Raw genomic sequence first — 113,364 nt, 5'->3', positions numbered from 1 at the left:
GGCGGGCCCAGCCGCTGCCAGAGCAGGAGTGCGATCACGCAGGCCAGCACCAGCGCGGGCAGCGCGTTGCGGCGCAGACGCTCGCGCAGGCGGCGTGGAGGCGCGGGCGCGGGGGACACGGCGACGGTCGGCAGGGTCCGGTGGGTGCGGTGCGCCAGTGCCGCCGTCACTCCCGGGCCGAAGCGCAGCACCGTGCCCTCGACACGGTCCGGCTGGGTGAGCGCGGGCTCCGGGAGAGTGGCCGACGACTCCGGGAGGACGGCCGTCGACTCAGGGAGAGTTGCCGTCGACTCCGGGGAAGCGGCCGTCGGTATCGCCACCGTGGCGGTGTGGTCCGGCTCCGGGCGCTGGAACCAGTGGCTGGACAGCACCGTGGCGCTGTAGTCGTCGGCGTCGGTGTCCACGTGGGCCGGGTCGGGGCCCGGAGCGCGGTCGTGAGGTGTCGTCATCGGAGCTCACACTGCCTGGTCAGAAGCTGCTGCGAGGCGCCCCCGTCGGCGGAGGCCGGGGTCGTCACCGCGCCCACCGCCCAGTAGCAGCCGCCGTTCTGGAAGGTGTGGTCGACGCTCAGCGTGTACTGGGTGGCACCGCTGCGCTGGTACGTCTGAGCGGAGCCGTCCGGTGTGCCCGTCCCGCCCGCGGCGCTGCTCGTGTACCAGGTCACCGTGATGGAGACCGGACCGGGTCCGTCCGTGGTGACGCCGATCGTCGCCGACGCGGTGTACGGGCCCGTCTGCTGGAACGCCGACACCGAGACGTCCTTCACGGCGGGTGCGGGAGTGGTGCTCGGTGTGGGGGAGCCGGTCGTGGGCGTTGCGGGCGGGGATGTGCTGCCGGACGGTGGCGCGGCGGACGCGGAGGCCGACGTGTCCGGTGCCGATTCCGAGGGCGTCGCCGTGCCGCTGGGAGGCGTGGTGGCCTCCGTCGCCGAGGGGGACATGCTGGTGGATCCCGACGGCGTCGGCGAGGAGGTTCCGGGGGCCGAGGTGTGCGGTCCCGCCCCCGTCGGCCCGTCGGGACCGGTGCTCGTCGTCGCCACGGCCCCGGCCGCCTGCCCCGCCGCCGCGCCCGGCGGCAACTGGGCGCCGTAGGCCAGCAGCAGGCCCACGACCACCGCCGCCGCGGACAGCAGCAGCCCCGCCCGGCCGGGCAGCCACGGGCGGAGCCTGCCGAGTCCCGGAGGTGACGGCTGCGCCAGGACCGTGCGGGCGGTGTCCGTGGTGGTGCGGGCACTCGCGCGGGACGACGGCAGCAGCAGGAGCAGCAGCGCCACCAGCGCGGCGAGCCGGCTCCGGCCCCGTTCCTCCCAGCCGGGCCCGTACGCGGCACCGGCAACCGCCTCCAACTCGGCGACGAACAGCTCGGCGTGGCCGGGCCGCCTCGCCGGGTCCTTGGCCAGGCCGCGCAGCACCAGGTCCCGTACCGGTTCGGGCACCTCCCCGACCGGCACGGGCGCGTCCACGTGCCGCAGCGCCAGCTCGGCGAGATTGTCGCCCGCGTACGGCTTGTGGCCCGTCAGACACTCGAAGAACGTCGCCGTCGCCGCGTACACATCGGCGGCCGGTGAGGCGGGCGCCCCGGTCCACTGCTCCGGCGCCATGTACGACGGCGTGCCCGCGATGCCGGCCTGGGCACCGCTGTCCGCCGCGATGCCGAAGTCGACCAGCTTCGACGAACCGTCCGGCACCACCAGGACGTTCTCCGGCTTGTAGTCCCGGTGCACCACACCGAGACGGTGAGCGTCCGCCAGGCCGAGCAGCGACCCCTTGAGGACCACCAGCGCGGCCTCCGGCTCCAGCGGACCCTCCCCGGTCAGCAGGGTGCGCAGCGAGACGCCGTCCACCAGCTCCATCACGATGGCGGCGCCGTCCGGAGACTCGACGTACTCGTACAACCCGGTGACGTACGGGCTCTCCAGCCCGCCCAGCAGCCGCGCCTCGGCCCGGAAACCGGCCACGAAGCCCGGCCGGGTGAGCAGCGCCTCGCTGAGGTACTTCACGGCCACCGGCACACCGGTGTCCTCGTGCACGGCCAGTACGACCCGCCCGCTCGCCCCCGACCCGAGCTCGAACGACTCGGTGTATCCGGGCACCGCCCATGCGTTCATTCCGCCCCCCGGTTCCGTCCCCCGACTCCGCCGTGCCACCGGATCCCCCCTCCTGCCTGGGCGCCCGGCCACGTGTCGGGAGACATTTTTTCGGCCACAGCGGTTGCGGCGCGACATGACGGGCGTCACGACTCCGTCACAGCACACGGCCGGCCACCGGCTGTTCCCGCCCTGCCGGTGGCCGCCCGCCCACGGCCCCGCCACCGCGCATACCGCTTGCCTACGGCGATGTACCGATTCATCGCATTACGGCACCGGTCGACCTGAGGCGGAGGACCACCGGGCACGGCCGCCGACCGGTCGCGGACACCGGAGCCGGACGCCGTACGCCGGAAGACCGACACCGGACGTGGACTCGCGCGTCAACCTTTCGGCCGTGAACGGACCGAGCTTCACGTCCCCGACCGTCGCCGCCGTACGCCACAGGGCGCGCACCGCCTCCTCCACCGGGGACACCACCTGACGTACCGCCGCGCAGCCGAGCCCCGACCCGCCCTCCCGCAGACGTAAGGCGGCTTCCGGATACCCGCCCGGACCGCGCCGCTCTACGCTGCCCGTACGGCGTCGACAAGGGGAGGGATGACCGGTGAAGGCGGTTGTCCAGGACCGGTACGGCTCACCGGACGTGCTGCGCGTCGCGGACGTCGCAGCACCTGAACCGGCCGACGGCGAGGTGCTGGTGCGGGTGCGCGCCGCCTCACTGAACGCCTACGACTGGCATCTGATGCGCGGCGACCCCTATCTCGCCCGGCTGTCCCTTGGCCTGCGCGCACCCCGCGCGAGGATCCGCGGCCGTGACCTCGCGGGCGTGGTCGAGGCGGTCGGCGGCGGCGTGACGGACTTCCGGCCCGGTGACGAGGTGTTCGGCGAGGCCGACGGCGCCTTCGCGGAGTATGTGTGCGCACCGGCCGACGCGGTGGAGCACCGGCCTCGCGAGCTGACCTTCGAACAGGCGGCCACCCTGCCGCTCGCCGGGAACACCGCCCTGCGCGCCCTGCGCGATGCCGGGCAACTGCGCGCCGGGCAGCACGTCCTGGTCAACGGCGCCTCGGGTGGCGTCGGCGGCTTCGCCGTACAGATCGCCAAGGCGCTCGGCGCCGAGGTGACCGGTGTGTGCAGCACCCGCAACGCCGACATGGTCCGCTCGCTCGGCGCCGACCACGTCGTCGACTACACCCGGGACGACTTCACCCGTGGCGGACAGCGCTACGACGTCGTCCTCGACCTGGCCGCCAACCACGGCATCACGGCACTGCGCCGCGCGGTCGCACCGGGCGGCACACTGGTCCTCGCGGGCGGCGGTACCCCCGGCCATTTCCTCGGCGCGATCGGACTCGTGCTCAGGGGCGCCCTGCTCGCCCCCTTCGTACGCCAGCGGCTGCGTCCGCTCGCGGGTCCTGCGGCGAATCGGAAGGTCCTGGGGGATCTGCGGGAACTCGCCGATTCGGGGCGGCTGGCGCCGGTGGTCGACGACACCTATCCGCTCGCGGAGGCGGTCGAGGCCGTCCGGCACCTGGAGGAGCGGCACGCCCGGGGAAAGATCGTCGTCATGATGTGACGCGGCCCGGAGCACCCCCCGAGCCCTTCCATCACGGGCGCTCAGTGCTGCTGCGTGCCGGGAGGAAGCGCGGAGTAGGGCAGGACGGCCGGAGCGGCGGACTGGGGAGCGGGCGGTACGGGCGGCGCGGCGGGATGCCGCCCGGCCGACCCGGTGTCGAAGGAGCCCGCAGGGCCCTCGATCCGTATCACCGCTTCGAGGTCACGCCGGATGCTGGCTGCCGCGTCGCGGACACGTGCGGGCACATCGCCGCGCTCGGCGATGAGTCGGTGATAGATGGGGGCGTCCTGGAACACGGGCACTGTACTCCGGTCGGTGACTGGTAATCGCTTGCAACGGCTGCCGAGTGTAAGCCCACGCGGCCGCACCGTCACCGCGGGGCCCGTTCACCGAGATGCCTTGCGCAAGAAGCATCGAAACATTCGACGCCAATCCTGTCAATTTGTGATCTTGTGTGCGGTGAACGCGATCAAATTCTGTCTTGATTTGATCGTAGTGGGTGCTGAGCTGCACGAATGGACTTCTTGATGTGATCCTTAAGGCTTCGAATGTTTCGAAGCTCATACCGAAAGTGTTGACAGCCCGGAACCCTGGTCCAACACTGCCCGTCCGGGATCACACCGCTCAAGGAGGAGGCACGATCATGAACGCGCCCGTTCCAACCCAGAGCCGCGGACGCGGCCGCTCGATCGCACGGACCGTCAGAACCTTCTGCGCCTTCGCGCTCGCCGCGTTCCTCGCGCTGACCCTGCCGGGCACCGCCGGCGCCGACACGGTGATCACCACCAGCCAGACCGGCACCAACAACGGCTACTACTACTCGTTCTGGACCGACGGAGGCGGATCCGTCTCCATGAACCTCGGCTCCGGCGGCAATTACAGCACCTCCTGGACCAACAGCGGCAACTTCGTCGGAGGCAAGGGCTGGAGCACCGGAGGCCGCAAGGCCGTCACCTACTCGGGCAGCTTCAACCCGTCCGGCAACGCCTACCTCGCCCTCTACGGCTGGTCCACCAACCCGCTGGTCGAGTACTACATCGTCGACAACTGGGGCACCTACCGGCCCACGGGAACGTTCAAGGGCACCGTCACCAGTGACGGCGGCACCTACGACATCTACGAGACCACCCGCTACAACGCCCCCTCCATCGAGGGCACCCGCACCTTCAACCAGTACTGGAGCGTACGGCAGTCCAAGCGCACCGGCGGCACCATCACCACCGGCAACCACTTCGACGCCTGGGCCCGCTACGGCATGAACCTCGGCACCTTCAATTACATGATCATGGCCACCGAGGGCTACCAGAGCAGCGGCAGCTCCACGATCACGGTCGGCGACTCCGGCTCCGGCGGTGGCGGCGGCACGGGCGGCGGCGGCTGTACGGCGACGTTGTCGGCGGGGCAGCAGTGGAGTGACCGGTACAACCTGAACGTGGCGGTGAGCGGGTCGAGTTCGTGGACGGTGACGATGAATGTGCCGTCGCCTGAGCAGGTGCTCGCGACCTGGAACGTCGACGCCACGTATCCCGGTGCCCAGACGCTGGTGGCGAAACCGAACGGCAGCGGCAACAACTGGGGTGTGACCATCCAGACCAACGGCACCTGGACCTGGCCCACGGTCTCCTGCAGCACCGGCTGAGCCGACGAGTCACCCCGCCCCGCCCGACACCAGCGAGACCTCAGCGAGGAGACCCCATGCGCACCAGACCGCTCCCGTCGTTACGCACCCTGACCAGAGCACTGACGGTCGCCGCACTGGCCGTCGCGAGCACCGTCAGCCTCACCGCGGGCGCCGCCCCGGCCGACGCCGCCGCCTCCGCCACCTGCTCCGGATACGTCGGCCTCACCTTCGACGACGGACCCTCCAACGACCACACCCCGGCTCTGCTGAACGCGCTCAAGCAGAACGGACTGCGCGCCACGATGTTCAACGAGGGCCAGTACGCGGCCTCGTACCCGGCCCAGGTGCAGGCCGAGATCAACGCCGGCATGTGGGTCGGCAACCACAGCTACACCCACCCCCATCTGATCCAGCAGAGCCAGTCCCAGATCGACTCGGAGCTGTCCCGCACCCAGCAGGCCGTCGCGAGCGCGGGCGGCGGCACACCCAAGCTGTTCCGTCCGCCCTACGGCGAGACCAACGCGACGCTCAAGGGGGTCGAGGCCAAGTACGGCTTGACCGAGATCATCTGGGATGTCGACTCCCAGGACTGGAACGGCGCGAGCACCGACGCGATCGTCCAGGCCGTGTCCCGGCTCACCAGCGGCCAGATCATCCTCATGCACGAGTGGCCCGCCAACACCCTGGCCGCGATCCCGCGCATCGCCCAGACCCTGGCGAGCCGCGGACTGTGCGCCGGGACGATCTCCCCGCAGACCGGCCGGGCCGTCGCACCCGACGGCGGCGGTACGGGCGGTGGTGGTGGCAGTTGTACGGCGACGTTGTCGGCGGGGCAGCAGTGGAGTGACCGGTACAACCTGAACGTGGCGGTGAGCGGGGCGAGTCCGTGGACGGTGACGATGAATGTGCCGTCGCCGGAGAAGGTGATCGCGACCTGGAACGTCAACGCCACGTATACCGGTGCCCAGACGCTGGTGGCGAAGCCGAACGGCAGCGGCAACAACTGGGGTGTGACCATCCAGACCAACGGCACCTGGACCTGGCCCACGGTCTCCTGCAGCACCGGCTGACCGGTGCTTCTCCCTGTCCGCCCGGCGCGGCGACCCCAGGCCGCCGCGCCCTTCCGGCGGGTTCTCAGCGGGTGCCGCCGCCCCGGGCGGTCACCAGGCGCCGCCCGACACCGACCGCCCTGGCCGCCACGCCCCTGGCCGTGGTGGCGGTGACCACGGGGTGCCGGTTGAGGGCCGCCTGCCCCCTCCTGTTCGGGAAGCGCGAGCGGACCGGGTGCCGCTGCCGTACACCGGCACCTCGTCGCGCGCCGCGCCGAGCAGCCGCACCTGCGGCAGACCGAGCAGCCGCGCCTTGGCGTCCCACAGGGCGATGTCCACGGCGGAGATCGCCTGCGCCGCGATCCCGGGCAGCCCGGCGTTGCGCACCGCCCGCTGCATCGCCTCGTTGGCGCGCGGCACGTCGAGAGCGGAGAGGCCGGTGACGACCTCGGCGAGGAGACCGTCGACGACCGGGACGGCCGCCGCCGGGGCATAGGTCCAGCCGAGGCCGGTGACCTCGCCGCAGCGGACAGTGACCGGGACGACCGTGGTGCTGTCCCAGGCGAGCGTGCCGTCCGCCTCGGGAGCGTCGGTGGGCACCGTGTAGACGGCGCTGTCCACCCGCTCCACGGCCGGTATGTCGCTCACTTCCGTTCCTCGCCGTGCCGGCCGTGCGGCAGGAACTCCTGCACCTTGGCCTTGAAGCCCTGCCGGACCATCGCGGCGCGGTCGCTGTCGCCCTTGAGGACGGCGGTGGCGGCGGCCTCGATCTGGTCGAGGGTGGCGTGCGGCGGGATGGGCGGCACCGCCGGGTCGGTCACGAAGTCCAGCACGCATGGTCGGTCGGCCGCCAGCGCGGTCTCCCAGGCGCCGCTCACCTCGTCGGGCTTCTCGACGCGCATGCCGGTCAGTCCCAGGGAATGGGCGAAGTCGGCGTAGGCGACATCGGGGACGGACTGCGACGGCAGGAACTGCGGCGCCCCCTCCATGGCCCGCATCTCCCACGTCACCTGGTTCAGGTCCCGGTTGTTGAACACGCCGACGATCAGCCGCGGATCCTCCCACTCGTGCCAGTACTTGGCGACCGTGATCAGCTCGGCCATGCCGTTCATCTGCATCGCCCCGTCGCCCACCAGCGCGAGTGCCGGGCGGTCGCCGTGGGCGAACTTGGCGCCGATGGCGTACGGCACACCGGGCCCCATCGTGGCCAGCGTGCCCGACAGTGAACCCCGCATCCCGCCACGCAGCTTCAGATGCCGGGCGTACCAATTCGCGGCGGAACCCGAGTCCGAGCTGACGATTGCGTGCTCGGGGAGCACACCGCTGAGCGCGTGGACGACGTACTCCGGGTTGACCGGGTCGGCCGCCACACCGGCGCGCCGCTCCATGACCTCCCACCAGCGGGCGACATCGTCCTCGATCTTCTTGCGCCACGCCGGGTCTTCCATCTGCTCCAGCAGCGGCAGCAGCCGGCGCAGTGTCCGGGCGGCGTCGCCGACGAGGTTGACCTCGAACGGGAAGCGCATGCCGACCATGTGCGGGTCGATGTCGATCTGCACGCCCCGCGCCTTGCCGAAGTCCGGCAGGAACTGTGTATAGGGGAACGACGACCCGACGACGAGCAGCGTGTCGCAGTCGCGCATCATCTCGTACGACGGCCGGGTGCCCAGCAGCCCTATGGCGCCGGTGACATGGGGCAGGTCGTCGTCGAGGACGTCCTTGCCGAGCAACGCCTTCGCCACACCCGCACCGAGCCGGTCGGCGACCGCGAGCACCTCGGGCCGGGCCCCGCGCGCCCCCTGTCCGACCAGAATGGCCGTCTTACCGCCGGAGTTGAGGACATCGGCAGCCCGCTGGAGCTCCTCGTCGTCCGGTACCGGTGTGTAGTGCGGCATACCGAGGCTGGAGGGGACCATCTTGAAGGCGTGCCCGGGTGCGGAGTAGTCGAGCTCCTGGACGTCCGCCGGGACAATCACGGCGGTCGGCGAGCGGCGTGCCATGGCGGTGCGCAGGGCCCGGTCCAGCACGTTGGGCAGTTGTTCGGGGACGGTCACCATCTCGCAGTAGTCCGAGGCGACGTCCTTGTAGAGGCTGATCAGATCGACCTCCTGCTGGTACGAGCCGCCCATGGCACTGCGGTCGGTCTGGCCGACGATCGCGACCACGGGCACATGGTCGAGCTTCGCGTCGTACAGGCCGTTGAGGAGATGGATGGCGCCGGGCCCGGACGTGGCGGCGCAGACACCCACCCGCCCGGAGAACTTGGCGTACCCGACGGCCTCGAAGGCGGACATCTCCTCGTGGCGGGACTGGATGAAACGGGGCCGGTCGTCCGCACGGCCCCAGGCGGCGAGCAGGCCGTTGATGCCGTCGCCGGGGTAGGCGAAGACATGCTCCACGCCCCAGTGACGCAGCCGCTGGAGAATGTGGTCGGAGACCTTGGTCGACATGGGTTCGGATCCTTTCGGTGGAACACGCGGATCGCGTGGAGAGCGCGGAGAACGAGTACTTGGTTCAGTCGATCACCACGGCCGCGTTGGTGGCTTGCCCGGCGAGGCTCGTCCCGCCGCCGCGCGACAGCACGGGCGCGTCGAAGCGGGCGCAGACCTCCACCGCCCGGGCCCCGGCCTCCACGCTGCGCGGCACCACGACCCCGAGCGGCACCTGCCGGTAGTTGGAACCGTCGGTGGAGTAGGCACCCCGGCTCCCGGCATCGAACCGCACCTCGGCGTCGACCTCGGCACGCAGCGCGGCCACCACGCCGCCGAGGGTCTTCCCGTCGTCGGATGGGTTCATGATCGCCCTCCGGGCTGGTGAGGCTGTCCGTCCGGTACGGAACGCCGGGTAACCGCAAATCCGACTTCCTTCCCCAGGAGGATCCGGGCGCCCATGTTCCGCGCCATCATCTCCAGCGCGGCCTCCCCCAGCCGGGGATGGAGGGAGGCGACCGCGTCCTTCGGAACCGTGACCTCCAGATGGCGGATGTGCGCGTCCAGGGCTGAGTACAGGACGCACTGCTCGGTGACCTGGCCGCTGAGCACCACGTCCGTGACATGTAGCTGCCACAGCAGATACGACATGGGCGTCTCGAAGAAGACGGAATGGCGGGCTTTCATCACGAACATGGACTCGTCGTCGGGCCGGACCGGCTCCACCAGATCGGCGTGCGGGCCGGACAGTGCCGTGTCCACGAGTTCTCCGTGGTGGGAGCGCCAGAGCCCGAAGTTGTCGTTCGCGTAGACGACCGGCACGCCCGCCGCACGGGCCCGGCCGATCAGTTCTGCGAGGACGGGCACGATCCGCGCCGCCGCGGGCACCAACAGCTCGGCGTCCTCGTGCTCGTACGTGTTGATCATGTCGATGACCACGAGGGCGCGCCCGCCCGTCTCTCCGGAGCTGCCGTACATCGCTGCGACCGCTTTCCCGCCTGGTCAGCCGCTCAGCCGCGGCAGGACCTTGGCGCGGTAGAAGTCGAAGAAGCCCTGCTGGTCCTGGCCGATCTGGTTGACGTAGACCGTGTCGAAGCCCGCGTCGACGAACGAGGTCAGCGCTTTCAGATGCGTGTCCGGATCGCCGCCGCACGGCACGGAGGCCGCCACCTGCTCCTCGGTGACCAGCTGGGACGCCTGCTCGAAGTGGCGCGGTGTGGGCAGCACCTGGGGCAGTTCGCCGGGCAGTTGCTCGTTGGCCCACAGACCGTGCGCGGTGCGCGCCGCCTCCTGCCGGTCGGCGCCCCAGCACACCTTGAACCCGCCGTACACCGGCTTGCCTCCGCCACCACCGCGCCGGAAGCGCTCGACGAGATCGCTGTCGGGCATCATCGTGATCAGCCCGTCGCCGATGCGCGCGGCGGTCTCGGCGGCGTTCGGCCCGAACGCCGACACATCGATGGGCACCGGCTCGTCGGGCACGGTGTAAAGCCTGGCGTTCTCCACCGTGTAGTGCCGGCCCCGGTGGCTGATCTGCTCGCCGCTCAGCAGTCGGCGGATGATCTGAAGGGCCTCCTCCAGCATCTCCAGACGCACCGAGGTCTCGGGCCACACGGTGCCCAGGATGTGCTCGTTGAGCGCCTCACCGGTCCCCACCCCCAGCCGGAACCGCCCGCCGAGCTGCACCGCGCTGGTGGCGGCGGCCTGGGTGATCACCGCTGGATGCGTACGCACCAGCGGACAGGTCACCGCTGTCTCCACGGGCAGCGACACCGCCTGCGACAGCGCGCCGATCACATTCCACACGAACGGGCTCTGCCCCTGGCGGTCGTTCCAGGGGTGGTAGTGGTCCGAGATCCACAAAGCCTCGAACCCGGCCTGCTCGGCCATACGGGCCTGCTCGACGAGCTGTGCCGGGCTGTGCTCCTCGCTGGAGAGGAAGTATCCGAAGCCGGTCATCATGCCTCCCTGACGCGTGGCCGTGCCGGGAACGCGCCCCGGGTACCCGTCCGGTGCGCGGTGGAACCCGGTTCTGCGGCAGGGACCGCGGTCATTCCCGGGGGAGAAGGGGTCCCAGCGGTCCGAGGTCGAGGTTGAGGTCCTCCGGGCGCAGGCCGTAGCGTTCGCGCAATTCGGCCATGCGGTCCTCCAGCAGCATCAGGGTGAGCCCGATGCGCTCCTCCTGCTCCTCGCTCAGGTCGCCCTGGTCGAAGCGGCGCACCGCCTGGCGTTCCATGAGCTGGCGCAGCAGTTCGACCACGGTGAGGACCAGTTTGACCAGGTCGTGCTCCACGGTGTCGGGCGTCAGATCTCGCCTGTCGGGTCGGGCGGTCACAGCGGATCCCTCCAGAGCGAGGGCACTTGCGCGTTCACGGAACTGATGAGGGCGTCCAGGTCGATACGGACGAGGTCGACGTCCGCGATGCACAGGACGATGTTGCCCTTGATGACCACCCCTCCGGCCAGCAGCCGGTCGAGCAGGTCCACCAGAGCGATCTCACGCTGCTCCAGGACGGTCATCGCCGCTTCTCCGCTTCTTCTGTCTCATCCGTCTCGTCCATCGACTCCAGGAAGGAGTAGGCCGCCCAGGGGCCGGTGAGCTGGACGTGTGTGCCCGGTTCCCGGTGCTTCGCGTCTTCCACGATCTCCACGAACTCCTCCGACCGGGTGCGCGGCAGGAGATAGGCGGCGTTGAGCACGTTCGTACCGGCGGCACCGGACAGGGGGGTGCGCTGCGGCGGGTGGAGCCGGGCCGCCTCCGCATGCGTGGAGAGGTCGGTGTGCAGCCGTACGGCGAACCGCTCGGCACGCCGCCAGGCGTCCTCACGCGCGCCGATCTTCCGGTGCCGCTGCCGCAGGTAGTCGCGGCCGGAAGCCGGTGGCGCGGGTGCCAGGTCGCCGTCCCCGCTGGAGTCCGCTTCGTCGGCACCGGGATCGGCGTAGACTTTCACGCCCCATTCGACCCGGTCCCGCAGCCGCTCCAGAGCACGCCGGAAAACGTCCTCACGCTCCTCCATCATCATCCGGACGCCGCTGTCGTCGCGGAACACGGTGGCCAGGCGCATCGGCAGCGGGGTGGTGACGACGGTGAGCGCGTCGACGACCTGCTGGTGGGCGCGGGCGGTCGCGGCGAGCCAGTCGAGGTCCTCCAGGTGGGTCCGGAGCGGTTCCTCGGCGAAGTCGCGTTCCGGTACGTGACTGACGACGGCGGTCAGGCCGTGGTGGGCGAGCAGCCGCGGCGGATCGCCCGCGACCCCCGGCAGATCGGCCTGAAGCGGCGCGTCGGGCGGCCGGCACACGGCGTAGACATAACGCAGTCCGGTCATCACGGTTCCTCCCGGACCGTTCTCGGGCACGGCCGCCCGGCTCCAACTCCTCCAAGCGGGCCAGTCGCTCGCGCAACTCGGCGTTCTCATGCGTGAGTTCGTCACGACGGGCCCGGGAGGAGAGGGCGGGGTCGTCCTCCCACCAGTCGATGCCCATCTCCTTGGCCTTGTCGACGGAGGCGATGACGAGGCGGAGCTTGATGGTGAGCAGTTCGATGTCGAGCAGGTTGATCCGTATGTCGCCCGCGATGACGACGCCCTTGTCGAGGACGCGTTCCAGGACATCGGCGAGGTTCGTACCGCCGTCACGGCTGTACGGCTCCGGCAGCCGGCTCGGCATACTCATCGCCGGCTCCCGGCCCGGACGTCCTCGTCTTCGTCCTCTTCCTCCTCCTCGTATTCGTCCTGGTCCTCGTTCTCGTCCTCGTAGCCCTCTTCGTCGTCGTAGGTGTCCTCGGGCTCCTCTTCGTCGTAGTCGTCCTCGTCCTCACGCTTCTTCCCGCCCCCGGCCCGGTCCTCCTCCGGCTCGGCTTCCTCCTCGTCCTCGTCGCGGGGGGCTTCCTCCTTGTCCTCGCGGTCCTCCTCCGCAATCGCGTCCTCGTGCGAGCGGACGACCTCGCCGTCGCGGATCTCGCCGCGCCAGCTGTCCTCCGCCTCCGCCTTGAGAGTGATGAAACGGACGAAGTTCTTGAGATCGAGACGGGCCCGGCGGCCCTGGGCGCGCCAGATGTTGCCGGTCTTCTCGAAGAAGCCCGAGGGGTAGTACTCGATGACCAGCACGACACGGGTGAGGCTGTCCGCGAGGCGGTGGAAGGAGACGACGCCCTTTGTGGTGCCCTTGGCGCCCTCCGAGGTCCAGGCGATCCGGTCGTCCGGCACCTGCTCGGTGGTCTGGGCCTTCCAGCTGCGGTTGGACCAGAAGACCTTCAGCTGCCAGTCCGAGTGGACGTCGTCCGAGCGGCTCGCACTCTTGACTCCCTTGGCGAAGGTGCTGAAGTCCTGGTACTGCGTCCACTGGTCGTACGCGGTGCGCAGCGGCACGCCGACGTCGACCTGTTCGATGATCACGGTGGGCTTCTTGCCCGCGCCGCGCTTGCGCCTGCCCTTGCCGCCCCCGAGGTTCTTGAGCGCGCCCATCACATTGTCCTTCGCCCGGGACGCGCCGAGCTCCAGTGCGGACCGCACCGGCCCCTTGCCCTGGGCGATCTTGCGGCCGCCGTCCAGTGCGAGCTGGGCTAGGCCGGGGCTGTTGCCCTCGGCGATGTCGTTGAGCCTGCCGGTGGCCTCGCCGAGCTTGTGGCCGACGCCGATCAGGAGCCGTTCGGCCTGGGCGGCGAGATACTGCTGCACCTCTTCCTTCAGCCGGTCGCCGGCCTCGCTGTGGACCGCTTCGGCGAGCGGGCCCGCGCCGTCTGCCGCTCGTCCGGCTGCTCCGGAGAGCGCGGAGGCCGCGGAGTCGCGTGTCTGTGTCATCGTTCGTCGCCTCCCTGCCGTCCCCCTTCACGCACGGCACGCCTGGCCCCGCCGGCCGTCTTCCGGGCTGTCGCCTTCTTCGCCGCAGGCGCCTTGCCGGCGGTCTTCGTCGCCGGCACGTTCCCCGGCGCCCTTCTGCGCGGCGGCCGCCCGTCCTCGTCGGCCTGGCCGCTGTCCTCGTCGCGGCGGGACCTGCGGCGGCCATGGGACTGTTCCCCCTTCTCGCGCCCCGTGTCCTCCTCCTCGCGCCTGGTGTCCTCCTCACCGGAAGGTTCCTCGTGTTCCTCGTGTTCCTCGTGCTGCTCGTCCGTCACGCCACCGGCGCCGGGCACAGTGCCGGAGAGCTGGTCGCGCACGCCGGCCGTACGGTCGTGCAGTCGGTCGGCGAGCACCGATATCTGCCGTTCGACCAGTGCGCCGGAGGCGGCCTTGCCCACTCCGCGCAGGTCCTCCCGCAGTTCGTCGCCGATCTCCTTGAACTGCGGGTTGTCCTTCAGCTGTCGGTTGAGCAGTTCCCCGACGGCACCGGGGGACAGGTGCAGCCGCTTGCCGGCCACCAGGCTGCCGGCCGCGAGCGCCATTTTCAGCTTCCTCGTCCGCCCGAGGAGGTATCCGGCCCCGATCGCGAGGCCGATGGCTGTCCGGTTCATCATGTCGTCCCGTCGTTCGTAGCCGCGTTCCTGTGCCTCGCGGCCTCAAGTCGGTCGAGGAGGTCGTCCTCCAGCCGGTCGAACTCCTCCTCGGAGATCTCACCGGCCGCCAGTTGCTGTTCCAGACGGGCCAGTTCGGCCTGGATCGCGGTGGGGTCGTAATAGATCCGCTCGGCCTCCCGCACCACCTGCTGGATGGCCCATCCGCTGCCGCGCACGGGGGCGAACGGCAGCAGGAGGATTTCGGAGATCAGTCCCATGGTGTCGCCCCTACTCCCCGGCCCGGTCGGCCGGTTCGGCCGGGCCCGGCTCCACGAAGCTGTACGGCGGCAGCGGGCCGTTCACCCGCACGTCGAGATGCGGGTGCTGCTCGCGCAGTTCGTCCACCGCAGCCAGGAATCCCGCGGCCGAGTTCTGGTCGACCAGGACGGAGATGTTGGCCAGCCACCCGGTGGACTCGGGGCCGGCCGCGCTGGCCGTGACCAGGGGCTCCAGCGCCTCACGAACCTCCCCGGCGTCCTCGGCCTCCTTTGCCTTGACCGCGTCCGCGACCAGCTCGCCGAGCCGCAGGCGCTGCTCGTAACTACCGCCGCCCGCCCGTTGCTGAGCCTCGGCGAGTGCCCGCAGGTCCGGTCTCTCGGAAAGCACCTGCTGGAGCACCGCTTCTTCGGCATGAGCCGCCTTGACGTTGTACTCGATCTTGCCGTCGAGTGCGGCGAGGCGTTCGCTGTAGTGGTCGGCGCGCTCCGCCAGCACGTCCCTCACCGACATCTCGTCCGGGGCGACGCTGCCGAACCGCATGGGCAGCACACAGCCGCCGGCACCGGTCTCGGAGAGCACATGCTGGTGGGCGAGCAGTTCCCTGCGCTTGGGCCGCAGATCCTCGGGCGCGTCGCTGACCAGTGCGGCCAGTCCGCCCTCGATGAGGACATGCACCGGCCGGGGCGGGTCGCCGATGCCGGCCAGGCCCTCGGGGAGGGCGGGGTGCGACCGGGCAGTGATGCCGTACACGTAGGTGTTCACTTCTCCTCCCTGTCCTCCCGCTCCTTACGGCGCGAGGACGTGGCCCTGCGCGCCCGGGGCTCCGGCTCCCGCTCGCGGTCCTGCGAGGTTCCCTCGTCCTTGCCCTGTCTGAAGGCGTCGGTGAACGACTCGACCGCGCCGGTCAGCGCGCCCTTGGACTTGCCGCGCGCGCCGGACTCGGTGATGTCGCCGACCATGTCGGGCAGCCCGGGGCTCTTGTGCGGTCCCGCCTCGAGATCGAGCCGGTTGCACGCCTCGGCGAAGCGCATATAGGTGTCGACGCTGGCCACGACGACCCGTATGTCGATCTTGAGAATCTCGATACCGACCAGTGAGACCCTGATGAACGCGTCGATGACGAGCCCTCGGTCGAGGACGAGTTCGAGCACGTCGTAGAGGCTGCCGCTGCCTCCACCACCGGCCTGCTGTGCTGGGACAACGGTCATGACTGCGCCTCCTTGCTCGGGAACGGCAGCGGACTGCCGGGTTCGGTGTGCGGTGATTGTCAGAGGCTGTGCCGGTCGGTGTCGGCCCGCCCGCGCTCGTAACGGCGGACGCGCTTGTAACCGGTGAGACGGCCCCGGGAATCGAGGTCGATCCGGTAGCTCGCCATCAGGCTCATCGTGTCGGGAACCTTGGCGAGTTCGAGGACCTCGATCTCCAGGGACCAGCCGTCCTCCGACGGCTCGAAGGACGAGACGGCCTCGGCCGCCAGGCCGGTGAGCTCTGCGAACTGGTCGCGCGCCCGGCGCAGCGCCTGCGCCGGATCGGGCGGCTGCTCGTGATCCGTCATGGCAGCGACCTCACTCGACCGGGTATGGCGTCGTGCGGGTCCTGAGGACCTTCGGCCCGACGGTCGCCACGGGGTCCGGGTGACCGTGAAGCCGTTGCCCAAACCATCGCGGGGCGTCAGCTGTGCGAAGTCGGCACCGGGGCATGGGGTCGCGGGGCAGCAGCCGTCGGCGGAGCGGTTCTCCCGGTTGGAGGGTCGCATTCCGCAATGGTCGGAGGGTATGCATCGGCTGATGATCCTTTCCGGTTCTGCCGGGCCGTGGTGTCCGGTCCGGCCACCCCGTCAGTGCGGGTAACCATTCGAATACGGTGGAAACCATGACAATCGGTAAGAGGAATCCGTGTTGTGCGTCAAGGCACACCGCGCTCTGGTCCGGACATGACGAATCGTCGTCGCGATGGCGGGGCGGCGGTGAGTGTGGCGCGCCGAAAGTACGGGGGCCTGGGGGGCCTGCCATGTGTGCGCGGTCCAGGACGGGAAACCCGACCGGGCAAGCCGGGGCGGCAGCGTTCCCGCGGGGGTCGGTCCGGCTCAGGCCCCCCTGGTTCGGCACCGTGCCGGGGGAGCCGCCGGAGTGGTGTCAGTCCGGACGACCCCTCTCGCACACCCGGCGGGCGACCTCGCGTAGCTTGACGTTGTGCTCCTGGGAGTAGCGGCGCAAGACGTCGAACGCCTGCTCCTCGGTGATGCGATGGTTGCCCATGAGAATGCCCATGGCCTCGCCGATCACATGACGGGTGGCGACGGCCTGCTCCATCTGGGCATGGGTGCGGGCGCTGGCGAGGGCCACCGCGGCGTGCGAGGCCAGCAGCCAGCCGGCCGTCTCGCTCGCCCGGGTGAAGGCGCCGGGCCGACGTGAGTAGAGGTTCAGGGCGCCGAGATCCTCCTCCTCGGTGAACAGCAGGAATCCCATCATGCTGCCCAGGCCCAGTCGGCGTGCCTCGGGCACATAGCGGGGCCAGCGCGGCTCGTCCACGGTGAAATCCGGGATCCGGAAGACGCGCTCCCCCTGGGAACTGTGGGCGGCGTCATAGCACGGGCCCTCGCCGAGACGGACCTGGAGCCGGTCGGAGTCGACGACGAGCGCCTCGGTGGGCGCGAGGGTCTGCACCCGGCCGCCGCGCAGGATGAGGATGCCTGACGCGTCGCATCCCTCGACTACTTCGGTAGCCGTACGGGTGATCCGTTCCAGCGTGGCGTCCACGGAGTCCTGGGCCAGCAGGTCCCGTGCCATTGTCGCCATCCGTTCGGCGAACCCGCGCCAGTCCATCCCGTTCTCCCGCCCCGCTCGCCGGAGGACCGGAGAAGCCATTGAGGACCGAAGAAGCTACGGCGAAGCCGGTCCGGGCTCGGAAGTCCGGACTCTCGGGCATCGAGGACTCGGCGAAGCGCTGGTGACGATGTACGGCCGTCACCAGTGTGTCACGGAGACAGCGGGACCCGCCGGGGCGGCGCACAGCGCGACGCCGCCCAGGAATCCGTACTCACGCACTCCCAGGGTGCGATACGTGACCGGATGCAGTGCCGGACGGCGGGGTCACCAGCCGCGGCCGCCCGGCCTGCCCGTCGCCGCCGTGCCCCGTGAAGAGGCGGTGGCCCCGTTCGGTGCCGCCCGGCCGTCGCCGTCCCCCTGACGCAGGCGTACCTCGACCCCGCCGTCGACGACCCGGGTGTCGAACGCGGGCTGGGGCGCGGTGGCGGGGCCGTGCACGTTCCAGCCGTCGGAGAGCCGGAACATACTGCCGTGCCAGGGGCACTGCACACAGCCGTCGGCGACGGTCCCCTCGGACAGCGGCCCCGCCAGATGGCTGCATCGCTCGGCCAGGGCGTAGATCGCCCCGTCGCTCTCCCGCACCACCACGAGCGGCACGTCGTCCACAGTGCGCCGCACGGGCTCACCGGCCGGGAAACCGTCCAGGGGGCCGATCCGGTGCCAGCCCTGTGTGACGACGTGCGGGACCTCCTCGGCATGGTTGGCCCCGGACGCCTGCCGGTAGGCCAGATGCCCGCCCAGCACGCCGCCGGCGCCGACCGCGGCCAGCCCGAGGAAGCCGTACGTACGGCCCTTGCCATGGCGTCCCCGGAGACGGTTGACGAGCGAGGCCGTGTAGAGGCCGACCGCGGTGATGTTGGCCGTGGCGTGCACGATCCCTACGCGCTGCTGCTGCCGGTGCAACTCGGCCCAGTCGACGGCGCCCGCCAGCGCCGCGGGGAGGGCCGTCGTGAGGCCGACGCCCACGAGGAGGCCCGCCTCCCGGGGGCGGCCCCGTATGTCGAGGACCGCGGCGGACAGCCAGCTGCCGATCGGCAGCTGGACCATCGGGGGATGGAGCGGGTGCCCCAGCCAGGTGCCGTGCAACGCGTCCCGGCCGCGCCCCAGCGGCAGGGCCCGCACTCCGTTGCCCAGCAGATCGATGAGCCGGTCGGCCCGCTGCTGCCGCTCCAGGCGGTCCACCAGCCTCAGGGCCCGGCTCTGCCGCATCCGGCGGCCATGTTGTGTAGTACCCATGAGCTGCGGGTCCCCGCCAGAGAGGACGGCAAACGGGACCGGCGCAAGGTGTCATGTCTCAGCGGTGGCCGGGAGACCCGGCGGGACCGGTGCCGGAGGTGCCCTCCGGCACCCACCCGCCGTGCGGGACCCGTGCGCCCGGGCCGGGTGCGTCCGGCCGGCGGTGCCCGGAGTGTTCGCCGCGGGTCTCGGCGACCACCAGCCGCGTACAGGCCCGCAGTCCCTCCTCCTCGGCCGTACGGCGCATACGGTGGGCGGCCGTGCCCTCCGCGAGGGTCTTCGCGGCCAGGTCCCGGACGGTCTGCCAGTCTCCCGCGGCCCTCAGCTCCGGGCGCACCCGCGTCAGCAGGCTTCGCACGACGCGAGCGGCCGGCGCCTCGTGACGGGTCTCCGGTTCGACCAGGCTGCCTTCGAGACCGGACCGGGCCGCGCGCCAGGCCGCGGCGCGCAGCCATTCGTGCCTGCCGTCGCAGTCGGGAGCCCCCGGCTTCTCCAGCCGGTGCCGGGCGTCGGTCACCAGGGCGCGGAAGAGCCCGGCGATCAGGACCACGGTCTCGGCGCGTGGACAGGAGTCGCAGATCCGCAGTTCGAGCGTCTTCTGGTGCGAGGACGGCCGGATGTCGTAGTAGATCATCCCCGGGTCGCTGATGACCCCGGAGGCGATGAGGTCGCGCACGGCGGCGTCGTAGGCGGCGGCGTCGGCGAAACACCCGGCCGGTCCCGCGGTCGGCCAGCGCTGCCACACCATGGTCCGCCAGCTCGCGTAGCCGGTGTCGTCACCCAGCCAGAAGGGGGAACTCGCGGACAGGGCGAGCAGCACGTGCAGCCACGGCGACACCTCGCACATGATCCGAACGGCCAGGTCGCGGTCGGGGACGTCCACGTGGACGTGTGTCCCGCAGATGAGCTGCTCGTCGGCGAGCTTCCGGTACTCGTGCGCCATACGGCGGTAGCGGTGCCCCCCGGTGCGGCGGGCCACCGCCGTGGACCCCAGCGGCACCGTCCCCGCGGCAGCGACGGCCAGCCCGTGGACGGCGGCAGCCGCGTCCAGCTGCCGCCTGCTGTCGGTGATGTCGCCGTACAGACCGTCCAGACAGCCGTGCACGCCGCTGTTCGTCTCCACGATCGTCTGCTGGAGCTCGGTGGTGAAGGAAGCTTCGTGCAGCCCCTGGAGCACGGTGTCGGCGCGGGGCACCAGCAGGCCGCTCTCCTCCTCGACGACGTGGAACTCCTCTTCCACTCCGATACGCACGGTCACGGCCCCTCCCGGCGACGACGGGCGGACGATTCGCCTGACAAGCGCACTCCTGAGGTCCGGGTACCCGCGGAACGGACGACGCACGCAGCGGATCCGGGGCGCCGCCGTCAGCCGATCGGGTGTCCCGCCCCCGGCGCACGAGTGTTTCGCGCGGGCCCGGTACGCGCCGCCCGTGACCCCGGGCAACGGATGCCGGGAGCGTATCGGTCCGATGCCCCAGGGAGGCCTGCCGTGAACCGTGTGCCGTACGAGGAAGCCGCCCGCGGTGCCGGGGAGCCGGCGTGACGGCGCCCCGCGAGCCGTCCCGCGAGCCGTCCCGCGGAACGAGGGGAGAGCGGTTGGCGGACGCCGTCGACGCACGGCTGCCGCTGAACGACGGGGCCGGTGTGCTGATGCGCAAGGCCTTCCCCGACCACTGGTCGTTCCTGCTCGGCGAGATCGCCCTCTACAGCCTGGTCGTCCTGCTGCTGACAGGCGTCTGGCTGACGTTCTTCTTCAAGCCCGACATGCGGGAGGTCGTCTACGCCGGGCCCTATGTGCCGCTGCGCGGGGTGCTGGTGTCGGACGCGTTCGACTCCACGCTGCACATCAGCTTCGATGTGCGCGGCGGGCTGCTGATGCGGCAGATCCACCACTGGGCCGCGCTGGTCTTCGTCAGCGCGATCGGAGTGCATCTGCTGCGGGTCTTCTTCACCGGCGCCTTCCGCAGGCCGCGCGAGGTGAACTGGGTCATCGGCGTCACCCTCTTCGTGCTCGCCCTAGTCGAGGGCTTCGCGGGCTACTCGCTCCCCGACGATCTGCTCTCCGGCACCGGGCTGCGCATCGCGCAGGGCGTCATGCTCTCCATCCCGGTGGTGGGGACGTACCTCGCGCTGTTCGCCTTCGGCTCCGAGTTCCCCGGCCACGACATCGTGCCCCGCCTGTACAGCCTGCACATCCTGCTGATCCCGGCCGCGCTGATCGCCCTGCTCACCGTCCATCTGATCCTGGTGTTCTACCTCAAGCACACCCAGTGGCGCGGACCGGGCCGCACCAACGCCAACGCCGTCGGGAAACCCTTGTACCCGCAGTTCACCGCGCAGTCCCTGGGGCTCTTCTTCACCGTGTTCGGGGTGACCGCCGTCCTCGGGGGCGTCGCGCAGATCAATCCCGTATGGGTGTACGGCCCCTACCGGCCCGACCAGGCGTCCACCGGGTCCCAGCCGGACTGGTACGTCGGCTTCCTGGAGGGCTCCCTGCGGCTGATGCCGCCCTGGGAGACGAATATCGCGGGCCACACCATCATGTGGAACGTGCTGCTGCCCGCCGTCGTCCTGCCCGGCCTCCTGTTCACCCTCCTGTACGCCTACCCCTTCGTCGAGCAGCGGCTGACGGGGGAGTGGCGGCAGGAACAGCATCTGTGCAACCGGCCCCGCGAACGGCCCGTGCGCACCGGCCTGGGCGTCGCGGGCATCACCTTCTACGCCGTGCTGCTGCTGGCGGGCGGCAACGACGTGATCGCGGCCACCTTCCGTATCTCGCTGAACACGCTGACCTGGGTTCTGCGGATCTCCCTGGTCGCGGCACCGGCCGTCGCCTTCCTGCTGACCCGTGCCCTGTGCCGCGCCCTGCTGGCCGCGGAACGCGAGCGGCTGGAGGAGGGCGACGAGACCGGCGAGGTACGGCAGACCCTGGCCGGAGGCTACGAGAGCGGCCACCGCCCGGTCACCGCGTTCCGGCCGGGTGCCCCGCGCCGCCCGATCAGCCCGCCTGATCGGCCCCCCGGCTCGCGTACTGCAGGGAAAGCCCCAGAACACCCCGGGCCAGCACGACGAGACCGATGAGGAACAGCCACAGCCCGAACACCACGCCGGTCGCCGCGACGGCGAAACCGAACGCCGTGACGACGGGCCAGGGGCTGTCCGCGGGGAAGAACTCCAGCGGCCCGGCGGCGTCGGCCACCTCAGCGTCGGCACGGTCCTGCGGGCGCCGCCCGCGGCGGACGTACTGGACCGCGCAGAAGAACGACACCAGCGCGGCCATGCCGAACGCCACGAGGAGCGCCGTCGTGCCGGTCGGGTCGTGCGACCACAGTCCGTAGAGCAGGGCTGCCCCGCCGAAGAAGAGCGCCACGCCCCCGAACAGCATCGCCTCGGCCTTCATCGCAGTCCCTCCTCGACCGCCTGCCGTACGACGTCCGGATGGTGCAGATCGAACGCCGGGGACTCCGACCGCACCCGCGGCAGCGCCACGAAGTTGTGCCGGGGCGGCGGGCAGGAGGTGGCCCACTCCAGGCCTCGCCCGTAGCCCCATGGATCGTCGACCTCGACGAGCCGCCCCGAGCGGGCCGTGCGCCACACGTTGTAGAGGAACGGCAGCGTCGAGACACCGAGCACCAACGCACCGATCGACGACAGGGTGTTGAGCAGGGTGAAGCCGTCCTCGGGCAGATAGTTCGCGTACCGCCGGGGCATCCCCGCCTCGCCCAGCCAGTGCTGCACGAAGAACGTCAGCTGGAAGCCCGGGAACAGCAGCCAGAACTGCACCTTGCCCAGCCGCTCGTCGAGCATCTTCCCGGTGAACTTGGGCCACCAGAAGTAGAACCCGGCGAACATCGCGAAGACCACGGTGCCGAACAGCACATAGTGCAGATGGGCCACGATGAAGTACGAGTCGGTGAGATGGAAGTCGAGCGGCGGCGACGCGATGAGCACCCCGCTCAGCCCGCCGAGCAGGAACGACACCAGGAAACCGACCGACCACAGCATGGGCGTCTCGAAGGACAGCGAACCCCGGTACATCGTCCCGATCCACGCGAAGAACTTGATCCCCGTCGGTACCGCGATCAGGAACGACATCACGGAGAAGAACGGCAGCAGCACCGCGCCCGTCGCAAACATGTGATGCGCCCACACCACCGCTGACAGCATGGTGATCCCGATGGTCGCCCCGATCATCGGCAGATACCCGAAGAGCGGCTTGCGCGAGAACACCGGGATGATCTCGGAAACGATGCCGAAGAACGGCAGCGCCACGATGTAGACCTCGGGATGCCCGAAGAACCAGAAAAGATGCTGCCACAGCAGGGCTCCGCCGTTCGCGGCGTCGAAGATGTGCGCACCGAACTTCCGGTCCGCCTCCAGCGCCAGCAGCGCGGCTGCCAGCACCGGGAACGCCGGGAGTACCAGGATCGATGTGAACAGCACGTTCCAGGTGAAGATCGGCATCCTGAACATCGTCATACCCGGTGCGCGCAGGCACATGATCGTGGCGATGAAGTTGACGGCGCTCAGCGTCGTCGACACACCGGTCACCACCAGCCCCATCGCCCACAGATCTCCCCCGGCGCCGGGGGAGAAGTACGCGCTGTTCAGCGGGGCGTAGGCGAACCATCCGAACGCGGCGGCGCCGCCCGGCACCAGGAACCCCGAGACGACCATCAGACCGCCGAACAGATACATCCAGTACGACAGCGCGTTCAGCCGCGGGAACGCCATATCGGGCGCGCCGATCTGAAGCGGCATCACGGCATTCGCGAACCCGGCGAACATCGGGGTCGCGAACAGCAGCATCATGATCGTGCCGTGCACGGTGAAGAGCTGATTGTAGGTCTGCTCGCTCATGAACTGGAGCCCGGGCCGGGCCAGCTCGGCACGCATCCCGAGGGCGAGCAGACCGCCGACGAGGAAGAAGGAGAACGAGGTCACCATGTACAGCCGACCGATCACCTTGTGGTCGGTGGTCGACATCCACCCCAGCAGCGTGCGCGCGGACGGGAACGGCGCGACGGGAGGTCTGCGCCCTTCGCCGAGGCGTTGCGGCACTTCCGTCATGGTCCTCCTCAGTCCTGCCGGACACGGAAAGCGCCACACGCGTACCCCATGCGCCGACCCCGGAGACCGGCGACTCCGGCGACCGAACGACGCCCACCCGGGTGGCGGAAAGCGGCATTTCACTACACATCGGTCTGCAGGGTGACGACGCTACCGCCGCCCGCACCGAATCCCGCGCCCGCCACGCCTCACTCCGGGCCCGGCCCGGTCGTGCGGCGAGCCGGAGATCGTCGCCGTAGGGGGACGGTCCGCAGGGCGTACGGGATGCCCGGCGCCGAAGTCGATGCCGGTGCGGGTGTCGGTTCGCGCAAGGCCGTCAGTCCGCCGCCGAGACAAGGCCGCGTGGTTCGGGCAGCGGCGGGGGACGGAACCAAGTGCCGTCCGGGGAGTGGGCGGTGGTATGCCAGTAGGTCCACGCCGTGCCGGTCACGGTGCAGCCGATCTCCGTCGGCGCCCCGTCGATCTCGCTTATGACGTGGTGCGTGCCTTCCTCGTTCCTGGTGCCGCACGGGTACCCGTCGGCAGCGGACGTAACGCCGGCCGCACGCACCACCCCGGTCACTCGGGCGGGGCCGCAGGCAGCGCGGTGAGCAGATCGGCCGGGTCGTCGAAGACGGCGTCGGCACCGGCCGCCTCCAGAGCCCGTTGCGGTACTCCCCCGCACAACACCGCCAGGCACCGCACCCCGGCCCGGCTGCCCGCCTCCATGTCCCACACCGTGTCGCCGATGAACACCGCGCGCTCGGCATGCGCCCCGGCCAGTTCCAGGGCCCGCTCGACAGGCTCCGGGGAGGGCTTGCCCGCATCGACGTCGTCCGCACTGGCCGCCGCTGTGACAGCGTCGTCCGCGTCGATCGCCCGCCGCAACGCGGCCAGTTCCTCACCGCCTGCCGAGGTGGCCAGGACGACCGTCCAGCCGTCGGCGGCCAGCCGCCGCAGCAGACGGGCCGCGCCCGGCAGCGCGGCCAGCCGCTCGAAGTACTGGGCGTACAGCGCCTTGTGGGCCGCACCGAGATCCTCCACCTCCGCCGGTGGGGTCGCCTCGCCCAGCAGCCGGGTCACCAGGTCGCCGGAGGCAAGGCCGACCGCCCGGTGGATCGCGTGCGTGGGTACCAGGTGGCCGGCCTGCCGCAGCGCCTCCCACCAGGTCACCACATGCAGATGATTGGTGTCGACGAGGGTTCCGTCCACGTCGAACACGGCGGCCCGGCCACCTGGACCGTCCGGCACGGCGAAGGGATCCGCGGCGGGTGCCGGAGCGTTCGCGGTTCGGGTCATCACGTCTCCCGGGTGTCCATTTGCGGGTCAGCAGGGTGCGCGGTCGCACCGCCACGAGTGACACGCCGCAGGGCGAGGCGTTCCCCCCGACGACAGCGCGACGCCGTCGGGGTGATGCCCGTCTCCTCCGTCCGTGTGACGGCACCTGGCGGTCCGGCGCTTCGCACGTGGGCCGACGCCCGTCAGGCGTGCTTGCCACGCCCGGTGAGCGCGTCGCGCACGCGGTCTATCAGACCGACGCCAGGGGCGAGCAGCTTGTCGGCCGGTGGCTCGTCCGGTGCCGAGGGGTGCGGCCGGGTCGGCGCCGTCTTCTTGGCCCTGCGCACCTTGTCCCCGAGCTCGTCCAGGGCCTCGGCGGGGCAGCTGGCGCGCAGCTTCGGGAAGAGGTTCTGCTCCTCGTCGGCGAGGTGCATACGGATCCCGCTCATCAGCGTGTCCATCAGCCGGTCGAAGTCGGGGTCGTCCGCCTGGCACTTCTCCAGGTCCTTCATGAGTTGCTCGGCCCTGGCGTGGTCGTCGATCTCCTTGTCGGCAATCGCGTCGCCGCCGACCACGTGCTCGCGCACGGCCGGGTAGAGATACGACTCCTCCGCCACCGAGTGCCGTACCAGCTCGATGGTGGCCTGGTCGGCGTACAGCTTGCGGTTCTTGTCACCGGGCGGCAGCCCCTCGATCTTGCCGAAGAGCTCCTCGACCTCGCGGTGGTCGGTGACCAGTTCGTCGATCACGTTTCCGCCGTGTCCCATGTCCTTCACCTCCGGTGTCGCAAGCGGTCCGGTCGGATCCGCCCCGCCCGAGTGCCCGGTCGCGTCGGACTCACACGCCCTGGAGTACCGGGGTGCATCTCGGGGCGATCGGGGTGTCTGTCCTTCCTCAGGCCGGGTACCCGGTGTGCCGCACACCGTGCCGCGGGCCCCTGGCCCGGCGCGACCGACCGTCGCAGACGAGGAGGAACCGATGAGTACGGTCAAGGAGACGGTGGACGTCGACGTTCCCGTCCGCTCCGCATACAACCAGTGGACCCAGTTCGAGGAGTTCCCCCTCTTCATGGAGGGCGTCGAGGAGGTGACGCAGCTCGACGACCGGCACAACCACTGGACCATGAAGATCGGCGGTGTACGCCGGGAGTTCGACACCGAGATCGTCGACCAGCTGCCCGACGACCGGATCACCTGGCGCTCGACAGGCGGGGACACCAAGCAGCGCGGATCCGTCCGCTTCCAGCCCTTGGACGAGGCGCGGACCCGTGTGGAACTCACCATGGAGGTCGAGCCCACCGGCATGGCCGAGAAGGGCGCAGACATGCTCGGCATGATCGACCGCACGGTCAGGGGCGATCTGCACCGCTTCAAGGACTACATCGAGCACCGCGGCAGCGAGACCGGTGCATGGCGCGGCCGGGTCCGGCCGAGCGACCCCGGTTCGGGTTACTGATCCAGCCGCCCGGCGCCGACCGGCCGCGGGTCCCGAACCCGCCCCACGGCCCGCCCGAATGTCCCCCGACGCGCGTTTCGTTCGGAGCGCGCGCGGGGACCCGGTCCCGCACGTTCCCGGACCCGCCGCCGCTTCGGCCCCACGTGCGGTCGCGGACGGCACCGGGTCCCGCGTCGTCATCTGTGAAGGAGAGTTGCCGCCATGCCGGCTGGATCGAATGCCAAACGTGAGCGTCAGTACGAGCACATCAAGGAGAGCGCCGAGGACCGCGGCGAGTCGGCCGAGCGGGCCAAGGAGATCGCCGCGCGCACGGTCAACAAGGAGCGGGCGAGGTCCGGCGAGTCGAAGTCCGCAAGCAGGACGTCGACGCAGGACCCGAAGTCGGCGTACGAGCGGGGCGGGCAACGTTCGCACAGCGGCGCCCAAGGCCCCACCAAGGACCAGTTGTACGAGGAAGCCAAGAAGCGCAATATCCACGGCCGCTCCTCGATGACGAAGTCCGAGCTGGAGGACGCACTCGGCCGCTGACCTCCGCCCGGGAACGACTGGGTCCCGTCTGCCGGGAGGCTGACGGGGCCCGGCCGTATCTCCTGGCCGCTTCCATCCGGCCTCAGCCCTCGGCCACGACCCGGACCGTGGACAGCCGCTTGTCTGCTGCGTCGGGCAGATTCATGTCGGCCGGCTGTCCGTGTCGCCGAGACGGGCCGGGCCAAGGAGGGCCATCGAAGGGACATGAATCTGCGGACCTGCGTTTTGCCGCCGTCGTGGACGAGAATGTCCCGTCCGCCGTGCGGACCGGTTCTGAGGGAGACATTGTCAGGAGTGAGAATGAGCGGCCCGCGAGCTCACAGACGTCCGGGACTCGCGCCGCTCCGGCGCCTGCGCCGGTTCCCGGCGGCGGTGATCGTGACGACAGCCGTGGTCAGATGCCGCTGCACCGGGTCGGGCAACGGCGTTCCGTCGATCGCGCCGACCACGTTCGTGGCCAGCCGGTGCAGCTTGGTGTTGGTGTTCTGGGAGGCCATGACCAGGACGTCCCACGCCTCGTCGGTGCTCAGCCTGAACGACGCCATGAGGATGCCGCGGGCCAGGTCGATCTCCGGACGGGTCTGCATGGCCCGGCGGAGCTGGACCAGCTCGGCCCGCAGACCGGATCCGTCCTCCGTCGGCTCGGAAACCGGCTCCGGCTCGGCCGATGGTCCGGACGTCCCGGCGGGCGTGAACAGGGCTTGCGTGTCGGTGAGGGCCATCAGCCGCTCCGCCGCGGTGCCGGCGCTGATCACGGTGAGCGTCTTGCCCGCGGCGAGCGCCTGGCGGCGCATCGTCAGCAGCACATTGAGCGCGGAACAGTCCCAGCAGTCGAGGGCGCCGAGGTCGAGATCCACCGCTCCGGCGGACCCGGCGAGGGCGGTGCGGAGGGTTCGCTCGAGCATGTCGCAGTCGTCGAGGCAGAGTTCCCCGCGTACAGCGACGAGGACACGGTCTCCGTCGGAGCGTGCCGTGACCGAGGGCGGGGCAACCGCTCCGGCGCGGAAGGCGCCGTCCCCGTCGATCGACCGAGACCTCTCGGTGTGCCTGGGCATAACTGCCTCTCGATGGGTACTCGCATAAACCGTGTTTCCACCGTCACGCCGAATCGAGTATGACGTCAAGCTTTACATGAATTTATTTTCATTCTTCTGAAGCCGTGAATGTCCGATCGTACGATTTCGCTCATGGTCGGAGTGGATGGAGTGCCCACATCGCACATCGGATGGACGTTCCTCACGAGCCACGCTCGTGTGCTGGCCGCCATCGCTGACAACCGCAACGCCCGGATCCGCGACATCGCGGCGCGCTGCCGGCTCACCGAACGCGCCGTGCAGAAGATCATCTCGGATCTGGAGCAGGACGGCTATCTGTCCCACACCCGCCACGGCCGCACCAACATCTACCGCATCGAGCCGGGCAAGATCCTCCGTCATCCCGCCGAGGCCGGTCTGACGGTGGCGTCCCTGCTGTCGATACTGCTGAGGGACGAGGTCGAACGCCAGGGCCCGGTGCGGCTCGAACATGGTCGCTCCGAGGGCTGAGCCGCCCGACGGCCCCCGTTTCTCCCTCCGCTCCCGGAGCACCCGTACGGCCCGTCGCGTGATCGCGGGACCGGTGTGAGGAGGTGGGGCCCGTCGGCGTGGCCCACGGCTTCGCCGGACTGGTAGGCCACAGTATGAGCGCAACCGTCTCGGGCAAAGCCACGCCTGCACCCCACTGGGCGCCGCCCGGAGTCCACGGCACCGGCGGCGGGCCTCGCCGCCCTCGCGGTGACCCGCCCCGCGCTGGGCGATCGCCCCGGACCGGACCCGGCCCCTGCGACGGCTCCACTCCGGGCACATCGGTGACTATGTGGCGTGGCTGCTGCTCGGGGCGACGGTGCTGGGGGCGCTGGCCGTGCCGGCGGTGGTGGGCGGCTGATCCACCTGCTCTAGGCGCATCGTCCTGTGTCGGTCACGGTACGACGGCGGTCTCCACCAGCAGCCGGGCGGAGGCGGCGATCGACTCGGCGTCGAGCCCGGCGGCGTGCAGCTGCTCCTGTGGCGACGCCGAGCCCGGCATGGTCCGCACGGCCAGCCGCACCAGGCGGGGTACGGGCCTGCCGTCGGAGAACGCGTCGAGGACGGCGTCGCCGAGGCCGCCCTGCGGACGGTGGTCCTCGACGGTCATCAGACAGCCGGTCTCCTCGGCGGCCCGGCGCAGCACGGTCCGGTCGACGGGCTTGACCGAGTACAGGTCGACGACCCGGACGGCGATGCCCTCACCGGCCAGCGCGTCGGCCGCCCGCAGCGCCTCGTGCACGGTGACACCGGCCGCCACGATCGTCAGCCGGTCGTGGTCGGAGGAACGCAGCACCTTGCTGCCGCCGACCGGGAACTCCTCGTCGGGGCCGTAGACGACCGGCGTGGCGCCGCGCGAGGTGCGCAGATAGCGGATGCCGTCGAGCCCGGCCATATCGGCGACCAGCCGGGCGGTCTGATGGGCGTCGCACGGGTAGAGCACGGTCGAGCCGTGCAGGGCACGGAACATCGCCAGGTCCTCCAGGCCCATCTGCGAGGGCCCGTCCTGCCCGATCGCGACCCCGGCGTGCGAGCCGACCAGATTGATCCCGGCCCCGCTGATCGAGGCCATCCGCACAAAATCGTGGGCGCGGGTCAGGAACGCGGCGAACGTCGCGGCGTACGGCACCCAGCCGCGTGCCGCGAACCCCACCGCACCGGCCACGAGCTGCTGCTCGGCGATGTAGCACTCGAAGTACCGGTCGGGGTGCTCCTTGGCGAACAGCTCCGCGCGGGTGGAGTCGCCGACCTCGCCGTCGAGCACGACGACATCGCGGCGCGCACTGCCGAGCGCGGTGAGGGCCTTGCCGAAGGCGTCGCGGGTCGGCACCTCCTCGCCGAGTTCCCACCGGGGCAGATCGAGCCGTCCGGTCGGCCCGTCACCGACCACAGGGGCGGCGGGCGGTGTCCGCACGGCGACGCGCAGGTCCCGTACGCCTCCCAGCTCCTCGATCGCCTCCCCGGGCTCGGGCAGCGGCTTGCCGTGCAGCCCTTCGCGGTCCTGTACGGCCGCCACGCCCTTGCCCTTGAACGTGCGGGCGAGGACGGCGACGGGCTGCCCCTTGGTGGACTCCGCCTCGCCGTAGGCGCGGTCCACGGCGTCCACGTCGTGGCCGTCGACCTCCACGGTGTGCCAGCCGAATGCCTGGAAGCGGCGGGCGTAGGCGTCGAGATCATGGCCGTGCCGGGTGGGTCCGCGCTGGCCGAGCCGGTTGACGTCGACGATCGCGACGAGGTTGTCCAGATGCTCGTACCCGGCGTGCTCGGCGGCCTCCCACACGGAGCCCTCGGCCAGTTCGCTGTCCCCGCACAGTACCCACACGCGGTACCGGGCGTGCTCCAGCCGCTTGCCGGCGAGCGCGATCCCGACACCGACCGGCAGCCCCTGCCCGAGCGATCCGGTGGCGGTCTCGACCCATGGAAGCCGGCGTGGCGTGGGATGCCCCTCCAGCCGGCTGCCCGCCTTGCGGAAGGTGAGCAGTTCGGCGTCGTCGATCGCGCCCGCCGCCTTGTACGCGGAGTAGAGGAGCGGCGAGGCGTGCCCCTTGGAGAGCACGAACCGGTCATTGCCCGGGTGCTCCGGGTGACCGAAGTCGTAGCGCAGATGGCGGGCCAGCAGTACCGCCATCAGATCCGCGGCGGACATCGAGGACGTCGGATGCCCGGATCCCGCTGCGGCCGAGGCGCGCACACTGTCCACCCGCAACTGCTGTCCGAGTTCGATGAGTTCGGCGGTGTCCATGGGGCTGGTGATCTCCTTAGCGTCGTTGGCCGGGGGCTCCTCGACCGAGGTCGTCGGACCAGCCGTGAGCTTCCGCCGGACACGCGCAGCGGGAGACCCCGGGTGCTACCGCGTCCCCCGACCCGGGACCGCCAAACCCGCGCGTCCGGACACACCACACGATCCCCCGAACCGTGCGGCCCCGCCTGTTCTGGGGTTTCTGTCAGCGGCCGTTCTACGCGGCGGAGTCGGCGGAGTGGAAGTAGTGGCCCTTGTCGAGGTCCTCGACGAGGCCGGGGTGGGTGGGGTGCCAGCCGAGCAGCTCGCGGGTCGCGTGGCTGGAGGCCGGGGAGTCGAGGGCGACCATGGGGGCCAGCCAGCCGAAGTGCCCGCCCGCTGCGTCGGGGGCCACGGAGGCCACGGGGATGCCAAGCCGGCGCCCGATGACCTCGGCGACGTCACGGAGCGCGACGCCCTCCTCGGCGACGCCGTGCAGCACCGAACCGGCCGGGGCCTTCTCGACCGCCAGGCAGAACAGATGCGCCGCGTCGAGCCGGTGGACGGCGGGCCAGCGGACGGCGCCGTCACCGACGTACCCGGACACCCCCTTCGCGCGGGCGACGGCGACCAGCGACGCCATGAAGCCGTTGTCCCCCTCGCCGTGGCACGTCGGGGACAGCCGCACCACCGCCGAGCGCACACCCCGCGAGGCGAGGGCCAGCACCGCCTGGGAGGTGGCCATGCGGTGCGACATCGGCGAACCGTCGCTTCCGGGCGTGTCCTGCTCGGTCGCGACGCGGCCGGGCGCGAGGCCGAACACACCGGAGGCGAGAACGAACGGGCGGTCGCTGCCGGCGAGCGCGTCGCCGAACGTGTCCACGGCGCGCCGGTCGGCCTCGGCCGCGCCCTGGAAGTCGCCGGAGAAGGCGATGTCGTGCTTGAAGGCGAGATGGATCACCCCGTCCGACGCTGCGGCGGTGCTCCCCAGCACATCGAGGTCGTCGAGCGTGCCGCGGACCACGTCCGCCCCGGCCGCGGTCAGCGCGGCGGCGGAGGCGTCGGAACGGGCCAGCCCCACGACCTGGTGACCCGAGCCGATCAGCTCGGGGACTACGGCGGAGCCGATCCAGCCGGACGCACCTGTCACAAAGAAACGCATGGGAGAACCCCAGACTGTTGATGTCAGTTGCTGTCATCGACCGTACACCTGATGTCAGGCACTGTCATCACGTAGGATGCGCGCATGGGCAGATGGCAGCCGGACGCGCGCGGGCGCCTGGCGAAGGCAGCGCTGGAGCTCTACAGCGAGCGCGGTTATGAGCAGACGACGGTCGCGGAGATCGCAGAGCGGGCGGGACTCACCGAGCGGACCTACTTCCGTCACTACGCCGACAAGCGCGAGGTGCTGTTCGCCGGTTCGGGACCGCTCCAGGAGCTGTACGTCGACGCCGTTGCCGGGGCCCCCGAGTCCGCGGCGCCGGTCGACGCGGTGGCGGCAGGGCTGGAGGCGGCCTGCGAGATGTTCGCCGGCGGCCGTGACCGCGCCCGGCAGCGCCAGGCCGTCGTCAGCGCGAACCGGGAGCTCCAGGAGCGTGAGCTGATCAAGCTCGCGTCGATGGCCGCCGGGCTGGCCGAGGCGTTGCGCGGCCGCGGTGTCCCGGAGCCGGCCGCGAGTCTGACGGCCGAGATGGGCATCGCCGTCTTCAAGGTCGGCTTCGAACTCTGGATAGCACCGTCCGAGGAACGCGAGATGCCGCAGATCATGCGGGAGACGCTGGAGGAGTTCACGGCTGTGGCGTCGAGCGCCCGGGGCTGAGCGCCTGAGCGCTCCGCGGGAAGTGCCGCGATGTGCCGTTTGTCGTCCGCGGCGCCATCGTGGCTGGTCGCTTCCCCAAGCTCTCGACTTCGTTCGAGCAGGGAGGTACCCCCATCGCGGCGGAGCCGCATGACGGGACAGCCCCGCGCCCGTTCAGGACGTTGCCGAACCGCAGCGGACTTCGCCCGGGCTGCTCAGCGGCGGGAACAGGAACTCTGGGGCTGACGACCGTGGCGGATGTCTCCGTGCCCTCCGGCCGGGCTGAGGCGTCGCCGCCGAGCGCCCGGGCCGAGCGGTCGGCGATCGCGGCGGTCTCCTCCCGGCTGCCGCAGGTCAGTCGGCGGCCGGTGCCGGAGCGCAGTCCGTGTAGGTGGCGGACTCGCGGGCGGCGCGGTCGGCGTCGCGGTCGCGGATGGCGGTGACCAGGCGGGCGTGGTCCTGGAACTGCTCGGGGCGCAGCGCCTCGCCGAAGTGGTCCAGCAGCGAGATCCGGATCACCTCGCCGAGATCCGCGTGCAGTTCGGCCAGCACCGTGTTGTGTGAGGCGGCGACAACAGCCAGGTGGAAGGCCGCGTCCGCGTTCACGAACCCGACCGTGTCCCGTTCCGACCAGGCCTTGTCCCGCTGGGCCAGCAGGGCGTCCAGCCGCTCCAGGTCCTCCGGGGTGCGGCGTACGGCGGCCAGCCGGGCCGCGCGCATCTCCAGGGCGCCGCGCACCTCGGTGACGTCGCCGGTCTCGGCCCGCTCGAAACGGGTCCGCATCATCCCGGCCAGCTCGCTGGTCGCCCGGACGTAGGACCCCGAACCGTGCCGGATGTCCAACAGACCCGTGTGGGCCAGGGCGCGGACGGCCTCCCGCACCGTGTTGCGCGCCACCCCGAGCTGCTCGACCAGCTCCGTCTCGGTGGGGATACGGGAACCCACCGGCCAGGTCCCGGAGGTGATCTGCCGCCGCAGACGGGCGATCACCTGGTCGGACAGTGCTTCACGACGAACGGGCTCCATGCTCATCCTCTCACCCTATGTCGAGGTGGTCCCATGACATCGTATCCGCGGGCAGCAAAGTCATCCTATAACTGGATGTCCTATCGCTGGACAAAAAGTCATGGGATGAGTCTATGATAGGTCCATGCTGAAGGATGAGCTCGAGAGCCCCGCCTCCCGCCCCGGCCGGTCGACTGCCCATCGGGCCGCGTCTGTCCGGACGGCGACCCCCGTCCGGACGGCGACCCCGGGTCCGAACAAGCAGGTACGCAGGCTGGCGGTGGTGGCGCTGGTCGTCGCGGCCCTGAATCTGCGCCCCGGCGTCACCAGCCTCGGCCCCGTCCTCGAAGAGGTCCGCCACAGCCTCGCCATGAGCGGCACCGTCGCCGGACTGCTCACCGCCATCCCCGCGGTGTGCTTCGCCCTCGTCGGCTCCGCCGCTCCCGCCCTCGCCCGGCGCTACGGCGCGAGCGGTGCCATCGCGGCCGGAGCCGGGCTGGTCACGATCGGTCTCGCCGCCCGCCCGTTCGCCGGCAGTGCCGCCCTGTTCGTCGCCCTGACCGCCCTGTCGCTCGCCGGTATCGCCATCTCGAACGTGCTCCTCCCGGCCGTCGTCAAGCACCGCTTCCCCGACCGGGTGGGCGCGATGACGGGCCTGTACTCCATGGCGCTGAACGCCGGCGCCTCCACCGCCGCCGCCGTCACCGTCCCCCTGACCGAGGCCTTCGGAGGCGACTGGCGCTGGGGCCTGGGGGTCTGGGCCCTCCTCGCTGCGACGGCCGTGGCACCCTGGGTCGCCCTGGCCCGCCGGAAGGAACCGGAGGCGCAGGCCGCGGCCCCGCGGGCGGACCGGGCCGGTGACGAACCGCAGGCCCCCGCCCGCCGGATCTCCCGCGACCCCACCGCCTGGGCGCTCACCGCCTACTTCGGCCTCCAGGCGAGCTCCGCCTACGTCATCATCGGCTGGCTGCCGCAGATGTTCCGCGACGCCGGGCTGTCCGCCGAGAGCGCCGGGCTGCTGTTCTCCGGCACCTCGCTGCTCGGCGTACCGCTGTCCTTCGCGCTGTCCGCGGCGGCCGGACGGCTGCGCAGCCAGAGCGGGATCGCCGTCACCATCGGACTGTGCGGCCTCGCCGGGTTCGCGGGGCTGTGGGCCTTCCCCGGCAGCGCGCCCTGGCTGTGGGCGATCCTTCTCGGCATCGCCAACTGCTCGTTCCCGCTGGCCCTGACGATGATCAGCATGCGCGGGCGGGACAGCGCCACCGTCGTCCGCCTCTCCGGGTTCGTGCAGAGCGTCGGCTATCTGATCTCGATCCCGGGCCCGCTCGTCGTCGGCGCGCTCTACGGCCACACCGGCGGCTGGCGTGCGCCCCTGGCGTTCGTCCTGGTGATGACCCTCGTCCAGATCACGGCCGGACTGCTCGCGGGCCGCGACCGCCAGATCGGCTGAGCGGCGCCCCGCCGGTGCCGCGACGGCGCGCGAAGTGCAACACGACGGCGGCGGAGGGCGCCGGTGGACCTTGTCGGCCCACCGGCGCCCTCCGCCGTCGTACAGCGGAAAGGACTCAGGCCTGCGCCATGCCCAGGTCATGGCGCCAGGTGACCTGAAGGGCCAGCACCATGAGGTGCGCGCGGTTGCTGACGCCCGCCTTCCCCCGGATCCTGCGCAGATAGGTGTCCACCGTGTGCGGACTCAGATTCATGCGCCGTGCGATGGAGGTGTACGTGTGCCCCTCGGCGAGATGCCCGAGAACCTCGAGTTCACGGTCGCTGAGGAGGTGCAGGACGTCGGTGGCGAAGGGGCTCACGATATGCCTTTCGTGGGGGCGGGGCCGGGCGGCCGGACCCTCGGGACAGCCCGTCGGTCAGGGCCGCTGCCCGCGCTTCAGCGGGCCACAGGGGGGACTGCCGGTGACACGGACTACGGTCTTCCGGTGGACTGGGGAGACGGCACACAGGGGGCGGGACGAGTGGTGACCGCCTGCCGGTCCGGGGGCGAAGCACCGAGCGGCATCAGGCCGGCCGGCGGTCGCGCCGCCCCCGCCGGTTCGCTCCGGGGTGCCGCGCGCCCGGCAGGCCGTGCCGCGTTCGGACCGGCCTCAGCTGCCCGCGCAGCCCCATCCGCTGTCCTCGCCCTCCGCGACCGTGCAGGTGAACACGGACTGCCGGGCCGGTCCGGACGGCCGTGCGGACCCGGACCGGGCCGCTCCCCTGAACGCGACGCGGACGGTGTGCTCGACGGTGGACCCTGCGGCGGCACGGAAGGACTTCATGAAGAGCACTCCTGGTTCTGATTCCTAGAGCGGAACCGTTGTTCCGATGTGTTCCGACTGGTTCGGTCTCCGGTGCTTCAAGACTCCCGTGCCGGTGCTTGTCATGGCCAGCTACCAGGGGGCTCACCAAGCTGCCCCGCAGCAAGACGAACAGGGGACGTAATGTTCATATCGGAACATAGTCAGGCAATTGACCCGCCTGTACGGCCCAGTGACAAGGAAGTCACCCTGTACGGATGGGTGGCGGTGAACGGAAGGATGGATCCCGACGACGCGGCCCGGGACCTCGGCCTCGGCCGCGAGGACGTGGCCGCCGCCGTCGCCAATCTGACCGAACTCGGCCTGCTCAAGCCCGACGCGTCGGACCCCGGGCGATTACGCCCGGTCGACCCGGACCTCGTGGCCGCCGTGGTGACCACCGGCATGGAGGCCGGGATCCGTACCCAGCAGGCCGAACTCCACCGCATCCGCGACCGGTTCGCCGATCTGCGCGGCCACTACCTGGACAGCCTCAGCCGGGTCTCCGTCGACCTGGAGGTGATCTCCGGGGTCGACGAGGTGCGCGTCGCCCTCAACCGGGCGGCGCTGGAGTGCACGGAGGAGATGCTCGCCAGCCAGCCCGGCGGCAGCCGGATGCCTGAGGTCCTGCGCGAGGCCCTGGCCCGCGACACCGCGATGCTCTCGCGAGGGGTGCGTATCCGCACCCTCTACCACCACACGGCACGCTTCAACGGCCCCAGCCAGGCCTACGTCGCCACGGTGTCCGCCCTCGGCGCCGAGTACCGTACCGCCCACGAACTCTTCGGCCGGCTGATCGTCTTCGACCGCAAGGAGGCCTTCGTCCCCGAACGCGGCGGTACCTGGGGCGCGGTGGTGATCCGGGAACCCTCGGTCGTGCATTATCTGTGCGAGGTGTTCGAACAGGCGTGGACGCAGGCCGCCCCGTTCTCCGACGCCGCGGCCGACGGCCTGGAACTCGTCGCCAAGGACCTGCACCGGACCATCCTGCGGCTGCTGGCCGCCGGGCTGAAGGACGAGGCCATCGCCCGCCGTATCGGCATGTCCCTGCGCACCGCACGCAAGCACATCGCCGACATCATGGAGACCCTCGGTGCCGAGAGCCGCTTCCAGGCCGGAGCGCTCGCCGCGCGGCAGGGACTCCTCGACTCGGCGCCCTAAGGGCCTGTCGTCAAATTCCCGCCTGCCCGGCGACGCCTGGCACGCACTCCCCAAGCTCTGCGAGCAGGGGGTGCCCCCGGCGGCGTTGCCGAATCGCCCACGTGGCTCTGCCACGAGGGCGCTCCGGCGCCTTGCGATCGCACGCTCCCCCGAGCTCTCGGCTTCGCTCGAGCAGGGGGACCCCCGTGACGCCGCCGGGCCCGCCCTTCGGGCGGACGACGGGAATTTGACGACAGGCCCTATGACGTGCGGCGGCGGGCCGTCGTCGGGGACGGTGTCCGTCCCGTGCCGTGGACCGGGTCCGGAGCCCGGGCGCCGGTCCGGTACCGGGAACACGTGACTCCCGCAACCCGCCCCTTGTACGGGAGAGTTCCCGCACACCGAGGGCGCGAGGGCGGGAGCTGGACGTGGACCACCGATCGGCGACGACTGAGGAGGGAACGGGGCTCGGCCGCTTCGCGAGGGACCTGGCGGTGTGTCTCGCCGTCCACCGCGACAAGGGCCCCGCCGTGGTGTGGCCGGAGGGTGCCGACGCGGTGCTGCCCCGGCTGCTCGGAGTACCGCGCCACCGGCGGCCCGGCGTACCGCGCCACGGGCTGCCCGCGGACCCCGTCCCGGCCAGCCGGGCCGCAGGGACGGCTGCACTGGCTTCCCGGCTGGGGCGCCTGCTGGGCTGCCGGGTGGACGGCTCGTATCTGGACCTGCCTGCCGGTGCACGGCACTTCGGCGACTCCACGGGCGGCGACCTGGTGTACCTGCCGGTGCGCGGCGGCTGCCGCGCCCGGCTCGAACCGGCGTCGCCGGGCCCCTCCAGCGCTCTGCTCGAACGGCCCCTGGAGCTACGGCTGCTGGCGGGCGAGGCGCTCTATGTCCCGCGGGGACTCGGCTGTGTGCTGCACGAGGTGCGTGCCCCGTCCAGGCTGCTCGTCCTCGCACTGCGTCCGTGGGCCTGGTGATGCGGCGCCGGCCGGGTCGCCGCCTGGAGCGGGTCAGTTCACTTCGACGTGCTGGTGGATGTCGCCGACCTTGAAGCCGAACAGCCCGCTGCACACGAGGAGGCAGAACCCGCCGCCGCTGGGCGGTGGGGGAGTCACCGCCGAGACCACGACGTCCGTCGTGTTGCTCGACCCCGAGCAGTTGTCGTTCCCGTTGTACGCGGCCGTGATCGTGTGCGTGCCGGTGGTGCTGAAGGTGGTGGTGTACTGCGCCTGTCCGCCGGCGCTGACGGGGACGGTGGCCAGCGTGTCGGCACCGTCCCAGAAGGTCATGCCGAGCCCTGGGCTGGGGTCGCCGGGGCAGCTCACCGTCGCGTTCAGGGTCACGCTCTGGCCCACGGTGGCCGCCGGAGGCGATGCGGTGACCGTCGTGGTCGAGGAGTCGGCCGCCGCGGCCGGAGAAGCGAGGCCCACCACGGCGGCCAGGGCCAGAACGGTGCCGGTCGGCCAGATCCTTCGGTTGTGTCTGCGTCCCACGAAGTCGGCTCCTTGATCGATCGGGGCGAACTTTGCCCATATTTATACCGGATCGTCACTTTACGCTGCAATCCTGGTCATTCCGCGGAGGCGTGGGTCCGGTGAACCCGCATGGGCCATCCGCAGGCGCATGCATGATCCGCATGGCAGCCCTCTAGATGGCCGGAGGCGCGACACGTGTGTAGGTGAGGGAGTTGCTGGTGCCGCCGATCGTGGTCACGGTGACCGAGACGGGGCCGGACGTTCCCGCCGGGGCGATCGCGGCGACCGTGGTGTTGGACAGCACGGTGAACGATGCGGGCGTGGCGCCGAAGCGGACGGCCGTGGTGGAGGCCAGTCCGGTGCCGGTGAGGGTGAGGGAGGCCCCGCCGGTGGTGGGTCCCTGGCTGGGGACGAGGGAGCTGAGGACCGGTGCTGCCACATAGGTGTAGACGGCGGAGTTGCTGACACCGCCCGGCCCGGTGACGGTCACCGGGACCGCGCCCGTTCCGGCGGGGGCGACGGCGGTGATCTGGGTGGGGGAGTTGACGGTGTATCCGGTGGCGGCGGTACTGCCGAAGGTGACCGCCGTGGCCCCGGTGAAGTCCGCCCCGGTGAGGACGACGGATGTGCCGCCGGTGGACGGTCCCTGGGTCGGCGAGACGGAGCTGACGGTCGGCGCGTTGACGTAGAAGAAGTAGATCGGGCCGGTGGTACCGCCGGGGGTGGTGACCGTGACCTGGACGGCGCCGAGTCCGCCGGGGGTGACGGCGGTGATCTGGGTGGCGGAGTTGACGGTGTACGCGGTGGCTGGAGTGCCGCCGAACATGACCGCCGTGGCCGCGGTGAGACTGGTCCCGGCGAGGACGACGGACGTGCCGCCCGCGGACGGTCCCTGGTTCGGTGTGACGCTGGTCAGGGTGGGCTGGGGGAGATAGGTGTACGAGACCGAATTGCTGGTCCCGGACGGATTCTTGACAGTCACCGCGACTGTGCCGCTGCCGGAGGGGGCCACCGCGGTGATCTTCGTCGAGGAGTCGACCGAGTAGCTGAGGGCCGCTTTGGTGCCGAACATGACGGCGGTGATGCCGACGAAGTCGCTGCCGTTGAGGACGACGTTGTTGCTGCCCGCCGCAGGGCCCGAACCGGGCACGACCGAGGTGAGGGTGGGAACGGCGGTGACGACGGTGGGATGCGGTGCGGCTTCGGGCCTGGGGGCGCTGTCTTTCACGGTGTCTCCGTAGCGTCTGCGGCGGGCGAGGGCCCCGGCCCGGGCAGTGAGGGTGCCCGGGCCGGGGCGCGGAGGCGGGCGGACCCGGGCGGGCCGTCACGTCCGCTGGTGACGCACGGCCCGCCGGAGGGTCCGGCCGCTGAGGGGAGATCAGATGCCGGGACCGGCGGTGTAGGTGAACCCGCCCGTGACGGTGACGCTGCCCGCGCCGTTCGTCAGAACCACGTCGACGGCGCCCGCGGTACCGGGAGGCGTGACGGCCGACACCGAGGTCGCGGAGAGCACGGTGAACGGTGCCGGGTTGCCGTCGAAGGTGACCTGGCTGGTGGTGGTCAGGTTGGTGCCGGTCAGAGTCACCTGGGTGCCGCCGGAGGTCGATCCCGACGCCGGGTCGACCGTCGTCACCGTCGGGGCGGCGATGTACGTGTACGACAGCCCGTTGTTGGTGCCGCCGGCCGTGGTGACCGTGACGCCGACCGATCCCGCCGTGCCCGCCGGTACGGTGGCCGTGATCTGGCCGTCGGACACGATGGTCGGCGTCGCGGAGTTGGCGCCGAAGGCGACGCTGGTGGCACTGGCGAGCCCGGTGCCGGTGATGGTGACGGTCCCGCCGCCCGCGGTCGACCCGAAGGTCGGGCTGAGGGTCTGCTTGAACGGCGCCCCGACGTAGTAGAACGCGAGCGGGTTGCTCGTCCCGCCCGGCGTGGTCACGGTGACGTCGACCGCACCGCTGCCGGCGGGGGAGGTCACGGTGACCGAGGTGGCGGTGTTGGCGGTGATGGTGGCCAAGTGTGTGCCGAAGTGCACGGCGGTGGCGCCCGAGAGGTTGGTGCCGGTGATCGTGACGGTGGTGCCGCCGCCGCTGGATCCTTGGCTAGGGCTGATAGGCATGAATTCTCCTCCTTGCCCGGAATGCGGTACATTGCCGAGCAGTGATGGGGCATTCGGTCCGCTTGCGTCCCGGATGAGGGTGAGCGAGCCCCGTGTCCACTGGCCAAGTGGCGACTCGGCGGCCTCGCGCCGGTGCCCGGCCGACGGTCTGCAGCCGTCGGTGCGGGGCGCGGGGCCGGTCGGGAATCACAGCCTCCCAGGAGTGAATTGCTGCCTGAGGAAGGCTTGCTCATATCGTTCGCGGACTCGGTTGCCGGTGATTCGGTCACCAGCATCAAGCCCAGCGGAGTGACACGCCGACAAGGCATTCGGCGGGTAATTCAGTCGTTCAGGGGAGCGCCACGGCGTGCGGAACGGTGCGCTTCGGCAGCGTATTGACGACGAGCTGTTCATATGCCAATTGGTTGTGCCGTGGTGAGTTGCCGGCCGCGGGCGTGTCCCGCGACGGCGGCCGGCCGCCGCTCGCCGAGGACGGCTCTGTCACGTGATTCCGGGACCTTGAAGGCGTGACCGGCCGTCCGTGACCGGTGCCGCGTGACCGCCCCGTCGTGACCGGAGATCGGTGACTTGGTGTCCGGCGCGGATTGACGGAGGATTTCATCAGCGTCACCGCCGCCCCTTTCGGCAGGCCGACGCTGCCGCAGGGTGTGACACATTCCCGGATCCGCGGGACGTCCACCTGCTCTAAACGGCGTGCGCCCTCTTTCGAGGACGCCGTTCTCCTGTGCTGCCGGAAAAGAGAGGTCCATGAAAGCGCACGGAAATCCCTCTGCCCGAAACGGTGACAGCTGCCTGACCGGTCTGCTCGCCGTGCAGGCGGCCGCCACCCCGCACCGTACCGCCGTGGTACACGACGAGCAGAGCCTGACGTTCAGTCAACTTCTTGCCCAGAGCCAGAGATTGGCGACCCACTTACGTGACATCGGTGTCACCCGGGACAGCCGCGTCGGCGTGTTCATGGAACCCTCGCTGGAACTGATGACGAACATCTGGGGCATCCTCTGGGCCGGAGGATCGTATGTCCCGCTCTCCCCGGAATACCCCGAGGAGCGGATCGCGTACATGATGGCTGACGCCGGAGTGGAGGTCGTCCTCACCCAGGAGTCCCTGCGTTCCCGGCTCCGGGAGCTGTCACCGGCCGGAATCCAGGCCGTCACCATCGACGACGTTCTCAAGACGACGGAGAATTCCGCCGCTTCCGCCGATGCAGGGCCCCTGCCCGAGGCACCGGATTCCGCCGGATCGCCCCGCCCCGAGGATCTGGCGTACGTCATCTACACCTCCGGCAGCACCGGAAAGCCCAAGGGCGTGATGATCGAGCACCGCAGCATCGTGAGCCAGTTACGGTGGCTGGCCCGGGAGTGCGGGATCGACGCCGGGAGGACGATCCTCCAGAAGACGCCCATGAGTTTCGACGCCGCGCAGTGGGAGATCCTCGCGCCCGCCTGCGGCAGCACCGTGGTGATGGGCGCGCCCGGCATCTACCGTGACCCCGAGGCCCTCGTCGCCACGATCCAGCGGCACGGCGTCACCACCCTCCAGTGCGTCCCCACCCTGCTCCAGGCGCTCCTCGACACGGAGACCCTCGGCGAATGCGGCACGCTGCGGCAGATGTTCAGCGGTGGTGAGGCCCTCTCCCGCAGCCTCGCCCAGCAGTGCCTCGACACCCTGCCGGACTGCTCGCTGGTGAACCTCTACGGCCCCACCGAGTGCACCATCAACGCCTCCTCCTACGTCGTCGACCGCGCGGCCGTCCTGGACGGGCCCCGGATCATGCCGATCGGCACACCCGTCGACGACACCGCCTTCCACGTCCTGGACTCGGCCGGCCGCGAGGCCGCCGTCGGCGAGGTCGGCGAGCTGCACATCGGCGGCATCCAGGTGGCCCGCGGCTACCTCGGCCGCCCCGACCTGACCGCCGAGAAGTTCGTGACGGACCCCTTCTCCGCCGCCCCCGGCGCCCGGCTGTACCGCACCGGCGACCTCGCCCACCGCAACCCCGACGGCACCGTGCAGTTCGTCGGACGGGCCGACAACCAGGTCAAACTGCGCGGCTACCGCGTCGAGCTGGACGAGATCCGCCAGACGATCGAGACGCACGACTGGGTCCGCGGCGCGGCCGTCCTGCTCAGGGACGACGAGACCACCGGCTTCCAGAACCTGGTCGCCTTCGTCGAGCTGAACCCCAAGGAAGCCGCCCTGATGGACCAGGGCAACCACGGCGCCCACCACCGGTCCAAGCGCAGCAGGCTCCAGGTCAGGGCCCAGCTGTCGCACCCGGGCTGCCGCGACGAAGCCGACCTGGCCCGGCGCCCGGTCACCGCCCTGCCCGGAGCCGAGGCGACTCCCGAGCAGCGGGCCCGCGCCTTCGCCCGCAAGACGTACCGCTTCTACGAGGGCGGCCGGGTGAGCAGGCAGGACATCCTGCGGCTGCTGGCCCCGCGCCCCCGCCCGGACACCGCCCCGCGCACCCCCGCCGACCTGAGCCCGGACGAACTCGGCGCGATCCTGCGCGACTTCGGACCGCACCTCAGCGACCAGCGGCTGCTGGCCAAGTACGCCTACGCCTCACCCGGCTCCCTCTACGCCACCCAGCTCTACCTCGAACTCGACGGTGTGGCCGGTATCGCCCCGGGCCTGTACTACTACCACCCGCTGCACCACCACCTGGTGCTGATCGACCCGCCCGCACGGCGGACCGGCGGCCCCCGGGCGCGTATCCACTTCGTCGGCAAGCACGGCGCGATCGAGCCGGTCTACCGCAACAACATCCGCGAGGTCCTGGAGATCGAGGCCGGGCACATGGCCGGCCTGTTCGACGAGATCCTCCCGCGCTACGGCCTCGGTATCGCCGCCGCCGCGTACCGGCCCGCGGTCCTCGACCGCCTCGACGTCGCCGCGGAGGACCACTACCTGGGCTCCTTCGACCTCGTCCCGCACGACACGCACCGCCCCGAGGACGACTACGACATCTACGTCCAGGCCCACGGCGCCCGCGTCGAAGGCCTCGACGCCGGACAGTACCGCTACGCCGACGGCGCCCTGACCCGGATCTCCGACGACGTGATCCTCAAGAAGCACGTCATCGCCATCAACCAGCGGGTCTACGAGAAGGCCAGCCTCGGCATCGGCCTGGTCGCCACCGGAGACCACCCCTGGCGGCACTACCTCGACCTGGGCCGGGGGCTCCAGCGCCTACAGATGAACGACCTGAACCTCGGCTTCATGTCGTCCGGCTACAGCTCCAAGTCGGGCAACGACCTGCCCGCCGCCAAGCGGCTGGACCGGATCCTCACCGGCAGCGGGCGGCCCACCGGACCCTCGTACTTCTTCATCGGCGGACGGGTCAGCGACGCCCAGCTGCGGGGGGAGGACATGAAGGAGGACGTGGTCCATATGCAGGGCCCGGCCGAGCTGATCAAGGAGGACCTGGCCGGGCTCCTGCCCCGCTACATGGTGCCCAACCGGATCGTCGTCCTGGACCGGCTGCCGCTGACCGCCAACGGGAAGATCGACGGCAAGGCCCTGGAGAGCTCGCAGCAGGCCGAACTCACTCTGGCGGCACGGATGTTCGTCGCACCCCGCACCCGCACCGAGCGGCGTGTCCGCGACATCTGGCAGACCGTCCTCAAGCAGGATCAGATCTCCGTCACGGACGACTTCTTCGAGCGCGGCGGCAACTCCCTGCTCGCCGTGGCCCTCGTCAACCGGATGAACAGGGCATTCGACCGGACGATGCCGCTCCAGGTGCTGTTCGACGCCCCCAGCGCCGAGGCGCTCGCCGCCCGGCTCGACGCCGAGTCGTCCGAGCCCCTCACCCGGCTCGTCCCGCTCCAGCCCCAGGGCACCGGCACCCCGGTCCTGTGCTGGCCCGGCCTCGGCGGCTACCCCATGAATCTGCGCCCGCTGGCCACCGCGCTCGGCAGGGACCGGCCCGTGCACGGCATCCAGGCCCACGGCATCAACCCCGGCGAGGAGCCCTACGGCACCGTCCGCGAGATGGCCGCCGCCGATGTCGAGGCCATCCGCGCCGTCCGGCCCGAAGGACCGTACATCCTGTGCGGGTACTCCTTCGGCGCCCGCGTCGCCTTCGAGGCGGCACGGCAACTGGAGCTGGCCGGGCACGAGGTGGAGCACCTCTTCCTCGTCGCCCCGGGCATGCCCAGGCTGCGCGAGGAGGACACCGCGGGCTCCACCGGGCGGGCCGACTTCACCGACCGCGCCTTCCTCGCCCTGCTGCACTCCGTGTTCGCCGGCACCCTCGGCGGGCCCCAACTCGACGACTGCCTGCGCACCGTCACCGACGAGGACACCTTCACGGACTTCGTCACCACCCGCGTCCCCGGCCTCGGCGCCGACCTGGTCCGCTCCGTCACCCGCATCGTCAAGCGGACGTACTCCTCGACGTACGAGTTCCCCGAACTGGCCGGAGAACGGCTGAACGCCCCCGTCACCCTCGTCAAGGCCGACGACGACAACTACTCCTTCGTCGAGCACCGCAGCGGCTGGTCCGCCCGTCCGCCGGTCGTCCACCGGCTGCCGGCCGGCCACTACGAGCTGCTGCGCGAGCCGCATGTCACCGGACTCGCCGCCCTGATCGACGACCGGCTCAGCACCACTGTCCCCGCCCCGCACACGGACCAGGCCGCCCTGCCCTGCGTCGTCTCCCAGGAGGTCGGAGTGCCCCACGTCAACATCAAGCACTTCCCTGTCGCCATCACCCCCGCGCAGGAGGAGGAACTGCTCGCCGCCGTCACCGAGGCGGTCCGCAACGCCTTCGGCTGCAAGGAGGACGTCGTCTCCATCGCCATCGAACCGGTCGAGCAGGACGCCTGGCACGAGCGGGTCTACGAGCCCGAGATCGTCCGCCGCCAGGACCTGCTCCGCAAGACGCCCAACTACTGAGCCGCGCACCCCGGTTCCCGGAAGGACCCAGCCCCTCATGACCACGCACAACCGCAGTTCCGTCCCCCTGGTGCTCACCGACGAGGTGGCCGCCGCACTCGCCGACGGCGACCCCGTGGTGGCCCTGGAGTCCAACGTCATCACCCACGGACTCGCCTACCCCGACAACGCCGCCACCGCCCGCAAGGTCGAGCAGGCCGTACGGGCCGGCGGCGCGGTGCCCGCCACCATCGGTGTCGACGGCGGACGGATCCTGGTCGGGATGACCGACACGGACATCGAGCGGTTCGCCTCGACCCCGGGCATCCCCAAGGTCAGCAGCCGCGACCTGCCGGTCGTCCTCGCCACCGGCGGCACGGGCGCCACCACCGTCGCCTCCTCGCTGGTGGCCGCCGAACTCGCCGGCATCACCTTCTTCTCCTCCGCCGGCATCGGCGGCGTCCACCGCGGTGCCGAGACCACCATGGACATCTCCTCGGACCTCGTCCAGTTCACCCGCTCCAAGACGGCCGTGGTCTGCGCGGGCGCCAAGAAGATCCTCGACCTCGGCCTCACCCTGGAATTCCTGGAGACCCACTGCGTCCCGGTCATCTCCTACGGCTCCGACGACTTCCCCGCCTTCTACTGCCGCTCCAGCGGACTGCGCGCCCCGCACCGCCTGGACGACGAGACCCGTATCGCGCGCGCCGTCGACGCCCACTGGGCCCTCGGCAACCCCGGCAGCGTCCTCGTCACCACCCCCACCCGCCCCGAGGACGCCATCGACGGCGACGACATCGAGGCCGCTATAGCCGAGGCGCTGCGCGGCGCCGAGGCGGACGGGGTGCGCGGCGCCGCCGTGACCAAGTACGTGATGCGGGCCGTGGACCGCGCCACCGAGGGCCGCTCCGCCACCGCCAACATGGCCGTCCTGGTCAACACCGCCGAGACGGGCGGCCGGCTCGCCGCCGCCCACGCCCGACTGCGACGCGAGGAGAACTCATGAACACCGCCGCGACGACGAAGCGAGCAGAGATAGCCATGACCCTCGTGGCCGTGTTCGACCTGGACGGAACGCTCGTGGACACCCCGCGCGCGATCGTCGAGACCTTCACCGCGGCCTTCGAGGCGCTCGGCGAGAGCCCCCGCCCCGAGGACGAGGTACGGGCCACCATCGGTCTGCCGCTGGAACAGGCGTTCGCCAAGCTGCTCGGGGTGCCGCAGGACGACCCCCGGGTCGGAGAGGGCGTGACGCGCTACCAGGAGGCGTTCCGCACCGTCGTCCTGCCCCGCGCCCGCTCCCTGGTCTTCCCCGGCGTCGTCGAGGGCCTGGCCGACCTCCAGGACCACGGCCTGCAACTCGCCGTGGCCACCAGCAAGTTCCACTCCAGTGCCGACGCCCTGCTCACCGCGGCCGGGCTGCGCGACCGCTTCGACGTGCTGATCGGCGCCGACGACGTCACCCACCCCAAACCGCACCCCGAGCCGGGCCTGACCGTCCTCGACCTGCTGGGTGCTCTTCCCGGGCAGGCCGTGATGGTGGGCGACACCACCCACGACCTGAAGATGGCACACGCGGCAGGCATCCGCTCGGTCGCGGTCACCTACGGGGTGCACGGGCGCAGCGAACTCGACGCGGCCCGGCCCTCGTTCACCGCCGACACCTTCACCGAGGCGGTGGACTACATCACCGGTGTGCTGCCGGGCGACGGCGTGGTCGACACCCTCCTCGACGACCGGACCCACCACATCGAGTTCAACGGCCACCTCACCAACCATGTGAAGCACGCCGTCGTAGCCCTCGCCGGGCTCGGCATGACGCCCGAGCGCATCAAGGCCTACCACGACAGCTACATCGCGATGACGCCGTACGGCTGCGCCGTCGAACCCGCGAGGCCCCCGCAGCGGACCCTCGACGACGACACATGGCTCGACCTCCTCGGCCGGCGCGAGGACTGGGCGGCGTACTGCGCGTTCTTCGAGCGGCGCGAGCAGGAACTCGGGATGCCCGAAGTGCTGCGCCGCTATGTCCCGGCGCTGCTGCCCGGCTGGGCCGGGGCGCTCCAGCACGCCGCCATCCACCTGGGCTGGGCCCTGGACGCGGGCAACCGCCGGATGGCCGTCGAGGGCCTTGCCTACCTCGCCTACGCCTACGTCGACTGCCACCCCGAGCGGGGCGCCGCTCAGGACGAGCACACCGAGGAACAGCCGCTGGACTCACTGCTGCGCATCGCCGCCCACTGGGACGCGCACCAGCCTCAGCTCGGCTCGTGGGTGGAGGCGCAGGTCGGCGACACCTCCGCCGCCTCGGCCGGTGTCCACCCGGAACTGCTCAGGTCCGGCCTCCAGTCCCGGATCGCCCGGATGCTCGCCACCGGCCACCCGCTGATGTACGACCTCCCCGGCTGGACCGACGCCGAGGACCCGGCGGACGCCTGGGGCCGGCTCGCCTATGTGGTCACCCTTCTCTACCTGGCCGAACCGGGCGACTTCCTCCTGCTGCACCTCGTCACCGCCCTGCACGCGATGCGGACCCTCTCCGACGCCCTGCCCGCAGAGCAGCGCCCCGCGGTGGTGCGGGCCTACTGGACCGGCATCCTCGGCGTGCTCTTCTCCCGCGCCCACTTCGCGACCCCCGCCAAGCTCAAGGCCCTCGACGCCCTCTTCACCACGGCCACGGACGACCCGTCCGACCCGCACTGGCAGCGCGAGTGGGACTGGCACATCGCCCGCGCCGTCGAGGAGGAGGAAGAGCACAACCCCAAGCTCGTCTATGTGATGCGCGACCTGTGGCACCGCTCGGGCGGACTGTCCGTCTACCGCGTCGCCGCGGGCCAGTTCACCGCCACCCCCGAACTTCCCCCCACCTTCGACCAGCCGCCGGCCGACTGACATCCCCCTCGCACGGAAGGACCAAGACCCGACATGACCACCGCACTCGACCACACCGCCTGGACCGGCCCGGCGCCCGCCCCCTCCATCGAGAGCCACCTCGGCCGCAGCGTCCATCTGCTCCCCCAGACCGACCAGTTGCGTGCCCTGCACACTGTTGTCCGCGACCGTGACGCGAGCCGCCAGGACTTCGTCTTCCACGCAGGCCGCATCATCCGCCTGCTCACCGAAGCCGCCCTCGACCTCCTGCCCTTCGAGCCCTACGACGTGACCACCCCGGTCGGCGCCACGTACCACGGACTGCGCTTCACCCGCGGCCTGGTCGGCGTGCCCATCATCCGCGCCGGGGAGAGCATGGAGGCCGAACTGCGGGCGGTGATCCCGGGCCTGAGGATCGGCAAGATCCTCATCCAGCGCGACAGGACCACCAAGCTCCCGCACCTGTACTACCGGGCGCTCCCCGACGACATCGCCGACCGCCATGTCCTGCTGCTCGACCCGATGCTGGCGACCGGCGGCACCGCGGTGGCCGCGATCGAACTGCTGCTCGAACTCGGTGTGCCCGAGGAGCACATCGTCTTCGTCACCTTCATCACCGTGCCGGAGGGCATCGCCGCGGTGTGCGACCGCTTCCCCGGGGTGCGGATCGTCACCTCCGCCATCGAGGAACGCCTCAACGAGAACGCGTACATGATCCCGGGCATCGGCGACTTCGGGGACCGGTACTTCGGGACGGACCGGTAGCGGCATACGGCGCAGAGGGGCCCGGGCGGGAGACACCGGCCGGGCTCCCGCGCGGCGTACGGCGTGCCGGTCACCCGGCCGCGGCGGGCGGCAGCCGGTCGTGGGCGAGGAGCCCGAACGTGGTGGCGGGCGCGAGCCGTTCGCCCAGCGCCTGGAGCGCCCCCGACTGGGTCGACCAGTAGCGCCGTAGCTCCACCCCGCGGAACGCCGGCGCGAGGAGGTCCCGCAGGGCCTGTTCGTCCACGCCCTGTCTGACGACGTGGTACTCCGCCATGTCCGCCTCGTTCGTCTCGTCGTAGCGGCCGCGCAGCCGGCGTACCCGGGTGGCCAGCCCACGCCGCAGCTCGCCCTGGCCGAGCCGCCACAGCAGATAGGCCCCGCGGTCCAGGTTCATGGAGAGCGCCGATCTGCGCGGGTACCACAGCGGGTCCTGGATGCTGAAGAAGGCCCCGCCCGGCACGACGCGCCGGACGAGATGCTCCACGGCGCCCAGGTAGTCCGGGATGTGATGCAGCACGGAGATGCACACCACGGCGTCGAGCGGCTCCTGACGGAAGACCTCCTCGCCCTCCGCGTCGTGGACGACGGTGACACGGGGATTGTGGCGGAAGCGGTGCCGCAGGACGGCCGCGCTGGGCGCGCTCATCTCCGTCACCCGCACCTCGGCACCGGCGGCCACCAGATGGTCGGTGAACGTCCCGTGCCCGGCGCCGACCTCGAGGACCCGGCACCGGCCGTTGCGCTCGACGACCTGGCCCACCAGACCGTGCAGGCCCGAGATCACCTGCTCGCGGATGCGGTGGTGCCGGATGTGGGGAGAACCCTTCGCATAGTCATGGCCCTGGCCGTGAGCGCGTTCCTGGAGGTGCCCGATCGTGGGACTGCTCAAGGCGTCGGTCGGGGTGTCCGTCAAGGTGTCCGTCATACGGGGAAGCTATGGCCGGGATCCGCTGCGGCGCCGGGTCCACGGTGCCGGGGAGAGCAGATTTCACACGTCCGGACGCGCGCGCCTCCCGGCCGGCCGCCGCGCCCAGTGGGCGGCGGTGAGGGCGACGAACCGGGTGTTGCCCACCGCGTAGCGCAGGAACATCCGGCGCGGCTCCTGGACCAGCCGGTGGAACCACTCCAGACCGGAGCGCCGCATCCACTGCGGCGCCCGGCTGCGCAGCCCCGCCACCACGTCGAACGACCCGCCGACACCGACCACCAGACCGCATCCGAGGTCCTGCTGACGGTGGGCCAGGAAGTACTCCTTGCGAGGGCTCGGCACGGCGAGGAACAGGATGTCCGGACGGGCCGCGCGGACCGCCGCCACCACCTCGGGCTCCTGGTCGTCGTCCCAGTAGCCGTCGCGGTGACCGACCACCTCGACACCCCGGTTCGCGGCGAGCCGCGCGGCCGTCTCGACCACCGGCCGCTCGGCGCCCAGGAGATACACGCGATACCCCTTGCGGGCGGCGCGGTCCCACAGCGCCAGCATGAAGTCGATGCCCGCGACCCGCTCCGGCAGCGGACTTCCCAGCAGCCTGCCCGCCCAGACGACCGACTGCCCGTCGGCGTTGACGAGCGAGCACGAGCGGATGATCCGGGCCAGCTCGGGGTCGTCGTGGGCCTGCACCACCTTGGCGGCGTTCAGCACCACGTGCTGGTGACCGCGGCCGTCCGCGATCAGCGCCTCGGCGGCCGCCACGGACTCGCGCAGGGTGAGAGGGTGCACGGGCAGCCCGCACACCGTCACAGGCGGGCGAAGCCCCGACGGCCGCGCCGGCCGGTCGTGCTCCCGGATTCCAGGTCTGGTCACGCTCTTCCTCCGTTCGTTCGCCCTCCCCACCGATGGTCAGAAATCCGACCCCCGCCAGATCTTGGAGAAGCCGTCCCTGACCGTGTCAGGGTCGTAGAGCGGCCGGATCTCCTCCCACGCCTTCTGCTGACGGCTCCGGACGCCGTCGATGTCGGCCAGGCACCGGGTCAGGAACGCGGTGACCGAGGCGACACCGCCGTCGATGCGCTCCACACAGCCCCGCTCGAACAGTTCGGCGCTGCCGGGCGACCAGGTCGCGGCCACGGCACAGCCCGACTGGAGACTTTCGAGCAGGACGAAGGGAAGCCCCTCCGCCCACCGGGCGGGCAGCACGAAGACATCGACCCCGGACCAGAACGAACCGACCTCGTCCGGCTCCAGAACGCCGAAGTCCTCGTCCACGCACGCCATGACCTGCGGCGGTACGTCGCTGCGCATCCCCGCCACCGAGAAGGAGACGGGGGCGCCGTTCCCCTTCAGCCCGGCCACCGCGTCGCAGACGATGTCGAAACCCTTGCTCCGGTGCATCGTGCCGAGCCAGCCGATGCGCAGAGGCCCCGCGGAGTCCGGCGGGCGCGGTGGCGCGGATTGTGTGGGCGCGGGGTTTCTGATCACCCGCACGGACGCTGTCCTGCAGCCGGACGCCCTGATGTCGTCCGCCACTTGGTCGCTGAGCACCAGCCAGTGACCGTTCCCGAGAGCCTTTCTCAGCACCGCGCTGGTACGCAGCCGCGCGGGAAGCTGCGAGCCGTGCAGATGCAGTACGGGCGTGCAGCGGAACGCCTTGGCGATCACGGTGATGACGGTGTCCCGCAGCAGCGGCAGACCCCACTGGGCGACCGGGAGGTAGAGCGCGCCCGGCGTCCGCACCGCCAGAACCCGTACGCAGCGCGCCAGCGCGGCGGCCGTCGCGGACACCCGGGCCGGCCAGGCCGCCCTGACCCTCATCGACCCGCCGCGGTCGGCGGACAGGGAGACGACCGAGACGACCTGGCGGGACGATTCGACGACCGGGGTGAAGAATTCCGCGGCCCGCCCCATGCCGCCCAAATGGGCACTGTGCCTCAGCACCAGCACTTTCCGCTCCACCGTATTTCTGCTGCGTGTCGGCACGTCGACGCAATCTCCATCTCGTCACAAGAAAGCCGGACCGAATTCACGGCGGGAATCGTGCCCGTGATCCGGTGAAGCGGGGCTGCGCTCATGGTAGGACGGGTCGGGAACGACGAAGGGATTCACCATGGGGATGTCGGGTGCGGAATCTGTGGTGCTGGATGTTCTGTCCGCCCTTTCCGCCATCGGATTCCTGACCGTCGTTCTGGTATGTCACCGGTCCATGGTCTGGCCGCTCTGGGCGGCGGCACTGGCTCCGCTGCTCCTGTTCGACAGGGACTTCGCGAGGGTGGGTCTCGACCCGGTCTATCTTCTGGACCTCCTCGTCGTCCTGGCGCTGCTCGCGGGATCCCCGGCCTGGGCCCCACGGGTCCTCTCCGAGTCCCGGCTGCGCGGCTACCGCGCCTGCGCCGTACTGCTGGCCCTCGCCGCGACCCAGGCGGTGGTCCGCGGTGTGTGGCAGGGCTACCCGGGCGCCTTGAAGGGCAGTGTCCTCGGGCTGTACCCGCTGTTCGCCTGGGGCGCCGCGACATGGGCTCTCGGGCGGCCCGCCGAGGAGTTCCCGCGCAGGCGATGGCTTCTGTATCTGCCGGCCGCGGGCACGTTCGCGGCGGCGGCACTGGGCCGGCCGATCATGCCCGCGGCCGCGGGACTGTATCTGGCGATCGCCGGGGCCTTCGGCATGATCATGCGCGGCCGGGGGGACAACAGACTGCTGCTGTGGACACTGGCCGGGGCCGCCTGTCTCACGGCCGTGGCCGACAAACGGGGGCCGCTGCTCGCGGTGGGCGCGGCGATCGCCGCGGCCTGGCTCGCCGGACAGGCCTGCCACCGCGGCAGAGCCCAGGTGCCCGTGCTGACCCTGGGTTTCGTCGTGGTGGGCCTGGTGGCCGTGCTCGGTATGTCGGTGGCCCACCGGCAGCCCTCCGATCTGCCCGTCGTCGGCGGGCTGATGAGCAGGCTGGAGGCCGGCGAGCACGACACCGGCAGCGAGGCGGCGAACAACGTGCAGTTGCGCTACGTCATGTGGCGCGAGGCCCTCGAGGTCGCACGGTCGGAGCCGCTGACCGGAGGCGGGGCGGGCCGCCCGATCGAGGTGGTCTTTCAGGGCGCTCAGCTCGACAAGGCAGCGGCCGGTCCGCACAACTCCTTTGTCGGATACTTCTATTACCTGGGCTGGCCGGCGGGTACCGCGTTCGCGCTGCTGATCGTGGCTACCCTGTGGCGTACTTGGCGGGCACGCTCCCATCCCGTGGCGTCGGCCTGGTTCGGGGCGACCGTCGGGGTGTGTTGCATCGCCTTCACCAACGTCGCCTTCGAGACCACGTACATCGGTCTGCCGTCCTGGCTGGTCGTGGCGTGCGCCTTCGCCCTGGTCGGCGTACCGCGCACCGGGGCGCCCGCGGGTGAACCCGGCCCGGAGTTCGTCGTGGAACCCGTCGCGGCGAAGGAACCCCGCCGGGCTCCCGTCGTACGGCACAGCGCTCCGGGCGTCCTCACGCCCCGCCCGGAGGCCCGCTCGGAGGCCCGCTCGCCCCGCTGCCCGGTCGGCCCATGACACGGCGGCGGACCCGGGAGGCCGCCTGGGCCTCCCGGTGGACGGCGCCCCTGCGCGGTGAGGCGTCGCTGGCGCTGCTCGGTGTGGTGGGCGGGGCGGTCATCGCACTGCTGGGCTCACTGCTGGTGGCGAGGCTGCTGGCGCCCGCCGAGCGCGGCCGGTACGCGTCCGTCGTCGTTTTCACCACGCTCTGCCTGACCCTGCTGGAGATGGGCGGCGAGGTCGGTGTCCTGCGGCGCCTCGGGGAACGGCGGGAGGAGAGCGCGGAGTTCGCCGCCGGATACCTCGCCTGGGCGTGCCTGGTCTCCGCGGCGGTGGCCGTCGCCTCGTACACGGCGGGCGGCTGGACGCCCGGGTGGCTGCGCCCGGCGTGGCTGCTCGGGCTCTGCGCCGGTGCCGCGGTCTTCGGCGGGCTGGTGTTCCGGCTGACGACCGGGATCCTGATGAACGGCGGCAGGCTGCGTCGGCTGGTCGTGGCGCGCACCGCCGGGAACTGCGGCCCGGTCCTGGCGTGTCTCCTCTGCGCGCCCCTGGGGCCGCCCTCGGCCCTGGAGGTGGCCGCGGTGTCGTTCCTGGCCCAGACGGCGGTGAACTGCTTCCTGCTGTTCCGCCTCGAACCGGCAGGGCAGGCTCTGTCCCTCCTCCTGCGCGGCGGGCGGGACCGGACGGCGTGGCGCCGGAGCGTCGCGCTCGTCTGGCGCCGGGGCACCGTGGATCTCCACGCCCTCAACGGGGCCACCTTCGCTCTCCAGCGTTCCGATCAGATGGCCCTCTCCGTCGCCGGGGCCGACCGCACCCTCGGGATCTACGCCGTCGCCACCAATGTCTCGGAGGTGGTGAGTTACCTCCCCGCGGCGCTCTTCCCCCTGGTCGCGCGAGGACGGCCCGGCCGCCCCGTCGACCTGCGGCGCATTCTGCTGCTGCTCACCCTGTGCGTGGCGGTGTGCACGCCGCTGGCGTACTGGGCGCTGCCTCTCGTCTACGGCGAGGCGTACCGGGCGGCCCGGCCCGTGGTCCTCGTACTGGTCCCGGCCACCGGTGTGCTCGCGGTGGGGCGGCTCCTCCAGGGGGTCGAACTGCGCGACACCGGGCGGCGCCGGAGCCTCGCCGTGATCGCCGTGACGGCGGCGGTGTTCGAGTTCGCTGCCGTGTTCGCGTGCGGTACGTCGGGCCCGGTGGCGGCGGCCCTCGCGTGCACGGCGGGCTACGGCCTCTTCACCGCGTGGATCACGCTGTCCCGTACACCGTCGCCCGGGCGGCCCAGCGCCTCGACGAAGGGTGCGTCGGGACGGCAGGCGGCGAAGTTGTAGCCCCGCGTCGGGTCGGTCTTGAGCGCGGCGATCTCGCGGATCTCCAGCGGCCGGCGCCTGCCGGGGGACATGACCACCATGCCGGTATCCATGAGATGACGGCTGACCTTGCAGGCGGGGTCCTGGCCGTGGTCCTCGAACAGGAACACCACGTCCCGCTCGGCGAGCGTCCTGCCCGCGCCCTCCACCGCGGGGATCTCGGCGCCCTCCACGTCCAGCTTGACGACGACGGGTCCCGCCTCTCCCGCACCGTGCCGGGCCACCAGCGAGTCGACCGTCACGGAGGTGACGTCGAAGGACCGCCAGCCGTCCCGCCCGGCCTCGCCGTTCCGTTCGCACACCGATGCCGCCGCGTGGCTGAGATGGTGGCCGACGATGGAGAGCGGGACGTCGTCGTGATTCCACAGGGCCGCGCGGACCGCCGTGACGCCCCCGCCGTTCAGGGCGACGTTGTCGGTCAGCCGGTGGAAGGTCTCCGGGCTCGCCTCCACCGCCACCACACGCCGGGCCCGGTGCCGGGTCAGCACCGACCAGTAGCCGATGTTGGCGCCGCAGTCCAGGAGGACCGCCCGAGGTGTGAGCACCCGGCCGAGCATGTCGGCGATCTCCGGCTCGTAGACGAAACCGGGATCGAGCAGCTTCGTCCAGTAGCCGTCGTCGAGGTGAACCAGCAGGTGCGACTCCTCGCCGATCCGGACGGTGACCCGGTTGCCGGCGTCGAAGCACCCCGACAGCATCCAGGTGAGGCGCTGGACACCCCGATGGCCGACCGGCCGCGCGGCCCTGGCGAGCAGCCGCACGGCGGCCGCCTGGACACGGGCCCCTGCGCCACCGTGCACCATGACCCTGGGGGACACCGAGCGGCGCGGACGGCACCCCGGCACTCCGGGCGCGCCCCTTTCCCCCGTTCCCGCAGCGGTACGACTCATGGGCGCACGTTATCCACGAGCGGAATCACCCGGCCCGAAGGGAGCGTGCGCATACCGCCGATTCACTCGTCCGGCGTAGCGAAATCCATGGGGAAAGAGGTCCGATCGGTGGCGTTCCGGCCTTTCACCTGCGCCGGCCGGAAATCGGTCTGACACCATGACGGCGAGCTGGATCGCCCACCGAAAAGGAATTCACCAGGTGTTCTCCACTGTCTGTGTGGTCGGCCTCGGCTATATCGGTCTGCCCACCGCCGCCGCGCTCGCCGGGAACGGCATCGACGTCATCGGCGTCGACATCGACCCCCTCACCGTCGCGCACGTCAACGGCGGCCGCGCCCCGTTCGCCGAACCGGATCTGGCGGCGGCCGTCGCCGACGCCGTGTCCGCGGGGCGGCTGCGCGCCACGGGCGCGCCCGAGCCCGCGGACGCCTTCGTCGTCGCCGTCCCCACCCCGCTCCAGGGGGACCGCACCGCGGACCTGTCGTACGTCCGGGCGGCGGCGGCGTCCGTGGCGACGGTGCTCAAGTCGGGGGACCTCGTCGTCCTCGAGTCGACCTCGCCCCCCGGCACCACGGTCGAGCTGTCCCGCGTGCTGGCCGCCCACCGACCCGACCTGACGTTCCCCCACGAGACGGCCGACACACCCGATGTGCGGGTCGCCCACTGCCCCGAACGTGTCCTGCCGGGCCGGGCGATGACCGAGATCGTCACCAACGACCGGGTCGTCGGAGGTGTCACGGCGGGCTGCGCGGAGCGGGCGCGCACGCTCTACGACGTCTTCGCCAAGGGGGAGTGCCTGCTCACCGACGCCACGACGGCGGAGATGGCCAAGCTCAGCGAGAACGCCTTCCGCGACGTCAACATCGCCTTCGCCAACGAACTCTCCGCGGTCTGCGACCACATCGGCGTCGACGCGGGCGAGGTCATCGCGCTGGCCAACCGTCACCCCCGCGTCGGCATCCTGCGCCCCGGGCCGGGCGTCGGCGGTCATTGCGTCGCCGTGGACCCCTGGTTCGTCGTCGGCGCGGCACCCCGGCAGGCCCGGCTCATCCGGACCGCCCGCGAGGTCAACGACCACCGGCCGACTCACATCCTCGACGAGATCACGCGGACGGCCGGGCGGTTCAACGACCCCGTCATCGCCTGCCTCGGACTGGCCTTCAAGGCGAACATCGACGACCTGCGGGAGAGCCCCGCCCTGCACATCGCCACGGAGCTGGCCGGGCGGCGGACCGGTCGGCTGCTGATCGCCGAGCCGCACATCGCGGAGCTGCCCCCCTCACTGGCCGGGGCGAGCGGCGCCGAACTCGTCGACGCCGCCACCGCCGTGCGTGACGCGGACATCGTCGTCCTGCTCGTGGACCACGACGCCTTCCGAGGCGTCAGACGCACCGCACTGCGCGGCAAGGCCGTCTTCGACACGCGCGGTTTCTGGAGCTGAGGGCGGTCCTCCGCGGGCCCGGTGCGGCTTCAGACCCGCGGAGGCGCGTGCCAGGGCCCGCGTCCGCGGCATGGTCCCAACACCTAAACCGCGCCGAACTCCGCGGGGCGTCCGCACAGCCCCATCCAGTGCCCGATCGCCGCTACGGTGCGTTCCGCGGCCCGCCCGTCGCCGTACGGGTTGACGGCCCTCGCCATCGCGGCGTACGCCTCCCGGTCGTGCAGCAGGCGCCGTACCTCCTTGACGATGCGCTCGCGGTCGGTGCCCACCAGACGGGAGGTGCCCGCCCGCACCGCCTCGGGACGTTCGGTGGTGTCCCGCATGACCAGCACGGGCTTGCCCAGCCCCGGTCCCTCCTCCTGGATGCCTCCGCTGTCGGTCAGGATGAGGTGGGCGCGGTTCATCAGCCGGGCGAACGCCCCGTAGTCCAGCGGTTCCGTGAGCAGGACGTTGCCGAGACCGTCGACCTGGGGCAGGATCGCGGCCCGCACCACCGGGTTGGGGTGCAGCGGGAGCACGACGAGGAGGCCGGGCTCGGCCCGGGCCAGATCGGCGAGCGCGCGGCCGATGGACTCCATCGCGCCTCCCCACGACTCCCGGCGATGGGCCGTCACCAGCAGGACCCGGCGGGCGGTGTCGTCGAGTCCTGCCAGCGCCGGGTCCCCGTACGGCGCGGCGTGCGCGACCGCCCGGTGCAGGGCGTCGACGACCGTGTTCCCGGTGACCACGACGGAGGACGCCGCGACACCGTCCCGCAGCAGGTTGTCCCGGGCGTGCCGGGTCGGCGCCAGATGCAGCGACGCCAGCTGGGTCGCGAGCCGGCGGTTGATCTCCTCGGGGAACGGGGAGTACCGGTCGTGGGTGCGCAGCCCCGCCTCCAGATGGACCACGGGCACCCGGCTGTAGAACGCGGCCAAGGCACCGGCGAACGCGGTCGTGGTGTCCCCCTGGACCAGCACCGCTTCCGGGCGCTCCCGCCGCAGCAGCGGGCACAGCCCGTCGAGGACGCGCACGGTGATGTCGGAGAGGGACTGGCGCTCGCTGAGGATGTCCAGATCGTGCTCGGCGTCGATGCTGAACAGCGCGTGCACCTGGTCGAGCAGTCCGCGGTGCTGGGCGGTCACCGTGACCGTCGGCCGGAACAGGGGGGACCGGTCGAGTGCCTCGATGACGGGCGCCATCTTGATGGCCTCGGGCCTCGTCCCGTAGACCACCATCAGTCGCTTCACCCGAATCTCCTTCCGGGCGGGCGCCGGACCGCCGCCGGGGGCGGCCTCCCTCGACGGCCGTGGACTCCCGGAGCGCGGGAACGCCCGCCGGGCATCAGGGAAGCGGTCACGACCGATCGATCGGGCCAGGCCAGAGGCGTTTTCACCCGACCGCATGGAGATGTTCGCCCGTCCGGTCCGTTCCGCGGGAACGACGGGAGGCATTCCGGATCGCGCTGTCTACAGTGCGCGGCGGGTCGTGGTCCCCGCCCGTCGAGGTCGCCCGCCAGGCATCCCGCAAGGGCCCCCGCAAGGCATCCCGCCAAGACCTCCCGCCAACGCCTCCCGAAAAGGCAGGAAATGAAAACAGTGCTCCTGTCCCCGCGCACCGGCGCCGTCACGGTGGGAGAGATCCCCGCCCCCGAGACCGCGCCCGGCACGGTGGTGATCCGCAACGACTGGTCGCTCATCAGCGCGGGCACCGAACGGGCCACCGTCTCGACCGGCGCGCAGAGCCTGCTCGGCAAGGCACGGCAGCGGCCCGACCAGGTGGCCCAGGTGCTGGACAGCGTCAAGCGCACCGGTCTCGCCGAGACCTGGCGCACCGTCCAGGACCGCCTAGACCGCCCGGTGCAGCTCGGCTACTCCTGCGCGGGCACCGTCCTGCACACCGGCGAAGGCGTCGACGACATCCGCCCCGGTATGCGGGTGGCCGCCGCCGGGGCCCGCTACGCGTCGCACGCGGAGATCGTCGCCGTGCCCCGCAACCTCGTCGTCCCGGTGCCGGACGGTGTGGACACCCGGTGGGCCGCTTTCGCGACGGTCGGCGCCATCGCGCTCCACGGCATCCACCAGGCCGAGGCCGTGCCGGGCTCCCGGATCGCCGTCATCGGCCTCGGCCTGGTCGGGCAGATCACGCTCCAACTGCTGCGCACCTACGGGTACGACGCGCTCGGCATCGATCCCGACCCCGCCATGGTGGCGCTCGCCTCAGCGGCGGGGCTGGCGGCCTTCTCCCGTGATACGGACCGCCTGCCCGACGCCGTGTCCCGGCACTGGGGCGGCACCGGCGCCGACGCGGTGCTCGTCACCGCCGCCACGTCCAGCGCCGACCCCGTCGAGTTCGCCGGCCGTCTCGCCCGGGACCGCGCCACCGTGGTGGTCGTCGGCGATGTCGCCGTGACGCCACCACGATCGTCGTACTACCACAAGGAACTGTCGGTCCGTTACGCCCGCTCCTACGGCCCCGGCCGCTACGACCCCCGCTACGAAGAGGGCGGCCACCCCTACCCCGAGGGCTACGTCCCCTGGACCGAGCGGCGCAACCTCGCCGAGGTGCTGCGGCTCCTGGCCACCGGCGCCGTGGACTTCGCCCGGCTCCGGCCGCGGGTCTTCCCCGTCGAGGAGGCGGCCGACGCCTACGAGGCGCTCAAGCCGTCATCCGCCGGCCGCAGCGTCGCCCTGCTGCTGCGCTACGCCGGAACCGCGCAGCTCCCGCCCCCGCCCGCCCCGTCCGCCCTGTCCGCGGCCCCCCGCGCCTGGACAGCAGCCCGGGGCACGGCACGCTTCGCGGCGATCGGCGCGGGCAACTTCGCGACCCGGACACTCTTCCCGGCGCTGCGGCGGGAACCCGGCGCCGCCTTCTCCTGGGTCGCCGGCGGGCGCGGCCTGTCCGCCGCCCACCAGGGCCGCCGCTGGGGTTTCGGCACCGTCGCGGACAGCGTCGAGACCGGGCTCGCCTCGGGTGACGCGGACTGCGTGATGGTGCTCAGCCGCCACGACAGCCACGGCGCGTATGCGGCGCGGGTGCTGCGCGGCGGCACCGCCCTGTACTGCGAGAAGCCGCTCGGCCTCACGGAGCCGGAACTGGAGGACCTCGCCGACGCCTGGCTGGCCTCCGGCGCCCCGGCGATGGCCGGGTTCAACCGCCGCTTCGCCCCCGCCGTACGGGACCTGCGTGCGGCGCTTCCCCCGGGCGCGCCCCTCCAGATCGTGCACCGGGTGTTTGCGGGGCGGCTCCCGGCGGACCACTGGTACTTCGAGCCACGGCAGGGCGGACGGCTGCTCGGCGAGGTGTGCCATTTCGTCGACACCGCGGGCTTCCTCGTCCCCGGCCGGCCGGTCGGCGTGCGGGCGCTCGGCACGGACACCGGGAACCCGGCCACCGCGCAGAGCGTCACCCTCCAGATCATGTACGACGACGGGTCGACCGCCTCCGTGGTGTACGGAGGGCTGACCCCGCCGGGCGCTCCCAAGGAACTCCTTGAGGTCGCCGCCGACGGTGTGGCGGCCCGGATCGACGACTTCCGCTCGCTCACCGTGTGGAAGGGGGGCCGGGCGGCCGTCCGGAAGTACCGGGGCGGCCCGAAGGGACACGCGGCCGAGATGAGCTGCCTGGTCCGTCTCGTCCGCGACGAGACGCTCGACGCGGAGAGCGCTGCCGCCGCCGACTTCGCCTCGGCGCTGTGGAGTTCGCTCGTCACCTGCCGTGCGGCCCGCTCGCTCACCGAGGACCGGCCGGTGTCGTGCGCCCCCGCCACACCGGCTCTCGCCAGGGCACTGGGGTGTCCGCCTCCCGGCCCCGATGACGAGAGCGCACCGGAGCCGGACGGAGTGGCAGCGCACCCGGCCGACGCACCGCTCCCGGCGGGCTAACGGGCGGCCGTTGCCGGTGACACCGCCTCGGCCCGGCAGGGGTCCGGCAGGTCGGTGTGCAGGGCGGTCAGCGCGTCCAGCAGGGGAGCGGCGCTCCACCGGGGCGACTCCCACAGCGCGCGGTTCCGTACGGAGCCGGGCCGCCGCACCCCCGCGCCGAGCCCTCGGTGTTTGCCGATCCCTGGGTAGTTGTCGATGACAGCCGCCAGCACTTCCCCCGGGAAACCTGCCCGCACGAACCCGTGCCGGGCCGCCCACGCCGCCGTGCGTACCGCCGTCGCGTCGTTGTTCGGGTCCCGTCTGCCGCTCGCGCCGTCCGCGAAGTAGCGGGGCAGGGGCCCGTCGAACAGATGCCGCAGCCAGTACTCTGTGCCCCGTTCGAGAGGGCGCCCGACATCGATGCCGAGCAGCCGTCCCACCTGCTCCAGGCGCAGCAGCACATACCCGGTGTGGAAGCCGTCCACCCAGCCCAGTCGCGGACCTCGGCCGTACGGCCACGAGCCGTCGGGGTGCTGGCCGCCGAGACTCACCTCGGCGGCACCGCGGGCGGCCTCGGCCAGGCGCTCCGCCGTCCCGGTGGGCACCGTCCCCGTGCGGGCCAGCCGGGCGGCGAGCGCGGCGCCCATGAGGTTGGCGTTGTGGACGAGGACGCTGCTGGTCGGTGTGTAGGTGAAGAAGTCGCCGTTGTGCAGGTGCTCCAGCAGGCCGTCGGCGAGCGAGCGGACCGCGTCGTCACCGAGCGTCCCGGTGTCCAGGCAGCCGTCCGCGCAGAATGCGGTGGCCACCAGGTTGGGCACGGAGGCGGGGTAGTACGCCCAGCGGGTCTGCACGTCGAACTCGTAGCGCCACAGCCCGGCGAAACGCCCGGTCAGCTGCTCGGCGGCGGTCAGCCGGCCCAGCCGCAGCGCGCGCTCGCGCCACATGGGGGACGCCGTGAGCCGGGCACAGGCACCGGCCGCCGTACCGGTCGCCGTGGCGGTGCGCAGAGGACGGATGCGCAGGACCGGACGCAGGTCGAACCGGCTGCGCTTGACGGACTGAAGCAGTGCCTGCCGCAGCACCCGGTGCCCGGCCAGCCGCCCCAGCGGGCCGGTCAGCCCGTCGTACGGGTCGGGGCCCGCCCAGTCGCGGGCGTCGGCCCAGCGGAACAGCCGGTCGGCGAGGGTGAGGACGTCCGTGGTCCCGCCGGACGGGGTGAGGCGGTCCTCCGGTTGCCCGGAGCGGTCGAGGGACGAGTGGCCGGCGGGGGTCAGGGGCGGCATGCGGTCTCCGAGTCGGTCGGTGGGTGGCTGCGTCGGTGTCCGGCCGCTGGCGGTGGCTCAGTACGCGCCCCGGCCCGTGACGACGGCTCCCACCGTCCGGCACAGCACCTCGAGGTCCACCGACGGCGACCAGTTGTCCACGTATCCGAGGTCCAGGGCGACTGTCTCGTCCCAGGAGAGGTCGGAGCGGCCGCTGATCTGCCACAGTCCGGTGAGCCCCGGCTTGACGGCCAGTCTGCGCCGCTCGACCTCGTCGTAGCAGGCGGCCTCGTCGGGCAGTGGCGGGCGCGGACCGACCAGGGACATCTGGCCGCACACGACGTTGAACAGCTGCGGCAGTTCGTCGAGCGAACAGCGGCGCAGCACCCGGCCGACCGTGGTGACACGCGGATCGCGGCGGATCTTGAACATCCGGCCGTCCTGCTCGTTGGCGGCAGCCAGCCGCTGCCGGAGCTGCTCCGCGTCGGCGACCATGGTGCGGAACTTGGCCATGGTGAACGGCTTGCCGTCGCGGCCGATGCGGATCTGCCGGTGTACCACGGGGCCCGGGGAGTCCAGCCGTACGACCAGGGCCACCGCTACGAACACCGGGGCGAGCAGCACGATCAGCACGGCCGCGCCCAGCCGGTCCGTCACCGACTTGAGCAGGGCCGCGAGTCCCCGTTCCAGCGGTGGGGCCACGTTCAGCAGGGTGAGCCCGGCGGCGGAGCCGACACCCACCCGGCGCCCCGCCACCTCCGTGAGGCCGGGCACCAGCAGGAGCGGGCGTTCCTCGCCGTGCAGGGCCCACGAAAGCCGCCGCAGCCGTGTCCCGGTCAGACGGGGGCCCGGTACGACGAGGACGACATCCACGCCGAGCCGCCGGGCCGCCTCCAGCACCGGTCCGGAGTCGGCGGACGGCAGTCGCGGTGTCTGCCCGGCGAGGCGGGCGGCGAGGGGGGTCTGACCGTGCGGGGCCTCATCGCCCACCGGGCACACTCCGACGACGGCGAGGTCGTGGTCGGTTCGGGACGCCAGATGGCTCACCAGACCGTCGACGGCGGCCGCCTCGCCGATGACCAGGGCGCGGCGCAAGGCCAGGCCGTCACAGCGCCGGGCGACCAGGTGACGGTGGATCAGGTTCCGTGCGAGGGCGCTCGCCGGGGCGCAGGGCACCAGGGCGGCCAGCGCGACGGGGAACGGCGACTCCTCGCCGGTCGCCGCCCGTACCACCGCGAGCAGTCCGATCAGCACCAGCCAGTCCCGCAGCGCGGGACCGAGTCCGTCGCGCTCGCGCCCGCCGTGCTCGCGGTAGCGGTCGCGCGCCGCGCGCACCAGCAGCCAGGCCCCGGCCGCCACCGCCGCGTAGGCCGCGGCACGGGTGCCGCCGGTCAGCTCGAAAGCCGCGTAGACCGGTACGGCGGCACCGGCGGCGTCGCAGGCGACGACGGCGGGCACGTACCGGACGCGCCTGCCGTTCCGGCGCTCGGTCCGCCTCCGGTCCGGGGCGGCATGTGGCTGTGCGGGCACCGCCCCTGACACCTGGGGCACTGTCTCCCCGTACGGCCGCATCCGCCCTCCAAGAACCCTCAAAAGGGACGACTCGAGTGTGGTGGGCTTTCCATGGACTTCGGGTGCGCGACGCTGGGCGCCGGGCAACTCTCACCCGATGGGAAGAGCCCTTGCCGTCCGCACATGCGGAATATGCGGAATACGCGGACTGTCGTGGGCGCAGGGGCCGGAGCACCGCGCGGCTCAGGAACGGCACGTGCCGTCCGGTTCCGTCACGGCCCGCAGGGGTCTGGTCAAGGCCTGCGGGAGGACAGCGGGGGCCCGGTCCGTGCCCGGCTCCAGCAGATGCAGCACCAGGGTGCGGCGGGAGCGCGCGGGCAGCTCCAGGTCCAGCGTGTAGACGGGGTGCCCGCGCTCGACATCGGGCGTCAGCTGCACGGGGCGGCCGTCCAGTTCGGCGCCCGTGAGGCCCGCGCCGACGCTCGCGTAGTACGACACCAGGAGCCGGTTGTCGCCCGGCCGGGTGCGGTAGGACGGGTGGTCCTCCCGCAGCGTGACATAACCGGGCAGACCGGAGCGCGGGGCGTCGTTGGCCAGGGACACCGTCGCGGTGACCCGGTGAGTGCCGCCGGAGCAACCGTCCGCCCTCCAGGTGAGGCCGCGGTCGAGGTAGTAGTCCAGCTTGGAACCGGCCGCGTTGTTCACCACCAGACCGGCGAACGGTCCGGGCGTGTCCGGGAGCATGCCCGCCCAGGGCCGTGTCCCGATCAGCCGCTGCTCCGCGGTGTGGGTGCTCCACACCTTGAGCCGTCCGTCCCGCTGGGCGCCGTCCGTCGCGACGAGCAGACCGGGCAGCAGCCGGGAGTCCTCGGTGGCGGCCATCAGCCGTACGGCGGCGGCGCGGGCGGCGTCGACGAAGAACGCCTTGCGCCGGGCGACGTCGTCGTACATCGCGTAACTGGCCCGCTCGGTGAGGTCCACGGCGTCGGCGGCGGTCAGCTCGGTCCCGTCGGTCGTGCGGGCCGGACCGGTGACCGCCAGGAACCGGGCCAGCGCGGCCGGATCGACGGCGATCACCCCGTCCACCCGCTCACCGGTGTGCTCCTGCCATGCCGACGCCCAGATACGGGCCGCGTAGGGGAAGTGCGGGCTCATACCGGAGTTGGCCCATACCCGGGTCGGCTCGGCGATGCCGTAACGGGCCGTGAAATCGGTCCCCAGATCGACGTCCGCCTTGGCCGTGGCCATCTCGGTGTTGTTGCCGAACCGTTCGAAGGACAGCTTGCCCCTGTCGGCGCGCAGTACGGCGAAGGCCCCGGGAACGCCTCCGGTGCCGCGTGCCTCGGCGATGTTCTGGAACGCGACGAAGTACCGCCGCTCCCCGTGCGAGCCCAGCATGGAGGGCAGGACGCGCGCCGAGACGGAGGCGTCGGACATCACCGGGGCGAGCCGGTCGAGTTGCCGCACCAGTACGGCGCGGGCCCGGTCGGCCGCCGGGAGCCAGCCGGACCGCGGCAGCCCGTGCACGTCGGCCCGCACCTCGCCGGCTACCCGGTCGGCCGCCACGATGTCCGGCGCGTGCTTCCCCAGCGCGGTCAGCGCCTCGGACATCCCGCCCCTGCCGTCCTGCGCGGTCCGGGGCAGGACCTGCGCCAGCGGCGTCAGCACATCCCCGGTCAGCCGTTCGGCCGCGTACGCCGCGCCGCGCACGGTCCGTGCGGGGTCGCCCAGCCAGGGCAGCAGGGCGGCGGAGTACCAGGCCGGGCCGGTGGTGAGGGCGTGCGCCCGCGCGGCATGGGCGGCGGCGGAGCGCACCGCCCGCTCCCGCTCCCCGGGCGAGCCGGGTGTCTGAGCGGTGGCGGAGCCGGACGCCGGTGTCACCGATCGCCGCAGGGTTTCCAGGTCCCGCTGGGCGTCGAGCAGCTCAGAACGGGCGAGCAGCCCGGTGACCCCGATCCAGACGGCTCCGGCGAGCGGGAGCGCCGCTGTGGCGAGCAGGGCGGTCCTGAGCGCGCGACGACGGCGTGGCGTCCCGTCGCCGGGGCGGGCCGCCGCGGGCATGGGGACGGCGTCCCGGCCGGGGCCGGGACGCCGCGGGAGCGCCGTACGGGGGTCGTGCACCGTCATGAACGGCGGCGACGCACGGCCAGCAGGGTTCCGCCGCCCGCCGTGACCAGCCCGGCTGCGGTGCCGCCGAGCGCCAGGGCCTTCGTGCCGTCCTGCTTCGCGAGGTCCGTGCGGCCTGCGGTGCCGCCCGGCTTGTCGTCGGAGGTGTCGCTGCCCGACCTGGTGGTCGCGCGCAGCACCGTGATGTGCGCGGCCAGGGCGCGGCCGTGGTCGCCGATGACCCGGAAGAGGTGATGGCCGGGGCGGGTTCTGGCAGGGATGGTCACGGTCCCCGTCACCGTCCCGTGGTTGTCGGCCCGGAAGTGGCCCAGGACGACCGGGTACGACTGAAGCACGACGGTGACCCGCTGGAAGGGCAAGAACCCCGTGGCGGTGAAACTCACGGGGTCCCCGGCCTCCACCACGGTGGCGCTGAGGGTCAGCGTCCCGGGCCGCGGGGGATAGGGCTGCCTGGGTGTCGTCACCTGCGACACCTGGGCCGACGACTGGTCCTGTGCATGGGCCGTCTGGGCCCCGACGATCGGTCCGGCGACAAGCGCGGCAGCCGACGCTGCCGATGCCAGAACGACACGCCATCCGGGCGATGACGTCATCTCGTTCACTCTCCTCGATTGCGGTCCCTGCCAGGTAGCGGCGGCGGCCGTTTGGGGATCTGGGCAACGGGATCTGGATACATGGAATAAACGAGACATATCAACATCATGTGGGTCGGTGTCGGCTGGAACGCGGCGAATGGTGCAGTGCCTCCCACGCACGGGTTATGCGGGTCCCGCGGACGGCCGGGCGGTGGGCATCGCCGGATGAGTTCGGCGGGCCGGTGTGGGGTGGCTTCCCGGGATGAGGCGCGCGAGTCCCTATCTTCGGTTCCGCAAAGGGAACAAAGCATCCCAGGTCGGATGGTTCCCCCGGTGCTATGAGGGGTGCAGCTTGGATCTCCGCGGATTCCTGAAGGCTCTTGCCAGACGCTGGCCGACCGTCCTGGTCTGCCTGGTGCTCACGGTCGGGGCGGCGCTCGCCGCGACATTCCTGAGCACCCCGCTCTACGAGGCGAAGACCCAGCTCTTCGTCGCCACCCGCACCGGTGAGGACACCGCCCAGCTCAACCAGGGGCAGAGCTTCTCGCAGGCGCGTGTGCAGTCGTACGCCGCGATCGTGACCACCCGTCAGGTGACCGTGCCCGTGGTGCGGGAGCTCGGCCTGCGCATCACTCCGGAGGAACTCGCCTCCCGGATCACCGCGAAGGCCCCGGTCAACACCGTGCTCATCGACATCACCGTGCAGGACACCGGACCGAAACGGGCGGCGCGCATCGCCAACGCCGTGGCGCGTCGCTTCGGCGCGGTCGTCGAGACCCTGGAGGCGCCGAGGAGCGTGACCGGCCGGGGGCCGTCCGCAACCGGCACGGCGAAGCCGCCCGCCTCGCCCGTCTCCCTGGGCGTCACCGAGGAGGCCGTCGCCCCCGCCGCCCCGGTCTCGCCCCGCCCGCTGCTGAACCTGGCCGCCGGGGTGCTCGCCGGGCTGCTGCTCGGCGCCGGGGCGGTCGCCCTGCGCGAGACGCTCGACACCACGCTCAAGACGAGCGAGGCACTGGCCGAGTTCACCGCCCTGCCGGGCCTCGGCACCATCCCCTACGACAGGACCGCCCCCCGCCGCCCGCTCATCACCGCCGACGGCCACTCCAAGCGTGCCGAGGCGTTCCGCAAGCTGCGCACCAACCTTCAGTTCTCGCAGGTCGACGACCGGCCCCGGATCATCGTGGTGACGAGTTCGGTGCCCGGCGAGGGCAAGACCAATACCGCGGTGAACCTCGCCCTCTCGCTCGCCGAGGCGGGCGTGACCACCTGTCTGGTCGACGCCGATCTGCGCCGCCCCTGCGTGGCCCCGGCCTTCGGTCTCGTCCAGGACGCGGGACTGACCACGGTGCTCATCGGCCGGGCCGGCATCGAGGACGTGATGCAGCAGGCCCCCGGCCACCTCGCCGTGCTCACCAGCGGCGCCGTACCGCCCAATCCCACCGAACTGCTCGCCTCCGCGCGCATGGCGGAGGTGCTGCGCGAACTGGCGGACACCTACGAGGTGGTGATCGTCGACACCGCGCCCCTGCTGCCGGTCGCCGACACGGTCGGACTCGCCTCGCTCGCTCAGGGCGCGCTGCTCGTCGTCCGCGCTGCGAGCACCCGCCGGGAGCAGATCCGTACGGCCGCGCAGTCGCTGGACCAGGTGGGCGTCCGGGTCCTCGGCACCGTCTTCAGCATGGCCCCGCTCCCCAAGGGCGACCCCTACGGCGCCTACGGTCAGTACGGCGAGCTGCCGGCCCCCCGCCCGTCGGCCCAGCGGGAGGAGGCCGCCACGACCACGGGGACATGTGGCGCGGCCGAGGAGTGAACCGCGTCCTGTTCGTCTGCACCGGCAACGTCCACCGCTCGGTGCTCGCCGAACGGCTCCTCACCGCCCGGCTCCCACCGGGCGCGCCGGTGCACCCGGAGAGCGCCGGGACCCGGACACGGCCCCGCCCCGGCATGGAGGCCGCCACCAGAACGGCACTGGAACACCTGGGCGGCGACGGCTCCGGCTTCGCCGCCCGCCCGCTCACCGCACGGCTGGTGACGGAGGCCGCCCTGGTTCTCGGACTCGCCCGCGAGCACCGGGAGGCGGCGGTGCGGCTGGCGCCGGGGGCGCTGCGGCGCTGCTTCACCCTGAAGGAGTTCGTACGGCTGGCGGAGGACGACCACATGGGCCCACGGCCCGTGACCGGCTTCGACGCGGTGGTCGCGGCCACGGCCGCCCGCCGGGGCGTCGTCGCCCCGGTTCCGCCGGGCGACGACGACATCACCGACCCGTGGGGGAGGCCCGACGCCGAACTCCACGCATGCGCCCGCGAGATCGACGGGACGGTGCGCGTGCTTGCCGCGCTGCTGAGCGGCCCTGGGCCCGCCGTCCAGGTGTGTCGGACGCCCGGCTCGGGGCACCGGGAGACGTGAGCGTCCCTCGGCCGAAGCCGGAAGTCCGGAAGTCCGGAAGTCCGGAAGTCCGGAAGACAGGGAGGCCGGAGGGCCGGAGAGGCAGGACCCGTATGAAGCCACGCGGCGGACCGGGGGAGACGTACGACGGGCGGCACCGGCCGTCGGCACCGGGCCCCGGCGAGGCCGCCGTACCGTCCGGCGGCGACGCCCGCCGGAGGGTGCCGCGGACCGACGCCCTGCTGCGGGACCCGCGACTGGCCGAGGCAGCCGGGCGGCTCGGGGCGTCCGTCGTCAAGGCCGCCGTACGGGAGGCGCAGGAGCGGGCGCGGGCCGGACAGGTGCCTCCGGAACACGTCGCCGACGAGGCGGCCGCCCTGCTCCCGGACACCGCCGGCGGGCTGCGTACGGTGCTCAACGCCACCGGAGTGCTGCTGCACACCAACCTCGGCCGGGCACCCCTGTCGGCCGCGGCACGGCACGCGGTGGCCGAGGCCGCCGGGCCGACGGACGTGGAACTGGACCTTGCCACGGGCGTACGGGCCCGCCGCGGGCGTACGGCACTGCGGGCACTGTGCGAGAGGGTGCCGTCCGCGGAGGCGGCGCACGTCGTCAACAACGGCGCCGCCGCGCTGGTCCTGGCGGCCACGGCGCTCGCGGCGGGCAAGGAGATCGTGGTCGGCCGGGGGGAACTGGTGGAGATCGGGGACGGCTTCCGGCTGCCGGACCTGCTGGCCTGCACGGGCGCGCGACTGCGCGAGGTAGGGACGACGAACCGTACGACCGCGACCGATTACGCCGCCGCGATCGGCCCGGACACGGGCTTTGTGCTGAAGGTGCACCCCTCCAACTTCCGCATCACCGGTTTCACCGGCACCCCGGACGTGCGGGAACTCGCCGCCCTCGGCGTCCCCGTCGTCGTGGACATCGGGTCCGGGCTGCTCGCCCCGCACCCCCTGCTGCCGGACGAGCCGGACGCCGAGAGCCGGCTGCGGGCAGGGGCCTCGCTCGTCACCGCCAGCGGCGACAAACTGCTCGGCGGCCCGCAGTGCGGGCTGCTGCTCGGTGAGGAGTCGCTGGTCCGTGCCCTGTCCCGGCACCCCCTCGCCCGCGCCCTGCGCGTCGACAAGCTGACCCTCGCCGCCCTGGAGGCCACGCTCACCGGCCCGCCCACCCCGACCGCCGAGGCACTGGCCGCCGACCCCGCCGCACTGCGGGCCCGCGCCGACCACCTCGCCGCCCGGCTCCGGGCGGACGGGCTCGACGTACGGGCCGTGGACAGCGACGCCACGGTCGGCGGAGGCGGCGCACCCGGCGTGACGCTGCCCAGCGCGGCACTGTCCCTGCCCGAGCCGTTCGCGGCCGCCTTGCGCACGGGACGCGTCCCCGTCGTCGGACGGCTGGAGGCGGGGCGCTGCCTGCTCGACCTGCGGGCGGTGCCGCCAGGGGACGACGGCCGCCTGACGGACGCGGTCCGCGCCGCGGCGGCGTCCGCGGGGGCGGGCGCCATAGGGAACGACGTGCCAGGTGCGGCGGCTGAGGCCCGGCGTTCTGGGGCGGACGGTGGGGAGCGTTCGGTGGCGTCCGATGCTGCGGGGGATGGAGCGGCCCGGGAGGTGGGTGAGGCCGTGTGGTCGACGGGAGCCGGAACGGCCCGTGCGGCGGTGTCCGCGGGGGCGGGCACGGCGGGGGACGACGTGCCGGGTGCGGAAGCCGACGTGCCGGGTGGAGCGGCTGAGGCCGGGAGTCCGGGGGAGGACGGAGTGGAGCGTGCGGTGGCGGACGGCTCGGACCCCGTGGCGGCGGGTGGTGCGCCCTGTGCGGCAGGCGGTGCGTCCCGCGCGGGGGCCGACGGTGCCCGGCGGTCTGTCGGGGACGGGTAGGAGGTGGGTGTCATGCGGGTGCTGGCCACCGCCGGGCATGTCGACCACGGCAAGTCCGCCCTGGTCCGGGCGCTGACCGGTATGGAACCGGACCGGCTGGAGGAGGAGCGGCGCAGAGGACTCACCCTCGACCTCGGCTTCGTGTGGACAGGGCCCGGTGCGGACGGTGAGCCGCTCGCGTTCGTGGACGTGCCCGGGCATGAGCGGTTCGTGCCGACCATGCTGGCCGGGGTGGGGCCCGTGCCCGCGGTGCTGTTCGTCGTGGCCGCCGACCAGGGCTGGCAGCCCCAGTCCGAGGAGCACCTCGCCGTCCTCGACGCCCTCGGCGTGCGCCACGCCGTCCTCGCGGTCACCCGCAGCGACCTCGCCGACCCCGGACCGGTACTCGCCGACGCGGCGGAACGGCTGGCCGCCACGTCGCTCGGCGCCGTACCCACTGTGGCGGTCAGCTCCGTCACCGGTGTGGGGCTCGGCGAACTGCGCGCCGCCCTCGACCGGGTGACGGCGGCGCTGCCCGCCCCGCACGCCCACGCGGACGTACGGCTCTGGCTGGACCGGGCCTTCACCGTCCCCGGCCACGGCACCGTCGTCACCGGCACCCTCGCAGCAGGCACCCTGAGGACCGGGGACCGGCTGGTGAGCGGCAACGGTACGGCCCTGCGGGTCCGCGCGCTCCAGTCCCTGCACGAGGACCGGCGAGAAGTGGGCGCCGTTGCGCGGGTCGCCGTCAACCTGCACGGCCCCGGTGCCGGGGACCTGCGCCGCGGCGACGTCCTGCTGACCCCCGATCGCTGGCTGACCACCCGCCTCGCCGACGTCCGGATCACCGGGGAGCCGGTTGCTGACCTGCCCCGGAGCGTCACCCTGCACATCGGAACCGCTGCTGTCCCGGTGATCGTGCGCCCCCTCGGACAGGACACCGCCCGTCTCACGCTCGCCCGGGAGCTGCCCCTGCGGGTCGGTGACCGCGCCGTCCTGCGCGAACCGGGCGGACGGCGCACACCGTGCGGCGTCACCGTCCTGGACGTCCGGCCGCCACTCCTCGCCCGGCGCGGCGCCGGACGCGCCCGGGCGGCCGACCTAGCGGCGATGACGGGCGTTCCCGACGGGGCGGCGGAGCTGCGGCGGCGCGGGCTGGTCCGGTGCCGTGAGCTGCTGGCCATGGGCGTCCCGGCGCCGTCGGCGCCCGTCACCGGGGACTGGCTCGCCGACCCCGTCCACTGGACGGAGCTGCGCGAACGCCTGGTCAGCGAGGCGGCACGCCATGCGGAGGAGCACCCTCTCGACCCCGGCCTGCCGACCGAGGCCGCCCGTCGCCGGCTGGACCTGCCCGACCGCGCGCTGGTCGACGTCCTCGTGCGGGACACCCCAGCGCTGACCCTACTGCGCGGACGGCTCTACGGCGTCGACAGCTGCCCGCGACCGACCCTGCCGCCCGCCGTACGGGCCGCCGTAGACGCCGTACGCCGCGACCTGACGCGGGCCCCGTTCCGCGCCCCGGAGGCCGACCGCCTCGCCGCCCTCGGCCTCACCCGGCGTGCGGTGGCCGCCGCCGAGACCGCCGGGGAACTGGTGCGGATCGCCGACGGCATCGTGCTGCTGCCCGGCGCCGAGGCCCACGCCGCCGCCGTACTCGCCCGGCTGCCGCAGCCGTTCACCCTCAGCGAGGCCCGCCGCGCCCTGGACACCACCCGCCGGGTCGCCGTACCGCTGCTGGAACGCCTCGACGCGCGCGGGTACACGCGACGCCTCGACGAGCGGCGACGGCAGTGTCTGGCCGGCGCGGGGAGCGGAGGCGGACGGGAATCGAACCCGCCTGCCCGAGATCCTCGGGCACCTCGGTTTTGAAGACCGGGAGGGCCACCAGGCACCCACACGCCTCCACCGACCGCCAGGCTAGTTCCCCCGGAGACCCGCATGACAACGACCCGCCAAGCGCCCGTACGGCTCACACAGTTCGCCCACGGCGGCGGGTGCGCCTGCAAGATCCCGCCCGGCGAACTGGAGGAACTCGTCGCCGGACTCACGGCCCGCCCACCCGCCGGAGCGGGCGCCCCGCTGCTCGTCGGCCTCGCCACCGGCGACGACGCGGCTGTAGCCCTGCTGCCCGGACAGCCCGGCACCGCCGTGGTGTCCACCGCGGACTTCTTCACCCCCGTCGTCGACGACCCCTACGACTGGGGCCGCATCGCCGCCGCCAACGCCCTGTCCGACATCTACGCGATGGGCGGACGGCCCCTCCTCGCCGTCAACCTCCTCGCCTGGCCCCGCGACCGGCTGCCGTTCGACCTCGCCAGGGACGTGCTGCGCGGCGGACTCGACGTGGCCGCCGAGGCGGGCTGCCCTGTCGGCGGCGGACACAGCGTCGACGACCCCGAACCCAAGTACGGCATGGCCGTCACCGGACTGGCCGACCCGGCCCGGCTGCTGCGCATCGACACCGGACGACCCGGACTGCCGCTGTCGCTGACCAAACCGCTCGGCCTCGGCGTGCTGAACAACCGCCACAAGGCCACCGCCGAACGGTTCGAGCAGGCCGTCGCCGTCATGACCGCCCTGAACCGCGACGCCAGTGCCGCCGCCCTGGCCGCCGGGGCACGGTGCGCCACCGACGTCACCGGCTTCGGCCTCCTCGGCCACCTCCACAAACTGGCCCGTGCCTCCGGAGTCACCGCCGTGCTCGACACCGCCGCCGTGCCGTACCTCGACGGCGCCCGGGAGGCCGTGCGCGACGGCTACGTCAGCGGCGGCACCCGGCGCAACCTGGACTGGGTGACGCCGTACACCGACTTCGGCGACACCGGCCCCGGCACCCGGCTGCTCCTCGCCGACGCACAGACCTCCGGCGGGCTGCTCGTCGCCGGGGAGGTGCCGGGGGCGCCGGTGATCGGGGAACTGGTGCCTCGCGGGGAGTGGTCGATCATCCTTCGATGACATGGGAGCTCCCGCAGGCCACGGCACTCCCGCCCGTCAGAGCCCCGTCCCGGTGTGCTCGTCGATGCCCGCACGCCTCCGGTAGGCGCGCACCAGCTCCAATGCCGCCGGTCCCCGGGGCCGCCGCCCGCGCAGGATGTCGACGGCGAACGCCTTGGCCTCCTGGATGTGCACGTTGGGGTCGAGGGACAGATGCAGCAGCTCGTTGGCCGCGTCGCCGGTGCTGTAGCCGTTCGGGCCCCAGTGGTACGGCAGCCCGACCTGCTGCAACCTGCGTCCCTGCACGGTCAGCGGTGCCATCCGGTCGGTGACCAGCACCCGGGCCTCCACGACGCCCCGCGCGCTGACGATCGTCGCCCAGCCGGTGTGCTCCAGACCGCGCTCGGCGGCCAGCTCGGGCGACACCTCGCAGAAGAACTCCGGCTGGAGCTCCGCCAGATAGGGCAGCGTGCGGGACATGGCGCCCGCCGTGTGGTGCTCGGTGAGCCGGTAGGTGGTGGCCACGTACGGGAACACCTCGGAGCCGGGCTCGGTGCCGCTCGGCTGGTACCGGTTGTCCGGATGCGGCGGCAGCAACTGCCGTACCGGATTGCGCTGCTGCCCGTACAGCAGGTTCGGGAACGGCGAGTCCTGCGGCTCGTAGTGGGCGGGCAGCGGGCCGTCGGTGAGGCCGGAGGGCACATACAGCCATGCCTTGCCGTCGGCCTGCATGACGAACGGATCCGTGCCGGAGAGGGCGTCGGCGCCGGTCGCGTCCGGCGGGGGCCGGTACTGCGGTGCCCTGTCGGCGGGGAAGTCGGGCACGTCGTGGCCGGTCCACCGCTGACGCTCGGCGTCCCACCACACCAGCGCCTTGCGCTCGCTCCAGGGCCTGCCGTCCGGGTCGGCGGAGGCACGGTTGTAGAGGACACGCCGGTTGGCGGGCCACGCCCAGCCCCACTCGGCAGCCACCCAGTCCTGCTCCCGGCCGGGCCTGCGCCGGGCGGCCTGGTTGACGCCGTCGGCGCGGACGCCGCAGTAGATCCAGCAGCCGCAAGCGGTGGAGCCGTCCGCCGCGAGCTGCGTGTACGAGGACAGCGGACGGCCTTCGGCGTCGTGGCCGTTGATCTCGGCGAGCACGGCCTCCGCGTCGGGCTCGTCGAACCGGCCCTTCACCGGATAGTCCCAGGTCAGGTCCAGGACCGGCCGGTCCATGGGGTCGCTGGAAGCGGCAAGCCGCGTGCGGACGAGCCGCCCCAGGTGGTAGGTGAACCACAGTTCGCTGCGGCATTCCCCGGGTGGATCGACGGCCTGGTCGTGCCACTGGAGCAGCCGCTGTGTGTTGGTGAAGCTGCCGTCCTTCTCGGTGTGCGCCGCGGCGGGCAGGAAGAACACCTCCGTGCGGATGTCCTGCGTGCGCAGCTCACCCGTCTCGATCTCGGGGCCGTCCCGCCACCAGGTGGCCGACTCGATCAGGGAGAAGTCCCGTACGACGAGCCAGTCCAGGTTGGCCATGCCCAGCCGCTGGAGCTTGGCGTTGGCGCTGCCGACCGCCGGGTTCTCACCCAGCAGGAAGTAGCCCTTGCACGTGCCCTCCAACTGGGCCATGACCGTCTCGTACGTGGAGTGCGACCCGGTCAGCCGCGGCAGGTGGTCGAAGCAGAAATCGTTGCCGGCCGTGGCGGCATCGCCCCAGTACGCCTTGAGCAGGCTGACCACATAGGCGCGCATGCCGCCCCAGTAGCCCCCGCGGGCCGCGCCCGCCCGCACGAACTCGTCCAGCCCCTGGTTCTGATGGGCGTGCGGCATCGGAATGTAGCCGGGGAGCAGGTTGAACAGGGTGGGGATGTCCGTGGAGCCCTGGATGGAGGCGTGCCCGCGCAGCGCGAGGATGCCGCCGCCGGGCCTGCCGATGTTGCCGAGCAGGCTCTGCAGGACGGCCGCCGCCCGGATGTACTGCACACCGACCGTGTGCTGCGTCCAGCCGACCGCGTAGGCGAACGCCGTCGTCCGCTCCCGCCCGGAGTTGGCGGTGACCAGCTCGCACACCTGACGGAAGAGGTCCTGCGGCACCCCGCAGATCCGCTCGACCGTCTCGGGGGTGTAGCGGGCGTAGTGCCGCTTGAGGACCTGGAGGACACAGCGCGGATGCGTCAGCGTCTCGTCCCGCTGGGCCACGCCCTCCCCGATGTCCGCGCCGCCGGAGCCATGGGCCTCGCCGCGCGCCGCCTCGGTCACCGACCTGCCGCCGCCGGTGCGTGCCTCGGACTCCTGGTCGCGCTCCCCGGACGCCGACTGCGTCTCCATGCCCGCGTACTGCCAGCTGGAGTTGTCGTAGCTGCGGTGCTCCGGGTCGAGACCGGAGAAGACGCCGTCCAGGTCCTCGGTGTCGCGGAAGTCGTCCCGCAGGATCACCGGCGCGTTGGTGTACGCCACCACATAGTCACGGAAGTACAGGTCGTTGCTCAGGACGTGGTTGATGATGCCACCGAGGAAGGCGATGTCGCTGCCCGCGCGCAGCGGTACATGCACATCGGCCAGGGCACTGGTGCGGGTGAAGCGCGGGTCGACATGGATCACCTTCGCCCCGCGGGCCTTGGCCTCCATCACCCACTGGAACCCGACCGGATGGCACTCGGCCATGTTCGAGCCCTGGATCACGATGCAGTCGGCGTGCTGGAGGTCCTGCTGGAAGGTGGTCGCGCCGCCGCGTCCGAACGAGGTTCCCAGACCGGGAACGGTGGAGGAGTGTCAAACACGCGCCTGGTTCTCGATCTGGATCGCTCCCAGCGCCGTGAACAGCTTCTTGATCAGGTAGTTCTCCTCGTTGTCGAGCGTCGCCCCGCCCAGGCTCGCGAGGCCGAGGGTGCGCCGGGTCCGGGCGCCGTCGACCTCCCACTGCCAGCCCGCGCGCCGGGCCGCGATCACCCGGTCGGCGATCATCTCCATCGCGGTGCCGAGATCCAGACGCTCCCATTCCGTGCCGTAAGGACGCCGGTACAGCACCTGGTGCTCGCGGGCGTCACCGGTGGTCAGCTGGAGACTCGCCGCCCCCTTGGGACACAGCCGGCCGCGCGAGATGGGGGAGTCGGGGTCGCCCTCGATCTGGGTGACCCGGCCGTTCTCGACGTAGACGTTCTGGCCGCAGCCGACCGCGCAGTACGGGCAGACCGACTTCACCACCCGGTCCGCGCTCCTGGTGCGCGGCGTCAGCCGGGCACTGCGCCCGCTCTGCGCGGCGGCCCCGCGGCCCAGCGGGTCGGTCCCGGTGAGCTGGCGGTAGACCGGCCAGGCCTCGATCCAGGTGCGTACGCCCATGGGGTCGTCCCTCCTGTTCGGTCACCGCCGCCCGGATACCCGCCGGGCAACGGCTGAAACGACTTAAGCCTCTCCGGCGTTTGAGGAGCGGGGGCCCGGGGGCAGCGCCCCCGGGGACGGGAACGGGAAGGGGCGGCGGGGGCGAGAACACCCTCAGTCCTCCCCCGCCCGCAGCCGTTCCCGCTGCGGTACGACCGTGTACTTCGGGTCCTCGGTGGAGGCGACCCCCGCGCGGAACACGCCGAGCCGCAGCGCCGCCGACCCGAACAGCAGCGCGGCACCGGCCACCGCGGCGAGGGCCCGGCCGCCCCGGCCACCCCGTCGGCCCGCGACCGCCGCCAGGACCGCGCCGCTCGCCGTGAGGATCCCCGCGCCGCGCACCAGGACGCGTGTCCGGCCCACGTCGTACGGCTCGGCGGCCAGCCCCATCCGGCGCCTCATGAGCCGGAAGGCGCCCAGTTCGAGACCCGCTCCGAGCAGCGCCATCCGCCGCGCGGGCCCCGCCTGCCCCGGCGGTGTGGCCGTGAGCGCCAGACCCGCTGCCGTGGTGGCGGCCGACCCGGCGAAGACGAACGGCATCTCCCGGCGGCCCTCGTGCCAGGACGGCACCGCCGTGTCCGAGACCAGAACAGCGGTGTACGTGGCGACCAGCGGGCCGAGCGCGGCGGACGTGACGGTGGCGGCGGAGCCGAGGGGCCGGTACCGGCGGGTGACGTCGCTCGCCGCGGCGGCCAGTGCCGCGGGGGCGTAACCGGCCAGCAGCCAGGAGCCCATGTTCATCGGTGAGGTCGGTTTGAACACACGCAGCATGTTGAGGAAGCGCTCGGGCCTGCCCAGGTCGTGGACGAGCGCGGCAAGCGACAGCGACACGGCGCCCGCCGCCCCCAGCTTCGCCGCCCGGGCCAGCGCCGGACGCCCTGTGGCCTGGCCGCCGGCGGCCAGCAGTGAGGAGCCGCCCGCGAGGCCGCCGAGGTAGAGGTAGCCGCCGATGTCGAGGGGCTTCCAGGTGGGTCGGTGCAGGATCGGCCGGCCGTAGTACGAGGAGAACTCGGCGTCTGGCACCATGAGCCGCTCACCGCGTCCGCGACGGCGCCTGCGGTGCCCGGTGCGATCTCCGATGGGGGCGTCCCGGCCGGGAGCGGGGGAGCCGTGAGGGCTGTGAGAGCCGTGGGAGCCGCTCATCGCCGCCTCCTCGCACCGCCGGTGACGAAACTGGTCACGGCCAGCGCGGCGAGCGACACCGCTGCAGCCGCCGCGTGCCGCCACATGTCCGGCAGGTCCCGGATGGTGACGACCGGGTCCGGCGGCAGGCCGTACACCTCCGGCTCGTCCAGCAGCAGGAAGAACGCGCCGTCGCCGCCCACGCCGTCACCGGGGTCCGCGCCGTAGAGGCGCGCGTCGGTGGCACCTGCCGCGTGCAACTGGGCCACGCGGCCCGCCGCCCGCTCCCTCAGCTCCTCCAAAGGGCCGAACTGGATGGACTCGGTAGGGCAGGCCTTGGCGCAGGCCGGTTCCATGCCGTCGCCGAGCCGGTCGTAGCACAGCGTGCACTTCCAGACCCGCCCGTCGTCCTTCCGCTGGTCGAGCACGCCGTAGGGGCAGGCGGGCACGCAGTAGCCGCAGCCGTTGCAGACGTCCTGCTGGACGACGACGGTGCCGAACTCGGTGCGGAACAGGGCGCCGGTGGGGCACACATCGAGACAAGCGGCGTGGGTGCAGTGCTTGCACACGTCGGAGGACATCAGCCAGCGCAGCTCGGTACGGCCGTCGGGGGCCACGGGGGAGATCTCCCCGGCCGGGACGTCCGACGGGGCCGCGGGCGGCGCGGTACCGAGATGTGCGGCGGCGGCGAAGACATCCGTGTCCATCATGTCCACGTCCTCGCCGCCGTGGGGCACCCCCGGCTCGTGCCCGCCCAGCGGCGGCTTGCGCTGCTCGACGAAGGCCACGTGGCGCCAGGTGTCGGCGCCGAGGCCCTGCGTGTTGTCGTAGGACATGCCGGTCAGCAGCAGGCCGTCCTCGGGGATCGCGTTCCATTCCTTGCAGGCCACCTCGCACGCCTTGCAGCCGATGCACACGGAGGTGTCCGTGAAGAAGCCCACCCGCGGTAGGGCATCGGCGTAGCCCACCGCGCCGACCCCACCGCGCTCCCGCTGCCCCCGGCCCCCCTCGGCTGCGCTGTCGCCGCTCATGGCCGGACCTCCTCGCTACCGGGCCCGGCTCGGGTGCCCCGGACACGGCACCGGAAACGCCTCCGCGGCCGTCAGTGCCCGGCGGAATCCTGGAGCATGGCCAGGGTCAGCACGCCGCCGCCGATGCCCCAGCTGCCGTCGGGGACCTCCTCGACCAGGACCAGGGTGGTGGCGCGGGCGCGTTCGCCGTAGATCTCGACGTACAGCTCGGTGGCGCGGGTGACGATCGTCTCCTTCTGCTTCTCGTCGAGGCTTCCGGCGGGGACCTTGAAGTTCGCGAACGGCACGGTGGTTCTCCTGGGTGTGGGTGGTGATCGCGCCTCGGTGGCGCCGGTCGCCGCCCAGCGTGGTCCGGCGGAGGCGCCCCAGCCAGGGCCCTGCGCACCCTGGGGTTGCCGTCCCCTGGTTCGGGTCGGTGCGGGCGGGCGACGATGGGGGCGTGAACCATTCCGCACTCGCCGCGTTCCTCAAGTCCCGACGCGACCGGATCCGGCCGTCCGACGTCGGCCTGCCCACCGGTCCCCGGCGCCGGGTGCCGGGCCTGCGCCGCGAGGAGGTCGCACAGCTCGCGGGACTGAGCGCGGACTACTACACCGAGCTGGAACGCGGACGCGGCGCACAGCCCTCGGCACAGGTGCTGGCCGCGCTGGCCCGGGCACTGCGGCTGAACGGCGACGAGCGCGACCACCTCTTCCACCTCGCCGAACGCCCCGTCCCGCCCGCCGCGCACGGCCCGACCGCGCACGTCGAACCCGGTCTCCTCGGCCTCCTGGACCAGCTCACCACCACCCCCGCCCAGGTCATCACCGACCTCCACGAGACTCTGGTCCAGAACCCGCTGGCCGTCACCCTCATCGGACGACCCCCGGCGACCCGCGGCCCAGAGGCGAGCCTCGTGTACCGCTGGTTCACGGCCCCGGAGTCCCGGGCCCTCTACCCGCCCCCGGACCACCCCCACCACTCCCGGGTCTTCGTGGCCGACCTCCAGGCGGTGGCCGCCCGACGCGGCGCCGACCCCGAGGTGAGCCGCATGGTGGCAGCGCTGCGGACCCGCAGCAAGGAGTTCGCCGACCTCTGGGACACCCACGACGTCGCCCTGCGCCGAACCGACCACAAACGCATCGTCCACCCGGCCCTGGGCGTGATCGAACTGGACTGCAACAGCCTGTTCAGCGAGAACGGCCGCCAGCGCCTCCTGTGGTTCTCAGCGCCACCCGGCACAGAGGCCGCGACCCAGCTCAGCCTCCTGTCGGTCATCGGCACCCAGAACATGACACCGACCTCGCCCGCCTGACAGCGCCTCGCCTGCTCGGGTGCACGACCTCTCCCGATCAGCCGCGCCGGACGAGCCGTTCCTCCGGGAGCGTCAGACAGTGACCGGCGTCTGTGCCGGGCTGAGGTAGTGGACGGCCGTCCTGCCGGCGTGGGGGCCGAGGAGGTTCTGGAGTTCGGTTGCGGCCGTTTTCAGGAGGTGGCCGTCCCGGGTCGCGTGGAGGGTTTCCATGATGAAGGCGACGTGGGTGGAGTCCTCGGTGACGCGGGTGCGGTGGGCGTCGCGGTGGTTCCAGTGGCGGGTGAGGACGCCGGTGGTGTCGGCGTAGATGATCTCGCCCGGCTTGGGCGTCTCCACGGCGTCGGGTTCGCCGAGCGGGGTGAAGGACTCGGTGCCGTCCGCGTACCGGATGTCGACGTCGCCGGTGACGTGGTCCAGGTCGAAGGCCCCCGCGGGCAGACCGTGGCGGACGGAGACGGTGTTGTACGAGTCGACGGCCGGGCTGATCCGCGGCAAGCTGCCCCGCTTGGCCAGTCGGCGGCCGAGCGCGTCGACGCTCGGGCGGATGCGGCGCGGGTTGGTGCCGAAGGAACGGTAGGCGGTGTGCCACGCCTCGATACGGGGGTCGGTCTCGTCGGCGGGCTGCCAGCTGCCGTCGGCGAGCTGCCGCTCCAGGTCCGCCAGGGCGGCGTCGGTGCCCGGCCAGGGCTCGTGCCCACGCAGGCCCGTGGCGGTGACCAGGGCGATCAGGGTGTCGGGAAAGGCGTCCGCCACGGCGGGTGCGATGCGGAAGTCGTGCATGTGCGGGGTTCCGTCTTCTCTGGGAATGCGGCTACGATTGGCCATTGGAATGACCTCACGGTACAACGGATCGACCGACCTCAGTCAACCGAATGACTGGACGGGGCAACCGAATGACCGAGCGTTGCAATCGAACAGCCATAGCTGCGAGGACGGTGATCAGGTGGCCGAGATGGCCGACACGGCCATGACCCTGCGGACGGTCGCGTACAACGTCCGGACGGCCCGCGTCCGCGCGGGACTCTCCCTGGAGGAGCTCAGCAGGCGCGCACAGGTCAGCAAGGGTGCCCTGGTGGGCCTGGAGAAGGCTCAGGGCAACCCCAACCTGGCCACCCTCGTCCGGCTCGCCGACACCCTCGGCATCTCGGTGTCCGCCCTGATGCAGGGCCCCGCCGAAGGCCGCGTCCGGGTCGTCTCCGCCGACGCCGTGGCGCCGCTGTGGACCGGCGAGGAGGGCGGCGAGGCCCGGCTGATGCTGACGACCTCCGGCCCGGCCCCGGTCGAGGTCTGGCGCTGGCGGCTGGAACCGGGGGAGGAGTACCCCAGCCATCCCCACCAGGCCGGAGTCGTGGAGACCGTCAGCGTCGTCGCCGGCCGGATGACCCTGGTCGTCGACGGCGCCGAGTACACCGTCGGCGCCGGGCAGACCGCGACCTTCGACGGTGACACCGCGCACGCCTACCGGGGCGCGGGCGACGGGACCTGCCACCTGATCATGACCGTCCACCTGCCGCCCGGCCCCGGCCCCGCCACCGCACCGTGACCCGCCACCGCACTGTGACTCGCCCGCGCACCGTGAGCCGCCCCCCTCGCGCCCACTCGCGACTCGACGGAGCCCCGGCTCAGTTCCCCACGCCCAGGCCGGACATGAACGCCGCCGGATAGCGGTCGCCGCGCGCGGAGCCGAGCGGCACCGCCTTCTCGATCCCGGCCAGATCGTCCGCCGACAGCTCGACCTCCAGCGCGGGCAGCGCCTCCGCCAGCCGCTCGCGGGTGCGGGCGCCGACCAGCGGCACGATGGTGTCGCCCTGCGCCGCGACCCACGCGATGGCCAGCTGGGCCACCGTGCACCCCTTGGCCTCGGCGACACGGCGCAGTGCCTCCACCAGACCGAGGTTGTGCTCCACGTTCTCGCCGGCGAACCGCGGGCTGAAGACACGGTGGTCGCCGGGACCGGCGCTGTGCCCGGCCGACCAGTGCCCGGAGATCAGACCACGGCTGAGGACGCCGTAGGCCGTCATGCCGATGCCGAGTTCCCGCAGCGTGGGCAGGACCTTCGCCTCCACCGCCCGCGAGATCAGCGAGTACTCGATCTGGAGGTCGGAGACCGGGTGCACGGCGTGCGCGCGGCGGATCGTCGCCGCGTCGACCTCCGAGAGACCGAGATACCGTACGTACCCCGCCTCGATCATCTCCTTGATCGCGCCCACCGTCTCCTCGATCGGTACCTCGGGGTCCAGCCGGGCGGGGCGGTAGATGTCGATGTGGTCGGTGCCGAGCCGGTTCAGCGAGTAGGCGAGGAAGTTTTTCACCGCCTCGGGACGGCAGTCCTGGCCGCCGTAGCCGGGCACCGGGCCGCTCAGCATGCCGAACTTGACGCTCAGCCGGTAGCCGTCCCGGTCCCGGCCGCGCAGCGCCTCGGCGAGCAGCAGTTCGTTGTGGCCCATGCCGTAGAAGTCACCGGTGTCGATCAGCGTCACCCCGGCGTCCAGCGCCGCGTGCACGGTGGCGATGCTCTCCGCGCGGTCCGCCTCGCCGTACGCCCCCGACATCCCCATCGCGCCCAGGCCCAGCGCGGAGACGGCGGGGCCGGAGGTGCCCAGGGTCCGTGTCCGCATCGTGTTCGCCGACGTCATCTTCTCGAACGTCATCGTCTTCTCCAGGATCGTCGAACCGTCTTCGCCGACATCGTCAGAACCGTCGTGGATCTTCTGTCCACCCCCACCCTGCGCCGATGCGGCCGCGCCCGGGAGTGGAGCGTTCATCCTGGGAGTGCCGCTCCCTGGATGGGCCCGGAGACCGCGAGGGACCATGGGGCCATGCAACGCGACCAGCTCGCCGACTTCCTGCGCCGCCGCCGCGAGGCCATCCGACCGGCCGAGGTCGGCATCGCCGACGGTCCGCGCCGCCGTACCGCCGGCCTCCGCCGGGAGGAGGTGGCGATGCTCGCGGGCATGTCCGTGGACTACGTCGTACGCCTCGAACAGGGCCGCAGCAGCCAGCCCTCGACCCAACTGCTCGGGGCGCTGGCCCGGGCGCTGCGGCTGTCCGACGACGAGCGCGACCACCTCTTCCATCTGGCGGGCCACCAGCCGCCGCCCGCCGACGGGGTGGCCCGGATGGCCCGCGCCGGTCTGGTGCGGATGCTCGACCTGCTCGGTGACACCCCGGCCCTGGTGCTGTCCGACCTGGGCGAGGTGCTGGCCCAGAACCGGATGTCCGTCCTGCTGACGGGCGACCACACGCACTTCTCCGGCGACGACCGCTACCTCGTGCACCGCTGGTTCACCGACCCCGCCGCGCGCGCCGCCGGCCCGCGCGAGGAGCACGATCGCCACGCCCGTCAGCTGGTCGCCGACCTGCGCGCCGCGGCGGGCCGCCGCTCGGGCGACCCCGAGGTGGCGGGCCTCGTCGAGCGCCTCCTGGCAGCGAGTGCCGACTTCCGTGGCCTGTGGGCCGAGCACGAGGTGGCGGTCCGCCGCGCCGACCGCAAGGTCTTCCTGCACCCGAGGGTGGGCCGCCTCGTGATGGACTGCGAGACCCTGATCACCCCCGACCAGCGCCAGGAACTCCTCGTCCTCACCCCGGCGGACGCCGAGTCGCGTGAACGCCTGGAACTCCTCCGGGTCCTAGGGCCTGTCCGGCGGATCATGCCGGAGACGCGGGGGCCGGCACGCACATCTGCGGCGTTGTCGTCGGTCGCCGACTCCCCCGAGTTCTCGGCTGCGCTCGAACAGGGGGGACCCCCATCGCGTCGACTCCCTCCTCCGCCTTGCAGCTGCACGCACCAGCCCCCGCTCACCCGGGTTGACGGGTACCGTCGGTTTCCTCCGACTTGATCCGCCGGACAGGCCCTAGGGCGTGTTTCGAAAGTCCCGCCTGCCCTGCGACGCCTGGCACGCACTCCCCCAAGCTCTGACGAGCAGGGGGTGCCCCCGGCTGTGTTGTCGGGATCGCCCACGTACGCCCAGTACGAGGGCGACCCTCCGCCTTGCGATCGCACGCACCAGACGCCGCAGGGTCCGCCCTTCGGGCGGCCGGCGCTACTTTCGAAACACGCCCTAGCGTCGAGGAGTTCCCGACGGGGGCGCAGGACACCGACGTACGGTGAGCCCGGCAGGGGCCGGTCACGCAGAGGGGGAGGACATGGACGTCCTGGGTGTGGATGCCTGTGGCAAGCAGGGGTGGGTCGGGATCGGGCTCGCGGGCATTGCGTACGCGGGGAGTCTGGTGGATGTGCGGCTCGACCGGCTGATCGAGCGGGCCGGTGACGGGGTGCGGGTGATCGCGGTGGACATGCCGCTCGGGCTGGTGGAGAAGGGGTGGCGGGCCGCCGACCTCGCGGCACGCGGTCTGCTCGGGGTACGGCGCAGCAGCGTGTTCCTCATCGCGCCCCGGCCGGTGTGGGACGAGCGGGGCTACGTCGCCGCCGCCGACCGGTGCCAGGAACTCACCGGGAACCGGCTGACCCGGCAGGCGTGGGCACTGGCCCCGAAGCTGCTGGAGGCCCGGGACTGCTGGGCGGCCGACCGGCGGATCCACGAGGTGCACCCCGAGCTGTCCTTCCGGGCCCTGGCGGGCGGGATGCCGCTGGCGCACGCCAAGAAGACCTGGCGCGGGCAGCGGCAGCGATCCGCCCTGCTGGCCGGGGCAGGGATTGCTCTCCCGGACGAGCTCGGGGAGGCCGACCGCGTCCCCGTGGACGACGTGCTCGACGCCGCCGTCACCGCCTGGTCGGCCCACCGGATCGCGAGCGGTGTCGCGGAGCGCGTGCCCGAGGCACCCGAGACGGATGCGGAGGGGCGCGTCGTCGAGATCCGCTACTGACCGGCCTGGCAGCCGTCAACTCCCCTACTGGCCTGCCGCGTTGAGCAGGTCGAGCACACTCTGCTGGCAACCGTAGTCGCTCGTGCCCGTGCCGCCGTTCCAGTGCGGGCCGTACTGGTCCAGGGGGTTGCGATCCTTGGCGTAGGCCGCGTCCGCCCAGCGGTCGAGAGTCGTCGCGTACGGGTGGTCGGTCAGCTGGGCGTCGAGTCGGCCCAGGCCACGGACGTAGGCGCCCTTGAAGGAGGGGCCGTCGCCCGTGCAGCCGTCGGACTCGCCGGGCTCGCGCAGCACACCGTCGGTCTGGAGCCTGACCGTCGATGCATCGGCCAGTTGGCGGGCGGTAGTGAGCAGGGCGCTGTCGCCGGTCGCCCGGTACAACTCGGTGAGACCGCCGAGGACCACGCCCTGGTTGTACGTCCAGGTGGTCTGGCCGTTGTTGGCGCAGGCGTCGGTGAGACCGTCGTTGATCATGCGATCGCCGTTGATCATGCCGCTCTGCCGGAACCACGCCCATTCGTTCTTCGCCCGGTCCAGATAGACGCTGTCGCCGGGGATCCGGTTGTGCAGCGCCGCGTTGATCTGGAGGAAGAGTTCGTTGGTGATGGCGTTCTTGTAGGTCTTGTTCTGGTTCCAGAGCACTCCGCCGCCGCAGGTCGCCGTCCAGTAGGCGTTCATGTGGTCGGCGTCGGCGCGGGCGGTGTTCAGATAGCGGCTGTCCCCGGTCGCGTCGAAGGCGGCGATCCAGGCAAGTCCCCACCAGCCGGTGTCGTCCAGATAGTCGTTGGTGAAACTGCCGCCCTGGGCGCCGATGTTTCTGTCGTAGGTGGAGGCGATCGTGTACAGGTAGCTCGGCATTCCGCTGACGCGGGCGTTGTCGAGGACGGCGGTCAGGGCGTTGGCGGCGGTCCACCAGCCGTTGCCGCCGAAGAGACCGGTGCCCCGGTCGTACGACATCATCAGCGCGGTCGCCGCCGCGGTGCCGCGGCTCCAGGCGTTCCAGTTCACCCGGGCCCAGGCGGTACAGGTGATCTCCGGGCGGTCCCCGGCCTTGCCGCAGGCGCGCAGCGCCCCGACACCGGTCGTGTTCCAGTCGTCGACGTTGTACATCAGGGTGCGCCAGCCGCGGAAGCCCGAGGGGATTGTCGTGTCGCCCAGCCTGCTGCCGTCGGACCAGGTGCGGCCGCCGTCCCAGCTCCGGTCCAGCCAGACCTCGTCGCCCGGGCTGCCGTTGTCGATGGAGGCCCAGCCCATGACATCGTTGTCCGAGAGGTGCAGTTGTACGGTGCGGCCGTAGAGCGTGCTGGTGACGGGGGCACGGTCCGAGGTGGCCGCGGCGGGGTCGCGGGTGTCGCAGTACTTGTTGCAGATGGTGGCGGTGGCTGCTGCGTTCGCGAGCGGCGGGGCGGCCAAGGTGAGCAGCGCACCCAGTAAGGCGGTCGCCGTTGTCACCGCTGCTGTGCGGCGCTTGAGTCTGCCGAGCACTCTCCACCTCCGGTGGTCGGGTGTGCGGAATCTGGTACGGACCAGGTCCGAGAGCGCTCTCAGGGTGCTCGCACGGTAGGAGACATGTCAATCACTCGGGCGGGCGCGGCTGGTCTGTCGCTGTGAGCGATGCCGGGTGTCTGCGGATCAGCGCTGATTCAGCGGGCCTTGCACGGCTGCTGTTTCTCAAGTGATGCCGTGTGGCCGGAGATCAGTTGCTTCATGGCCGTCTCGTCGCGCCGGGCTGGTTTCGGCACCTTGATCAGTGTGCGAGGCGCCCGGGTGGTCCACCCGGGCGCCTCGCAGCGGGAGTTGTCGGCTCACGGTGCCGAGCGGAACGCGTTGCCCTCCGGGGTCAGGGTGGAGCCCGAGCGGAACAAGGTGGTTCCCGGGCCGGATTCCTCGGTGCCGAGGCCGAACCATGCGTAGCGCCGCAGGTAGGGCAGTCCGGCGAGCATCTTCGTGGCGGAGGTGAGGAAGGCCGCCTGTTCCGTGTCGGTGGGGTAGCGGGTGCCCTGGGAGAAGTCGATGAGGGCGAACTCGGTCAGCCAGATCGGCTTGTGGTAGCGCTCGTACACCGCGCTCAGATAGTTGCGCAGCTGCTGCACGGCGGCCTCGGTGCGGAAGTCGCCGCCGTACCAGTGCAACGTGATGAAGTCCACGCGGTACCCCCGCTGCTTCGCGCCGCTCATGAAGCGGTCCAGCCAGCCGCCCGCCCGGTCGCCGCCGTAGGCCACGGCGGGGCTGCCCAAGGTGTTCCCGGTCGCCTGCAATTGGGGCCACAGGTCGAGTGCCTGGTCGACCGTCATGTTCGACTGGGCGCTCATGTCCGGTTCGTTGAAGCCCAGCAGATAAGGGCCGGCTGCCTTCGCCTCCGACAGTGCCTGGGCGGTGACGCTCTTCGCACCCCAGATCATCGGCACGAAGTCCGCGCCGCCGGACGCCGCGATGCCGGGGTGGGTGGTGGACCAGGTGTAGTACCAGCCGGCGCCGGAGCGGCTCAGCCCGCCGGACATCCCGGAGTAGGACCAGACCGCGACTCCCTTCCGGCGGGAGGAGACCACCGGATCCGCGGCCGCGGCGGCCTTGGTGCCCGGTGAGCGCGACGCCCGGGTGGCGGATGCCGATGCCGACGGTTCGGACTTCTTCTTCGTCGCCGACGGGCTGGGCGACGCCGAGGGGGTGGGGGAGACGGTCTGTGCGGTGGTGGTGGGGGTGCCGGCCGCGGTGCGCGCGGCGGCGGCAGCTGCTGCCGAGCCGTTGGTGTCCTGGGAGTGCACCAGGGCGAACGCGGTGAGGACGACGGTCGCGGTCGCGACGGCCGCGGTGATCGTCCTGGCGTGCCCGGCACGGCCCGGTGCACGGCGCCGGGAGGCGGGCTGCCCGGCCGCGTGGGTGCCACGAGGGCGTATCGTCGCGTGCCCTGCGTTCCCGGGTTCCGGGACGTCGGCCGGCTGTCCTCCCGCCGCCGACACCGCCGGTGCGATCGCCGCCCATACGGCCTGGTGCAGACCGGCCGGCGGGACGAGCAGCGGAAGCCCCATGAGCAGGCGGCCCACGGGGACCAGCCGGTCCTGGCGCTCACCGCAACGCGCGCAGCCGCGGGCGTGCCGGGCGATCCGCTTGCGCCACAGCGGACTCGGACCCGAGTCCCACACCCGCGTCTGCTCGGACAGCTCCGGGCACGGCGGCTTGACGGCCAGTGCCCGGACGACGGTCCTGGAGACGTCGAGCTGCTCCTTGAGCCGCTGGATCCTTACGGCCGTGTGACGGCCGGACAGGCCGAGTGCCCCGGCAACCTCGGCCCGGTCCAGCTCACCGGTCTCCTCCAGCCACCACAGCGACAGCAGTTCACGGTTGTCCTCGTCCAGCCAGCGGGTGGCCTCCGCCACTTCCCGTCGGTCGTCGTCCAGTTGCAGCCGGAGGATGGTCAGGGACGCGAAGTCCGAGGCGGGATCGGGGAACTGCGCGGCGAGCTCCACGGGTTCGCGGGTCTCCCGGTCCTGAATGTGTCCTCGGATCCAGTCCCGTATCTGCCGCACGGTGATGGCCACCATCCACGATCGGTAGGACGAGGGGTTCTCCAGCCGGTCCAGGCCGCGCACCACCCGCAGCAGCGTCTCCTGCACGACGTCGTCGACGTCCTGGCCACCGTTCAGCGCGCGGCCGACGATGTTGTAGACCAGCGGCAGGGACTGCGCCACCAGCCCCTCGATCGCCCGCGGATCGCCCGAACAGGCGGCGGACACCAGGCCGGTGCCGGGATCTCGCCCGTGGTCTGTGCGCATGAACCGTCTCTCCCTCATCTCACGCCCCGTGGCATTCTCACGCCTGCGAAGGCCGACGCGGACCCGGCAGTCGTCCTACCGGCCCCACTACGGGAGACGCGGTGGGGCCGGTGGGACAACAGAAAACCCGGGAGAGATGCCGGTGGAGGTGCGCGGGCGGCTGCCACGACCGGGCGACGGGGCGTGAGCAGCGCAGCGCCCTGGTGCGGTGTTCGGGGTCCGAGTCCGGGTCTGGGTCCCGGTCGGGGGCTGCCATGCCCTTCAGGCGCTTGCGCAGCCCCGGTCTCACGCTCGCCGTCGCGGCTCGTCCAGATAGTGCAGTACCGCCGCCACCCTGCGGTCCACCCGGTCCGTCGGGGACAGGTCCAGCTTGGCGAAGATGTTGCGGATGTGCTTGTGGACCGCGCCGTCCGTCACCACCAGGCGTTCGGCTATGGCGCTGTTGCCCAGTCCCTGTGCCATCAGGGCGAGTACGTCGTGTTCGCGCGGGCTGAGGCGGTCCAGGCGGGTGTCGTGGCGGGAGCGGGTGAACAGCTGGGCGACGACCTCGGGGTCGATCGCCGTGCCGCCGCCGGCCACCCGGTGCAGGGCGTCGAGGAACTCCTCTACCCGGCCGACCCGTTCCTTGAGGAGGTAGCCGAGGCCGTCCACCCCGTCGGTGAGCAGCTCGGTGGCGAAGCTCTGCTCGACATAGGCGGACAGCACCAGGACGGCCAGACCGGGATGGCGCCGCCGGGCCTCGACCGCCGCGCGGATGCCCTCGTCGGTGTGGGTGGGCGGCATACGGACGTCGAGGACGGCCACATCGGGCCGGTGCTTGTCGATGGCGTCCAGGACCTCGTCGGCCGTCCCCGTCCTGGCGACCACGTCGATGCCTTCCGCGCCCAGCAGCAGGGCGAGCCCTTCGCGCAGCAGGGGATCGTCCTCGGCCATCACTATGCGCATGCAGGCAACTCGCTCGGCTGGCTAGGGCCTGTCCGGCGGATCATGCCGGAGACGCGGGGGCCGGCACGCACATCTGCGGCGTTGTCGTCGGTCGCCGACTCCCCCGAGTTCTCGGCTGCGCTCGAACAGGGGGGACCCCCATCGCGTCGACTCCCTCCTCCGCCTTGCAGCTGCACGCACCAGCCCCCGCTCACCTGAGTCGACGGGTGCCGTCGGTTTCCTCCGACCCGATCCGCCGGACAGGCCCTCGGTTGACGGGTCCAGCCGCAAGCCACGGCGCCCGTCGGCGGCACGGTCCGGGCGGGTGCCCGGGCGCGGTTCAGGTGCCGCACGGCAAGGTCGCGTCGAGGACCGTCGGCCCGCCCGGTGGGCTGGTCACGCGGAGTGTACCGTCGTGGGCCGCCACCCGGCGGCGGATGCCGGTGAGCCCGGTGCCGCCGTCCTCGTCCGCACCGCCCCGGCCGTCGTCCTCGACGCGCAGGCGCAGCCGCCCGCCCTCGGTACGGACGGTCACCGTGGCCCGCGTGGCGCCGCTGTGCTTGGCGATGTTCGTCAGCGCCTCGGCGACCACGAAGTACGCGGTGGCCTCCACCGACGCCGCGCAGCGCTGCGGTGTGCCGACGTCGGTGCGGCACGGCACCGCGCACTCGGCGGCCAGTCCGGCCAGTGCCCCGGCGAGCCCCCGGTCGGACAGCACCGGCGGCAGGATGCTGCGGGAGACGCCGCGCAGTTCGGCGAGCGCCTGCTCCGCGGCGCTCTGGGCGCGTTCGAGGAGTTCGTCGGCGCGGTCCGGATCGCGGGCGGCCATACGGCGGGCGGCGCCGAGCAGCACGGTGACGGTGACCAGCCGGTTCTGGGTGCCGTCGTGCAACGAGCGCTCGATACGGCGCAGTTCGGCGGCGTGGGCGTCGAGCGCGGCGGCGCGGGTGGCGGTCAGCTCGGCGACCCGCAGCGACAGGTCGGTGTCCGGGTCCGCCGCGAGGAGGGCGCGCCCGGGGCGGGCCTGGAGCCGCGCCATGCCGGGGGCGAGACCGAGGACCACGGCGATCCAGCCGACGCCGAGGAGGCTCACGGACAGGGCCTCGGGCCAGGAGTGTGCGATGCCGAATCCCAGGGACGTACTGGTCGTATCGGCGGGCGCGAACGGCCACACCAGCGGGAACACGATGTCCCGGACGGCGGCCAGCGGCAGGCACACACCGAGCATCCCGAGCGCGAACCCCGAGGTGGCGTGGCGCAGCGCCCAGCGCAGCTCCCGCCGGGTGGTGGGGTCGGCGAGGGCGAGCCGCAGCCCCGTAGGCGCGGGGTCCGGGGCGACGACCTCCGGTCCCAGGCGCGACAGCCGTTCACGCTCCCGTTCGGCCACCGCGTGCAGGATGCGTACGACGCCGGGTGCCGCGAGCAGGCCCACGCCCAGTGGCGCGGTCACGGCGGCGACCGCCATCAGGACCAGGACGGCCACCGCCGCCGCGGCCGTGCCGAGCCCGCCGACGAGCTGCGCGAGCGCCGACTTGGCCGCCCGCACGGTCTGTACGAGGACGTCACCGGGGCGGCCGGTGTCCTGCCCGGTCGCTGTCCGGGGCCACATAGGGTCCTCCACTCCGGTCTGCCGCTGCAGGTCAACCGCGGGCGGTCTGCCGCTTGGTCTGCCGCGGCCGTGGTCGTCGGCCCGCACGACCCTACGGCCCGGGCTGTGCCGGCGAGAAGTACAGCCTGCTGTACCTCCGATCGGGGGGCTGGCGGGATCGGCCGGAAGGGGGTGCGGTCCCTAGCGTCGAAGACGTCAGCCCAGCCCGCCGAACAGGAGCCTTCGATGGCCGCCGACCACTACCGCCTCACCGGTGCGGGCACCCCGCACGACGACGATCCACCGGCCGCCGTCAGCCGCGCCGACCTCGTCCGTTTCCTGCTGTGGCTGCTGCTGGTGCTCAGCGTCGTCGCCAACACCGTCGCGTCGTACGCCGGCGCGGGTCTCGGCGTGCACCTGGCCTGCGGCACTGTCACCGGCGTCACCGCCGCCGTCCTCGTCGTACGCCGTCTGAAGGGCCGCCGATGAGCCCGGCGACGACCGCGGTCCGCGCCCCCGCCATCGCGCTGGCGCACCTCACCAAGACCTACCCGGGCGGAACCCGCGCCCTCGACGACGTGTCGCTGACTGTCGCCCCCGGAACCTTCCTCGCGGTGATGGGCCCCTCCGGCTCCGGCAAGAGCACGCTGATGCACTGCGCGGCGGGCCTGGACACCCCGACCTCCGGCAGTGTCCGCATCGACGGCACCGAGATCGCCGGTCTCGGGGAGACCCGCCGCACCGAACTGCGCCGCGAGCGCGTCGGGTTCGTGTTCCAGGCGTACAACCTCATCCCCTCGCTGAGTATCGAGGACAACATCACACTGCCGCTGCGCCTCGCCGGGCGGACACCGGACCGGCAGTGGATCGGCGTACTGGTCGAGCGGGTGGGCCTGGCCGCTCGGCTGCGCCACCGCCCCGCCGAACTCTCCGGCGGCCAGCAGCAACGCGCAGCCGTCGTCAGGGCGTTGGCGGCCGAGCCGGCCGTCGTGTTCGCCGACGAACCCACCGGCGCGCTCGATCTGCGCAGCGCGCACGAGGTGCTGGAACTGCTGCGCGGCCTGGTGGACGAGCTGGGCCAGACGGTCGTGATGGTCACCCACGACCCGGCCGCCGCGGCCCGCGCGCACCGAGCGCTGGTGATGGCCGACGGACAGGTCGTCGAGGCCCTCGACCACCCCACCGCGCCTCAACTGGCCGACCGCCTCGTCACGTTGGGGGAGCGCTAGACCATGCTCCCTCTGCTCCCCCTCGCTCTGCGCATGGCCGCCCACCGGATCACCGCGCTCATCGCCGTGGTGTGCGCGGTCCTCGGCGGGGCCGCCCTGATCACCGGCACCGGGGTACTGGCCGAGTCGGGGCTGCGCTCGACACTGCCGCCCGGCAGGCTCGGCGGCGCGGACGTCGTCGTCGCGGCCGACCAGGAGTACCACCCGGGCGCCGAACCCTCCCTGGCCCTCCCCGAGCGCGCCCGCCTCCCGGCCCGGCTCGTCGACAAGCTCTCCCGCCTGCCGGGTGTGACCGCGGCTGTCGGCGACATCGGCTTCCCCACCGCCCTGATCGACACCGGTGGCCGGATCGTGCCGACCGCCGACGACCCCGTCGCGGCCGGGCACGGCTGGTCCTCGACCCGCCTCCTGGACCGCCCGCGCATCACCGGCCGCACCCCCACCGGGGCGGCCGAGATCGCCGTACCCGCGGTGAGTGGCCTCCGCGCGGGCGACCCGGTCCGGGTCGTCGCCAACGGCAGGCCCACCGCGCGCTACCGCGTCACCGCCGTGGTCGACGCGCCGGGCGCCGGTGTCTACTTCGCCGACACGACCGCCGTACGGCTGGCCGGGCGCGGCAGCGGCGACAAGGCGGCCGTCGACCTCATCGGCCTGACCACCGAGCCCGGCACCGGGCAGTGGGTCGCCCGCGCAGTCCGCCACCAGCTCGCCGGCACCGGACTGACGGTCAGTACCGGGGCGGACATCGGCGAGACCGTGTCGCCCGGTGTGGGTGCGGCCCGCTCGCTGCTGGTGCTGCTCGCCGGTTCGCTCGGCGGGATCGTCCTGCTCATCACCGGGTTCGTCACGGCGGGCGCGCTGGGCGTGTCGATCGCCGGGCAGCGCCGGGACCTGGCGCTGATGCGGGCGGTCGGGGCGACCCCGAGGCAGATCCGCCGACTGGCCGCCGCGCAGTCGTCGGCGGTGGCCGCCGTGGCTGTGGCGCCTGGTATCGCGCTCGGCTATGTGCTGGCCGGGCAGTTCCGCTCCCTGCTCGTCGACCGGGGGGTGCTGCCGTCAGAACTCCCGCTGATCTACGGTCCGTTGCCCGCCGTCGCCACACTCCTGCTGATCGCGGCCGTCGTGCAGTTGTCGGCCCGTGCCGCGGCCTGGCGCACGTCGCGCATGCCTGCCACCGAGGCGGTCGCCGAGTCCCGCAGCGAACCACGCAAGCCGTCCGCCGGACGCGCCCTGACCGGTGGGCTGCTGATCGCCGCCGCCTTCGCGCTGTCCGTGACCCCGCTGGTCTCCCGTACCGTGATCGGCGCCTCGGCCACCTCCATCGCCGGGATCGTCGCCGCGATCGGCCTGGCCCTGTGCGGCCCGGCCCTGGTGCAAGGCGCGGGCGGGGCCGTCGCACGGCGGCTGCGGGCCGGGGTCACCGCCCCGACCTGGCTGGCCGTGGCCAACGTACGTGCCTACGCGCTGCGGTTCGCCGGGGTGGTCAGCCCGCTGGCCATGGCGGTCGTGTTCGTGCTGACGTACACCCTTGCCCAGACCACCGTGCTCGCCGCCACCGGCCAGGACAACCGCGACGGCACCCTGGCCCAGTACCGCCTCGGCGCCCCCACCCTCGGCGGACTGCCGTCGGACATCCCCGGCGCCGTACGGAAGCTGCCCGGCGTACGGTCCGCCGTCTCCGTCAGCGCCACCACCGTGGTCTGGTCGTACCGGCAGTTCGGCGACACCACGACCGAGTCCGCGTCCGCGCTGATCGCCCCGCCGGCCGCGGCGGACGTCCTCGACCTCGGGGTGAAGCAGGGCACACTCGCCCGGCTCACCGGCGCCACCGTCGCCGTCAGTAGCGACGCCGCCGGATCGCGCGGCGCCGGACTGGGCGCGTGGACACGGCTGCTGCTCGGGGACGGCACCGAGGTGCGGGCCAGGGTCGTGGCGGTGTACGACCGCGGACTCGGCTTCGGCCCGCTGGTGCTCTCCGGCGACCTGGCCGCCGGTCACACCACCTCCGCCCTCGCCCAGAGCCTGCTCGTCAGGACCGACGGCACCGCGGCCGCCGCACACCGGCTGACGCGGCTGGTGGCGGACCGGCCCGGTCTGGCGCTGGAGGACACCGACGCGCACTCCGGGTCCGGCCGGGACCGGGACATCCCACCGGAGGTGTGGATCAACCTGGCGACGATCGTCGTGCTGCTCGGCTATCTGCTGCTGAGCATCGTCAACAAGCTGGTCGCCGCCACCGCCCAGCGCCGCACCGAGATCGCCGCGCTGCGCCTGGCCGGTACGACGCCCCGGCAGATCCGGGTGATGATGCGCCGCGAGGCCGCGCTGATCGCCGCCGCCGCGCTCACCTCGGGGCTGCTGCTGTCGGCGCCGCCGCTCGCCCTGCTGGGCCAGGGCTTCCTCGGCCGACCATGGCCCGCCGGCCCCGTCTGGCTGCTGCCCGCAGCGGCGGTCACCGTGATCGCGGCGTCCTTCCTGGCCATCGAGCTCCCCACCCGGCGGGCGCTGCGCACGGCACCGGCGGAGGCACTGCGCGCGGCGGTGTGACGGCGGGCGGGGGCCGTGGCCCGGCGTGGGCGGGTGTGGGCGGGTGTGTCCGGACGGTCGGCCGCCTTCAGCCCCGGGCCGCCATAGGTTGAAGGCGGCGGGGAGGCTGTTTACCCGGAAACCGGCTGTCTGCGCGGGGGCCCGAAGCGGGCCATGAGCAGAGTCATGAGGCCGCCGACGGGGCATGATCGGGATCATGAAGCACCCGCATCTGCCGACCACCGAGACCGCCGTCACCGCGATACGTGAGATCGCGCACGAGTACAACCTGGAGATGGTCGTCACCGACGACATCGGAGCGGACCAGACCTCCCGCCGCACCGCCGCAGGAGCGTTCACGGTCCTCGACCCGGACGGCTCGCTGCCGCACGAGGCGTTCGTCGAACTCGGCGGCTCCCCTTCCGTGAACGTCCGGATCTACCCGGAGGACGACGCGCAGATCACCGTCGAGGGAGTGGCCTTCGACGACATCCCCCGCGACTCCGTCCCGGCGTTCCTGCGCGCGGTCTACGACGGCCTCACCCTTGTGAAGCAGCGCTTCCTGCCGCCGGGCACCTGGCTGATCGTCTCCCTGCCCGGCGACGAGACGTACAAGGAAGTGGTCTTCCGTAACGTGCTCAGCCCCTGGCTGGCCCGCAACATCCGCGGCTAGGGCGGCACTTGCCGTCCGGCGCCGACGGCCGCCACGACCCGCTCGGCTCGTTCACCGCGCCCGCCCGCATCGTGCTCCTCGGTTCACGGGCGGGCCTTGATCTCCTTCATGGTCAGGTGGGACTCGAGGCGCAGGACGGCAGGCAGGCCGCTGAGCTTCTCGGTGAGGAAGGACTCGTAGGCGGCGTGGTCGGCGACCGCGACGCGCAGGAAGTAGTCGGGGCGCCCGTACATACGGCGGAACTCGACGACCTCCTCGTAGGACGCCACGGTCTTCTCGAACTCCTCGAAGCTCTTGCGGTCCTGGGCGTAGATCTCGACGTCGATGAGGACCTCCAGCCCGCGGCCCAGGGCCCCGGGGTCGATCACGGCCCGGTACCCGGTGATGACACCGGCCTCCTCCAGCCGCTTGACCCGGCGCAGGCAGGGCGGCGGCGTCAGGCCCACCCGCTTGGCCAGCTCCACGTTGGTCAGCCGCCCGTCCTGACGTAGATGGAACAAAATTTCTCGGTCCACGGCATCGAGGATGAATTCATTACCCATACCTTGATCATAGAGCGACAACCGGCAACCATATGAGGCGCGATTCGTCCTAAAATTTCTCCATGGACGCAAGCTCTGCCGTCGCAGAGGGACGACCTCGGCCGCCCCTGCCCGTCCCTCCGTCCGCGCAACGGTCGGAGGCACGTGCGGCGTTGAAGGACTCCGCCGGCGTGGGCCTGGGCTTCGTCCCGCTCGGGCTGGCCTTCGGGGCGCTCGCGGCGCAGTCGGGTCTGCCCTGGTGGTGGGCGGGGCTGTCCGCGGCGCTCGTCTTCGGCGGATCGTTCGAGTTCCTGCTCATCGGCATGTCACCGCCACAGCCCCGTTTGCGGCGATCGCCCTGTCCGCGTTCATGGTGAACGTCCGGCACGTCTTCTACGCGCTGTCCTTCCCCCTGCACCGCGTGACCGGCCGCCTCGGCAGGGCGTACAGCACCTACGCCCTGTGTGACGAGGCGTACGCGCTGACCACCGCGGAGCAGGCCCGCACCTGGTCCAGCCGGCGCATCCTGTGGCTGCAACTGCTCCTGCACCTGTACTGGACGGGCAGCGCCACCGCCGGCGCCCTGCTCGGTTCCCTCATCCCCGCCGGTGTCACCGGCCTGGACTTCGCCCTCACCGCCCTGTTCACCGTCCTGGCCCTGGACGCCGTGCGGGACCTGCGCGGCGACCTGCCCACCCCTGCCCTGGCCCTCCTCAGCGCCCTGGCCGCGAGGCTCCTCCTCCCGGGCCAGATGCTCCCGGCCGCCTTCACCCTGTTCACGGCCGCCCTCCTGGCCCGCCGTCTCACCACCGGCAGGAAGCCCAGCCATGCCTGACACCTCCCACGCCATCGCCGCCGTCCTCGTCGCCGCCGCCGTCACCTGGGGACTGCGTGCCCTGCCCTTCGCCGCCCTCACACCGCTGCGCGGCAGCAGCACCGTGCGATACCTGAGCACCCGTATGCCGGCCGGTGTCATGGTGATCCTTCTGGCCTACTGCCTGCGCGATCTCCCCCTCACCCACACGCGAGCCATGGCCCCGTCGGCCGCCCTGGCGGTCACCGTCGGCCTCCACCTGTGGCGCCGCAACGCGCTGCTGAGCATCCTCGGCGGCACCACCGTCCATGTGGTCCTGGCCAGCACGGTCTTCGCCCACTGAGGCCCGTCACAGGGAAGCCGTCGCGCGACGGCTTCCCTGTGACGCCGTCGCGCGACGGCGCGTCGGACCGGGACAAACCGGACGTCGCGCGAGACGCTGCCCGTCATGGACGCGACTGAATCCCACCGCTTCGACGACCTCACCGCCCTCTACATCAACTGCACCCTCAAACCGTCCCCGCAGCTGAGCCACACCCAGGGCCTCGTCGACAAGAGCCGGGCCGTCATGGACGCGCACGGCGTGACCACCGAGCTGATCCGGGCGGTCGACCACGACATCGCCACCGGCGTCTACCCGGACATGACGGAGCACGGCTCTGCCACCGACGAGTGGCCGGATCTCTACGAGAAGGTGCTGGCCGCCGACATCCTGGTACTGGCCGGACCGATCTGGCTCGGTGACAACAGCTCGGTCACGAAGAAGGTCGTCGAACGGCTCTACGGCTGCTCAGCGCTGCTCAACTCCCAGGGCCAGTACGCCTACTACGGCCGTGTCGGCGGCTGTCTGATCACCGGCAACGAGGACGGGATCAAGCACTGCGCGATGAACCTCCTCTACAGCCTCCAGCACCTGGGGTACACGATCCCGCCCCAGGCCGACGCCGGCTGGATCGGCGCCGCGGGACCCGGGCCGTCGTATCTGGATGCCGGCTCGGGCGGCCCGGAGAACGACTTCACCAACCGCAATACCTCCTTCATGACCTGGAACCTCATGCACATCGCGGCCCTGCTGAAACGCTCGGGCGGTGTACCCGCCTACGGCAACCAACGCTCGGAGTGGGACGCGGGCTGCCACCTGGACGCCGACAACCCTGACTACCGCTGAGCGGACACCGTCTCACCCCGGGTGGGTGATTCGGCCACCGTGATGCGGGCCGACGCTTGAGGTGTGCCCGCGGGTGACAGCGGCTGCTGCCGCCGCCACCCTGCCGGGCACGTCGGTGCGTCGGTGCGTCGGAGGAGCAGTCATGAACCGATACCCGCCCATCGCGGACCATGGCATGGTCGGCGATCTCCAGACCGCCGCCCTGGTGTCGTCCGAGGGGACCGTCGACTGGTGGTGCACACCCCGTTTCGACGCGCCCAGCCTGTTCGCCTCCCTTCTGGACAGCGAACGCGGCGGCCACTGCCGACTGGCCGCGGACCTTCCGGACGGTGACGGGACGACCGTCCGGCAGCTGTATCTGTCCGACACGGCGATCCTGATCACCCGCTTCATGGCACCGGGCGGCGTCGGTGAGGTGGCCGACTTCATGGCCCCGCTCGACTCGACGCCCGCGAGCGAGCGGCACTGTCTGTTCAGGGTCGTCAGAGTCGTACGGGGCAGCCTGCCCTTCACCTTCGTCTGCCGCCCGCGCTTCGACTACGGGCGTGCCCCGCACACGCTCACCCGCCTGGACGACCGGGGCACGGTCCTGCGTGGACCGGGGACGGACCTGCATGTCCAGGTCACCGAGGGGGCCGTACTGCGGGCGGACGGCGACGACGTCACCGCCCGCTTCAGCCTCTCGGCCGGCGAGGCCGTCGCCTTCGCGCTGACCAGCACGCCCGGGGGAAGCCCCGCCCCGCCCGCTCCGTCCATGGAGGGCGTCGTCGACGAATTGGAGGCATGCCGGACCTTCTGGTTGTCGTGGCTGCGTTCCTGCACCTACCGGGGACGCTGGCAGGACATGGTGAACCGGTCCGCGATCACGCTCAAGCTGCTCACCTACGCGCCCAGCGGTGCCCCGATCGCCGCCCTGACCATGGGGTTGCCCGAGCAGATCGGCGGCGAGCGCAACTGGGACTACCGCTACACCTGGATCCGGGACTCGGCCCTGTCCGTAGGCGCCTTGATCGACCTGGGCTTCGAGACCGAGGCACACGCCTTTCGCCGCTGGCTGCGGGACCGTATCGAGTCGGGCGGCACGGCATCGGGCGACCCTCTCCAGATCATGTACCGGATCGACGGCGACCCCCATCTCACCGAGGAGAACCTCGACCATCTGGAGGGCTACCGGGGCTCACGACCCGTCCGGGCGGGCAACGCCGCGGCGGACCAGCTCCAGCTCGACATCTACGGCGAGGCCTCCGACGCCCTGGTCGTGGGCGGTGACATCGGCGCCATCCGGGGCTGGACGGACTTCACCGGAGTGCTGGACTGGCTCGCGGACCACTGGGACCGGCCCGACGAAGGCATCTGGGAGACCCGCGGAGGTCGGCAGAACTTCACCTACAGCAGGCTGATGACCTGGGTGGCGTTCGATCGCGGCATACGCGCGGCGACGGATTTCTCACGCCCGGCCGACGTACGGCGGTGGACCGAGACCAGGGACATCGTCTTCCGCCAGATCGCCGAGCGGGGCTGGCACGACAAGCGCCAGGCCTTCGTCCAGCACTACGACACCGATGTGCTGGACGCCTCGCTGCTGCTCATGCCCCGGGTCGGGTTCATCTCCCCGCACGATCCGGACTGGCACAGCACCCTCGACGCGATGGACGACGAACTGGTCAGCGACAGCCTGGTCTACCGCTACGACCCGGCCGCCTCCCCGGACGGACTGCGCGGCTCGGAAGGCACGTTCAACCTGTGCAGCTTCTTCTACGTCGAGGCCCTGGCCCGCAGCGGCCGGCTCGGCCGGGCCCGGTACGCCTTCGACAAGATGCTCACCTACTCCAACCACGTAGGCCTGTTCGCCGAGGAGATCGGCCCCTCGGGCGAGCAACTCGGCAACTTCCCGCAGGCCTTCACCCACCTTGCGCTGATCACCGCGGCCATGGCACTGGACGAGGAACTGGGCGAGGAACGGACCGCGGTGCGGACGGCCGACGAGCAGGAACACACGGGCATGCGCGGTCACGCCATGCCCGCCGGGATCCGGAACAACCGGAACAACCGGAACGAAGGGGATGACCGGAACGCCCCGGACGAAACCGAAGTCAGCGGCGGCCGAGATGACTGAGACAGCCGGGCCGAGGCAGTCGCCGGGCCAGGGACGACGCGTCCTGGCCGCCCTCGCCCTCGCCCAGTTCATCTGCAGCTTCGCCGGCTCCAACATGAACGTGATGATCAACGACATCAGCGAGGACCTGGACACCACCGTGCAGGGCGTCCAGGTGGCCATCACGGTCTTTCTACTGGTCATGGCGGCGCTGATGATTCCCGGCGGCAAGCTCACCGACCGCTGGGGCCGCAAGCGCTGCTTCCTGACCGGACTGATCGTCTACGCCGTCGGAGCACTCCTCAGCGCGGCCGCGCCCGGGCTCGGCGTGCTGATCCTCGGGAACTCGATCTTCGAGGGCGTCGGCACCGCCCTGCTCATCCCACCGGTCTACATCCTCACCACGCTCCTCTACCAGGACGTGACCTCACGCGCCCGCGCCTTCGGAGTGATCATGGCGCTCGGCGGCGCCGGAGCCGCCGCGGGACCGCTGATCGGCGGACTGATCACCGAAACCATCAGCTGGCGGGCCGCCTTCGTCTTCCAGGCCCTGGTCATCGGCGTGATCGTGATGCTCGGCCGCCACCTCGAAGACCCCCTGCCGCCCGACCCGGCCCGGACTTTCGACACCGGCGGGGCGGTGCTGTCCGCAGTCGGCCTCGTCCTGGTCGTCATGGGCATCCTGGCCGCCGACAACAACATCTGGCTGATGATCGCTCTGATCGGCCTCGGCGTCCTGGCGCTGCTGTGGTTCTACCGCTGGGTGCGCGCCAAGGAACAGTCCGGCCGCGAACCGCTGCTCTCCCTCGCCCTGTTCCGCAACCGCACCTCCAACCTGGGACTCGTCACCCAGAACGTGCAATGGCTCCTGCTGATGGGATCCTCGTTCACCGTGGCGGCGTACCTCCAGGTCGTACGCCACTACAACGCCATCGAGACGGGCGTCGTGTTCACCGCCGCCACCCTCGGACTGCTGCTCTCCTCGCTGTCCGCGGAACGCCTCGCCCGGCGGCGTGCACAGCGCACCCTCATCATGACCGGCTTCCTCGTCGCCCTCACCGGCGTGGCCGCCCTGATCGCCCTGGCCGCCGCATACGCCACCGCCTGGGCGTACGTACCCGGCCTCCTCCTGATCGGGCTCGGCCTCGGCGTGATGCTGACCCCGTCGGTGAACGTCGTCCAGTCCAGCTTCCCCGAGGAACAGCAGGGCGAGATCTCCGGCCTCTCCCGCAGCGTCTCCAACCTCGGCTCCTCCTTCGGGACGGCGATCGCCGGAACCATCCTCGTCTCCGGTCTCACCAAGGGCGCCTACGCCGCCGCCATGATCACCCTGGCGGCCGTCGGCCTCATCGGCCTGGCCGCCGCCGTGCGCCTTCCGAGAACCGTGGGCCCGGGCAGCCCTCAGGCCCCACGGGCCACCGCGCCCGTCAGGCACTGACAGCGGGGGCGCTGGGACGGCGGTCGGCTCCGTACCGGCTCGTCGGCCGCCGCGTGCCTTGATGCCGACACATCCACCGTCCCCACGTGCGGATTTGTCATGGACGAGGAGCCTGGGCTCGGCCTACCGTGTCTCAGCGCTCGTTCTTCCGCGGGCTGTCTACCTTTCGTTGCCTGTGGGGGGCCTTCGTCATGTCCGCGCCCAGTGATCTGCGCCCGCTTCCTTTGCTGCCCGGCGGTGTGCCGCGCTCCTCACGCGGCCTCCTGGCCGCCGTTTCAGCACTCCTCGCGGTCGTCGCCCTCAGCGATCTGTTCGCCGTGTACGCCGGAGTCCGGATCCGCATGCTGATCAACGGGGACCACGGCCTCGCCGCCGTTCCCCGCCAGGAACTGGACACCGCGTCCAGGTTGTACGACGCGGCCGGGAAACTTCAGGGCACGGCGTACCTGTTCTGCGCACTGGTCTTCGTCGTCTGGTTCTTCCAGATGCGCCGCAACACCGCGCTGCTGGCGCCCGACCGGTTCCGTAACGGACCCGGCTGGGCGATCGCAGCCTGGGTCGTCCCGGTGGCGAATCTCTGGATGCCGTACCGCGTCGCCATGGACATGTGGGGAGCGAGCACACCCCTGCCGGACGACGGCAAGCCCTACCGGACGTCGGTCTGGCCGGTGAACCTCTGGTGGGGCCTGTTCGTCTTCAGCACCCTGTTCGGCCGGTACGCCGGGGCACGCTATGACGACGCCGAAACACTCGCGCAGATCCGGGACGCCGTGACGCAGTACATAGCGGCCGACATCCTGGAGATTGCCGCCGCCGCGGCCGCGGTGTACTTCGCCGTGCGGCTGACAACCATGCAGCGGTTGAAGGCATCTGAGGGGCCGTACCGTACGGAGGTTCAGGGATGACCGGGCCCGAAGCCGGGGGTCATGAACCTCCGGCTCGCGCCGCCTGCATGCCGCCGTCGACCGGGAGGACCGTTCCGGTCACATAGGAGGCGCGGTCGCTGAGGAGCCAGGCGGCGGCCTGGGCGATCTCTTCGGGGTCGGCCGCGCGGCGCAGCGGGGTGTTCGCGTTGAGCCGGTCGACGACGCCCGGCACCTCCGCCTCCCAGCCGCGGATCATCTCGGTCAGCGTCGTGCCGGGGGCGATCGCGTTGACGCGGATGCCTTCCGCGCCGTAGCTGACGGCCGCCGACTCGGTGAGGCTGTTGACCGCCCGCTTCATCGCGGAGTAGGCGGGCAGCGTGGGGTTGGCCATCAGACTGCCGACGGACGACGTGTTGACGATGGCACCGGTGCCCGAGGTGGCCCGGATCGCGGCCACCTCGGCGGTCATGGCCAGCCAGACGCCCCTGAAGTTCACGCTGTAGACGCGGTCGAGGTCCGTCTCCGGGAGCTGGTCCATCGGGCCCGGCACCTGCACGGTCGCCCCGTTGTTGAAGGCGACGTCCAGCCGGCCGTACAGGTGCACGACGTGCTCGACGGCGGAGCGGACACTGGCCGCGTCGGCCAGATCGCACACGACGTGGTCGGCGGTGCCGCCCGCCGCCCGGATCTCCGCGGTCACCGCCTTGAGCTGGTCCTCCGTCCGGGCCGTCAGCAGCACCCGGGCGCCCTCCCTGGCGAACAGACGTGCCGCGGCGGCTCCGATACCGCGTCCGGCGCCCGTGACGAACGCCACCTTGCCGGCCAGCAGGCCCGGTAAGGCGGGGGCGGACATGTCGGTGGTCTGCGTGTTGTCCATGCCGACTAGCCTGTCGCCGCCCGCGGCGGCTATCCAGGCACCACCGGTACCTGTTTAGGGCCTGTGGAACCCGCGCAGACTGCACGGCATGGACAGACGAGAGCTGGCCGGCTTCCTCCGCAGCAGGCGGGAGCGGATCACTCCGGCCGACGTCGGCCTGCCCGCCGGGCCGCGACGCCGCACCCCGGGACTCCGCCGCGAGGAGGTCGCACAACTGGCGTACATGTCCACCGAGTACTACACACGGCTGGAGCAGGCCCGCGGCCCGCGCCCCTCGCGCGAAGTGCTCGCCGGTCTGGCCCGGGCCCTGCGCCTGTCGGACGCCGAGCGCGACCACCTCCACCACCTCGCCGGCGCCCCGCCCGGCCCGCCGCCCGGACCCTCCCGCGAAGTGCCGCAGAGCATCCTCGACTTCCTGCGGCGGCTGCCGCACGCCGCGGCGATCGTGCTGTCCGCGACCTACGAGGTCATCGCCTGGAACGACCTGGCAGCCGCACTCCTGGAGGACTTCTCCGCCCTGTCCCGACGCGAACGCAACCTCGTGCGCCGCGCCTTCCTTGCACCGCCGGATCAGGAACGGCTGCTGTACAGCCTGTCCGACGAGGGCGGCTTCGCCCGCACCGCGGCCCGGCAACTGCGCGCCGCCGCCGCCCGTTACCCCGACGATCCCGAGGTGGCCGCCGTGGTGGACGACCTCCTCTCCGGCAGTGCCGAGTTCGCCCGGCTGTGGGCCGACCACGACGTCCGCAGCGAGCACACCCTGCGCAAGACCGTCAACCACCCGCTGATCGGCCCCATCACCGTCAACTGCGACGTCCTGGACATCACCGACCGGGACCAGCGAGTCGTGATCTACACGGCCGAGCCCGGCACCCGCTCGGAGGAGGCACTGCGGCTGCTGTCGGTGATCGGCACCCAGCGCATGGACGTGCCCGGCTGAGAAGCCGGGGTGGGCCTGTCGTATCGCGACGCACCGCTCGCCCGTTGCAGACACAGTGCCCGGTGATGCCTCACCGCTCCTGCAGCCGCAGGACCAGTCGGGCGGCTGCGGTGACCGTGGAGTCGAATGCCCGGCAGGCGACCACGGCGTGTGTGACACCGGTGGCCGCGTGGATCAGGTCGAGTCGCACGGTGCCGTCCGCCGAGATGGACAGCCGGGCGTCCAGCCATGTCGTGGTGGCACTCACGTCCGTGGTCCGGGTGCGCTCGCCGTGCAGGAGACGTGTGCCGCCCTGCACCGCGGTGGTGCCCAGGACGGGGAGATCGGCGCCGTCGGCGGTGAGGGTCCCGTCGGGGCCCAGGGTCCAGTGGGCGTGGGCGAGGCGGTCCGCGACATCCTGTGCCTGCGCGGGTGATCCGAGCAGAGGGCTCGTGGAGACGACATGGAGTGTGCGTAAGGAGCGCATCCGGTCGCCGGTGGGTGCGGTGTCGCTCGTGGGACGGTTCGACCGGAGGGCTTCGAAGGACGGCAGCCCCGCCGGACGGGAAGGCGGAGCGGGTCGCGAACGGCTGGGGCAGGGCGTCGGCAGGGCGAGGCCGCTGCCTGTGGAGACAGTGGCGTGCGGGGAGCGGGAGGTGGCCTGGGGGCGTTCGCCGGGCGTGGGGCCCACCGGCAGGAGTCCCAGGACCAGGACCAGTACGGGGAGCAGGCCGGAGGTCGCGTACACCGTGGGCGAGAGGGTGCCGGCCGCGGCTCGCCCGTGCCACCCCCACAGCCGTGCCCACCGGCGGGTGAGCAGCGGCCAGACGGTGATCGCGCCGAGGATCGCCCACCACACGGGACCTGAGACCAGCTCCGCACGCGACAGTGCCACGGCCCTCCGGGTGGCGTCGTCCGCCGTCGTGTCGCCGAGCAGCCAGAAGGCCAGCGCGCCGCCGGACAGGTCCAGCAGGTTTCCGGTGAGCATCGCCGCAGGCCACAGCAGCACCAGAAGGAGCTGGGCCGGCGGCTGTTCGCTGCGGGCGATGAACCACAGACGCATGCGGACGGGCGGGTGGTAGAGCCGGGCCAGAACGCCGTGGGAGGTCCGCGTCCCCTCGCGCAGCGCCCTCTGCTGTGCTGCGGACTTGGCGGTCTGCGCCGCGGACCCGGTGGTTTGTGCCGCGGACCCGGCGGTCCGCGCCGCGTATCGGTCCGCGGCCAGTTCCGCCGACCACAGGGCGCCGACCACGATCAGCAGATTCTTGGGCACGCTCACGACCACCAGGACGATCTGAGCGGACATCAGAGGCGCGGTGGGATTTCCCGAGGCGAACAGCAGTATCACCGGCAGCAGACCGAACACGGCGAAGACGTACGGCCATGCCCGGACCAGACCGGTGAACGGGCTGCCGAGCCCGGCGACGTGCTGCTCGCCGTTCCTGAGGTGGCCGATCTCGTGGTGCAGGACCGCTTCGGCCGCCTCCCGGTCCCTCTTCCAGAGGCTGACCAGCGGGCTGAAGACGCCGACCCGCGCGGTGCGCCACCCGCCGGGATAGACACGGGCGGGCAGGTCCTGGCGCACGGTGACACGGAGTTCGGTGCCCGGAGCCTGCTCGGTGAGGAAGCGCTGCATCTCGTCGATGGTGGGCGGTTCTCCCTCGGCTGCGGGGTCTGCGGGGCGCAGCTCGTAGTGGTGCTCGACCCACCGGGCGCGTAACCCGGTCGCGACCAGGGAGAGCACCGCCGCCAGCAGGAAGACCAAGGGGAGCAGTTGCACGAGGATGAGTGCCGCGGCCGTCTGCACGCCGGGCCTGCGGCCGTGCCCGGTCCTGATCAGGGACACCGCCCAGCCGAGATGGCTGATCAGTGCTGGGAGCCGCACTCCGAACAGACCCAGGAGCAGCCAGAGCCACGGCGGCGGTCCGGACAGTCGCGGGGACCCGGTGCGGGACCTCGCCGCCGGCCGCGGCGGGGGCGAGGGAGCCGCCGGGCTCATGCGTCGTCCGTCTCACCCTGCGCCGTGGGCCGTCCCGGCGCGGTGCCGGTTCTGCGCGCGGTACGGCGGTGCAGCAGGCCGGAGGCCGCACCGGCCAGGCGGCGCAGCGGGGTCCGCGGGCGCCGGGACTGGGGCACGGCCGGTGCGGGCGGCTCGTTCGCCACCAGAGCGTCGAGGAAGCCCGCGATGCCGTCGGGGTCCGGGGCGGACAGGAGGCGGGCGGTCAGCGCGGCCACGAGTTCCTCGGCCGTGTCGGCCTCGACGCCCCGGGCGCGCAGACGTCGGCACATGCCGAACGCCGCCAGCATGACCTCGGCGGAGGGCTGCTGCCCGCCCGGGGCCCGGCCGGTGGCGTTCTCCCCGTCCTCCCCGTTGGGGCTGCCGGTGCCCCGGGCGCGCGGTGTCCCGGCCGCGTTGCCGTCCCCTCGCGTCCGCCCGTCGGCGCTGGTGCCCGTGGGCCGGGTCGGCGGCTCCTGCTCAGTGCGCTGGGCACGCAGGCCGGCCACGAGCGCCACGGCTGCGACGCCGTTGGCGAACTCCTGACTGCCCAGGACGGCCTTCACCGCGTCGGCCGCGTAGGCCAGCGCGTCCAGCAGCGCGGGCAGCAGGACGGTGATGCCGCCGCCGAAGCCGCCGGGCGCGAGCCCTCCCGTCCGGAACAGGTCCCGGCGTGCCTTCCCGCCCGCGGCGTAGGCATGGGTGGTCCGTGCGGCGAGAGCGGTCTCGTCGGGTGCCGCCCAGCCCGCCAACCGCACGCCCCACATGCCGAGTTCGTCATCGTGCACAGTGCTCTCCGTCCTCTGCCCAGGCCGTGTGCGCCTGTTGTCCGTTCGCGCGCGTCACGAGGAGGTCCCCGAGAAGTCGAATCGGAACTCCAACTGGCCGTCGCCGGTACTGCCTTGCGCGGTCAGGTGGGCGCTGCCGCCGTCGAGGCCGCCGCCCAGGGTCGTGCCCTCGGCCACGGCGTGCGGGTATCCGCCCGGCAGTTCGCCGAGGTCGGAGCGGCAGGGGACGATGAGACTCGGCCAGTTGAGCAGATTGAGGGCGACGGCCTGCTCGGTGTGCGCATCCGTGAGCCGACCGGTCAGCTCGCCGTCGGCCCACTGCAGCGTCCAATAGCTGAGGAGCAGGTTCGGGTCGCGGGTGTTGCCCGCGAGGTCCTGGCTCGAGACGGTGCTGACGGCCGACGACCAGAACGACACCGCGCCCGCCTCGGAGGGCTGCCCCACCGCCAGCAGCAGGGAGAACGGGTTGGCCTCGGTCTCGCCCCCGCCGGAGCGCGGGCGGCTCAGATCCAGCGTGGCCCTCATGGAGTACGTCTTGGTGTCCGCGAGTCTTCGTGAACCGTCGGTGCTGCAGTAGTCGTACACGTCGACCGAGACGTCCGCGGTCCCGCTGTACGCCTTGCCCCACAGCGCGGACGCACCGCTCGCCGCGCTCAGCGAGGTGTCGGACGCGGTGGGGGACGACGCCGGAGCGGACGTCGTCCCGGCTGTGGTGGGCTCCGTGGGTAAGGCGGTGGGCGCGGTGGTGTCCGGGGACGCCACGGGCGTGTCCACGGAGGACACCGACGAGCCCTCCGCCGACTTGGCGCCAGGTGATCCGCCGCCCGAGCAGCCGGTCAGCAGCACACCGGCCAGCCCGGCGCACATGGTTGCCCTGATCGCGATGCGAGTTGCCCGCGGACATGCCGAAGAATGAATTGCCACAGCGTCCCCCTGCCCCCGACCGGGACTTCAGGCACGAAGCCCCGGGGCAGTGATGCTACGGACTGCGACTGATCGACTACACGCGATGAGGGCTTTGTTATCGATCCGTGCCTCCGGCGGCCCCCGCGCCGACGGCGACGACCACGTGAAGGCGATCAACCGTAATTGCTAGGGAATTCGCTGGACGTGAATTTCTTCAGATGCAGCGGGAATGCGAGTTGCCTGGTGACGAACCATTTGGCCATGGGCAGCCTGAGCCTGGCCAGGTCGTCGGGAGCCGGCGTGGCGAGTTGATAAGTCTCCGCGAACCATTCGGTCACGGATGTCCGGGCGTAGGCTGTGAACTCCGGGAAATTGGATTTCAGGGCCAAGAGCCAGAAATATTCCACATATCTGCTGGAGCCGCCATATTCGATGGCGTCCTTCAGCATGCGCTGGCCTGTCCAAAAGAGCTGGTCGCAGCTCTTGAGAAAGACGACGCACTGGTCGCGGAGCTCGGGACGGAAGCCGCTCCCCTGCGGCGCAGGGGGTGCCGCCTGCAGGTCGGCGAGGGCTCTGGTCTCTGTGTCCACGTCCCTCCTCGCGCCGGCGAAGAAGGACTGGAGAGTCTCCCAGACATTCCGGGCGTCCTCCACGGCGGCCAGGTATCCGTCCCTCTCCTGCGGCGAGATGGCGTCCTGTTCGAACAGGCGCGTGTAGGCCCACAGGTGGTCGAGTTTGTCCTTGAGTGAACCCGCGGTCCGGCTGACGTCCGCGTAGTCGGACGTCCATTTCCCGAGGAGACGCTGGATGAATTCCTTCACCGCCGGCGCGTCGGTGTCCGCCGGCTGGAGTCCGGCCTGCTGTGAGTCCGCCTGGCCATGGAGGGCGAGGACCGCGTTGGTTCTGTCGTAGAAGAACCGCTGCTTGTGGCGGACGAGGGCTGCTTCCATGCGTACATGACCCAGCTCGTGCAGACCGGGACCGGTTCCGTCGGGCGACGCGGCGCGCTCCCGCTCCCGGCGCGCCGCACCGGTGTCCCCGACCGGCCGCCTGGCCAGGGTGAAACGCACGGAACGGCGGTTGAGAGCCACCACGAGCGGGTCCCCGAAGTCGAGAGATGGAGGACCAGATCGGGGACGCCGGCACTGTTGCGGTAATTGAAGCGGAACGCAGCGACGTTCCGGGAAGCTGGTCCAGCGGCACGTACGCGCCCATGGCGTCACCGCCGTACGGCGGTTTGGGATTCTCCACCTGGAGATCCTGGACGTGTTCCCCGACCTCGTTGAAGATCTGGCAGCTCAGCTCGATCTCCTCGGCTTCCACGCGCAGCCCGAACGAGGTCGTGGTCACTGGGATTCCGGTGTTCGGAGCCACGTAGTAGGTCAGTCCGAGGAATTCGAGCCAATCCGCCTGATCCACGTCGAGCGGAATGACGTACTACCCGCGATGAACCGTTGGTTCCGGTAATTCCGCGCCCATTGCCGCGACTGCCTGCGACAGGACATCGATCTTTGCGGCACCGTCAGACATATCCCCCCGGGTGGCCTTGGACTGCGGATCCACGTTTCTACAACAGCCCCTGTCTGACAAGGATGTTGTGCCATGGGAAGCTAAAAAGAAGGCAGTTCGCCCGGCCCGGCGATCGGCCCGGTGATCTCGCCCCGGGCACCGCGGGCGCTCGACATCTCGCGTATCCTCCGCCGCCCCATGGGGTATATGTCGCAGTTTTGAGATTTTTCCTCTTCTTTGGAATCGGCCACCGGGCTTAGTCCTACGCTTACGATGTAAACGTACGTCGTCCGCCGAGCTGCTGGAGCCGCCGCATCCCCCCGGCACATCGATGGACGCACAGTGGAACGAGGTCCCGTCATGGCAGCCGACTCCCTGACCGCCGCGATCGACGCCGGCGCGCCCCTCGTGGTGCTCTCCCCGCATCTGGACGACGCCGTGCTGTCCTGCGGCGCACTGATGGCCCACGCCGGCGCACACACCACCGTGCTGGTGGTGACCTTCTTCACGGAGGCCGGCGTCCCGCCGTACACGCTCTCCGGCCGCCGCTTCCTGCACCGGGCCGGACAGCGCGATGCCGGACACCTGTACCGGGACCGGCGAGCGGAGGACCGCGAGGTCCTGGAAGGACTCGGTGCGGACTGGGTCCACCTGGGGCTGACCGACGGCCTCTTCCGCCGCAAGCCCGCCGTGCGCGCCGGGCGCCCGGGCCTGGCCGACCGCATGCTGCCCGAGCGGGCGCACGTCTATCCCTCCTACCGGCTGCACATCAGCACGGGCCGGATCTCCCGCTACGACACCGGCACCCTGGCCCGGGTGTGCGACCTGCTGGAGGAACTGGCGTCGCCGCCGCACACGGTCCTGCTCGCCCCCTGCGGCGTGGGCGGACACGTGGACCACATGCTGGTGCGGACGGCCGCCGAATTCAGGCGCGAACCGGTGATCTACTACAGCGACTTCCCCTACAACCAGCGGCACCGTCCCGACCCCCGCTTCGTCTCCCGGAACGCGCTCACCGAGGTGATCTGGCCGCACGGGCTCGCCGCCAAGGCGGACCTGGTGCGCGGCTACCGCTCCCAGACGGACGTGCTCTTCCCCGGGGGGCGGGTCCCTGCGGTGCCGGAGACCTATCTGCTCCCCGACGCACAACTCGCGAGCAGCGACCCCTGAGGCGCCGACGCCGGGATCAGACGTCCTTGCGGGCCGCGGCCCGGCGCTGCCGTCTGCCCAGCGGGGCCTGGGAGAGGTCCTCGGCCTGGGACCTCAGGTTCTTGTGGCCGTAGCCGCGCTCGGCCAGCCATGCCCTCGCCGCCTCCTCGGCCCGTTCGGACGCCTCCAGGATGTCCTCCTCTTCCTCCCCGGAGTCCAGGAAACGGAAGGTGAAGGCCGACCGTGCCGCCAGGTCGTAACTGAGGTGCCCCTCGGGCGTGAAGGCCGCCCTCAGGATGTCGTGCTCGGCCGCACGCGACAGAAGCTCGGCCCGCTGCTCGGCGCCGAGTCCGTCGAAGACGCCGCGGACGGTGATACGGAAGGTGCGAGTGCTCACCTCCAGACCCTAACCAGCACGCCCGGCGGCGCTCCACACAATTTCCGCTGCCGGACGTCAGCCGGGGGCCGCCCGGGGCGTGGTCGGCGGACGAACGTCGAGGACCTGTTTCCGGCGGTCCTGGGCACCCGCCGGCCGCACCCGCCGACCGCACCGCATCGGGAAGGCACCGGCAGAGACCGGGCTCACCCCGCCGGCGCCGACCTCCGCACGATCGACGAGGCCGTCCCGGTCGGCACGGCGGCCCGGACGGCCTCGTACGCCGCACCCCTCAAGGCCCTGCCGGACGGCGAAAACGAGAGACCGCGGGTACGACGCCGGACAGCACGGCGTCGTACCCGCGGTCGGCGGGGTGGGGTCAGATCTCCCGCGCGATGCGCGCCCCCGCGGCAATGGCGTCCACGATCAGCTTCGGCTCGTCGGCGTCGCCGATCGCGTACACCTCATGGGCCTTGCCCCGCATGGCCGCCAGGGCGGCGCCGTTGGGCCGGAGCGGCAGGGCGGTGATCACGGTGTCCGCGGGCAGGAGCCGCTGCTCCCCTTCCGCGGTCTTCACCACGAGGCCCTCCCGGGTGACCTCCTGGTAGGTGACGCCGGTCACGAACTCCACGCCGTGGTCCTTGAGCCAGTAGAGCAGGTAGGGCTTCATGAAGACCTCCAGCAGGCCCTCACCGATCTCCTCCTCGGTCCCGGTGTCGACCACGGTGATCTTCTTGCCCAGATGGAGCAGGAACTCCGCGGTCTGGCAGCCCTGGAGCCGCCCGCCCATGACGACCACCTGCTTGCCGATGACCACGTCCTTGGCGACCGGCAGCCCCGCCAGCTTGCGCAGGGTCATCGGCCCGGCGAGGCGGAGCAGCCCCTTCACCCGGGAGTGGAGCGACTTCCCGGTGAGAACGTTCCGGCGGCCGATGCCGGGGATGTCCGGGATATCGTGATCGCCGCCGGCGGCCACCAGGATCACATCCGGCTTCAGCTCGTCGGCGACGGCGGCCGTGGCCTCCTTGCCCAGGTGGACGTCCACCCCGGCCTTCCTCACCTGGCGATCGAGGTACCCGATCAGCCCGACGATGTCCTCCCGCTCGCCCTTGACCATGGCCGCGACGGGAAGGGAGCCGCCGAGCTTGGGCTGCTTCTCGTAGAGCGTGACCGAGTGTCCGCGCAGGGCCGCCACCCGGGCCGCCTCCATACCTGCCGGGCCGCCGCCGACGACCAGCACGTTCTTCTTCACCGCGGCCGGCTCGATCGCGTACTCGCGCTCCCTGCCCAGGGAGGCGTTCACCCGGCAGTGGACGGCCTCGAAGTGCTCGCAGGCGTCGAAGCAGGTCATGCAGGAGTTGCAGGGGTTGATGTCCTCGGTCCGGCCCTCGAAGACCTTGCGCGGCAGATCCGGGTCGGCGAACAGCCGCCGGTTCATGCTGATGACGTCGATCTGGCCCTTGCTGATGGCGTCGTCGCCGATCTCCCAGTCCAGCCGCCCCACGGTGATGACCGGGACGTCCACGACCTTCTTGATCTCCGCGGCCATGGGGATGTTGGCCCCGGCGCCCAGCCGCGAGGCGTCCACGTAGGGGTTCACCGGCCCCCGGCGGCCCGGGTAGAGGTAGATGTCCGGGAAGTGCAGGCTCTCGCGCCGCTCCACGTCCTGGGTCCACGTGTAGTACTCGGCGCGGACCTCCAAGGCGTCGGCTCCGGCCTCGACGAACCTCTTCGCGAACTGCTTGCTCTCGTCGAGGGTGATGCCGTCCTTGAGGTCGATCTCCTGGGCGTTCATGAGGACGATCAGCGGCCAGTCCCTGCCGTTGCGCCGCTTGATCTCCTTGATGACGTTCACGAACAGGCGCGTGCGGTTCTCGATCGACTGGACGCCGTATTCGTCCTCGCGCCGGTTCCACGCCCGGGAGAGGAAATTGTTGAGCAGATGGTTGCAGGCGCCGTTCAGCTCGGTACCGT

95 protein-coding genes, 1 tRNA gene and 8 pseudogenes (2 of these 104 only partly in view) are annotated in these 113,364 nt (G+C 71.8%); 41 read left to right on the top strand and 63 right to left on the bottom strand.

Annotated elements, in window-relative coordinates; translation table 11 throughout:
* Both ACSYGN_RS37825 and ACSYGN_RS37820 read right to left on the bottom strand, forming a co-directional pair.
* Positions 1–449 carry the 5' portion of a hypothetical protein gene (locus ACSYGN_RS37825; protein WP_460404764.1) on the bottom strand. 307 nt of this gene lie to the left of the window's left edge, so 449 of the gene's 756 nt are visible here — the first part of the coding sequence; it begins with the start codon at positions 447–449; the stop codon falls past the left edge of the window.
* Entirely contained in the window at positions 446–2,107 is a 1,662-nt protein-coding gene (locus ACSYGN_RS37820; RefSeq protein WP_460404762.1) for a serine/threonine-protein kinase, read from the bottom strand. The genes ACSYGN_RS37825 and ACSYGN_RS37820 overlap by 4 nt, the downstream gene beginning before the upstream one ends.
* Before the next feature lie 586 nt (positions 2,108–2,693).
* On the opposite strand from ACSYGN_RS37820, the gene ACSYGN_RS37815 reads away from it, so the two are divergent.
* A complete protein-coding gene (locus ACSYGN_RS37815; protein WP_460404760.1) occupies positions 2,694–3,665 on the top strand; it encodes an NAD(P)-dependent alcohol dehydrogenase in 972 nt (323 codons plus the stop codon).
* A 41-nt stretch (positions 3,666–3,706) separates the two neighbouring features.
* Here the strand turns inward: ACSYGN_RS37815 and ACSYGN_RS37810 are convergent, their stop codons facing one another.
* Complete coding sequence (locus tag ACSYGN_RS37810) at positions 3,707–3,961, bottom strand: hypothetical protein (protein ID WP_460404758.1); 255 nt, start codon at positions 3,959–3,961, stop codon at positions 3,707–3,709.
* Between the two features lie 347 nt (positions 3,962–4,308).
* Between ACSYGN_RS37810 and ACSYGN_RS37805 the strand changes: the two genes are divergently transcribed.
* A complete protein-coding gene (locus tag ACSYGN_RS37805) occupies positions 4,309–5,304 on the top strand; it encodes a glycoside hydrolase family 11 protein (protein ID WP_460404756.1) in 996 nt (331 codons plus the stop codon).
* Between the two features lie 56 nt (positions 5,305–5,360).
* On the top strand, positions 5,361–6,356 hold the full coding sequence (locus ACSYGN_RS37800; protein ID WP_460404754.1) for a polysaccharide deacetylase family protein: 996 nt from the start codon (positions 5,361–5,363) through the stop codon (positions 6,354–6,356).
* A gap of 216 nt (positions 6,357–6,572) precedes the next feature.
* Here the strand turns inward: ACSYGN_RS37800 and ACSYGN_RS37795 are convergent.
* From ACSYGN_RS37795 to ACSYGN_RS37710, 18 genes and pseudogenes are all read right to left on the bottom strand, one after another.
* Positions 6,573–6,983, bottom strand: a pseudogene (locus ACSYGN_RS37795) (enolase-like domain-containing protein); the annotation flags it as partial.
* Positions 6,980–8,785 (bottom strand): thiamine pyrophosphate-requiring protein, encoded by a 1,806-nt coding sequence (locus ACSYGN_RS37790; protein WP_460404752.1) that lies wholly within the window; start codon positions 8,783–8,785, stop codon positions 6,980–6,982. The gene ACSYGN_RS37790 and the pseudogene ACSYGN_RS37795, both read right to left, overlap by 4 nt.
* Before the next feature lie 67 nt (positions 8,786–8,852).
* Positions 8,853–9,131 (bottom strand): annotated as a pseudogene (locus ACSYGN_RS37785) (FAD-binding oxidoreductase); the annotation flags it as partial.
* Positions 9,128–9,742, bottom strand: a complete 615-nt coding sequence (locus ACSYGN_RS37780) for a cysteine hydrolase family protein (RefSeq protein ID WP_460404750.1) — start codon at positions 9,740–9,742, stop codon at positions 9,128–9,130. The pseudogene ACSYGN_RS37785 and the gene ACSYGN_RS37780, both read right to left, overlap by 4 nt.
* Before the next feature lie 24 nt (positions 9,743–9,766).
* Complete coding sequence (locus ACSYGN_RS37775; RefSeq protein WP_460404748.1) at positions 9,767–10,723, bottom strand: TIGR03557 family F420-dependent LLM class oxidoreductase; 957 nt, start codon at positions 10,721–10,723, stop codon at positions 9,767–9,769.
* A gap of 91 nt (positions 10,724–10,814) precedes the next feature.
* A complete protein-coding gene (locus ACSYGN_RS37770) occupies positions 10,815–11,099 on the bottom strand; it encodes a gas vesicle protein K (protein WP_460404746.1) in 285 nt (94 codons plus the stop codon).
* A complete protein-coding gene (gvpJ, locus tag ACSYGN_RS37765; RefSeq protein WP_460404744.1) occupies positions 11,096–11,284 on the bottom strand; it encodes a gas vesicle protein GvpJ in 189 nt (62 codons plus the stop codon). Before gvpJ ends, ACSYGN_RS37770 begins: the two co-directional genes overlap by 4 nt.
* Complete coding sequence (locus tag ACSYGN_RS37760) at positions 11,281–12,090, bottom strand: GvpL/GvpF family gas vesicle protein (RefSeq protein WP_460404742.1); 810 nt, start codon at positions 12,088–12,090, stop codon at positions 11,281–11,283. The genes gvpJ and ACSYGN_RS37760 overlap by 4 nt, the downstream gene beginning before the upstream one ends.
* Before the next feature lie 19 nt (positions 12,091–12,109).
* Positions 12,110–12,436: pseudogene (locus ACSYGN_RS37755) on the bottom strand (gas vesicle protein); the annotation flags it as partial.
* Entirely contained in the window at positions 12,433–13,563 is a 1,131-nt protein-coding gene (locus tag ACSYGN_RS37750) for an SRPBCC family protein (RefSeq protein ID WP_460404740.1), read from the bottom strand. The pseudogene ACSYGN_RS37755 and the gene ACSYGN_RS37750, both read right to left, overlap by 4 nt.
* Positions 13,560–14,213: a DNA primase gene (locus tag ACSYGN_RS37745; protein WP_460404738.1), complete on the bottom strand. Its 654-nt coding sequence runs from the start codon at positions 14,211–14,213 to the stop codon at positions 13,560–13,562. The genes ACSYGN_RS37750 and ACSYGN_RS37745 overlap by 4 nt, the downstream gene beginning before the upstream one ends.
* Positions 14,213–14,473 (bottom strand): gas vesicle protein GvpG, encoded by a 261-nt coding sequence (locus ACSYGN_RS37740; protein WP_460404736.1) that lies wholly within the window; start codon positions 14,471–14,473, stop codon positions 14,213–14,215. The genes ACSYGN_RS37745 and ACSYGN_RS37740 overlap by 1 nt, the downstream gene beginning before the upstream one ends.
* 10 nt (positions 14,474–14,483) lie before the next feature.
* The gene (locus tag ACSYGN_RS37735) at positions 14,484–15,236 is read right to left on the bottom strand and encodes a GvpL/GvpF family gas vesicle protein (RefSeq protein WP_460404734.1); all 753 of its coding nucleotides are present in this window, start codon (positions 15,234–15,236) and stop codon (positions 14,484–14,486) included.
* On the bottom strand, positions 15,233–15,682 hold the full coding sequence (locus ACSYGN_RS37730) for a gas vesicle structural protein GvpA (protein ID WP_460404732.1): 450 nt from the start codon (positions 15,680–15,682) through the stop codon (positions 15,233–15,235). Before ACSYGN_RS37730 ends, ACSYGN_RS37735 begins: the two co-directional genes overlap by 4 nt.
* Positions 15,683–15,741: 59 nt before the next feature.
* A complete protein-coding gene (locus tag ACSYGN_RS37725) occupies positions 15,742–16,029 on the bottom strand; it encodes a gas vesicle protein GvpO (protein ID WP_460404730.1) in 288 nt (95 codons plus the stop codon).
* A 580-nt stretch (positions 16,030–16,609) separates the two neighbouring features.
* Positions 16,610–17,299 (bottom strand): GAF and ANTAR domain-containing protein, encoded by a 690-nt coding sequence (locus ACSYGN_RS37720; protein ID WP_460404728.1) that lies wholly within the window; start codon positions 17,297–17,299, stop codon positions 16,610–16,612.
* 267 nt (positions 17,300–17,566) lie between these two features.
* Positions 17,567–18,538, bottom strand: coding sequence for a Rieske (2Fe-2S) protein (locus tag ACSYGN_RS37715; RefSeq protein ID WP_460404726.1), 972 nt, complete (start codon positions 18,536–18,538; stop codon positions 17,567–17,569).
* A gap of 58 nt (positions 18,539–18,596) precedes the next feature.
* A complete protein-coding gene (locus tag ACSYGN_RS37710; protein ID WP_460404724.1) occupies positions 18,597–19,796 on the bottom strand; it encodes a carboxylate-amine ligase in 1,200 nt (399 codons plus the stop codon).
* A gap of 392 nt (positions 19,797–20,188) precedes the next feature.
* On the opposite strand from ACSYGN_RS37710, the gene qcrB reads away from it, so the two are divergent.
* Positions 20,189–21,619 (top strand): cytochrome bc1 complex cytochrome b subunit, encoded by a 1,431-nt coding sequence (qcrB, locus tag ACSYGN_RS37705; protein ID WP_460405760.1) that lies wholly within the window; start codon positions 20,189–20,191, stop codon positions 21,617–21,619.
* Here the strand turns inward: qcrB and ctaF are convergent.
* The 4 genes from ctaF to ACSYGN_RS37685 form a co-directional block, all read right to left on the bottom strand.
* Positions 21,537–21,938: an aa3-type cytochrome oxidase subunit IV gene (gene ctaF, locus ACSYGN_RS37700; RefSeq protein WP_460404722.1), complete on the bottom strand. Its 402-nt coding sequence runs from the start codon at positions 21,936–21,938 to the stop codon at positions 21,537–21,539. The genes qcrB and ctaF overlap by 83 nt on opposite strands.
* Positions 21,935–23,608: an aa3-type cytochrome oxidase subunit I gene (gene ctaD / locus ACSYGN_RS37695; protein ID WP_460404720.1), complete on the bottom strand. Its 1,674-nt coding sequence runs from the start codon at positions 23,606–23,608 to the stop codon at positions 21,935–21,937. Before ctaD ends, ctaF begins: the two co-directional genes overlap by 4 nt.
* A gap of 558 nt (positions 23,609–24,166) precedes the next feature.
* The gene (locus ACSYGN_RS37690; protein WP_460404718.1) at positions 24,167–24,886 is read right to left on the bottom strand and encodes an HAD family hydrolase; all 720 of its coding nucleotides are present in this window, start codon (positions 24,884–24,886) and stop codon (positions 24,167–24,169) included.
* 182 nt (positions 24,887–25,068) lie between these two features.
* A complete protein-coding gene (locus ACSYGN_RS37685) occupies positions 25,069–25,632 on the bottom strand; it encodes a hemerythrin domain-containing protein (RefSeq protein ID WP_460404716.1) in 564 nt (187 codons plus the stop codon).
* Positions 25,633–25,843: 211 nt separating this feature from the next.
* Here ACSYGN_RS37685 and ACSYGN_RS37680 point away from each other — a divergent pair, with 211 nt between their 5' ends.
* Positions 25,844–26,320: an SRPBCC family protein gene (locus tag ACSYGN_RS37680; protein WP_460404714.1), complete on the top strand. Its 477-nt coding sequence runs from the start codon at positions 25,844–25,846 to the stop codon at positions 26,318–26,320.
* A gap of 201 nt (positions 26,321–26,521) precedes the next feature.
* Positions 26,522–26,848, top strand: coding sequence for a plasmid stabilization protein (locus ACSYGN_RS37675; RefSeq protein ID WP_460404712.1), 327 nt, complete (start codon positions 26,522–26,524; stop codon positions 26,846–26,848).
* Between the two features lie 317 nt (positions 26,849–27,165).
* Here the strand turns inward: ACSYGN_RS37675 and ACSYGN_RS37670 are convergent, their stop codons facing one another.
* On the bottom strand, positions 27,166–27,903 hold the full coding sequence (locus ACSYGN_RS37670) for an ANTAR domain-containing protein (RefSeq protein ID WP_460404710.1): 738 nt from the start codon (positions 27,901–27,903) through the stop codon (positions 27,166–27,168).
* Positions 27,904–28,035: 132 nt separating this feature from the next.
* Here ACSYGN_RS37670 and ACSYGN_RS37665 point away from each other — a divergent pair, with 132 nt between their 5' ends.
* Positions 28,036–28,392 (top strand): helix-turn-helix transcriptional regulator, encoded by a 357-nt coding sequence (locus ACSYGN_RS37665; RefSeq protein ID WP_460404708.1) that lies wholly within the window; start codon positions 28,036–28,038, stop codon positions 28,390–28,392.
* A 412-nt stretch (positions 28,393–28,804) separates the two neighbouring features.
* On the opposite strand, the gene ACSYGN_RS37660 is transcribed toward ACSYGN_RS37665, so the two are convergent.
* Complete coding sequence (locus ACSYGN_RS37660; protein ID WP_460405758.1) at positions 28,805–30,664, bottom strand: transketolase; 1,860 nt, start codon at positions 30,662–30,664, stop codon at positions 28,805–28,807.
* A 202-nt stretch (positions 30,665–30,866) separates the two neighbouring features.
* Entirely contained in the window at positions 30,867–31,790 is a 924-nt protein-coding gene (locus ACSYGN_RS37655) for an SDR family oxidoreductase (protein WP_460404706.1), read from the bottom strand.
* An 84-nt stretch (positions 31,791–31,874) separates the two neighbouring features.
* On the opposite strand from ACSYGN_RS37655, the gene ACSYGN_RS37650 reads away from it, so the two are divergent.
* Entirely contained in the window at positions 31,875–32,447 is a 573-nt protein-coding gene (locus tag ACSYGN_RS37650; RefSeq protein ID WP_460404704.1) for a TetR/AcrR family transcriptional regulator, read from the top strand.
* A 333-nt stretch (positions 32,448–32,780) separates the two neighbouring features.
* On the opposite strand, the gene ACSYGN_RS37645 is transcribed toward ACSYGN_RS37650, so the two are convergent.
* Positions 32,781–33,458 (bottom strand): FadR/GntR family transcriptional regulator, encoded by a 678-nt coding sequence (locus ACSYGN_RS37645; protein WP_460404702.1) that lies wholly within the window; start codon positions 33,456–33,458, stop codon positions 32,781–32,783.
* 118 nt (positions 33,459–33,576) lie between these two features.
* On the opposite strand from ACSYGN_RS37645, the gene ACSYGN_RS37640 reads away from it, so the two are divergent.
* Positions 33,577–34,881 carry a CynX/NimT family MFS transporter gene (locus ACSYGN_RS37640; RefSeq protein WP_460404700.1) on the top strand — a complete coding sequence of 435 codons (1,305 nt, stop codon included), beginning with the start codon at positions 33,577–33,579 and terminating at the stop codon, positions 34,879–34,881.
* Between the two features lie 115 nt (positions 34,882–34,996).
* Here the strand turns inward: ACSYGN_RS37640 and ACSYGN_RS37635 are convergent, their stop codons facing one another.
* Entirely contained in the window at positions 34,997–35,239 is a 243-nt protein-coding gene (locus ACSYGN_RS37635) for a response regulator transcription factor (RefSeq protein WP_460404698.1), read from the bottom strand.
* A 291-nt stretch (positions 35,240–35,530) separates the two neighbouring features.
* Positions 35,531–35,704, bottom strand: coding sequence for a hypothetical protein (locus ACSYGN_RS37630; RefSeq protein ID WP_460404696.1), 174 nt, complete (start codon positions 35,702–35,704; stop codon positions 35,531–35,533).
* 246 nt (positions 35,705–35,950) lie between these two features.
* Here ACSYGN_RS37630 and ACSYGN_RS37625 point away from each other — a divergent pair, with 246 nt between their 5' ends.
* Together ACSYGN_RS37625 and ACSYGN_RS37620 are read left to right on the top strand one after the other, a co-directional pair.
* A complete protein-coding gene (locus tag ACSYGN_RS37625; protein ID WP_460404694.1) occupies positions 35,951–36,883 on the top strand; it encodes a helix-turn-helix transcriptional regulator in 933 nt (310 codons plus the stop codon).
* 407 nt (positions 36,884–37,290) lie between these two features.
* Complete coding sequence (locus tag ACSYGN_RS37620) at positions 37,291–37,839, top strand: hypothetical protein (protein WP_460404692.1); 549 nt, start codon at positions 37,291–37,293, stop codon at positions 37,837–37,839.
* A gap of 33 nt (positions 37,840–37,872) precedes the next feature.
* On the opposite strand, the gene ACSYGN_RS37615 is transcribed toward ACSYGN_RS37620, so the two are convergent.
* The 3 genes from ACSYGN_RS37615 to ACSYGN_RS37605 all read right to left on the bottom strand — a co-directional run bounded on the left by ACSYGN_RS37615 (position 37,873) and on the right by ACSYGN_RS37605 (position 40,456).
* Positions 37,873–38,355 (bottom strand): Ig-like domain-containing protein, encoded by a 483-nt coding sequence (locus ACSYGN_RS37615; protein ID WP_460404690.1) that lies wholly within the window; start codon positions 38,353–38,355, stop codon positions 37,873–37,875.
* Between the two features lie 154 nt (positions 38,356–38,509).
* Complete coding sequence (locus ACSYGN_RS37610; protein WP_460404688.1) at positions 38,510–39,565, bottom strand: IPT/TIG domain-containing protein; 1,056 nt, start codon at positions 39,563–39,565, stop codon at positions 38,510–38,512.
* Between the two features lie 150 nt (positions 39,566–39,715).
* Complete coding sequence (locus ACSYGN_RS37605; protein WP_460404686.1) at positions 39,716–40,456, bottom strand: IPT/TIG domain-containing protein; 741 nt, start codon at positions 40,454–40,456, stop codon at positions 39,716–39,718.
* 747 nt (positions 40,457–41,203) lie between these two features.
* Here ACSYGN_RS37605 and ACSYGN_RS37600 point away from each other — a divergent pair.
* The 4 genes from ACSYGN_RS37600 to upp are packed head-to-tail and all read left to right on the top strand — an operon-like array spanning position 41,204 to position 48,976.
* On the top strand, positions 41,204–45,361 hold the full coding sequence (locus ACSYGN_RS37600) for an amino acid adenylation domain-containing protein (RefSeq protein WP_460404684.1): 4,158 nt from the start codon (positions 41,204–41,206) through the stop codon (positions 45,359–45,361).
* 37 nt (positions 45,362–45,398) lie between these two features.
* On the top strand, positions 45,399–46,346 hold the full coding sequence (locus ACSYGN_RS37595) for a pseudouridine-5'-phosphate glycosidase (protein WP_460404682.1): 948 nt from the start codon (positions 45,399–45,401) through the stop codon (positions 46,344–46,346).
* Complete coding sequence (locus ACSYGN_RS37590) at positions 46,343–48,232, top strand: HAD-IA family hydrolase (RefSeq protein WP_460404680.1); 1,890 nt, start codon at positions 46,343–46,345, stop codon at positions 48,230–48,232. The genes ACSYGN_RS37595 and ACSYGN_RS37590 overlap by 4 nt, the downstream gene beginning before the upstream one ends.
* A 33-nt stretch (positions 48,233–48,265) precedes the next feature.
* The gene (upp, locus tag ACSYGN_RS37585; protein WP_460404678.1) at positions 48,266–48,976 is read left to right on the top strand and encodes a uracil phosphoribosyltransferase; all 711 of its coding nucleotides are present in this window, start codon (positions 48,266–48,268) and stop codon (positions 48,974–48,976) included.
* Between the two features lie 70 nt (positions 48,977–49,046).
* Here the strand turns inward: upp and ACSYGN_RS37580 are convergent, their stop codons facing one another.
* The 3 genes from ACSYGN_RS37580 to ACSYGN_RS37570 form a co-directional block, all read right to left on the bottom strand.
* The gene (locus ACSYGN_RS37580; RefSeq protein WP_460404676.1) at positions 49,047–49,901 is read right to left on the bottom strand and encodes a class I SAM-dependent methyltransferase; all 855 of its coding nucleotides are present in this window, start codon (positions 49,899–49,901) and stop codon (positions 49,047–49,049) included.
* 63 nt (positions 49,902–49,964) lie between these two features.
* Positions 49,965–50,777, bottom strand: coding sequence for a WecB/TagA/CpsF family glycosyltransferase (locus ACSYGN_RS37575; RefSeq protein ID WP_460404674.1), 813 nt, complete (start codon positions 50,775–50,777; stop codon positions 49,965–49,967).
* Between the two features lie 36 nt (positions 50,778–50,813).
* A complete protein-coding gene (locus ACSYGN_RS37570; protein ID WP_460404672.1) occupies positions 50,814–51,848 on the bottom strand; it encodes a glycosyltransferase family 4 protein in 1,035 nt (344 codons plus the stop codon).
* Positions 51,849–52,113: 265 nt separating this feature from the next.
* Here ACSYGN_RS37570 and ACSYGN_RS37565 point away from each other — a divergent pair, with 265 nt between their 5' ends.
* Both ACSYGN_RS37565 and ACSYGN_RS37560 read left to right on the top strand, forming a co-directional pair.
* Complete coding sequence (locus ACSYGN_RS37565) at positions 52,114–53,448, top strand: O-antigen ligase family protein (RefSeq protein ID WP_460404670.1); 1,335 nt, start codon at positions 52,114–52,116, stop codon at positions 53,446–53,448.
* Complete coding sequence (locus ACSYGN_RS37560; protein WP_460404668.1) at positions 53,445–54,758, top strand: lipopolysaccharide biosynthesis protein; 1,314 nt, start codon at positions 53,445–53,447, stop codon at positions 54,756–54,758. The genes ACSYGN_RS37565 and ACSYGN_RS37560 overlap by 4 nt, the downstream gene beginning before the upstream one ends.
* Here the strand turns inward: ACSYGN_RS37560 and ACSYGN_RS37555 are convergent.
* A complete protein-coding gene (locus ACSYGN_RS37555; RefSeq protein WP_460404666.1) occupies positions 54,653–55,600 on the bottom strand; it encodes an FkbM family methyltransferase in 948 nt (315 codons plus the stop codon). The two genes, ACSYGN_RS37560 and ACSYGN_RS37555, sit on opposite strands and share 106 nt — an antisense overlap.
* A gap of 286 nt (positions 55,601–55,886) precedes the next feature.
* Here ACSYGN_RS37555 and wecC point away from each other — a divergent pair, with 286 nt between their 5' ends.
* Positions 55,887–57,128: a UDP-N-acetyl-D-mannosamine dehydrogenase gene (wecC, locus tag ACSYGN_RS37550; RefSeq protein WP_460404664.1), complete on the top strand. Its 1,242-nt coding sequence runs from the start codon at positions 55,887–55,889 to the stop codon at positions 57,126–57,128.
* Between the two features lie 83 nt (positions 57,129–57,211).
* Here the strand turns inward: wecC and wecB are convergent, their stop codons facing one another.
* Complete coding sequence (gene wecB, locus ACSYGN_RS37545; protein ID WP_460404662.1) at positions 57,212–58,357, bottom strand: non-hydrolyzing UDP-N-acetylglucosamine 2-epimerase; 1,146 nt, start codon at positions 58,355–58,357, stop codon at positions 57,212–57,214.
* A 339-nt stretch (positions 58,358–58,696) separates the two neighbouring features.
* Between wecB and ACSYGN_RS37540 the strand changes: the two genes are divergently transcribed.
* Positions 58,697–60,991, top strand: coding sequence for a bi-domain-containing oxidoreductase (locus ACSYGN_RS37540; protein WP_460404660.1), 2,295 nt, complete (start codon positions 58,697–58,699; stop codon positions 60,989–60,991).
* Here ACSYGN_RS37540 and ACSYGN_RS37535 read toward each other — a convergent pair.
* The 4 genes from ACSYGN_RS37535 to ACSYGN_RS37520 all read right to left on the bottom strand — a co-directional run bounded on the left by ACSYGN_RS37535 (position 60,988) and on the right by ACSYGN_RS37520 (position 66,335).
* Positions 60,988–62,253: a hypothetical protein gene (locus ACSYGN_RS37535; protein WP_460404658.1), complete on the bottom strand. Its 1,266-nt coding sequence runs from the start codon at positions 62,251–62,253 to the stop codon at positions 60,988–60,990. The genes ACSYGN_RS37540 and ACSYGN_RS37535 overlap by 4 nt on opposite strands.
* Positions 62,254–62,310: 57 nt before the next feature.
* Complete coding sequence (locus tag ACSYGN_RS37530; protein WP_460404656.1) at positions 62,311–63,762, bottom strand: sugar transferase; 1,452 nt, start codon at positions 63,760–63,762, stop codon at positions 62,311–62,313.
* Positions 63,763–63,987: 225 nt separating this feature from the next.
* Positions 63,988–65,871, bottom strand: a complete 1,884-nt coding sequence (locus ACSYGN_RS37525; RefSeq protein ID WP_460404654.1) for a DUF4012 domain-containing protein — start codon at positions 65,869–65,871, stop codon at positions 63,988–63,990.
* Positions 65,868–66,335: a hypothetical protein gene (locus ACSYGN_RS37520; RefSeq protein WP_460404652.1), complete on the bottom strand. Its 468-nt coding sequence runs from the start codon at positions 66,333–66,335 to the stop codon at positions 65,868–65,870. The genes ACSYGN_RS37525 and ACSYGN_RS37520 overlap by 4 nt, the downstream gene beginning before the upstream one ends.
* A 463-nt stretch (positions 66,336–66,798) precedes the next feature.
* Between ACSYGN_RS37520 and ACSYGN_RS37515 the strand changes: the two genes are divergently transcribed.
* From ACSYGN_RS37515 to ACSYGN_RS37500, 4 genes and pseudogenes are all read left to right on the top strand, one after another.
* Positions 66,799–68,256, top strand: a complete 1,458-nt coding sequence (locus ACSYGN_RS37515; protein WP_460404650.1) for a tyrosine-protein kinase domain-containing protein — start codon at positions 66,799–66,801, stop codon at positions 68,254–68,256.
* Positions 68,253–68,852 (top strand): arsenate reductase/protein-tyrosine-phosphatase family protein, encoded by a 600-nt coding sequence (locus tag ACSYGN_RS37510; protein ID WP_460404648.1) that lies wholly within the window; start codon positions 68,253–68,255, stop codon positions 68,850–68,852. The genes ACSYGN_RS37515 and ACSYGN_RS37510 overlap by 4 nt, the downstream gene beginning before the upstream one ends.
* Before the next feature lie 92 nt (positions 68,853–68,944).
* Positions 68,945–70,324, top strand: a pseudogene (gene selA / locus ACSYGN_RS37505) (L-seryl-tRNA(Sec) selenium transferase); the annotation flags it as partial.
* A 402-nt stretch (positions 70,325–70,726) separates the two neighbouring features.
* Positions 70,727–71,479 (top strand): annotated as a pseudogene (locus ACSYGN_RS37500) (GTP-binding protein); the annotation flags it as partial.
* 615 nt (positions 71,480–72,094) lie between these two features.
* Here the strand turns inward: ACSYGN_RS37500 and ACSYGN_RS37495 are convergent.
* Positions 72,095–72,334, bottom strand: a complete 240-nt coding sequence (locus ACSYGN_RS37495) for a hypothetical protein (RefSeq protein ID WP_460404646.1) — start codon at positions 72,332–72,334, stop codon at positions 72,095–72,097.
* Between ACSYGN_RS37495 and ACSYGN_RS37490 the strand changes: the two are divergent.
* Positions 72,257–72,469 (top strand): annotated as a pseudogene (locus ACSYGN_RS37490) (SelB domain-containing protein); the annotation flags it as partial. The gene ACSYGN_RS37495 and the pseudogene ACSYGN_RS37490 sit on opposite strands and share 78 nt — an antisense overlap.
* Positions 72,470–72,504: 35 nt before the next feature.
* Here the strand turns inward: ACSYGN_RS37490 and ACSYGN_RS37485 are convergent.
* Positions 72,505–72,597: transfer RNA gene (locus ACSYGN_RS37485), tRNA-Sec, on the bottom strand.
* Positions 72,598–72,631: 34 nt separating this feature from the next.
* Here ACSYGN_RS37485 and selD point away from each other — a divergent pair.
* A complete protein-coding gene (gene selD, locus ACSYGN_RS37480) occupies positions 72,632–73,648 on the top strand; it encodes a selenide, water dikinase SelD (RefSeq protein WP_460404644.1) in 1,017 nt (338 codons plus the stop codon).
* A 36-nt stretch (positions 73,649–73,684) separates the two neighbouring features.
* Here the strand turns inward: selD and fdh are convergent, their stop codons facing one another.
* From fdh to ACSYGN_RS37460, 4 genes are all read right to left on the bottom strand, one after another.
* Complete coding sequence (gene fdh, locus ACSYGN_RS37475) at positions 73,685–76,945, bottom strand: formate dehydrogenase (protein WP_460404642.1); 3,261 nt, start codon at positions 76,943–76,945, stop codon at positions 73,685–73,687.
* Positions 76,946–77,098: 153 nt separating this feature from the next.
* The gene (gene nrfD, locus ACSYGN_RS37470; protein WP_460404640.1) at positions 77,099–78,010 is read right to left on the bottom strand and encodes an NrfD/PsrC family molybdoenzyme membrane anchor subunit; all 912 of its coding nucleotides are present in this window, start codon (positions 78,008–78,010) and stop codon (positions 77,099–77,101) included.
* A 113-nt stretch (positions 78,011–78,123) separates the two neighbouring features.
* On the bottom strand, positions 78,124–79,137 hold the full coding sequence (locus ACSYGN_RS37465) for a 4Fe-4S dicluster domain-containing protein (RefSeq protein ID WP_460404638.1): 1,014 nt from the start codon (positions 79,135–79,137) through the stop codon (positions 78,124–78,126).
* Between the two features lie 71 nt (positions 79,138–79,208).
* A complete protein-coding gene (locus tag ACSYGN_RS37460) occupies positions 79,209–79,424 on the bottom strand; it encodes a tautomerase family protein (protein WP_460404636.1) in 216 nt (71 codons plus the stop codon).
* 152 nt (positions 79,425–79,576) lie between these two features.
* Between ACSYGN_RS37460 and ACSYGN_RS37455 the strand changes: the two genes are divergently transcribed.
* On the top strand, positions 79,577–80,431 hold the full coding sequence (locus tag ACSYGN_RS37455; protein ID WP_460404634.1) for a helix-turn-helix transcriptional regulator: 855 nt from the start codon (positions 79,577–79,579) through the stop codon (positions 80,429–80,431).
* A 72-nt stretch (positions 80,432–80,503) separates the two neighbouring features.
* Here the strand turns inward: ACSYGN_RS37455 and ACSYGN_RS37450 are convergent, their stop codons facing one another.
* Positions 80,504–81,211 (bottom strand): B3/B4 domain-containing protein, encoded by a 708-nt coding sequence (locus ACSYGN_RS37450; RefSeq protein ID WP_460404632.1) that lies wholly within the window; start codon positions 81,209–81,211, stop codon positions 80,504–80,506.
* 172 nt (positions 81,212–81,383) lie between these two features.
* Between ACSYGN_RS37450 and ACSYGN_RS37445 the strand changes: the two genes are divergently transcribed.
* Complete coding sequence (locus ACSYGN_RS37445) at positions 81,384–81,974, top strand: helix-turn-helix domain-containing protein (protein WP_460404630.1); 591 nt, start codon at positions 81,384–81,386, stop codon at positions 81,972–81,974.
* Between the two features lie 79 nt (positions 81,975–82,053).
* Here the strand turns inward: ACSYGN_RS37445 and ACSYGN_RS37440 are convergent, their stop codons facing one another.
* Positions 82,054–83,049 (bottom strand): aldo/keto reductase, encoded by a 996-nt coding sequence (locus ACSYGN_RS37440; protein ID WP_460405756.1) that lies wholly within the window; start codon positions 83,047–83,049, stop codon positions 82,054–82,056.
* 201 nt (positions 83,050–83,250) lie between these two features.
* Between ACSYGN_RS37440 and ACSYGN_RS37435 the strand changes: the two are divergent.
* Together ACSYGN_RS37435 and ACSYGN_RS37430 are read left to right on the top strand one after the other, a co-directional pair.
* Positions 83,251–84,066 (top strand): annotated as a pseudogene (locus tag ACSYGN_RS37435) (helix-turn-helix transcriptional regulator); the annotation flags it as partial.
* A gap of 511 nt (positions 84,067–84,577) precedes the next feature.
* Positions 84,578–85,258, top strand: coding sequence for a DUF429 domain-containing protein (locus ACSYGN_RS37430; RefSeq protein ID WP_460404628.1), 681 nt, complete (start codon positions 84,578–84,580; stop codon positions 85,256–85,258).
* Between the two features lie 24 nt (positions 85,259–85,282).
* Here ACSYGN_RS37430 and ACSYGN_RS37425 read toward each other — a convergent pair whose 3' ends face one another.
* The 4 genes from ACSYGN_RS37425 to ACSYGN_RS37410 form a co-directional block, all read right to left on the bottom strand.
* On the bottom strand, positions 85,283–86,707 hold the full coding sequence (locus ACSYGN_RS37425) for a glycoside hydrolase family 76 protein (protein ID WP_460405754.1): 1,425 nt from the start codon (positions 86,705–86,707) through the stop codon (positions 85,283–85,285).
* A 353-nt stretch (positions 86,708–87,060) separates the two neighbouring features.
* Positions 87,061–89,028, bottom strand: coding sequence for a sigma-70 family RNA polymerase sigma factor (locus ACSYGN_RS37420; protein ID WP_460404626.1), 1,968 nt, complete (start codon positions 89,026–89,028; stop codon positions 87,061–87,063).
* A 285-nt stretch (positions 89,029–89,313) separates the two neighbouring features.
* A complete protein-coding gene (locus ACSYGN_RS37415; RefSeq protein ID WP_460404624.1) occupies positions 89,314–89,973 on the bottom strand; it encodes a response regulator transcription factor in 660 nt (219 codons plus the stop codon).
* A 319-nt stretch (positions 89,974–90,292) separates the two neighbouring features.
* Positions 90,293–91,561: a sensor histidine kinase gene (locus ACSYGN_RS37410; protein WP_460404622.1), complete on the bottom strand. Its 1,269-nt coding sequence runs from the start codon at positions 91,559–91,561 to the stop codon at positions 90,293–90,295.
* A gap of 225 nt (positions 91,562–91,786) precedes the next feature.
* On the opposite strand from ACSYGN_RS37410, the gene ACSYGN_RS37405 reads away from it, so the two are divergent.
* The 4 genes from ACSYGN_RS37405 (at position 91,787) to ACSYGN_RS37390 (ending at position 95,968) form a co-directional block, all read left to right on the top strand.
* Positions 91,787–92,029, top strand: coding sequence for a hypothetical protein (locus ACSYGN_RS37405; protein WP_460404620.1), 243 nt, complete (start codon positions 91,787–91,789; stop codon positions 92,027–92,029).
* The gene (locus ACSYGN_RS37400; protein ID WP_460404618.1) at positions 92,026–92,769 is read left to right on the top strand and encodes an ABC transporter ATP-binding protein; all 744 of its coding nucleotides are present in this window, start codon (positions 92,026–92,028) and stop codon (positions 92,767–92,769) included. The genes ACSYGN_RS37405 and ACSYGN_RS37400 overlap by 4 nt, the downstream gene beginning before the upstream one ends.
* A gap of 3 nt (positions 92,770–92,772) precedes the next feature.
* A complete protein-coding gene (locus ACSYGN_RS37395; RefSeq protein ID WP_460404615.1) occupies positions 92,773–95,316 on the top strand; it encodes an ABC transporter permease in 2,544 nt (847 codons plus the stop codon).
* Positions 95,317–95,512: 196 nt separating this feature from the next.
* Positions 95,513–95,968, top strand: coding sequence for a hypothetical protein (locus ACSYGN_RS37390; protein WP_460404613.1), 456 nt, complete (start codon positions 95,513–95,515; stop codon positions 95,966–95,968).
* Between the two features lie 83 nt (positions 95,969–96,051).
* On the opposite strand, the gene ACSYGN_RS37385 is transcribed toward ACSYGN_RS37390, so the two are convergent.
* Entirely contained in the window at positions 96,052–96,510 is a 459-nt protein-coding gene (locus ACSYGN_RS37385; RefSeq protein WP_460404611.1) for an Lrp/AsnC family transcriptional regulator, read from the bottom strand.
* Between the two features lie 62 nt (positions 96,511–96,572).
* Here ACSYGN_RS37385 and ACSYGN_RS37380 point away from each other — a divergent pair.
* The 6 genes and pseudogenes from ACSYGN_RS37380 (at position 96,573) to ACSYGN_RS37355 (ending at position 102,909) form a co-directional block, all read left to right on the top strand.
* Positions 96,573–97,324: pseudogene (locus ACSYGN_RS37380) on the top strand (AzlC family ABC transporter permease).
* Positions 97,317–97,646 carry a branched-chain amino acid transporter permease gene (locus tag ACSYGN_RS37375; protein WP_460404609.1) on the top strand — a complete coding sequence of 110 codons (330 nt, stop codon included), beginning with the start codon at positions 97,317–97,319 and terminating at the stop codon, positions 97,644–97,646. Before ACSYGN_RS37380 ends, ACSYGN_RS37375 begins: the two are co-directional and overlap by 8 nt.
* 105 nt (positions 97,647–97,751) lie before the next feature.
* Positions 97,752–98,471 (top strand): flavodoxin family protein, encoded by a 720-nt coding sequence (locus ACSYGN_RS37370; protein WP_460404607.1) that lies wholly within the window; start codon positions 97,752–97,754, stop codon positions 98,469–98,471.
* Between the two features lie 142 nt (positions 98,472–98,613).
* Positions 98,614–100,587, top strand: a complete 1,974-nt coding sequence (locus ACSYGN_RS37365) for a glycoside hydrolase family 15 protein (protein WP_460404605.1) — start codon at positions 98,614–98,616, stop codon at positions 100,585–100,587.
* Positions 100,580–102,004: an MFS transporter gene (locus ACSYGN_RS37360; protein WP_460404603.1), complete on the top strand. Its 1,425-nt coding sequence runs from the start codon at positions 100,580–100,582 to the stop codon at positions 102,002–102,004. Before ACSYGN_RS37365 ends, ACSYGN_RS37360 begins: the two co-directional genes overlap by 8 nt.
* Positions 102,005–102,195: 191 nt before the next feature.
* Positions 102,196–102,909 carry a DUF4328 domain-containing protein gene (locus ACSYGN_RS37355; protein ID WP_460404601.1) on the top strand — a complete coding sequence of 238 codons (714 nt, stop codon included), beginning with the start codon at positions 102,196–102,198 and terminating at the stop codon, positions 102,907–102,909.
* A gap of 19 nt (positions 102,910–102,928) precedes the next feature.
* On the opposite strand, the gene ACSYGN_RS37350 is transcribed toward ACSYGN_RS37355, so the two are convergent.
* Positions 102,929–103,747 (bottom strand): SDR family NAD(P)-dependent oxidoreductase, encoded by an 819-nt coding sequence (locus ACSYGN_RS37350; protein ID WP_460404599.1) that lies wholly within the window; start codon positions 103,745–103,747, stop codon positions 102,929–102,931.
* A gap of 88 nt (positions 103,748–103,835) precedes the next feature.
* Between ACSYGN_RS37350 and ACSYGN_RS37345 the strand changes: the two genes are divergently transcribed.
* Positions 103,836–104,687 carry a helix-turn-helix transcriptional regulator gene (locus ACSYGN_RS37345; protein ID WP_460404597.1) on the top strand — a complete coding sequence of 284 codons (852 nt, stop codon included), beginning with the start codon at positions 103,836–103,838 and terminating at the stop codon, positions 104,685–104,687.
* Positions 104,688–104,757: 70 nt separating this feature from the next.
* On the opposite strand, the gene ACSYGN_RS37340 is transcribed toward ACSYGN_RS37345, so the two are convergent.
* The 4 genes from ACSYGN_RS37340 to ACSYGN_RS37325 form a co-directional block, all read right to left on the bottom strand.
* Positions 104,758–106,551 carry a M48 family metalloprotease gene (locus tag ACSYGN_RS37340; protein ID WP_460404594.1) on the bottom strand — a complete coding sequence of 598 codons (1,794 nt, stop codon included), beginning with the start codon at positions 106,549–106,551 and terminating at the stop codon, positions 104,758–104,760.
* A 110-nt stretch (positions 106,552–106,661) separates the two neighbouring features.
* Positions 106,662–107,450, bottom strand: a complete 789-nt coding sequence (locus ACSYGN_RS37335; protein ID WP_460404592.1) for a hypothetical protein — start codon at positions 107,448–107,450, stop codon at positions 106,662–106,664.
* A gap of 54 nt (positions 107,451–107,504) precedes the next feature.
* The gene (locus tag ACSYGN_RS37330) at positions 107,505–108,317 is read right to left on the bottom strand and encodes a hypothetical protein (protein WP_460404590.1); all 813 of its coding nucleotides are present in this window, start codon (positions 108,315–108,317) and stop codon (positions 107,505–107,507) included.
* A 212-nt stretch (positions 108,318–108,529) separates the two neighbouring features.
* Positions 108,530–109,450, bottom strand: coding sequence for a hypothetical protein (locus ACSYGN_RS37325; protein ID WP_460404588.1), 921 nt, complete (start codon positions 109,448–109,450; stop codon positions 108,530–108,532).
* A gap of 775 nt (positions 109,451–110,225) precedes the next feature.
* On the opposite strand from ACSYGN_RS37325, the gene ACSYGN_RS37320 reads away from it, so the two are divergent.
* Positions 110,226–111,035 carry a PIG-L deacetylase family protein gene (locus ACSYGN_RS37320; protein WP_460404586.1) on the top strand — a complete coding sequence of 270 codons (810 nt, stop codon included), beginning with the start codon at positions 110,226–110,228 and terminating at the stop codon, positions 111,033–111,035.
* 16 nt (positions 111,036–111,051) lie between these two features.
* Here ACSYGN_RS37320 and ACSYGN_RS37315 read toward each other — a convergent pair whose 3' ends face one another.
* Together ACSYGN_RS37315 and ACSYGN_RS37310 are read right to left on the bottom strand one after the other, a co-directional pair.
* Positions 111,052–111,411, bottom strand: a complete 360-nt coding sequence (locus tag ACSYGN_RS37315; RefSeq protein ID WP_460404584.1) for a DUF6204 family protein — start codon at positions 111,409–111,411, stop codon at positions 111,052–111,054.
* A gap of 358 nt (positions 111,412–111,769) precedes the next feature.
* Positions 111,770–113,364, bottom strand: the 3' portion of a protein-coding gene (locus tag ACSYGN_RS37310) for an oxidoreductase (protein WP_460404582.1). Its footprint extends 508 nt past the window's final position; the window shows 1,595 of its 2,103 coding nt (coding positions 509–2,103); its start codon lies off the right edge, out of view; it ends in the stop codon at positions 111,770–111,772.

It is taken from the genome of Streptomyces sp. YIM S03343, from assembly GCF_054729195.1.
Note: the sequence above shows the minus strand (reverse complement) of the source record. Positions and strands in the feature narration are given on the sequence as shown.

Coding starts and splice junctions, on each gene's coding strand:
- ACSYGN_RS37820 (WP_460404762.1), bottom strand. CDS start 2,107: ATGAACGCATGGGCGGTGCCCGGATACACCGAGTCGTTCGAGCTCGGG.
- ACSYGN_RS37805 (WP_460404756.1), top strand. CDS start 4,309: ATGAACGCGCCCGTTCCAACCCAGAGCCGCGGACGCGGCCGCTCGATC.
- ACSYGN_RS37800 (WP_460404754.1), top strand. CDS start 5,361: ATGCGCACCAGACCGCTCCCGTCGTTACGCACCCTGACCAGAGCACTG.
- ACSYGN_RS37790 (WP_460404752.1), bottom strand. CDS start 8,785: ATGTCGACCAAGGTCTCCGACCACATTCTCCAGCGGCTGCGTCACTGG.
- ACSYGN_RS37780 (WP_460404750.1), bottom strand. CDS start 9,742: ATGTACGGCAGCTCCGGAGAGACGGGCGGGCGCGCCCTCGTGGTCATC.
- ACSYGN_RS37775 (WP_460404748.1), bottom strand. CDS start 10,723: ATGACCGGCTTCGGATACTTCCTCTCCAGCGAGGAGCACAGCCCGGCA.
- gvpJ (WP_460404744.1), bottom strand. CDS start 11,284: ATGACCGTCCTGGAGCAGCGTGAGATCGCTCTGGTGGACCTGCTCGAC.
- ACSYGN_RS37760 (WP_460404742.1), bottom strand. CDS start 12,090: ATGACCGGACTGCGTTATGTCTACGCCGTGTGCCGGCCGCCCGACGCG.
- ACSYGN_RS37750 (WP_460404740.1), bottom strand. CDS start 13,563: ATGACACAGACACGCGACTCCGCGGCCTCCGCGCTCTCCGGAGCAGCC.
- ACSYGN_RS37745 (WP_460404738.1), bottom strand. CDS start 14,213: ATGAACCGGACAGCCATCGGCCTCGCGATCGGGGCCGGATACCTCCTC.
- ACSYGN_RS37740 (WP_460404736.1), bottom strand. CDS start 14,473: ATGGGACTGATCTCCGAAATCCTCCTGCTGCCGTTCGCCCCCGTGCGC.
- ACSYGN_RS37730 (WP_460404732.1), bottom strand. CDS start 15,682: ATGACCGTTGTCCCAGCACAGCAGGCCGGTGGTGGAGGCAGCGGCAGC.
- ACSYGN_RS37725 (WP_460404730.1), bottom strand. CDS start 16,029: ATGACGGATCACGAGCAGCCGCCCGATCCGGCGCAGGCGCTGCGCCGG.
- ACSYGN_RS37720 (WP_460404728.1), bottom strand. CDS start 17,299: ATGGACTGGCGCGGGTTCGCCGAACGGATGGCGACAATGGCACGGGAC.
- ACSYGN_RS37715 (WP_460404726.1), bottom strand. CDS start 18,538: ATGGGTACTACACAACATGGCCGCCGGATGCGGCAGAGCCGGGCCCTG.
- qcrB (WP_460405760.1), top strand. CDS start 20,189: ATGCGCAAGGCCTTCCCCGACCACTGGTCGTTCCTGCTCGGCGAGATC.
- ctaF (WP_460404722.1), bottom strand. CDS start 21,938: ATGAAGGCCGAGGCGATGCTGTTCGGGGGCGTGGCGCTCTTCTTCGGC.
- ctaD (WP_460404720.1), bottom strand. CDS start 23,608: ATGACGGAAGTGCCGCAACGCCTCGGCGAAGGGCGCAGACCTCCCGTC.
- ACSYGN_RS37690 (WP_460404718.1), bottom strand. CDS start 24,886: ATGACCCGAACCGCGAACGCTCCGGCACCCGCCGCGGATCCCTTCGCC.
- ACSYGN_RS37685 (WP_460404716.1), bottom strand. CDS start 25,632: ATGGGACACGGCGGAAACGTGATCGACGAACTGGTCACCGACCACCGC.
- ACSYGN_RS37680 (WP_460404714.1), top strand. CDS start 25,844: ATGAGTACGGTCAAGGAGACGGTGGACGTCGACGTTCCCGTCCGCTCC.
- ACSYGN_RS37675 (WP_460404712.1), top strand. CDS start 26,522: ATGCCGGCTGGATCGAATGCCAAACGTGAGCGTCAGTACGAGCACATC.
- ACSYGN_RS37670 (WP_460404710.1), bottom strand. CDS start 27,903: ATGCCCAGGCACACCGAGAGGTCTCGGTCGATCGACGGGGACGGCGCC.
- ACSYGN_RS37665 (WP_460404708.1), top strand. CDS start 28,036: ATGGTCGGAGTGGATGGAGTGCCCACATCGCACATCGGATGGACGTTC.
- ACSYGN_RS37655 (WP_460404706.1), bottom strand. CDS start 31,790: ATGCGTTTCTTTGTGACAGGTGCGTCCGGCTGGATCGGCTCCGCCGTA.
- ACSYGN_RS37650 (WP_460404704.1), top strand. CDS start 31,875: ATGGGCAGATGGCAGCCGGACGCGCGCGGGCGCCTGGCGAAGGCAGCG.
- ACSYGN_RS37645 (WP_460404702.1), bottom strand. CDS start 33,458: ATGAGCATGGAGCCCGTTCGTCGTGAAGCACTGTCCGACCAGGTGATC.
- ACSYGN_RS37640 (WP_460404700.1), top strand. CDS start 33,577: ATGCTGAAGGATGAGCTCGAGAGCCCCGCCTCCCGCCCCGGCCGGTCG.
- ACSYGN_RS37630 (WP_460404696.1), bottom strand. CDS start 35,704: ATGAAGTCCTTCCGTGCCGCCGCAGGGTCCACCGTCGAGCACACCGTC.
- ACSYGN_RS37605 (WP_460404686.1), bottom strand. CDS start 40,456: ATGCCTATCAGCCCTAGCCAAGGATCCAGCGGCGGCGGCACCACCGTC.
- ACSYGN_RS37600 (WP_460404684.1), top strand. CDS start 41,204: ATGAAAGCGCACGGAAATCCCTCTGCCCGAAACGGTGACAGCTGCCTG.
- ACSYGN_RS37595 (WP_460404682.1), top strand. CDS start 45,399: ATGACCACGCACAACCGCAGTTCCGTCCCCCTGGTGCTCACCGACGAG.
- ACSYGN_RS37590 (WP_460404680.1), top strand. CDS start 46,343: ATGAACACCGCCGCGACGACGAAGCGAGCAGAGATAGCCATGACCCTC.
- upp (WP_460404678.1), top strand. CDS start 48,266: ATGACCACCGCACTCGACCACACCGCCTGGACCGGCCCGGCGCCCGCC.
- ACSYGN_RS37580 (WP_460404676.1), bottom strand. CDS start 49,901: ATGACGGACACCTTGACGGACACCCCGACCGACGCCTTGAGCAGTCCC.
- ACSYGN_RS37565 (WP_460404670.1), top strand. CDS start 52,114: ATGGTCTGGCCGCTCTGGGCGGCGGCACTGGCTCCGCTGCTCCTGTTC.
- ACSYGN_RS37560 (WP_460404668.1), top strand. CDS start 53,445: ATGACACGGCGGCGGACCCGGGAGGCCGCCTGGGCCTCCCGGTGGACG.
- ACSYGN_RS37555 (WP_460404666.1), bottom strand. CDS start 55,600: ATGGTGCACGGTGGCGCAGGGGCCCGTGTCCAGGCGGCCGCCGTGCGG.
- ACSYGN_RS37540 (WP_460404660.1), top strand. CDS start 58,697: ATGAAAACAGTGCTCCTGTCCCCGCGCACCGGCGCCGTCACGGTGGGA.
- ACSYGN_RS37535 (WP_460404658.1), bottom strand. CDS start 62,253: ATGCCGCCCCTGACCCCCGCCGGCCACTCGTCCCTCGACCGCTCCGGG.
- ACSYGN_RS37525 (WP_460404654.1), bottom strand. CDS start 65,871: ATGACGGTGCACGACCCCCGTACGGCGCTCCCGCGGCGTCCCGGCCCC.
- selD (WP_460404644.1), top strand. CDS start 72,632: ATGACAACGACCCGCCAAGCGCCCGTACGGCTCACACAGTTCGCCCAC.
- nrfD (WP_460404640.1), bottom strand. CDS start 78,010: ATGGTGCCAGACGCCGAGTTCTCCTCGTACTACGGCCGGCCGATCCTG.
- ACSYGN_RS37465 (WP_460404638.1), bottom strand. CDS start 79,137: ATGAGCGGCGACAGCGCAGCCGAGGGGGGCCGGGGGCAGCGGGAGCGC.
- ACSYGN_RS37450 (WP_460404632.1), bottom strand. CDS start 81,211: ATGCACGACTTCCGCATCGCACCCGCCGTGGCGGACGCCTTTCCCGAC.
- ACSYGN_RS37445 (WP_460404630.1), top strand. CDS start 81,384: ATGGCCGACACGGCCATGACCCTGCGGACGGTCGCGTACAACGTCCGG.
- ACSYGN_RS37440 (WP_460405756.1), bottom strand. CDS start 83,049: ATGCGGACACGGACCCTGGGCACCTCCGGCCCCGCCGTCTCCGCGCTG.
- ACSYGN_RS37430 (WP_460404628.1), top strand. CDS start 84,578: ATGGACGTCCTGGGTGTGGATGCCTGTGGCAAGCAGGGGTGGGTCGGG.
- ACSYGN_RS37420 (WP_460404626.1), bottom strand. CDS start 89,028: ATGCGCACAGACCACGGGCGAGATCCCGGCACCGGCCTGGTGTCCGCC.
- ACSYGN_RS37415 (WP_460404624.1), bottom strand. CDS start 89,973: ATGCGCATAGTGATGGCCGAGGACGATCCCCTGCTGCGCGAAGGGCTC.
- ACSYGN_RS37410 (WP_460404622.1), bottom strand. CDS start 91,561: ATGTGGCCCCGGACAGCGACCGGGCAGGACACCGGCCGCCCCGGTGAC.
- ACSYGN_RS37405 (WP_460404620.1), top strand. CDS start 91,787: ATGGCCGCCGACCACTACCGCCTCACCGGTGCGGGCACCCCGCACGAC.
- ACSYGN_RS37400 (WP_460404618.1), top strand. CDS start 92,026: ATGAGCCCGGCGACGACCGCGGTCCGCGCCCCCGCCATCGCGCTGGCG.
- ACSYGN_RS37395 (WP_460404615.1), top strand. CDS start 92,773: ATGCTCCCTCTGCTCCCCCTCGCTCTGCGCATGGCCGCCCACCGGATC.
- ACSYGN_RS37390 (WP_460404613.1), top strand. CDS start 95,513: ATGAAGCACCCGCATCTGCCGACCACCGAGACCGCCGTCACCGCGATA.
- ACSYGN_RS37385 (WP_460404611.1), bottom strand. CDS start 96,510: ATGGGTAATGAATTCATCCTCGATGCCGTGGACCGAGAAATTTTGTTC.
- ACSYGN_RS37375 (WP_460404609.1), top strand. CDS start 97,317: ATGCCTGACACCTCCCACGCCATCGCCGCCGTCCTCGTCGCCGCCGCC.
- ACSYGN_RS37370 (WP_460404607.1), top strand. CDS start 97,752: ATGGACGCGACTGAATCCCACCGCTTCGACGACCTCACCGCCCTCTAC.
- ACSYGN_RS37365 (WP_460404605.1), top strand. CDS start 98,614: ATGAACCGATACCCGCCCATCGCGGACCATGGCATGGTCGGCGATCTC.
- ACSYGN_RS37360 (WP_460404603.1), top strand. CDS start 100,580: ATGACTGAGACAGCCGGGCCGAGGCAGTCGCCGGGCCAGGGACGACGC.
- ACSYGN_RS37355 (WP_460404601.1), top strand. CDS start 102,196: ATGTCCGCGCCCAGTGATCTGCGCCCGCTTCCTTTGCTGCCCGGCGGT.
- ACSYGN_RS37350 (WP_460404599.1), bottom strand. CDS start 103,747: ATGGACAACACGCAGACCACCGACATGTCCGCCCCCGCCTTACCGGGC.
- ACSYGN_RS37345 (WP_460404597.1), top strand. CDS start 103,836: ATGGACAGACGAGAGCTGGCCGGCTTCCTCCGCAGCAGGCGGGAGCGG.
- ACSYGN_RS37330 (WP_460404590.1), bottom strand. CDS start 108,317: ATGTGCGCCGGGCTGGCCGGTGTGCTGCTGACCGGCTGCTCGGGCGGC.
- ACSYGN_RS37320 (WP_460404586.1), top strand. CDS start 110,226: ATGGCAGCCGACTCCCTGACCGCCGCGATCGACGCCGGCGCGCCCCTC.